Source organism: Brevibacillus agri (genome assembly GCF_004117055.1).
Classification (GTDB): Bacteria; Bacillota; Bacilli; order Brevibacillales; family Brevibacillaceae; genus Brevibacillus; species Brevibacillus agri.
Genome location: NZ_CP026363.1, coordinates 4,609,076 through 4,723,408, shown reverse-complemented (window position 1 = coordinate 4,723,408; position 114,333 = coordinate 4,609,076). Strand labels below are relative to the sequence as shown.

The following is a 114,333-nucleotide window of genomic DNA, read 5'->3' as shown; positions in this document are numbered from 1 at the left end:
TCGAAGCACAACGATGTCGTTTACAGGAACAGTGTATTGGAGAAAGTGGTTCGCTTCATGAATCAGTACGGCTGGCATCTATCGGATGATTTCAGAGACTACTATAAGAAATATGCGTTGTTTCGTTGACCTAACCCCGCCATGTGGCGGGATTTTCTTTTTGTGTGGGCTTCTTAGTGCGGCTAGAGGCGATTTTTAGATCGGGGGGCGGGGGAGGCTGATTCTTTGGCAGTCTTATTCTTCCTATATCATTGAACACGCTCTCTCTTGGTTATCTAGGAAGATCGTTTCCATGTTCATGCTCTGTTGATTATCTATATGTATATCTTGGCAGGCTCGCTGCTTCTCACCCCCGCCCCGCTCCGCAGGGCGGGGAGTTCATCCATGTGAGGGGAGGACAACAGAGCGTTCCCCCTCTTACGAGGGAGAACAAACTAGGCTGTGAGGTTGAGGTATCCAGAGCCTACATGACATCAAACGCACCCAGGTGTAGCTTTACTGCGTGGATGGTTGAAACCATCACTCTGTCAAGGTTCCCTGTCCAAACGGACACTACGACGGAAAATCTGGGGAAATGCGTCCTTCATCACAGGACACACTTATCCTGTCCCGCCTTTAACGCGACTTCGTTCATGTAAGAGGTTTACATGACCACATTCGGCTGATGAACGCCGAGGCATTTTTTAACGTGTTCTTCTGCGACCACGGGTAGAGCTTCCATATTCATTTTCACGATCTTGATAGACCTGTTACTTTCTCTATACGAAACGAACGGGGGCTAGTTAAGGGGGAGCGTTTATTTTTCTGTCGAGATTGATTCCATATTCTAAAATTAGAACAGAATAATATTAAGGGAATAACAACCAGATAGAAGAATACCCATTCTATCATCCCCTCGCCTAGGCTCGGGGGTGTCGTTACGAGGAGCTTACCCTATTCGGTAGGCTCTTTTCTTTTACCCCTCCCCGCCGCCGCGCACCAACTTCCCATGAAAATTTCCCGTAGGAATCATGTCGTCCCCCTGCCTGCGAGGGAAGTCCTTTCTTTTCCTAGGCACTGGGGCGGTTATAAGGAATGTCCGCAGATTCATTTTAAAAATAAATCCAAACCGCCTGTAACCCCCTTTACACGCCGCCCTGTCATATGGTCTATCTGAATCCCACAGCAATTTGATTACGCCCTTTGACAACCGCATAAAGAAGCCTGTGAACTGCCCCGCCTCCCGCGAGATTGACGTATGCAGGATGCGCGGCGGCAGTAATTGATTCCAAGGGCGTTACGAAAACTGGAATTTGCGAAACGGGGTGAACAGATGAAGGATTTGGCTCAAACACTAGCCCTACTGTCAGATCAGGAAATCACGCTTATTCGCAAAGTGGAAACCTGTGAGGCGTATCTGACTATCATCTTTGCATACACGGAGCAAGAAGGACACAACTACCATCTTGTAGCCATCGAAGAGATCATGAAAGCCGTTTGCGCTCTCCAATGCGCATGGCTGACGGATTTATATCATATCAGGCTGGAAAAAGCGTTTATCACCAACCGACTACAGCATGAAAGAGGGGTAGAGCAATGAAAACACGAGTTGTCGGCTATGTTCGTGTATCTACACAGGGACAAGTCAAAGACGGATACTCGCTTGCTTATCAAGTGGAGGAGATTCAGCGATTCTGCGCCCGCCATAACCTTGAACTGCTCGACATCTACAAGGATGAAGGGATTAGCGGGGCAAAGGTGGACGAGGATGAATTAACCATTGAACGAGAGGGATTACAGGAAATGCTGTCCGACCTGAAATGGCGAGACGTGAAATATATCGTTGTCTTAAACACCAGCCGCCTATGGCGGGCGGATATGGTCAAAGTGCTGATTCAGCGGGAGCTAAAGCGGCATCAAGCGGATGTCAAAGCTATTGAGCAACCCAATTACAGTATCTATGCACACGACCCCAACGACTTTTTGGTGAACGGAATGATGGAACTGCTCGACCAGTATCAGCGGCTAGAGATTGCCCTCAAATTGAGCAGAGGACGGCGAAAGAAAGCCCAGCAGGGCGGTTATGCGGGTGGCAGGGTTGCCTTAGGATACAAAGCCACCAAAGGGCAGAAAACGCTCTCTGTTGACCCTGTACAGGCACAGACTGTCCGTAGAGTCTTTGAGTTGAAAGAACAGCATCCTATGTGGTCATTGGCGCAGATTGCCGCAGAACTCAATCAGCAAGGCTTCAAAACGGTACAAGGAAAACCGTTCAGCAAAGTACAGGTGAAGCGCATCCTAGACCGCGAGGACTTTTACAGGGGGATATATCGCTATGGTCAGATCGAAGCCAAGGGGGTACATCAGCCCATAATCTAGCTTTTCGTTACTTAACGGAGAGCCATTGATCTCGTATAGAGCAAGTAAAGACGGTAGTAAGAGATTGCTGGCGTATCTTTGCGGCTTGTCCGCTCGAACTGAGGGTGCAACCTTACTGTAAACACCGTTTCAATGCCATTGGTATCGAATGGTTTCTCATGGGTTAGATTTTTGCTTGCGTATCTTTGTAGCATGTCTACTTGATCGGAGGATGCAAACTCTAGCTCATCAGGAACCATTCGATACAGGAGAGGAGTCTGTATATGGACTATCAAGACAATTTGATCTATGTGGGCGTTGACCTGCACAAAGAGCATCACACGGCAGTAATGATTGATGATCGGAATCGGAAGTTGGGCGAGATTCAATTCCTGAACAAGCCCGCCGCCTTTCCGAAACTTTTACAGGAAGTGAAGAAGCACACGAAAAAAGGCATGAAAGCCGTCTATGGATTGGAGGACATCGGCGGGAACGGCAGAGCGTTAGCGGTATTCTTGGCGGAAAGCAATTGCTGGGTAAAAGAAGTGAATCCAGTCCTCTCTACAGCTAGACGGAAAAGCCATGTGACGGTACAGAAATCAGATAGCTGGGATGCTGAATGTGTAGCGCGGGTACTGCGAGACGAGTTAGAGAAGTTGCCAGATGCCAAGCCCATGGACTTGTATTGGGCACTCAGCCAGCTTGTCACTCAGCGGAGATCGCTGGTGAAGAACCAAACGGCACAAAATCAAAAACTGCATCAGCAGTTGAGCTATCACTATCCAAGTTATAAGCAGTTCTTTTCACAGGTAGATGGAAAGACTGCTCTTTCGTTTTGGAAGAAGTACCCTTCCCCACGCCACTTGGCAGGCGTGACCGAAGAGGAATTAGCGCAATACTTGCGGAAATGGAGCAATTACTGTCTATCCGACAAAAAAGCGGCTCAAATTCTCGCGCTGATAAAAGAAGATGGCGACACAACAAGGGACTTCCAAGAGAAGCGGGATTTTATCGTGCAAAGCCTTGTCCGAAACATCCGTTTCAATCAGATTGAGTTAGCGAGGATAGAAGGGGAAATCAAGGAATTGATGGCAGGTCTAGGGTTTCAACTTGAAACGATGACGGGGATAGACCTTGTAACAGCGGCAGAGTTAGTAGCGGAGATTGGCGACATTCACCGCTTCTCCACCCCCGAAAAACTGGCTCGTTTTGCAGGAATCGCCCCCATCTTTGCAGGTTCGGGCGGGAAGGGGAGGAACTATAAGAGCAAGCAGGGAAATCGCGTCCTGCACGAGATCATCAAGGGCATAGCCATTCGCCAGATAGCGGTTACGAGAGGAAAGAAAGAGCCACGTAACCCATATTTCTACTCGTATTATGAGCAGAAGCTGGAGGCGGGGAAAACGAAGCAACAGGCTATCGTCTGTATTATGAGGAAGTTGGTCAACGTCATACACTACCTGATGCGAACAAAGGCGGCGTATGAGATGCCTACTGTTTCAGAGAAACAAGCAGGATGATAGAATAAGAATAGCTGGCGGTAATTGGAAAACAGTTGCCGCCTTCTCTCTACGAAAGTAACGGTTTATTAACTAGGATACGTATAAAGGACAGGTTGACAATCCGCTTAGTTTGAATCGGTATACGTATGTGCATAACAATCCTCTCAACAATGTTGACCCAACAGGGCATTGGTGCGAATCTAAGGAAGGTAAATGGGCACATGCAGGTAGTTGCAGCAGCAAGGGAAGTAAATTCGAAGCTGATTATAAGCATGATAATGACTTTATTAAAGAAAATGGTGTCATAACAGGAGTCTACGAGCACATTGAAGGTGCAAGAGAAGATGTGGCATTAGAGGTCAACACCTTCTTACTGTTTGCTCCATTGCCCAAATTCTTATGGGGAGGGAAAGCGGCGGCGGCAGGAAAAACGGCTGTTACCGTTTGGGACTCGATTAAAGTTACACAAGCCGCAGTTGCAGGAACAAACATTCCTAAATCGTTTGTACTGAACGGGTTAAAAGCAGGTGGACATGAACTATGGGTACATCCAAACGCAACAAAACATATGGTTGAATACATGTTGAAAAATCCAGAAGTGATTAACCTTAGCACGAAGAGCAAGCAGATGATTGAACAAGCAATGCTGACTAGTTTTAGGACTGCGGTTGAGAAAGCAATTCCTAATCTTAAATCTGGAAGAAACTTCATGACAATAGGACAATGGGAGATAGGAATAAATGTTACTGAGACGGAGGCAGTAATATATCACGCATTGTTCAAGTAATTGGGGGAGTGTTTTTTGAAATTACTTAGCACGTCATCTACCAATAGTTTTGTTTCTGTTTCTCACGAAATCGAATATATGGGAGACAAATTTGTTCTTGTAACTATCACTGTAGATATTCCTGCACCTGAAAAATCATACCTTTATAGGGGAGGTTTTCAATGGAGACTGTATGGTGAAGCAGAACCGTTGGCAGTATCGTTGGATTTTAGGGATGATATTTCTCATGGTGGTGGGGTATTGAAAGAAATCAGATTCTTTATTAGTGAAACTGTTACTCAAGAAATATGTGGGATTAATTTCCATAAGAAGATAAACGGACTCCCAGTGTTAAGTTTGGATAACCAAGAAACTCATCATGGATATTTTCATGAGGAAAAGGGAACTTTCCGCCTCCATCTCGTAGACAAATCTTTATATTGTCTATTTGAAAATATTGAAAGTGATATGGAGGTAGAAATAAATGAACATTTAAGTTGCCTTTTTGATAGTGAAAAAGTATTTTCTGGTTTCGTAATACGAAATCTAGTTGATGAAGAGATAAACGTAATCAAAGAAGCAAACTTAATTTAGTTCACATACCTTACCCCAAACGAGTAACCAATCTCGTCTGGGGTTTCTTTTTGCATTTTTTGACTGGGCGGCAATTGAGATAGACCCCACCCAGTGCCGAATGAACCGCTTTATCTCCCAAAAGACAATATAACCCTTGTAATACCCGTACATTATTTTCATGAAAGTTGTGTTCGGACAAACAATGTTGCAAAAAGTACCCCTAATTCCCCTTTCTTCCCCATTGTTTATTCCATCAAAATAGCCAGATACCATCAATTTTTACCGCAAAAACCTTATCTTCGTTTTCTCCCTGTTTTTTGGAAATCCAATAAGAACGCAACTAACCTATCCCCCATTTCGATAGGGACGGTGAAAGGATAAAAATTTTCTGCAACAATCCGCAAGGATGGAACGATTACTAAGATGCAGAGGGACATGAAGTAAAGGAATCTTGCAACTAATGGGTATGATGTCCCGACTATGAAGAGTGTAAGGAAAAAAATCTGGTAACGTGCCAGTTTACATATAGCAATTGGGAAGGTCATGTGGTAATGGCTAGCCGCCCTCCCCTCTAATTAAGCCAGAAATTCATCAAAATTTTTGGAGGGGGAAGAAAATGAGTAACATCAAGCTGTCGATTGATAAGATGGTCATTGAATACAAGGATGTGCATTGGAAATTCTTTAATCCATTTAAACGAAATATCTGCGACTACTACGGTATCACCGAGTCTATTGGAAAGACAGATTGGGGATTTAAGTATCATCTTCACATCGAATTGTCTGATGAGACCTACCTACATATCTCCTATCAGCCATACCATGAGCCGAAATCACTCAAACACTCTTTGCGTATCGAAACGCACCCAGACTATCTGCCAGAGTTCAAGCACCTATTAGATACGCTTTATCAGAACGCAAGTTCGATATGGTTTGCTCGCTGTGATGTCGCATTTGATATTCCTAGCCCGATAACTAACGTGTTTACTTCATCCAAGACGGGACGGCGAATGAATCTGTACGAGGGGACGAGATACTTTGGTAGAAAAAGTAAACGTCAACAGGCAGGCTACTGTAGGGTCTATGACAAGAGGAAAGAGCAAGAGGAGCGGAAAAGGAAGAATACGGTGGGGGAACTAACTAGAGTGGAAATCGTCTACAAACCAGACGAGAAAATCCCAATGGAGGATTTAGTTCAACATCCCCCAAGATTCAATCAACTATACTTCTGCTCGGTATTGCATGACATAACTCCATTGAAGCCAGAGAAACGAGCAATCGTGTTGGCAATTCAAAACGGTTTGATGACAATGGATGAGTTTACTCCCCACCATAAAAGAACGATTGCTGAATTGCTAAAGTCACAGGAAGTCGTAGACTTCGATAGCATAGCAATCGAACAATGGGAAGAGACTGTACTGCTCCCCTGTGCGTTAGTGTGTGGAAGGGTGAACAGAACTGCCAAAGATGAAGCGTGTTGACCTTTAATCAATCTCAATCAGTTCTTCAATGCTGATATTCAGCGTCTTGCAAATAAGTTCCAAAGTCTCTAAATATACCCTGTCTACCTTATCAGAACAAAGATGATTGACAGTGCTTGCTCTTAACCCTGTAAGTCTTGCTAATTCCCGTTGAGAGATACCTCTTTGTTCAAGAATCTCTCTCAGTTTTACCCGAATTGCCATGTTATTTCCTCCTGAATAGGTAACGCTTAAGCGTACTAGACTTGTCTCATTATAGCATCTCATTAAGAAGAAGTCATTGTGTGTTACGGTTAAACGGTATATAATCAGAGTATGTCGTTTCGGTTAAGCGTTACGTAAATCTCAATTTCTGTAACGATGGGGGAGGAAATGACCATGAACGTCATCGGATATGTCAGAGTTTCTACGCAAGGACAAGCAAAAGACGGCTACAGTCTAGCGTACCAACAGGATGAAATTCTAGCATACTGCAAGGAACAGGGATGGAATCTCCTGCATATGTTCTGCGATGAAGGCATATCAGGGGCAAAAGTGGATGAGGAAGCCCTAGAAGTGGACAGGGAGGGCTTTCAGGACATGCTAGCCGCCCTCTCTACTCATCAGGTGGATTACGTAGTTGTGTTGAATACAAGCCGTTTATGGCGGTCTGACATCGTGAAGGTATTGGTGCATCGGGAGTTCAAGAAGTACGGAGTAGATGTCAGAAGCATTGAACAGCCCACGTACAGTATCCACAAGAAAGACCCTAGCGATTTCTTGATTAACGGTTTAATGGAACTGCTTGACCAATACCAACGACTTGAAATAGCGATGAAACTTGGAAGGGGGCGGAATAAGAAAGCCCAACAAGGCGGCTATGCAGGAGGAAGGGCAACCTTTGGCTATACAGTACCAAAAGGTCAGAAGGCTTTACAGATAGACCAGAAACAGGCAGAAACGGTTCGTAGACTGTTTTCGTTACGTGAGCAGTATCCAACTTGGTCACTCTCCCGAATGGCTCTACAGCTTAATGTGGAGGGCTACAGAACAGCACAGGGCAAGTCATTTACAAAAGTGCAAGTGAAGCGAATCCTAGACCGTGAGGGATTTTACAAAGGGCAATACACATACGGTCATATCGAATCACAAGGTATTCACCAACCGATAATTTAGAACCTTTTCAGTTGTCTAACAGAGAATGTACAAGCTGACGTGTCCGTGCGTGGTCATCTATATGATTAACGCTTGTTCGGAGGGTGCTGACATTCTTTGCATAGATAACTGAAAACAACTAAGATGAGGGGGAAAGAATCATGAATCGTAAATTGACATTGCTTTACATTGGCGTAGACCTGCATAAAAACCATCACACAGCCATCATGATGAATTGTCTGCATGAAAAACTGGGTGAATTGAAGTTTGAAAACAAGCCTTCCGCTTTCCCTGTGTTTCTGAAAGAGGTAAACAAGATTGCCAAGAAGGAAGGTCTGACACCTGTTTTCGGTCTGGAAGATGTGGGCGGCTACGGAAGAGGACTCGCCATGTACCTTATCGAAAACAAGTATGAGGTAAAAGCTGTCAATCCTGCACTAACGGTATCCATGCGGAGAAGCAGTCCAAACAACAAGAAAACAGATGCTTGGGATGCGGAATGTGTGGCTCGTATCCTGATTTCCAACTTGGATACCTTGCCAGACGCCAATCCGCTTGACCTCTACTATGCAATTTCCCAACTGGTAACGAGAAGAGCAAATATCGTTAGCGTTTTGACTGGTTTGAAACTTCAACTCCACCAACAGCTTGGCTACCATTACCCAAGCTACAAGAAGTTCTTTTCACAGGTGGATGGGAAAACAGCATTAGCCTTTTGGCGTAAATATCCTTCCCCAAGCTGTTTGAAAGGGGTGGGGGTGGAGAAACTAGCCGAATTTCTACGTAAGAAAAGCAATTACTGTCTGTCAACCAAGAAGGCAGAAGAAATTCTTTCTCTTGTGGAACAGGACGGTGACACATCAAAGGACTACCAAGAAGCTAATGATTTCCTAGTGAAAGATGTTGTTCGAGACATCATCATTCGTGAGCATCAGCTAGACCAGATTGACGCTGAGTTGAAGAAACATTTGGCTTTACTCGATTACAAGCTAGAAACGATGCACGGAATCAGTACAGTAACGGCGGCGGAGTTGATAGCGGAGATTGGCGACATTTCACGCTTCTCTAATGCAGACAAGCTAGCTAACTTTGCAGGAATCGCACCTGTTCAGCACAGTTCAGGGAACAAGCAGAAAGCTAAAAAGAGCAAGCTAGGCAACCGTAGCTTGTATGACATATTCTACAACCTCGCTATTCGTATGCTTGGCGTATCGAGGGGGGAAAAGAAGCCGAATCATCCAATGTACCATGCTTACTATGAGAAGAAGCTAGCAGAGGGCAAAACCAAGTGGCAAGCAATCATCTGTGTCATGCGGAAACTGGTCAACGTCATCTACAGCATGATGAAGTACAAGACGGAGTATAAAATGCCAGTCCTTACAGAACAGGCGGCGTAATCAGCAGGGTGGTAGCTTTTACGAGTTGCCACCTAACCTTTATCCATTGAGCGCTTTATCATGGAGGATGCGTATAAGGGGCAAGTGGAGAATCCGTTGACGTTGAATCGGTATGTATATACCGCAAACAATCCGTTGAGGTATAGCGATCCAACTGGTCATAGCTATACTTGGTCTCTAAATCTTATTTCGCAAGGTTACAATAGCGGACTATTCTCCGCTGCTGATGCATCTATGATGGTATTTGGATCAAGTGCATTGTCATTTTTGGCACCGGATTTTACTGATACACCTGATCCTGGTGAACCAAATTTTAGAGAGTTATATACTCCTTTCCATGAGATTGCACAGATTAATGTAGCAAAACAACTTTATCAGAAGTACGGGCAGAATGCCGAACTCGAGAAAAAATTAGCCACAGGAGAAACAGAATGGTTTGGACTCAAGAATAAATACTATGAGGCTGACATTGTTTTAGGAAATAAAGTTTGGGAGGTTAAGCCTCTAAATGGACAAGACCCTAAAGCGCAACTAGAATTATATAAGAAGCTTGGTAACCTAAAAGAGGGCGAAAAGTTAAAAACCATGACCAACATTCCAGTTTTTGATAATGTAAAAATGGAGATAACTTTCCCAGAAGCAGGGGTTGCGCGCTATCAAATGTACGCTCAAGGTGATGGCGGTGTGAGAAGAAATTTAAGTACTGTTGGGGCAGCCATAGCTGTGGCACGAGCCTTATTAAAGTCAACTCCAGCTGGTAGAAGACTATCGCCAGGTTTTTAGAAGGGAGACGAACTTGTCTATGGGCATTAGCTGGGATAATATCAACGATGTGTACTCTGTACCCAACTTTGAAGTGAAAAAAGGTACAGTGGTAAAAATTAAGGTGTCTGTGGAAGGTGATTTAAAGGAGTTTGAAAGGAGTCCACTCGGAACAAGGACTATATTAAACAATTGGTCATATCATACAGACAATGGTAAGGAAATAAAACCTTTCAAATTAGTAAATTACTTAGGTTCAGACAGTTATTTTGAAGCAGAGTTAATGTATGTAAAAAAAGACAAAGAAAAAGATGAACTCAAACTTTTGTGCCAAGATTTAATGGACGTTTACAACATGGAGCAAATCAGTATTAAAAAATGGGAAGCTAAAACTATTTAGAAGTTGAACTAGGACGTGTCTGAAAACTAAAGAAAATGTGGTATGATTTAGGAAAAACGAATGGAGCAACGAGCATGATTCAAAGACGGTACGAAATAAACGATGAACAGTGGGAACAAATTCAGGACATGTTCCCCCCCTATCGAACAGGACGTCCGTCCAAATTAAGTAATCGTACCATGTTTAATGCCATTCTTTGGATTGCCCGAAGTGGTGCGGCTTGGCGAGATTTGCCGGAAGAACTTTATGGTTCATGGAAAACGGTCTACAGTCGCTTCTGCAAGTGGAGAGATACCGGATTACTTGTCGCCATCTTCCAAGCTCTTCACGTAGAACCTGACTTTGAAAACTTGAGCATCGATTCTACATCGGTCAAAGCTCATCAACACAGTGCGGGTGCTAAAAAAACGCAGAAGGACACGAAGTAAATCAGCACATAGGCGTCAGCCGTGGCGGAAAGACAACCAAACTTCATACCGTCGTCGATGGATTAGGGAATCCCCTCGCTTTTCTTCTCACGGGGGGGCACGTCTATGATTCCGTTCCAGCGATCAATTTGCTTCAAGGGTTTGATCTTACGGGAAGCCATATTGTTGGTGACAAAGCCTACGGCTCAGAAGGCATTCGGCATTGGATTACGGCTAAGCAGGCAGCGTACACCATCCCGCCTAAAGCGAATAATAAAAATCCTTGGAAAGTGGATTGGTATCGCTATAAAGAACGGCACTTGGTGGAGTGCTTCTTCAATAAAATCAAACATTTTCGACGAATCGCTACTCGTTACGACAAGCTGGCCAAATCATTCCTAGCGTTTGTATATGTCGCGTCCATCTTTAAACTAACTCAATAATGAGTTTTCAGACACATCCTAGAGCATTGAACCCCAAGCGAATTCACCTACTCGTCTGGGGTTTCTTTTTGCTCTGAGGTTGGGCTACAATAACCCTTTTTATTCATCAATGAGAAGTCGTATGGACTCCCAAGACTTGAAATTCTTCGTCGTATTAATCTTTATCAACGTGAAACAGAAGGATTGAGGGAAACGATACAGTTTGACAAAGTATCCTTGGCATTCGGCACCAGTTTACCTGCAATCCGGCTGATTCCCCATTCTTCTGTCTCCCCATGCGCACATTGCCTGTAAAATTTCGCGCAAACTTTCTCCTTCTTCCGTTAGCGAGTACTCTACTTTAGGGGGAACATCATCGTAAACTCTCCGGCTGATGATTCCGTCTTCCTCTAATTCTCTTAACTGCTGGGAAAGCATTTTTTTCGTAATCAGTGGTATGCCTCTTTGCAGTTCACTGAAGCGTTTTTCTCCTTCTTTTAACAGGCATAAAATGACAACTTTCCATTTTCCTCCGATTACTTCCAGCGTTGCTTCCACTGGTACATTGTATTTTGGCGTAGTCAACGTTGATCCCCCACGTGAAAGTTCTTGGTTTTGCCCACATATAGCCAAGTAAACATGAACGATGGTTACGATTAGGGTACCTGGTTACATGAAAGTGCCGACTTTCCATTCCAACATGTCCTTCATTATACTGAAAAAGAACGAAAGGTAAAAAGGAGAAGAGAAAAAATGACGAACACATATCCTCGTTCATTTTCCCATATTGGATTATCTGTTCCGGATGTACAGAAAGCTGTTGCGTTTTATACAGAGGTATTAGGATGGTATGCCATTATGAAACCGTCTGAAATTCGAGAAGACGATAGCCCGATTGGACAAATGTGCACAGATGTATTTGGAAGGGGCTGGGGAAAATTGAAAATCGCTCACTTGGCAACATCTGATAAAGTCGGTGTATAAATATTTGAATTTTCAGCAAATGGAACTCCTGAAAATAACTTTGAATTTTGGAAAACGGGGATTTTTCATTTTTGTGCACAAGATCCTGATATTGAAGGGCTTGTTGAAAAAGTGGTAGCTCACGGAGGGAAGCAACGTATGCCTATTCGTGAATATTATCCAAATGAAAAGCCGTATAAAATGGTGTATTGCGAAGACCCGTTCGGGAATGTACTCGAAATTTATACACACAGTTATGAGTTAACGTATTCACAAGGTGCTTATTAAAGGGGGGAGCTTACATTGAAGGCATTACTGCTCGAAGAAAAAGCAAACGTATTTGAAATGAAAGTAGGGGATGTAGAAAAACCGTCGCCGAAGCCAGGTGAAATCCTGGTCAAAATAAAAGCTACTGCATGTAACCCTGTAGACTATCAAACAGGGATCAGAGGAAATCCCAATTGGGTATACCCGCATGTTTTGGGGTTGGATTCCGCTGGCGTGGTTGAAGAAGTAGGCGAAAAGGTAACAAATATCCAAGCGGGAGACAGAGTTGTCTATCACAGTGATTTGACGAAAAAAGGCGGATATGCTGAATATGGTGTGACAACCGCTCATACAGTATCGGTCATTCCAGAAGGCGTGTCCTTTGAAGAAGCTGCTGCTCTTCCATGTGCCGGATATACAGCGTATCAAGCCCTGTTCCATAAAATGCGAGCTTCCCGAGGGGAGACGATTCTCGTTCATGCAGGAGCAGGCGGAGTAGGCGGCTTTGCTATTCAACTGGCGAAAAACGCAGGACTGACGGTGTTAACAACCGCCTCTTCTATGAATCATGCGTATGTAAAGAGCTTGGGAGCCGATTATGCCATCGACTACCAAAAAGAAGACTTTGTAGAGAAAGCTTTGGAAATCACGAACGGACGAGGGGTAGATTTGGTCCTTGATACAGTAGGACGTGAAAATGCTGAAAAATCTTTGAAGGCTCTTGCTTTTAACGGACAAATTGCGTTTATTGCCGGAGCTCCTGATGTGAATGATGCGATTTCATTTGCACGTCCCCTGTCTTTTCACCAAGTAGCACTTGGAAGCGTGCATCAGTCCGGTCATGTACGTGAACAGCAAAAACTCTCAGAAATCGGAAACCATATGCTCTTCCTTCTTCAAGAGGGCAAACTGAATCCGCTTGTTGAGAAAATCATTGCAATGGAGGAAGTCCCGGCAGCATTGGCTGAACTGGCTACTCGTAAAGGGAAAGGAAAAGTGGTAGCGAAAATTGGCTGACAAAAATGCGTTTTTCGATGACGTTTGACCATGATGGACTCCAGGCGAGTTGTTGCAGCTCGTCTGGGGTTTTTTCTTGGCGCTTGTTGCCATAAAGCGCTAAAGCGCTGAGGCCAAGCGAACTTCTTGACGCTCTCTCTTTTTCCTCCGACTTGCAACAAAGCCAACTCTGCCTGTATGCTTATAATCGGCAGGAAGGGCTTGCCATCGACAAGCTCGTCGCCGCCAACGAAACCAGTATGACTGCTCGTAACAAGAACGTATTTCCTTGCGAATCGGAGGGTACAGCATGAAATGGACAATCAGAAAGAAAATCATTGGCGGATTTTTAGCGGTGTCTCTGCTTATGGTGATCGTGAGTGGACTGTCGTTCGCCTTTCTGAAGGAAGTGGACACCTCGTACACGGAGCTGGTAGACGTACAGGCGAAAGTGCTCCTGAACGCCAAGGCGATTCAGGTACAGGCAACGCAGATGAACAGCAGTTTGCGGGATTACCTGCTGACGCAAGATCCGGAAGCCGCGAAAAAAATGGAGGAGGCAAGCAAGGAGCTATCTGCTCTCGTGTCCTCCACCATGGAAATCGCCTCAACGCCAGAGACCAAGGATGCGCTGGGCAAAATCGAGACTTTGAACAAGCAATACGATGAAGTGAAAAACCAGATTCTCTCCGTGAGCAGCGACCGGGCTCTGGAAATCGCCACGACCACGTTGTTTCCGCTTTCCAGGGACATTCGGGCGGTAGCTGACGAAATCAATGAGCGGGAACAAGCACAAATGACGCAAGCCTCGCAAGAAAACTCCATTCGGGTAGACGGCGTCATCACAACCGGACTCATCATCAGTGCGATCGCAGTCGTTTTGGCACTTTGCATTGGCTATTTTGTCTCGCGCTGGATTGCGAGACCCGTCGTCTTGTTGGCCTCTTCTGCACAAAAAATGGCGGCGGGAGACCTGACTGTGGAAGATATCGTGGTAAAGAACAAGGACGAGATCGGAGAACTGGCGCGTTCCTTTACCGTCATGAAAAACAACTTGCGTACCCTGATACATCAAGTGGGCGTCAATGCAGAACAGGTTGCCGCATCTGCGGAAGAGTTAACGGCAAGCGCTGAACAAACAAGCAGAGCCACCGAGCAAGTCGCTTCCATCATGCAAGAAGTAGCCTCGGGCTCCGAGCAACAAGCCTCCAGCGTAGACCAGAGTGCCCAGACACTTAACGAAATGGCGCAAGAAATTGAAAAAATTGCGGCCAACGCCCAGAAAGTATCCGCTTCCGCCGTACAAGCAGCGCAAGTGGCAGAGGAAGGAAATCAGGCGCTCCAAACCGCAAACGAACAAATGGGTTCCATTCACGCCAAGACGCATGACCTGGCAAATGCAATCCAAGATTTGGGCGATCGTTCAGAGGAAATTGGCGAAATTGTTCAAGTGATTACCGACATTGCTGCTCAAACGAATTTGCTGGCTTTGAATGCAGCTATTGAAGCGGCAAGGGCAGGGGAACACGGCAGGGGATTTGCTGTCGTTGCAGAGGAAGTAAGAAAGCTTGCGGAGCAGTCAGCCGGATCGGCAAGTAAAATCAGCGATTTAATTTCGATGATCCGCGAACAGATGCAAAAAGCGGTAGCTTCCATGGCTCAAGTGAAAAACGAAGTAAGCGAAGGTATGGTAGTAGCAACCCAGGCAGAAACTTCCTTCGCGCACATCCAACGCTCAGTGGGCGATGTTGTTGTTCAGATTCAAGCGGTGTCAGGCAGTGCGCAGCGGGTCGCAGGGTCGATGGAAGACATTGTGCAATCGGTGGCAACCATACGGGAAGTAGCCAGAGAAATAGCAGCCGGAACGCAAAATGTTTCTGCTGCTACGGAAGAGCAGTTGGCTTCCATGGAAGAAATTGCTTCGTCAGCTTTGGCTCTGTCCAAGATGTCCGAAGAACTGCAGAAGATCGTTTCGAATTTCAGGTATTGAGGAAATAATCGTTTGTGTAGGACACTGACAACTCCCTTAAGTATAGGCATGCTTGGGGGAGATTTTCATATAAGGGAGTTAGCTCGTTTTTTTGGCTATCGCGAAAGTCGTCAGCGTTTGTGCGCCTAAATTCCTCGTTTTCAAGGGGGACGAGTTATATTATCATTGAGGGTACATTCCATAAAATTCTACTTTTTGTGAAAAGGGGAATACATAGCGCAATGTTTAATGAACGGAAAGCGTTGCAGATGACACTGCAGGCCATGCTGGAGCAGCGAATGGCTCTGCGCCGGCAATACGTAGACCAGGACAAGCAGTTGGGAGCAGACATCAAGCAAATTCTGAACCGGATTCGGGAAATGGATGCCGAGGCAGGCTTTGATGCAACTGAGCTGTCTGACGAAGTAGCGGTGGCGACTGAGGAGCTTCCGACAGATATGGTGAAGCGGATCAAGGTACGAAAGACCCACATTCGTCACAATTATCAGGAAGTGGCCAATCACATCGAGAACATCTTGCGGGAAAGCATGTCTCCGATGTCCCTGGCCGATCTTTGTTCGATTTTGAAGGAACGGCATGACGTAGAGTTCGCCAGCCCGTACATCGGCGTACAAAAGTCATTGAAGTATCTGCCTCAGGTAAAAGTGGGAAAAGATGGAAGAAAGCTGATTTTTTCACTGGCGTAGACAGAAAAGACGGCTTGCCTGCCCGGACTTGGACTGGGTAGCCGCTTGATTCACAGCAAAAAAGGCGACGTGCAAGCACGATCGCCTTTTTGTATGGGATGGTAACGGGCAAGCTGTTATTGCAGGAAAGCGTTGAGCATCCAGATGTGTTTTTCCAGACCGCTGCGAATTTCCAGGAGCATGTCCGCTGTCGCCTCGTCGTCTGCTTGTTCGGCAGCCTCGATTGCCAGTTTCAGCTCGTCGACGAGGATCGCGAAGTCGCGGGCGACGGTTTCCACCATTTGCTCGGCGGTTTCATTGCCTTCCGCTTCTGTGATGCTCGCTGTATTCAGACATGCGCTCAATGTGCCTACAGGTTTGCCGCCAATTGCCAACACGCGCTCTGCCAATGCGTCGATGTGCGCCGAAGCTTCGTTGTACAGCTCTTCAAACTTCGCGTGCAGGGTGAAGAAGTGAGGGCCTTTTACATTCCAGTGAAAGTTGTGCAGCTTGGTGTACAGAACTGTCCAGTTTGCCACTTGTTTATTCAAAACGTTGAACATAGTGTTTTCCATAATCGTAACCTCTCCTTTTTTAAAATGATTTCTTATTTATAATTATTATAAACTAATAGTGATTGTTGTCAACCCTTGCAGGAAAAAATCTTGGAGACGGCAGGAGATGTTTATGCAGCCAAACGTACACGCGGTCATTCTGGCTGGCGGAAAAAGCAGCCGGATGGGCGTCGCGAAAGACCAGCTTCCATGGCGCGAAGGCACCTTGGTGACAGAGCTGGGAACAGAAATTTTGGCGATGGGGATGCCTTGCCTGATCGTGTGCAACGAGCCTGAGCGCATCCCGGCAGAGCTTGTCAAACGAGACGGCGTGAGCGTGACGGCCGATCTGGTGCCGTCAGCGGGACCCGTGAGCGGCCTGGTGACGGCGTTTCGCCTGTGTAGGAAGGACGTGCTGCTCGTGCTCTCCTGCGACTTGCCGTTTATGGACCGGACGCAGCTCGCAAGCCTGCTCGCCTATGCCGCCGGAAAAGACGGTTGGGACGCGGTCATTCCTTCGGCACAGGGGCGGATTCATCCGCTGTGCGCCTTGTACCGCAAAAGCACGCAGCCCGTCTGGGAACAAGCGTTGGAGCAGGGCGAGCTGCGGCTGATGAATACGATTCGCAAGCTGTCCGTCCTGGAAGTGCCGGACGGCTGGCTCGACCCGTGGGCGCTGTTCAATGCCAATACTCCGGAAGAGTACGCGGCTGCCATCCGCGAAGAGCAACGCAGAAAAACAGGACGGCCGTAAGCTTGTCCTGTTTTTCACGCAAGAAGCGGAGCTAGGGCAAAATGATCCGCTCCGGATGCGTGTACACATTCATTTTGTTTTGGCGGATGAAGCCGACGGCCGTGATTTGCAGTTCCTCTGCCAGTTGCAGGGCGAGGTCGGTCGGAGCCGATTTGGACAGGATGATGCCTGCGCCGATCTTGGCGGCTTTCAACAAAACTTCAGACGAGAGCCGTCCGCTGAACACGAGAATCTTGTCCGCGGTCGAGATATTATCCCGCAAGCACTTCCCGTAAATTTTGTCCAGCGCGTTGTGGCGTCCGATATCCGAATATTGCAAGAGAACTTGGTCAGGCGTGCACAGAGCCGCGTTGTGAACGCCTCCTGTCTGCTGATGGATAACGGAGGAGGCTTGCAACTCGTCCATGAGTCTGGTGCATTGGGCAGAGGTGACGGTGGTGGTGCCGCTCGCCGGCTTTGCTGTGCGGGCATCGCTGAAAAAGTAGAAGGACTGTCTGCTTTTGCCGCAGCACGACGTAATTCTGCGCTTGGAGTAAAAGCTCTGGGACAAAATCGTTTCTTTGTGCAGGTCTACGTAGGCCAGCCCTTTTGCCTCGTCTATCGTGATCTGCCTGATCTCCCCGAAGCTTTGGATGGCTCCCTCCGCTGCGAGAAAACCGATCACCATCTCGTCCAGATCGGCTGGCGTGCAGACGACGGTGGCGAACTCTTCGTCATTGAGAAAAATCGTGAGCGGGTACTCCGTGACGATCTCGTCGTCTTCCCAGTGGTGCTGGTCAGCCGTCACTTTCAGGACGCGCAGGCGGGTTGTTTTGCTCAGTTTTGACATGCGAACCTCCCGTATCATGTTCATGCGTGGAGAAATGACAAGTTGTGAATAGATTTTGACAGAGAAAATATTGTCGAGTGAGCGCTTACATGGTAGTATACTATGTGAGGGTGAAAGTGTCATAAAATTTTCTACTTTCAGTAACTTCCTGCGCGTATAGAGCGAAAAGACACGGAACAGCGAACCTGTCACCGAATCTCTCGCTGTGAATCACCAATTGAATACGATGGCACGTGCTTGTTGATGCTGACGTAGCGTTCCTGCTGATGATTAACTGCTGTGTTTCATTGATACCTTTGTTTCCGTGTGTGCGGAAAAAGCGGGGGGTGTCGATGAAATCAGCAGTTTTTCTTTTTGCTTTCGGAGTGGCGCACCAGTGATTGGGCTTCATTCCAACCAAGACCATTTTAAAGGAGATGAACATGATGGAGCAACAAGTGAAAAACCGTTGGCTGATTGCACTGGCTGCGGTGGGGATCCACATCTCGATTGGATCGGTGTACGCGTGGAGTGTATTTACCAAGCCGATCACCCAGCAATTTGGCTGGGAACTGCCCGATGTGCAGTTCACTTTCAGCATCGCGATTTTGTTTCTCGGGCTGTCCGCGGCTTTTCTCGGACACTACGTAGAAAAGCACGGGCCGCGAAAAGCGGGAACGCTCGCCTCGATCTTTTTCGGCGTCGGGATTGTCGGCTCCGGGCTTGCCATCCAGCTTGCCAGCTTGCCGCTTTTGTACATTTGTTATGGCGTGCTGGGCGGAATCGGCCTTGGGGTCGGGTATATTACCCCGGTGTCTACGCTTGTGAAGTGGTTCCCGGATCGCCGCGGACTGGCGACAGGACTTGCGATCATGGGCTTTGGCTTCGCTTCGATGATCGCCAGCCCGATCATGAACGCGCTGATTGAGAGTGTCGGCATTGCGAACACCTTTTACATTTTAGGTATCATTTATTTCGTCGTCATGTTTGCATCTGCGCAATATTTGTCTCCGCCGCCAAAAGGCTGGGTGCCCGCAGGTTTTTCGACCGAAGGGGCAGCAGGCGACAAGCAAATCAAAAAAGACTTGTGCCAGCTTACCGCCAACGAAGCGATCAAGACGCGCCGTTTTTACTGGCTGTGGCTGATGCTGTTCATCAACGTGACTTGTGGAATTGCTGTCATCTCCGTCGCTTCGCCGATGGCGCAGGAAATGGTCGGCATGTCCGTGCAAACCGCTGCGCTGATGGTGGGCCTGAACGGCTTGTTCAATGGCGGCGGACGAATCGGCTGGGCTTCGCTGTCTGACTACATCGGGCGGGCGAATACGTACACGGCTTTCTTCGCGATCCAGATGGTGCTGTTCTTCCTGTTGCCGAACATGAGCAACCCGGTGCTGTTCATGATCGCGATGTTCATCATCATGACCTGCTACGGAGGCGGCTTCGCCTCGATTCCTGCCTACATTGGCGACCTGTTTGGCACGCGCCAGCTCGGGGCGATTCACGGCTACATTTTGACCGCATGGGCGGCGGCAGGGCTGGCAGGCCCGATCTTCGCCGCATGGGTGCGCGAGACGACGCAAAGCTACACAGGAACGATGAGCGTGTTCGCTGCGATGTTCATTGTAGCCTTCTTTATTTCCCTCTTAATCCGGTTGGATATTAAAAAATTGAAGGAAGAAGCCAGACAAAGAGAAAAGTCAGTTGAATTGGCTAGTTAATCAATGGTAAAGTCTTAGTAGAGAATGATTGGAATAAAGGTGAGTACCGTCGATGAATAAGTTCGAAGCAGAGTTCAGTAATTTGGTCAGAGCTTTCCGGAAGCGCCATATGGGGAAAGGACCTAGCAAGATCAGCACCACGTTTTGCAAAAACTGGGCGATCTGCGAAATGGAGGGCAATCTTTCGCCGGTGGAAAAGTTCATTGCCACTTCGGAAGATGGAAAGCAGACACTACGAGCTGCCAGAACCGAAATGGTCAAGGAGATGTATCGGAAACACCAGCCAGTTGACATGGAAGCGTTTCTGGGCGCAAAACTCGTCGACCTGTTCGTCGACATTGACATTGAACGTGATTTTGGGATGTCCATCTTTGTTTTCGATCAGGACATCGAGAAAAAATGGAAAAACGAACCGTAAGTCTAAGCGAAGCAGCGTTCCTGTTCACCGGTTAGACAAAGCGGACTTCGCAAGCAAACACGACGTTGAGACTTGGGTAGCGAACCTGCCTTTAGACAACCACCGTGAACACGCTCTCTTCCTTTGGGAATCAGGGACGGTTTCATGGTGGTTTTTTAGTCTCAGGGTGTTTGACAAGAGAGGAGCGAAAAAACCAATGGGGAAGACCAAGCATAAGGGACCAGTCAAGCTGGATACGTCGCTGAAGCCTTCCCTGTGGGCTTCCATGATGCCCATGGGACTTGGCAAAATCAAGCCGCATCACATACTCGACACGATGAAGGTCGTGTATGACAATCGGGACAACCTCGGTTACGCCTACCGGATTTTGACCCAGGGAGTATGCGACGGCTGCGCGCTCGGCGTATCCGGTCTGTACGACCAGACTCTCACAGGCCCGCATTTGTGCACGACGCGCCTGAACGTGCTGCGCCTCAATACAATGCCTGCCATGGATGACAAATGGCTCGAAGATGTAAGCGCTCTAAAACAGATGTCGAGCGTGGAGCTGCGCAAGCTGGGCAGGATTCCTTATCCGCTGTCGCGCAAGCCGGGCGAAAACAAATTCACGCGGATCAGTTGGAACGACGCTCTGGACCGGATCGCGAACAAGATCAAAGGCATCAGTCCTAAGCAGCTCGCGTTTTTCTTGACTGCGCGGGGAATTACTAACGAAGTGTACTATACGGCGGCAAAAATGGCCCGTTTTCTGGGGACGAACAACATCGACAACGCCTCCCGCATTTGCCACTCGCCGAGCAAGACAGCCTTGAAGCGGTCGCTTGGCATCGGGGCGTCGAGCTGCAACTACCAGGACTGGATCGGCACGGATGTGCTCGTCTTCTTCGGCTCGGTTCCGGCGAACAACCAGCCTGTCTCCACGAAGTACATGTACGCGGCCAAAAAAGCGGGAACGAAGATCATCCTGATTAACCCTTACAAAGAGCCGGCGATGGAAAAATACTGGATTCCGTCGGTGCCGGAGAGCGCTGTGTTCGGCACGAAGCTCGCGGACGATTTTTACCAGGTCAACATCGGCGGCGACATCGCCTTCATGAACGGCGTGATGAAGCACTGGTTTGAGATGGAGGAGGCCAATCCGGGCTCGGCGATCAACCGCGAGTTTGTCCGGGAGCATGCAAACGGCATCGAGGAGCTGCGGGGGCATGTGACCAATCTGCCGTGGGATCAGATCGAGCAATCCTCTGGCTTGAGCAGGGAGCGGCTGAAAGAATTTGCGCTTTTGCTCGCCAATGCCAAATCAGGCGTATTTGTATGGAGCATGGGACTGACCCAGCACCGCTTTGGGACCGACAACATTTCCTCCGTTGCCAATCTGGCGATTCTGCGCGGCTTTTTGGGCCGGAAGCACTGCGGCGTGATGCCGATTCGCGGCCACTCCGGCGTGCAAGGCTCCGGGGAGATGGGAGCGGACCCGTTCAGCTTGCCTGGCGGCGATTTTGACGAAAAGAACTGGACGAGAATCGAAAAGCTGTGGAAGTTCCCGATCCCGAAATGGCAAGGCGATATTGTCGGCATCTCGCTCGAAAACGCCCTGCTGCCCGATGGACACGAGCGCAAGACGCGGCTGTTTTACACGAGCGGCGGCAACTTCCTGGAGACGATGCCTGACCCTGACTTCATGGAAAAATGTTTGGAGAATGTCGAGCTGCGCGTCCATCAGGACATCATTTTCAACACGTCTACCCTCGTCGATGCCAAGGAAGAGGTAATCGTCCTGCCGGCGATGACGCGCTACGAGCAGCCGGGCGGCGGCACGTCGACCAGTACGGAGCGGATGGTGTACTTCAGCGCCGAGATCGAGGGACCACGGATTGAAGAGGCGCGGGCCGAGTGGCAGATTTACGTCGATTTGGCTGCGCGCGTGCATCCGGACAAAAAGCACCTCATGCATTTTGCCAGCGCGGAGGAAATTCGTGCGGAAATCGCGCAGGCGAATCCGAACTACGACGGCATCCAGCATTTGAAAAAACGCGGAGATGTGTTTCAATGGGGAGGGGCCTGGCTGTGCGAGGACGGAGTGTGCCCGACGCCAGACGGCCGAGCGAATCTGCTGCCGATCGAAATTCCGCAGCTTGACAAGCCGGAAGGGCATTTTTACGTGACCACCCGCCGCGGCAAGCAGTTCAACTCGATGATCTACAGCAACAAAGACCCGTTCAACAACGCGGATCGCTACGATATTTTAATCAATCCGGAAGACGCGCGGGAACTGCGCATTGCGGAAGGCGAAACGATTGTCGTGTATAATAGCTATGGCACCTACCAAGGGCGCGCCAAGTTTGAAGATACGAGAAGAGGGAATATCCAGGTGTACTGGCCGGAAGGAAACGTGCTGATTCCAAAAGGCGTGTACGAAGCGTTCGCGGGTATCCCGGAATACAATACGGCAGTGAAGATCGAAAAGGCGGATTCGTTCACTGCTAATAAAGATTTGAAATACAAGGAAAAACCGATAGAAGATTTGGAAGTAAACGTCGGCTGACAAAAACGGCGTGATGGGCGGTCACAATTAGGAGGAACGGACGATGCGTTTTGCGCGACAAACAGTCTCGGTAGAGGAAGCGATGGGCAAATGGCTCGCGGCATTGCCTACGCTGGAAACAGAACGGGTGCACATCGGGGAGGCTTACGGGCGAATTTTGGCTTGCGATTTGTACGCAACGTACGATTTGCCGCACTTTGACCGCTCGCCGCTGGACGGCTTTGCCGTAAGGGCGGCGGATACGGTCGGGGCTACGATCGCGAGCCCGCTCGCCCTCAAGGTGATCGAAACCGTAGCGGCGGGACAGGTGCCTGAGCGAACCGTGACGGAAGGCTGCGCTACGCGGATCATGACCGGAGCGATGATGCCGGAAGGCGCCGATGCCGTGATTATGTTTGAGCAAACGCAAAACCCTGGCGAGCACGCGGAAACCGTCTGGATCAAGCGGGCGATGCAGCCTGGGGAAAATGTCTCCCGCCGCGGCGAGGAGATGGCAAAAGGAACGGTGATCGCCAAGGCTGGCGAGAGGATCAACGCAGGCACGATCGCCAGTCTGGCTACGTTTGGCTACGCGCAAGTCGATGTTTTCCGCCGGCCGCGAGTCGGCCTTCTGGCGACGGGCAGCGAGCTGTTAGGCATTGACGAGCCGCTCGTCCCGGGAAAAATTCGCAACAGCAATATGGTGATGCTGACCGCTCTCATTGCCGAGGCGGGGGGCATCCCTGTTTGCTTTTCCGGCCTGCCCGATGAACTCGCCGTGGCGAAGCAAAAAATCAGCGAATACATGCAGCAAGTGGATGTGCTCGTGTCCAGCGGAGGGGTGTCAGTGGGCGATTTCGATGTGATCGCGCTCCTGACGGACGAGCCGGACGTGGAACTTTTGTTCAACCGGGTAGCGATGCGCCCGGCCAGTCCGACGACGAGCATGCTCGTTGGAGGCAAGCCGTACTTGGCGCTGTCGGGAAATCCCGGAGCCTGTTTCCTCGGCTTTGAGCTGTTCGCGCGGACGGCGATCCGGCGCCTTTCCGGGGCGGCAGAAGTCGTCCCGCACGCAATCCGGGCGAGGCTGGCCGTTTCTTATCAAAAGCCGTGCCCGTTCCCGCGCTATTTGCGCGGCAGGCTGCTGGAACAAGACGGCGGACTTTTGGCGGTGCCTGATTTCAATGAAAAGGCGGGCAATCTCGGAACGCTCAAGGACAGCGAATGCTTCATCGTCATTCCGCCGGGCGGAAGCGGCAAGCAGGCGGGCGAGCTGGTCGAAGTTTTAACCCATGCGGCCCCGACCTGGAGGAAGGAAGGATAGCGAATGGACCTGGACAAACAGCCGTGCGTGTTGCAAATCGTCGGCTATTCCAACAGTGGCAAGACGACGCTGTTGACGAAGCTCATTCCTCTGCTGGAGGGCGCCGGGCTGCGGGTTGGCGTCATCAAGCACGATGGCGGCCACGATTTTGAATGGGACCAGCCTGGAAAAGACACGTGGCGCTATCGCGAGGCAGGAGCTTCGATCGTGGCAATCACCTCGCGGACGAAGACGGCAATCGTCGAGCAGCGCCCGCAAGAGCTGGCCGTACTCGTACAGCGTCTTGCGGCCGCCGGAGCGAACCTCGTCCTCGTGGAAGGCTTCAAGCGGGAAGGCTACCCCAAGCTCGTGCTGTTGCGGCGGCCGGAAGATGCTGAATTGCTCCGGTCCGTGTCCAACCTGGTCGGAGTGGTAAGCTGGGGAGAGCAGAAGCAGGCGGAGCTGCCCTGTTTTCACGTAGACGACATAGACGGCATCGCCCGGTTTGTGCGAGAGCGGATCGAGGAAGCGCCGCCAATTATTTAATAGAAGCAAAAAGATCATCCCGGCCGAGGCGAGGGATGATCTTTTTTTGGATCGGGGCCGCGAAGGCTTGTCGCCAGTGCCTGGTGCAGCCAGGTTTTCTAATAGGCAAAACGTTTCGACTGGCCCAAACGTTTACTCACGACTCAGGCTGTTGCCGCTCGAACAAATAAAGCTCGCCGTTGCTCGCAATTTTGAACTTCGGTCCGTTGAAGCCTCGGCGAATCAGAATCGCCCAGAGCAAAAACGGCAGCCTAAGCCGTGCAGGCAAGGCAGGCGGCGCGATTTCCTTTAGCTCGGCCATTTGCGTAATCGGTCCCTGAAAGATCAGCTCCGCCGTTTTTACCGCACGCGAAAGCGAGCTGGAATAGCATCTGCTCCACTCAATTCCTTTCAGGTCGGTCCGGCCTGCCTCAATGTCGGCCAGGTCGTACGTTTGAAACCATGCATTCACGTCCCGGCCGCATATGAACGCACCTTTTGGATAATCTTGCTTGACTTTGTAATGTCTTACTAAACCTATTTTCAATGTCAGTTCCATTCTTTCCCCGTTGAACCGGATGGCAGGAGACAAGAGCTTTGCGCACGGTGCTGCAGAAACATAGAGTCGCAGACTGCCAGACTGCCAGACTGCCGACGGGGAACGCGTCATACCCGGTGCTTTTTTCGGCTGTTCACAAGTAAGACTGAACCCTGTTCATATCTGTCAGCAAGTATGGATTGTCCTTTTTCATCGCTGCAATCAATGTCTCCGCCTGCGCAGGGTCGTCCTTCAACGCTTCCAGTTCCTTTTGCGTAATGCCGACCAGTTGCAAAAACTCTACTCTGCCATGGACGGTGTCGATTCCTTTTGCTTCTGTATCCTCTACCATGAGCAGGGCCGTAATCGCCGAATCTGTGCCAATATGAATCGACGTGCCGTTCCCTGCGACAAACTGGTTAGGCTCGAAAAACCGTTTCTGGGTGTATGTATAGCGCGCCAGGTTGGACAGCATGTCGATCGCCCACATACATTCCTCGTTGGAATCTTCCTTTAACTTGATCGTCATCTCATAGCCCCAACGGCTCCATTCGCCGCCGTATGCCTCTTCGTCCGTGTACAGCTCCGTCATGCCGTAGGTCAAAATGTGCTTGTAGCCGTTCGGAGATTGATAAATGCTGAAGCCATCCAAATAGGCGTCCCCGCCAAACATGGCGCGATTCACCATATTTGTCGCATAATGTGCAGGCTCCTGTGCAGGATAAAGCTGATGGAACACTTCGTCGATCGCGTCCCAGCCCGGTGCCCAGTCATCCTGCTCGGATGCGCGTTGTTTGTATTCTTCCAAAGTCAAGCAGCATACCCCCTCCAATTTTGGTTATATCTTACTATAGCGCAGGACGGAGCAACAGGGCCAAATCTCGTAAAACTTTTATGATTAACCAGCTTCAGCAGGCAGGAAGCTCTTTTTTTGTTGTCACAAATCGTTTCTTTTTCCTGTGATTACAATCACAGGAGGCAAAAGCTTTGCTCCGGTACACTAGTGACATAGATCACACGTTGATTTTTCAAGGAGGGCCAATATGCTGAACCAAAAAACGATCGATATTATCAAATCCACCGTGCCTGTACTGGAAGTGCACGGGACAACGATAACCAAACGCTTTTATCAACGGATGTTTGCCAACCATCCAGAGTTGTTGAACATTTTCAATCACGCTAACCAAAAACAAGGCAGACAGCAAACGGCACTGGCTAATGCGGTGTATGCGGCTGCCCTGTACATCGACAAGCTGGAAACGATTTTGCCCGTCGTCAAACAGATCGGACACAAGCACCGCAGCTTGGGCATCAAGCCGGAGCATTATCCGATTGTTGGGGAAAACTTGCTCGGTGCGATCAAAGAGGTGCTGGGCGATGCCGCGACAGACGAGATCATCGAGGCTTGGGCGGAAGCGTACGGGGTAATCGCAGACGCGTTCATCAGCGTGGAGGCGGAAATGTACGAACAGGCGGAGAATCAGCCAGGCGGCTGGGCCGACTTCCGGGAGTTTGTCGTGGAGCGCAAAGTAAAAGAGAGCGATGTCATCACGTCCTTTTACCTCGTACCGAAGGACGGGAAAGAGATTGCGAGCTACGAGCCAGGTCAGTATGTAAGCGTCAAAATGGAGATCCCGGGAGAGGAAAATACGCACATTCGCCAATACAGCCTCTCGGATGCGCCGGGCAATCCGTACTACCGCATCTCCGTCAAACGGGAGGACGCGATTGGCGACAAGCCAGCCGGAAAAGTATCCGTGTACTTGTGGGAGCACGTTAACGAAGGAGACATTTTGCCTCTGTCCGCGCCAGCAGGCGACTTCATTCTTGACCAGCAGGATGACAGACCTGTCGTGCTCATCAGTGGCGGCGTAGGGCTGACACCGATGATGAGCATGCTGAAAACGCTGGTGAAAACGGGCTCGAACCGCCCGGTGACGTTCATTCACGCAGCGCAAAACGGAAATGTGCATGCGATGAGAGACAGTGTGGAGGAGTTGGCTGCCCAGCATCCGCAAGTAAAAGCGTTCTGGTGCTACGAAAAGCCGACCGAGCAGGATCGGGCAGCGCAAGCCTTTCACAAAGAGGGCTACATTGACTTGCCTTGGCTGCAAAGCGTCATTGCCGACAAAAACGCGAGCTTCTATTTCTGTGGCCCGGTTCCTTTCATGAAAACAGTCAATCGTGCCCTGAAGGAGTGGGGAGTGCCTGCGCAGGACATTCACTTTGAGTTTTTCGGTCCTGCCGGAACGCTGGACTAAGAGCTGGAAGCAAGCTCGCAGCGCTTACTTGCGGGCGCCTGACTGGGCACGCAGTAAGCGGTTGACCGTTTCCCGGCGAAGCCCGATGAACTGGCCGATTTCGTCCTGGGTCAGCACTTCGGACAGGGAAGCGACGGGAACGAACGACTGGAACCAGAGTTGCAGCTTGCGCAGTCTTTCCGCCGGAGATACTTCGGACAACTGGTCGATGCGCTGCTGCATCATGCGCAGCTTTCCTTGCAACTGCAAGGCGATCTCCCGGCATTTCTCGTGGTTTTCTTCCAGTTCGCGGTACCAGTCGGCCGCGGACAGCACTTCGACCTCACAGGTGACGAGCGCGACGGCTGTTCCGTAGTAAGGATTCGGGCTGAGCAGCGAGTGATGCGGGATCGTCTCGCCTGGCACGATGACGTTGACCAGCGTGAGCGTCCCGTCTGCGTGCACCCGGTTGATTTTGAGCATGCCGCTTTTCAGATGGTAGAGCGGCCCTGTCTCGCCTTGGCGGAACAGCGTTTCCCCTTTGTGCAAAATCATTGGTTTTCCTCCTTGTTCAAACGATCCATACGGCAGTAGCAGTATATCACAATCTGCTTTGCCAGCACCTGCTTTCCGCGACGGGAGGGCAGGTGCTTTTTCGCGTAGTGGACAGGTGCGTTTTATGTGGAAATCAGCAGTTTCCGGCATGTTTTGCCCTTGCGTTCCAGACGGAATCGTTTGCTATAATGAGACAATCACGTTATGGAAAAAGGTGTTCTCTGATGCAAAGTACGATCCTCATCTGGCTTGGCTACCTGCTCGGACTGCTCGTTGTGGGCTTTTTTGGCTACGTGGCGTACCGTTACTGGTACCATATGGGACAGCTTCCGAAGCCGCCGTTTCGAGAGCTGGATGCGAAGCCTGCGCCTGAGAACTGGTCTGATGATGAGGTGACGTTTACGTGGATAGGCCACTCGACGATTCTGTTGAATATTTACGGAACCAAAATCTTGACTGACCCGGTATTAGGCGAAAAATTGGGACTTCGCGTCGCAGGGCTGCTGCATTTTGGCCCCAGGCGCTTCACGCCTCCCGCTCTTGATTTTGACGAGATCGGCAGCGTGGATTTGATTTTATTGTCCCATGCCCATATGGACCATGTCGACCTGCCGACGCTGCGCCGGCTGGCTCATCCGTACACACACGTCATCACGGCCAGCAATACCGGAAAACTGCTTCGCCGCATGCCGTTTGCCTCCTGCAAGGAGCTTGCCCCGGGGCAAGCCACGACGACAAAAGACGGAGTGACCGTCACGGCGATTCCGGTCAGACACTGGGGCAACCGTTTCCCGTGGAACCATGACTACGGCTACAACGGCTACGTCATCGAGAAAAACGGCGTGCGCATTTTGTACCCTGGCGACACTGCCTACATGTCGATGGAGAGTTTGCCGCAAGAGTTTGGACAGTTTGACCTCGTGTTCATGCCGATCGGAGCCTACAAGCCCGATTCCTACCAGGCTGCGCATTGCACGCCCGAGCAGGCGTGGCAAATGTTCAAGGAGAGCCGGGGCAAATGGCTGGCGCCGATTCATTGGAACACGTTCGTCCTCTCGCGCGAGCCGGTAGACGAACCGATGCAGCGTTTGCTTGCGGCAGCGGGCGAGGAAAAAAATCGGATTATCGTCGAGCGGCAAGGAGAGACGTTCACCTTGCCCGTGCGATAGCAGCGATTGCTTGCGTGAAAAAGCAAGGTTGGAAGCGACTGCTTGCGGGCAGTCGTTTTTTCGTACAAATAAGAATTGATAAGATTTTTATCCGGTATAAGGGCAAAGAAGGTTGCACCGATGGCTTGGCGCAGCCAGGCTTTCTACTGCTCGCGGCAGCTTTTGGCAGGCGCGGGATGGCTGGCGACGTGCCGCGATGATAGCCGCCCGGACGAACTGCATAAACTAGAAGGAATCACCTGCTTCTTATAGAATTTATTTTATCAAGAGTTTTGGAGGAGGGATACATATGACGAAAGCATTGCCGCAGCGTTGGGATTTGGATGTATTATTTCCCGGTGGAAGCGAGTCGACTGCGTTTTTGGCTTTTCTGGAGCAGTTGGAAAAAGATATTTCGCAACTGAAAGCCCGCGTAGAGGATGCCGCACTCGCCTTGCAGGAAAAGGACGCGTTTTTGGAGGTTGTCTCCGAGGTGCAAAGCATCGCGGTGCGGATGAGACAGGCGGGCGCGTTCATTTCGTGCCTGACCGCGCAAAATGTGAAGGACGAACCAGCCAAGCTGCTCGGCGGACGGGTGAAAACGATCTCCGCTGCATTCGGCGCCGTGCTGACGCGCTGGGATGAACAGTTGCTGCGCATCGACGAAGCGGCATGGAACAGCTTGCTGGAGGACGGGGAGCTGCAGCCGCTCGCGTTTGTGCTGAACGAGCGCCGTCGCCGCGCCCAGGAAAAGCTGTCGCCGGAGCAGGAAGTGCTGGCGAGCGACCTCGCTGTGGACGGCTACCACGCCTGGCAAGATTTGTACAACGCCGTGGTGGGCCGGATGACGATCGAAGTGGAGCTGGACGGGGAGACGAAGCAGTTGTCCGTAGGGCAAGCCTCCAACCTGATGAGCCATCCGGACCGTGCCGTTCGCAGCCAAGTATTTGCCAAATGGAAAGAAGCATGGGGCAAGGAAACCGAGCTGTGCGCGCAAGCACTCAACCACCTGGGCGGCTTCCGTCTCGCCCTGTACCGCCACCGTGGCTGGGATTCCGTGCTGCGCGAGCCGCTCGACATCGGGCGGATGCAGGAAAAAACGCTCGAAGCGATGTGGCAGGCGATCGACAATCGCAAAGACCGTCTCGTCGCTTACCTGGAACGCAAGGCGAAGCTGCTCGGCATCGACAAGCTGAGCTGGTCTGACGTATCCGCTCCGGTCGGAAGCGTGCACAAAAAAGTGTCGTACGACGAGGCCGCTGCCTTGATCGTCGAGCACTTCAACCGTTTCAATCCGAGCATGGCGCAGTTCGCCCAAAAGGCGTTTGAAGAAGGCTGGATCGAGGCGGAGGACCGCCCGGGAAAACGTCCGGGCGGCTTCTGCACGAGCTTCCCTGTGAGCAAGCAGTCCCGCGTCTTCATGACGTATGCGGGAAGCGCAAGCAACGTCTCCACGCTCGCGCACGAACTGGGGCACGCGTACCACCAGCAGGTGATGTGGGATTTGCCGCCGCTCGCCCAAAACTACGCGATGAACGTAGCGGAAACCGCCTCGACGTTTGCCGAGATGATTCTCGCCGACGCTGCCGTGAAAAACGCGGCCAACGACGAAGAGCGCCTCGTGCTGCTCGAAGACAAGCTGCAATCCGTCGTCGCGTTCTTCATGAACATTCACGCGCGCTTCCTGTTCGAGAAAAACTTCTACGAGCAGCGCAAAAAAGGTCTGGTGAGCGCAGCCGAGCTGGACCGCATCATGGAAGAGGCGCAAAAGACGGCGTTCAAAGACGCCCTCGCGGAGTACGAGCCGCACTTCTGGGCGTCCAAGTTGCATTTTTACATCACGAGCTATCCGTTCTACAACTTCCCGTACACTTTCGGCTACTTGTTCAGCTTAAGCGTGTACGCGCGTGCGCTGGAAGAAGGCGAGAGCTTCGCGGCAAAATACGATGCGCTCCTGCAGGACACCGGCCGTCTGATGGTCGAGGATTTGGCGAAGAAGCATCTGGGCGAAGACATGACGACCGTCGAGTTTTGGCAAAAAGCAGTCGACCTGGCTGTGGCAGACATCGACGAGTTCCTGCGCCTGACGTAAAAAAGCAATTAGAAAACCTTGCGTATAGATTGGTGAGTCAAGCAGCCTGTTGCTTCGGTGACAGGTTGCTTTTTTATGCGACAGATTGTAATATCAAGTGCGACACCTGCCCGAGCTGTCTCAGGAACTGCGACAAATTTTGTCCCGGCGCCCACAAGCCAACGTGCAGCTCGACCAGGCGAAGTGTACGGCAGAGACGAGTTTGCGCCGGGCGATCCTTTGCCTGCGAAACCATGCGCTCGTCGGCAAAAAAATATTGTGTGTGGGCGACGACGATTTGGTCAGCGTCTCGCTTGCCTTGCTGCTCAAACGGCTGTTTCCGGGGAAGGAAGTAGCCTCCGGGCGGATCGAGGTAGTCGATATCGACGAGCGCTTCCTGCAATTCATCACAGGGGTGGCGAAGCAGCATGCCTTGCCGATCCGCTGCCATCGCGCCGATTTGCGCCAGCCGCTGCCGAAGAAATTGCACCGGCAATACGACTGCTTTTTTACCGATCCGCCCTATACGCTGCAAGGGATGTCCCTGTTTTTGTCGCGGGGAATCAGCGGCTTGCAAAAACGCAAAGGACTGCCGATTTTCCTCTCCTTTGCCCACAAGTCTCCTGATTTTGCGTTGCGCATGCAGCAGCAGTTCGTGCAGGCGGGGGTGAGCGTCCGCGAAGTCATCAGCCATTTCAACGAGTACGAAGGGGCGCAAATGCTGGGCGGAAAAGGGCAAATGATCGTGCTTGCCACTACCGAACAGACGGCGCCGATCGTGGAGCATGCCTTCACGGAGCCGCTTTACACCGGAGAAGAAGCGCGCTCGCAGCGTTTGTACCGTTGCCAAAAATGCGCCCACGTCAGCAAGGTCGGGGCCAGAGAACAGGTAGCGACGATCGAAGTGTTGAAAAGCAAGGGCTGCCCGCGCTGCCGCCATGCGCGCTTTGCGCTGATTGCGCGCCGCCCTTCCAATCGCGACTGATTGTCCAGCGTCCGGCATATGGTAGAAGTGAGGGGGGTGCGACTATGGCCTACGAAAAGGCGTTCACTGTCTTGCGGATGACAACAGGCTTGCTGTTTTTGCTGCACGGACTGGCGAAGCTGCAAAAGGGGATGGACGCTGTCACGCAAATGTTTGGCGATCTCGGCTTGCCGTGGTGGCTCGCCTATTTGGTGCTGGGGATCGAGTTGATCGGCGGGCTCGCCTTCCTGCTCGGCATCGGGGCGAAATACGCGGCCTGGGGGCTGGCGGGGGTCATGACAGGGGCGATTGTGACCGTGAAGTGGAAGCAAGGATTTATCGGCGGATACGAGTTGGACCTGATATTGCTTGCGGTCACGATCTGCGTCGGCTTTCAGCAGACAAAAGCAAGACCCGGCTAGGGAAAAGGCGCAGCCGGGTCTTTTGCATTTATTGGTCCGTCTCCAGATGCTCGTAGCTGTCGGCAGATACAGCGGCAAGCAAAGGCGTTTTTTCCTGGCAGTAGTACAGGTGCAACTCGTGCATGGCCCGCGTGCAGGCGGTGTAAAACAGCTTGCGCTCGCTTTCCTCGCTGTAGCTTGCCGAGGACGCGTCGTAAATGATGACGGCGTCGAACTCGACTCCTTTTGCCAAGTACGCCGGGATGACGAGACAGCCGGTATCGTAGGACAAGGTCGAGGTCGTAATCAACCGGATCGGCATGCGGCTGGCCAGCCGTTCATGGGCTTGCTCGGCTTCTGCTGCCGTTTTCGTAATGACGGCAATCGTCTTGTGCCCGTTTGCCAGCAGCTTTTGGATGCGCTCTTCAATCTGCTTCGCGAGAGCGTCGCGGTTGTGCACCTTCGTCACAGTGGGCACCAGCCCCGCGCGGTTGAACGGCTCAATCCGCTCGCCGCCTTCCACCAACTGCCGCGTGAACTGGACGATGGGCAAGGTCGAGCGGTAGCTTTTCGTCAGGACGAACGTCTCCGTCTCCTGCGGTTCAAACAGCGACGCGACAGTGCCGAAGCTCTCGTTGTGGAACGCGTGCGCGTAAATCGCCTGGTTCCAGTCGCCGAGCACCGTCATTTTGGCGCGCGGAAACAGGCTCTTGATGAGCGCAAACTGGAAGGCAGAGTAGTCCTGGGCTTCATCGAGGAAAACGTGGCGGACGAGATTGTTCGTCTGCTGGCCTTCCAGCCGCTCCTGCAAGTACAGGTAGGGCGGAATGTCTTCCTGGGCAAGCTGTGCCTGTTTGGTTTGCGCAAGCGTCATGGAGCAGATTGCGGGCCACGCCTCCGGAATTTGACTTTGTTCGTCCGGCAGCAGTTGACCGAGCAGTTGAGGATTGGCATAAAACTGCTCGTAAGTGGCCTTCGTATCAATAAATTGCAGCGCGGCAACAAAGTCGCGAATCGGCTGGAAATGCTGTTTGACGATCCGCTTTGCCAACAGCTCCTGTTCGCGGTCAAAGTCGTCGAACGAGTCCTCGCGAAACTGCTTTTTGCGGCGCAATTGCTGGTAGGCGGCGGCAAATGCGTCTTTGTCGAGCATTTCCATTTCGTCCTCGACCCACGGCTGCGTCCGTTCACGCCGCTCCAGTTGCTTGACTTCTGCCAGCAATGCTCGGGCTACCAGGCTCATCCGGTTTGGAATCGGCAGGGAGGTGTCCAGCGCATAAAACAGCTCGTGGATGTGCGCGGCGGATATAAGCGTCCGGTTGCGGAATACAATCGGGCGAAACACAATGCCGGCCTGCATCAGCCGCTTGGCGTACTGATCCATGACCTGCAAAAACAGCGTGGACGATTTGAAGCGGATGGCGGCCAGCCGCGCCGCGTAATCCGGCTGGTCTTTTGCCGTAAGCACGTACTCCATCTGTTCCAGCGGGTCTTCCAGGCGAAAGTCGTCGCCAAGCCGATGCTCCGCATATTCCTGGAAGGTCGTCTGCTGCATGTTTTCCTCGCCCAGCTCCGGCAAAACCGTCGAGATGTAGCTGTTGAACAGCGAGTTGGGGGAGAACAGGACGATCTGCTCCGCAGTCAACGTCTTGCGGTAGCGGTAGAGCAAATAGGCGACGCGCTGCAGCGCCGCAGACGTTTTGCCGCTGCCAGCCGCCCCGGAGACGATCAGCAGCCGGCTTTTTTCGTTGCGGATGATCCGGTTCTGATCGCGCTGGATCGTGGCGACGATGCTGCGCATTTGCGAGTCGGCTTGTTTACCCAACACTTCCTGCAGCAGCTCGTCGCCAATCGTCACGCCTGTATCGAACATGTGGAGCAGCTTCCCGTCGCGGATGATGTATTGCCGTTTACACGTAATCTCGCCGGAAACGACTCCGCTTGGCGTATCGTACTGGGCAGGGCCCGGCGAATAGTCGTAGTACAGGCTGGAAATCGGCGCGCGCCAGTCGTAGACGAGAAAATGCTCGTCGTTTTTGTCCAATAGCGACGCGATGCCTAAATAAATGCGTTCGGAGCGAGGCTCCGTTTCTTCGCGAAAATCAATTCGGCCAAAATAGGGAGAGTGCAACAACCGCTGCATGGTACGCAACTGATGCAGGGCATGACGGTGGCTGCGCTCCCGCTCGGACAATACTTCAGCCTGCTGCTTGATGCTGACGTAAGTTTCGATCGCCTCGGTGGCATCCTCGAAGTTGACTGTCACATCGTCCCAAAAATGCTTGCGGATTCCGACAATATCTTCACTCACGACTTTTACCTGCTCCTTGAGCTCGGAAATCCGTTTGCTGATTTCTGCGACGACTGTCTCAACCCGTTGTTGCTCGTTTTGCCTGTCTTGCTCAGTAGCGCTCATGGTACCGCTCCTTTTTCATTCCCCATTTTTGATCTGAAGGTTTGACAAATGAAATCCAATGTGGTACTATTATATTGGGATTATAGTGAACATATATCGAGAAGTAACCTAAAGACCAATTTCCATTGTAGCAGACGGGAATTGGATTTTCAACATGCGTGTGTAGAAAAAATAACGGAGTCGATAACGAAGACGGTGCGAGAGGCATGCGTCTTCGTTTTTTTGTGTTTGGGTTGGGGGAAGGGGGCGGTTGGTCGCTGCTCGGCAGGGTGTAGCTTGTGGGGCTGGGTCTCGTCCTGCGCATATTTGTGCCTCGTCCGCACGATTGCATCGCGCCCGCACAAATGCGCCGTTCGCAGGATTGGGCCTCGTCCGCACAAATGCGCCCCGTCCCGCACAATTGCACCGCGTCCGCAGGATTGCACCGCGCCCGCACGATTGCGCCCCCCACGCCCGTTTGCTCCATATCCCGCACATCTGCTTCTACCCACCAAAACGTATGTAATGGGAAAAAGCATCGGGCTTTTTCCTTTTTTACTGTCATGCCTCATACAAAGGCTGCTCCCACCAGTTCACGCAAAACGAAAAGGACGACTTTTCCCCTGCATCCGGCACACGGACGACCATCGCCATTCCCGGACCGATCACCCACTGACCGTGCGGCTCGGCGCCTGTCGTTGTCAGCGGCGGGATGATCCGGGTGGACGCGAATACGCCATCCCGTTCGCCGTGAGCGCTGCCTGAGCCGAACATGATTTGCCCCTGGGCGGCGGGACAGGCAGCGAGCTGGATGTAGCCGGATGTCACCTGGCTGGACGTCTTCGCCTTGCCGATGCTGCTCGCTTTGCCAAACCAGATGTGCGCTTCGAGGGGAGCGGGAGAGAAGTTGGTGAGGAGCCACTGGTTTACGTATAAAAGGACGCTGGAGCGCAGCGGGTTGACCAGGGAAGCGAAGCCGTGCTCGCCGTCCGAAGCTTCTATTTTTTCCGTTTGTCCCATGTACGATTTGCACGGATCGGCCAGCGGGTGGGCGTAAGGGCTGTTTCTGCTCAGTTGGGCCGGGGGAGGCGGCGTGGGAAAAGGAAAGTATCCCATCTGCATGTACATGTCAGGCAGGCCGTAATAGTAGGAGGGACGCGCGTAGGGGGGCTTTGTCATGATTTCCTCTCCTTAGCGATTCAGTTAGTGCCAGCCCTACAGCATATGGCATACGTCCAGCGAGGGTGCCGCCGGGCTGAGAGGACAGAGCGGCGTGCTGGTCAGCATGCTCTCCTGAAACAAAAGAAAAACGCCCAAATCGTCGAGGATTGGGCGTAAGTGCGCAGCAAGACAGGGGTTACGAGACAACTTTCCAGGCATGGATGGCGAGCAGCGCCCAGCCCGCGAGGAACAGCACGCCGCCAATCGGCGTAATCGCGCCAAGCACCTTGATACCGGTCATCGCCAGCGTGTAAAGGCTGCCGGAGAAAATCAGCGTCCCGGCGGCAAAGCACCATCCGGCCCAGACGAGGCCCGAAGAGTCCGGGTACCATTTGAGCAACAAGGCGACGAGCACGAGCGCCAGAGCGTGAGTCGTCTGGTAGGTCACCCCGGTATGGAAAATGCCAAGTGAATATTCGTCCAGCTTTTCTTTCAGGGCGTGAGCGCCAAATGCGCCAAGCGCGACAGAAAGAAAGCCGCTAATACTGCCCAGCAGCAAAAACAGCTTCATGCGTGATTCACTCCTTCTACGTTCTCCATTATGCACATGTGTCCACCTTTATTGTACCGCACAACGATGGCCCATGCCCAATTGCAATTTGATGAACAGCACGCCGGACAATCGTACAGACCGCTTGTCAGCTTCCGACATAGAGTGAAGTAGTGCAGCGGCTTCATTTTCAGGCTGTTGTCTAGGGAGGTGACGTGGACATGAGCAAATGGCTTTCCTTGGCAGGTGGTCTTCTCGGTGGCTACGCTTTGCTGGAAACTCCGTTGGATGGCACGTTCTTGAATGGGCTGAATCCGGTTGTGGATGGAATTGGCCTCATCACCATGCTGGTCTTCTCGGGCGCACTTATTTATACTGGCGTGCGCGACTGGTTCCAGAAATAAGGACAACACAAAACGATAACAAAGGCGCTTCCTGATGTGAGGGCGCTTTTTCTTGCTCCCAAAAACAGACAAAGACCGTTTTTTCACAAGAACGCTGGCGTCTTTTCCCCATCAGCCCCATATACATAAAGTAGGCTTTGGCGAATGGAGGGGGAAAGACAATGACAGGCGACGAGCGCAAAGAACTGGAGCGATCCATTGATGAGATCACGGAGATAGCCAAGGGGTTCAACCTTGATTTTTATCCGATGCGATACGAAATTTGCCCGGCGGATATCATTTATACGTTTGGCGCGTACGGAATGCCGACCAGGTTTTCGCACTGGAGCTTCGGGAAGAGCTTCTACCGCATGAAACTCCAATACGACCTGAACCTGAGCAAAATTTACGAGCTGGTCATCAACTCCAACCCGTGCTACGCGTTTTTGCTCGACGGCAACTCGCTGATCCAAAACAAGCTGATCGTAGCCCACGTGCTGGCCCACTGCGACTTTTTCAAAAACAACATGCGCTTCTCCAACACGAATCGCGACATGGTCGAGAGCATGGCCGCCAGCAGCGAGCGGATTCGCCAGTACGAGATCGAGTACGGCAAGGAAGCGGTGGAAAACCTTTTGGATGCGAGCCTGGCGATTCAGGAGCACATTGATCCGGGCCTGCTTCGTCCCAAGCTCAGATGGAAGCGGGAGTCTGAGGAGCCGACGAAAAAAGGCAAGGTCGAGCGCACTTCGCCATACGACGACCTGTGGCGCCTGGACCGCAAAGAAAAAGTCGAGGCCGATCCGGCCAAGCAAGTGCGCAAATTCCCGCCCGAGCCGGAAAAAGATTTGCTGCTGTTCATCATGGAGTACAGCGATGTGCTGGACGATTGGCAGCGCGATGTGCTGACGATTATCCGCGACGAGATGCTCTATTTCTGGCCGCAGTTGGAGACGAAGATCATGAACGAAGGCTGGGCGACCTACTGGCATATGCGCATCTTGCGCGAGCTGGATCTGACGGAGTCGGAGACGATTGAATTTGCCAAGCTGCATTCCTCGGTCATCCAGCCGTCGACGACGAGCATTAATCCATATCATTTGGGCTTGAAAATTTTCGAAGACATTGAACGACGCTGGGACAATCCGACAAAAGAAGAGCAGGAGCGCTTCGGACGCAAGCCGGGAGAGGGACGGACGAAAATTTTTGAAGTGCGCGAGCTGGAGTCGGACATCAGCTTCATTCGCAACTTCCTGACGAAAGACCTGGTGAGCGATCTGGACCTGTACATGTTCGGCAAGCAGGGCAACGACTGGGTCGTGACCGAAAAGCAGTGGGAGCAGGTGCGCGACGGGCTTGCTGCCACGCGGGTCAACGGCGGCTTCCCGTATGTGCTGGTGCACGATGGAGACTACTTGCGGACTGGCGAGCTGCTGCTCAAGCATCACTTTGAAGGACTGGAGCTGGACGTGAAGTACGTGGAGAAGACGCTGCCCTACATTTACACGCTGTGGGGAAAAAATATCCACCTGGAGACGACAGTGGAAGATCGGCAAGTGATATTTACGTACGATGGCAAAAAGGTGCACCGCCGCTTTTTGTGAAGCGAAAGAAAGCCGTACGTCCGGTGGAAGGCATAGCCGGATGTACAGCTTTTCTGCTGCGCCGGGCAGGATTTAGCCGCGGATTGTGGAAATTTTTCGAAGAAAGAGCGGTTTACCTACTTCCCGGGAGGTTCTTCACATGACAAAGCACGTAGCGGTTATCGGATCAGGGGTTATGGGGCATGGGATCGCCCAGCTTTATGCGCTGGCAGGCTTCCCTGTTTCGCTGTATGACCTGCAGGAAGAATTGCTGCACAAAGCAAAGGCGAGCATCGAACAGAGTCTGGCGCTGCTGGAACAAGAGGGAGTCATTACCGGACAAGACAAGTCCAATGCGCTGGAGCGGATTACGCTGACTACCGATTTGCAGCAGGCGGTGGCCGATGCCGATGTGATTACAGAAGCGGTGCCGGAAGTGATCGAGCTGAAGTGGCAGTTGTTTGCGACGCTGGAGCAGTACGCGAAGCCGGAGGCGATCATCGCGTCCAACACCTCGACGTTTTCGATTGCGCGGCTGATTGAAAAAGCACAGTCGCCGCACCGTTTTATCATCACCCACTTTTTCAACCCGGCGCAGCTCGTGCCGCTGGTCGAGATTGTCCGCCACGAAAAGACGGCGGAGGAAGTCGTCAGAGCGACAGTCGAGCTGATGAAGCGGATTGGCAAGGCGCCTGTGCTCCTGAAAAAAGATGTGCCAGGCTTTATCGCCAACAGGCTGCAAGCGGCGCTGATGAGAGAGGCGTTTCATTTGCTGGCGGAAGGCGTGGCTGACGCGGAGGAAATCGACACGGTCATGAAAGAAGGCATCGGGTTTCGCTGGGCGTTTGTCGGTCCGATCGAAACGGCGGACTTCGGCGGCCTCGATACGTGGAAGCGGGTTATGGACAATTTGGCGCCAGAGCTGGACCAGTCCACAACGGCTCCGGCGATCATCGCCGAGCGCGTGGAAAAAGGCGAGCTGGGAACCAAATCCGGAACGGGCATCTACGCGTACGAGCGCACCTCTGTCGCAGAAAAGCTGCATGCCAGAGATGAGCAGTTCATCCGTTTGGCCAAGCTGAAAAAAAGTCGCTAGAGCGAAAGCTGGGCACAAAAAGGTCGGGGTTGATCCCGGCCTTTTTGCGCCGAAGATGAGCAATTTTCTTGCGCCATCTGCCAAAAGCACGTTGATTTTCGCCCGGTTCACGGTTGCGATATAAATGACGTATCCGCTTCTCGATACGACAGTACGCCAGTTTCGATCGAATTCCGAACGCAGAACCCGGCTGGAGTACACTTGATTTTCCACGCGTGTCGCCGTTTTTTTCATAGAGATCAACACCTCCTGTCCCTTTCACTGTATGCAGCAGCATGGCAATGGTGTGGACAAGTGTGCGTAGATAAGCCCCTATTTTTGTTGCATCGGACTGGCAAGCGTACTATGATAGCAGCAAGGACGGCAACTGCAGTGCTATAGCCTGCAGGCGTGCCGGGGAAAAAGGAGTGAGCGAGCATGGCAAAAAGCAACGCACGCAAGCAGCGGGAAAAGCTGGCGCGGGAAGGCAAGCGCAACCCGGAGCTGAACAGAAGCATCTTCGCCTTTGCCGACATGAGGCAGCGGACGACGAAGACCAAAGCGGAAAAACTGAATCAGCAAAAGCACAAGAGGTCGTTATCCTGGCAAAGTGATGACGGCCTTTTTCGTTGCCGTTTTTCTGTCCCCTGTTTTGTGATAGCATGTAGCCAATAGCCAGCGCGATGAGGTGAATCCATGGAAAACACTCCCTTTACCGTTTAGCGGCTGCTGCAGCTACCCGTTTTTCGCGGAGCGGAAATCATGGCCGGACGCGAAGGAATTTCCAAAGAAATCTACTACATAAGCTCCGTCGAAATGCCTGATCTGACAGGGTTTCTCCGCCCGAACGAGCTGATTATCACGACAGGCTACGCGTTTCGCCACGAGCCAATGCTGCTCTGCCGGCTGCTGGATGAGATGCACCGGATCGGCAGCTCGGCAATCGGCATCAAGACGAGAAGAGTCATCCAGGAAGTGCCGCCCGAGGCGCTGTACATACCAATCAGGGAGGAACAACGATCTCGTTGAAGCAAACGATGACGAAGCACAGATCGTCCCGCCGCTACGGCTGCATGAAAGTTTTCCGGACTTTGGCGGGGAAGCGGCAGAGTAAGCAAGCAACGGGGAGCCCGTCGTCTTGTCCGCCGCGCTCATGGCGAAGCTTGTTTCGGAATGGGTATAGCGTGAAAAAAGAAAGCCGGCCGGGGACTGGCTTTTTGGCGGAAGGGAAACGAAGGCTGCACGGAGCTTTTCGTTTGCGAACAGGCAGATTGGGTTGTAGGAAACGGCGGGATTGCTTATGCTAGGAGGACAGCTATAAGCAGAAATGAGGCATGCGCGAATGAATGAGCGTGTTACTGGCGCGTCCAGCCCAGCCGTCCATCCCGAGTGCGCGAGGGCGATCCGGCAGCTTTTGCAGTTGCAGGAGCCGAAGCGCGAAGACTTTTTGGCGCTTCGCACGTACGGCAATGATCGTTATTCGTCCATGGGCTGGGAGGAACTGCAATCGTATATAAATGAAAAGACGGTAGTCATCGTCGAGCAGTTTGAAAACGAGCAAAACATCATGTCCGCGCTGCGCTGGGTTGCGCGAGGGCTGCCCGTCTGGCACGCGATTCGCAAAGTGAAGGCGGATTACTCCGTGTACGGATACAAGGGGCAAAGTTAGGGGGGGGCTGCTCGCACCAGCCTCGCCCGGCACGTCCAAAATGCAAAGAGAAGAAAAGTCTGTCAGAGTGGCAGACCTTTTCTATTTTTGATAACGCTTACGGCAAAAAAGTGCAGGCAAATCCGAAAAAAATACTGCACGCGAAAATGAAAAGGTCTATTATTGTCACTATCATCATCTTTGGAGGGGGCCATCATGACAGAATTCTTACTTAGCTTACTACAGATCATCATCGTCAATCTGGTCTTGAGTGGGGACAACGCCGTCGTGATCGCGCTGGCTTGTCGCAACTTGCGTCCAGAGTTGCAAAAGAAAGCAGTCTTCTGGGGCGGCTTCGGAGCGATCGGACTGCGGGTCATCCTGACCTTTATTGCTATTTGGCTGCTCCAGATCCCGTTTGTTCAGGTGGTCGGGGGACTTTTGCTCATCTGGATTGCCGTCAAGCTGCTGAAGGGCGAGGAAGAGGAGACCCATATTGGCGGCGGCTCGAACATGTTGGAGGCGCTGAAAACGATTATTTTTGCCGACCTCATCATGAGTCTGGACAACGTTATTGCTGTGGCGGGGGCTGCGAACGGAAACATGCTGCTCGTCGTCATCGGACTTGCCGTCAGCATCCCGCTGATTATTTGGGGCAGCCAGTTGCTGATGCTTTTGATGAACCGTTTTCCGGTCATCGTGCTGTTGGGGGCGGCTTTGCTCGGTTACACCGCAGGCGAGATGATCGTCGGCGACAAAGTAGTCGGAGCGTTTCTGGAAGGGGTGTTGCCAGCGCTGCACATCATTTTGCCGGTCGCTTTGGCACTGGTGGTCATTGCTGTTGGCACGTACCTGAAGCGCAAGCGTGAAAAATCAGGGGAGGACCGCGTCGCACAAGACCACGCGGAGACACTGTAGCCATGGAATATCGGGACTGGTCGATTCTCCAGACGCTTTATCGGGAACAAAACATCACCCGGACGGCAAAAAGTCTGTACTTGTCCCAGCCTGCCCTGACCAAACGGCTGCGGCAGATCGAAAAAGAGTTTGGCGTGCAAATTGTCCAGCGCGGCAGGCGAGGCGTCCACTTTACGCCAGAAGGGGAGTATTTGGCGAGTTGCGCGGATGAAATGCTTTTGCGTCTGCGCAAAATCAAGGAGCACGTCGCCAATATGGGCGAGCAGGTGAGCGGCACGCTGCGGCTGGGCGTCTCCAACTATTTTGCCCACTACAAGCTGCCAGGTCTGTTGAAGCTGTTCAAGCAGGAGTATCCGCTGGTAGAGTTCAAGGTCGTGACGGGCTGGAGCAAAGACGTGTACCAGTCTGTGTACAACCAGGATGTGCACGTCGGTTTTGTTCGCGGCAATTACAATTGGCCGGATGGCAAGCTGCTGTTGTTTGAGGAGAGCGTGTGCATCGTCTCCAAAGACCCCGTCGATGTAGCCGACCTGCCGAGCCTGCCGCGCATTGACTACAAGACAGACCCGCTATTGCAGGCGCTGGTGGACAGTTGGTGGGCCGAAAACTACTCTTCGCCGCCCCGGATCGGAATGGAAGTGGACAAGGCGGATACGTGCGGCGAAATGGTCGCAAACGGACTCGGCTACGCCATTCTCCCCCGCCTGGTCGCAAACGGCAAACAAAACTTGTACCTGATCGAAATTAAGGACGCCGCGAACAAGCCCGTCAAGCGCAGCACCTGGATGTTTTACCACAAGGCATCCCTGGAGCTGCAAAATGTGAGAGCCTTCGTGAACTTCATGCAGCGCATGGATTTTCCGCATTCGTATTAAACGCCAACAGAGCGGGCGACCAGCCGCGGACCGCTGCTTCGAGAACAGGATGACTTCTCGAAGGCAGCGTTTTTCTTTTTCTGCCATTCGCGCAAGGAATCGCCCGCGATAACGAATGGCTATTTTTCAGATGGCTTTTTCTGGCGTACACTGGAGGTACAGCAAGAGAGCAACAAAAGCAACGTCAGACAAGAAAAGAGGGATCAGCATGCTTTTGCTTCGCATATTGCTCACGCTGCTGCTCGGTTCAGTGGGAGGCTGGCTGTTTGCCGAGGTGCTTCACAGCCCGCTGCCGTGGTTGATCGGTTCCTTGCTGGCGACTGTCGCGGCGACCATGCTCGGGGTGCAAAAGCTGTGGATTCCGGGCTGGTTCCGTCAGGCGGGACTGATTGTGATCGGCATATCGCTTGGCCTGCGCATGACGCCGGATATTTGGCAGACCATGACAGATCATATCGGTTTGATGCTGATCGCCACGCTGCTCACAGTGCTAATCAGCCTGCTCAACGCGTGGATTTTTTACAAAATGGGCAAGGTCGATCGGGTTACGGCGATCTTCAGCAATATTCCCGGCGGTCTGTCGGAAATGGTGACGATCGGCCAGTCTGTCGGCGGCAATCAACAGGTGATCTCGATTTTTCACTCGATTCGTGCGGTGACGATCGTTTTGTGCACGCCATTTTTAATCTCCTGGCTGTTTGACGGGCACGCCTCGTCTGTGGTGCTGTCGACAGGCGGTCACGTGCTGGAGTGGCTCCCGACCATTTTGCTTGTCACAGCCAGTCTGATCGGTGCGCTGGTGGCTACCCGCTGCTCCATTCCTGCGCCGTATTTGCTTGGCCCGTTGCTGATTGCCGCACTCGTCTCCCTGAATACACCGTGGACGGGCGAGAATCCGGCGCTGGCAGGAGGGCTGGTCAAAGCCGCGCAAGTGTGGATCGGAGTAAGCATCGGGCTTGGTTTTCGCAAAGAAAACATCCGAAAACAAAAGCGTTTTTTCCTGCTCGGCGCCATACATTCGCTGCTGCTGTTCGGCATGGTGACGGCGATGGCTGTGGGCCTGGCCTATTTCGCCAACATAGAAGTGGCGACGAGCATTTTGGCGACGGCGCCTGGCGGAATTGCCGAAATGAGCTTGACCGCCATGTCGATCGGGGCAGATCCGCTGCTCGTGACGGCCTTCCAGTTGTTTCGCGTCCTGTTTGTGCTCACGCTGTTTTCCTTCGGCGGGCGTAGCTGGGGAAAACGGCATCGGGCCGAGGCGGCAGCGACTTTGGACAGAACGGCCTGACGTTGGCAAAACGGAGGGCGGCAACAAAATCCGGCAGCATCAATGAGCAATAACAGAATCCGGTAGCACCAAGCGAATACGAAAGCCTGCAGCCTGTTTGCGAACAGCGAAGCTGCAGGCTTTTTTTATCGGGACAAGCAAAAATCTTCTACCGATCAACAAAAAGCGCCGCTTCACAATTAAGACACAAAGGAAAAATGTAACAATCGCTAGTTCAATAGGTTTGTGGAAAAAGTTTTGACAAATTTTCAATAAAAATTTGAACAAAACATGAACAAAAAGTGAATTTTGTGTTACAATAAGTTCAACAAAGAAAACGACGCAAGGTAAAATTCCAAAACGACAGGGGTTTTGAACCATGAATACAGATAAAAAAGCTGCTGACTTGCTGAGATGGATCGCTTGGACAGCAATTGCAATCGGCGGATTGTTGATGGCGTTTACTGCAAGCGATTTCAGAGCGGAGAACTTCCCGTTGATGGTATCCATCGGATTTTTGATCGCAGGCATGAACATTTTCATCATGAGCACGGTTTTCCGCTTGATGAATCTGCGCAAACAAGAAGTGTAACAAAACGATGCCAAATCCATAAAGGAAACCTCTCATTTCTTCCTTATATAATGAGAGGTTTTTTGTTGCCTGTAGCTGAAAAATAACGGAAACAATAGCGGAAAAACCGAACACCGCTTACGCAAATGCGCGGCGTAGCCTTCTTTTTGGAGCTGTCCAAGAGGAAGGCTTTTTTTATTTAAATTGAAAGCACAAAACGGAGGCGATCAAACTGGATATTATATCCATATTTGGGTGTGGTTGTGCATCCGAGGGGATTCCTAACAAGAATTTGAGCAACTCGTGACTGCTTCGTGAACACTTTGTCACAGAAAAGCTACGAATTATTGAACGTCCGAAAAAACAAGTACAAAAGTTGAGCGTCTCTGCTAGTATGTATATGCGGTTATCTGGTATGTTCACTTTCGTTAAAAAAATCTCTGCTGAGTCCTGTTCGAAGATGGATTCCATCCTCTGCGTGAAAGACTCAGAGGGGAGGCGAACGCGAATAGCGGATGCACCATCAGTTTAGATGCTTGTTGTTTTGTGAAAGAGGAGGGATTAGGAGAATGAGTGGAGGAAAAATGCTGAGGCAAATCCACTTTTGGATCTTGGCAGCGTTGACCACCGTCCTGCTTTCAGGCTGTGGTAGTGAGTATCTTGTCTTGAATCCTAAGGGGCCTGTAGCAGAGACGCAGTACAATCTCATTATTATTTCCACTATATTGTGCGCTGTCATCATCGTTCCGGTTCTTGCGCTTACCGCTTTTATCGTCTATCGATATCGGGACAAACCGGACAACAAGGCACCTTACAAGCCAGAGTGGGCACACAACACGGCCCTCGAAGCAATCTGGTGGGGGATTCCGGTGGTCATCATTGCGATCCTGGGATACTTTACCGTTCGCGATACGTATGTGTTGAAAGAGTCTCCGAATAAAGAAGTAGCTCCAATGACGGTACAAGTGACCGCGTTGGATTGGAAATGGATGTTTACTTACCCTGAGCAAAACATTGCGACGGTCAACCACCTGGAGATTCCGGTTGGCGTACCGGTTCACTTCCAGATTTCTGCGGAAGCGCCAATGAACTCTTTCTGGGTACCATCGCTTGGCGGCCAGGTTTACGCGATGGCAGGGATGGCGACCGAGCTGTACTTGCAAGCTGACGAGCCGGGCGAATACGCCGGATTCAGCTCCAACTTCTCCGGTGAAAAATTCGCTCACATGCAGTTCAAAGTTGTAGCGAAGCCGAAAGAAGAGTTCGACCAGTGGGTCAAAGAAGTAAAAGGCACGAGCCCAGCAATGACGAAAGAAGATTACAACGAGCTGAAAAAACAAGGATTGTCCGAGAAAAAGCTGTACTCTGCATTCCCGGAAGGCTTGTTTGAAGAGATTGTGCAACGATACAGCCATGGTCACGATATGGACCATGTGATGAAAAAACAGCCTGCTCCGACAGGTGACAAGTCAAAAGAAACTTCGCAAGAGACGCAACAGTCGACTGATATGAGCAACATGCATGGAATGGATCATTCCAGTATGAAACATTAGGCGAAAGGGAGGAGGAATACCACGTGTGGGAGGACATTAAAGAATTTGCATCCACGTTCTTCGTAACTGGTGACCCACTGATTTACGGTGCGGACGTATCGATTGTGCTGACAATGCTCGCGATCGTGTTTGTCCTGACCAAATATAAAAAATGGGGTTGGCTCTGGCGTGAATGGCTGACTACCGTTGACCATAAACGTATCGGGATCATGTACCTGATTTCATCGCTTCTCATGCTGTTCCGCGGTGGGGTTGACGCCCTGCTGATGCGTCTGCAGTTGGCATTCCCGAATCTGGAATTTTTGCATGCCGATCACTATAACGCGATCTTTACCACTCACGGTACGATCATGATTTTGTTCATGGCGATGCCGATGATGTTCGGTTTGTTCAACATGGTCGTTCCGCTGCAAATCGGGGCGCGCGACGTTGCGTATCCGTTTTTGAACGCACTCAGCTTCTGGCTGTTTTTCCTTGGGGCGATGCTGTTCAACCTGTCTTTCGTTATCGGGGGGTCCCCGGACGCAGGTTGGCTGTCTTATCCGCCATTGTCGCAAAATGATTTCAGTCCGGGACCAGGACAAAACTTCTGGATCTGGGGGATTCAAATCTCCGGTATCGGTAGTTTGGCAACAGGTATCAACTTTATCGTAACGATTCTCAAAATGCGTGCACCAGGTATGACGCTTACCAAAATGCCGCTGTTTAGCTGGTCTGTTCTGTCGTCCAGCATCATGATTATTTTTGCTTTCCCGATCTTGACTGTCACCATCGCACTTTTGTTCCTTGACCGCTTTGCAGGTGCGCACTTCTTCACGATGGATGGCGGCGGTAACCCGATGATGTACCTGAACCTCATCTGGATGTGGGGTCACCCTGAGGTGTACATCGTAGTTGTACCAGCGTTCGGTATTTTCTCTGAAGTTGTGGCGACATTCTCGCGCAAACGCATTTTCGGTTACAAATCCATGGTGTGGGCTTTGATGGCAATTGCGATCGCGTCCTTCTTCACATGGGCTCACCACTTCTTCACAATGGGTACAAGCGCCAGCGTTATCGCCTTCTTTGCGATCTCGACGATGGTCATTGCGATTCCGACCGGTGTGAAGGTGTTTAACTGGCTGTTTACGATGTTCCGTGGTCGGATATCCTTTAAACAACCGATGCTGTGGACCATTGCGTTCATTCCTTGCTTCCTCGTAGGGGGAGCGACAGGTGTCATGCTGGCGGTAGCTCCGGCAGACTACCAGTACCACAACAGCTACTTCCTGATCGCCCACTTCCACCAAGTGTTGATCGGTGGGGTTGTGTTCGGTTACCTGGCAGGTATTTACTACTGGTGGCCAAAACTGTTCGGCTTCAAGCTGGATGAGAAGCTGGGACGTTGGGGCTTCTGGTTCTGGAACATCGGTTTCTATATTTGCTTCATGCCGCAATACGCGCTTGGCTTTATGGGTATGACTCGCCGTTACTACACATACGGCTGGGATCGCGGTTGGGAAGACCTCAACCTCGTATCGACTGTCGGTGCGTTCATGATGGGGATCGGCTTCATTTTCCAAGTATGGCAAATCGCTTACAGCATCAAGCACGGAGAACGGGATACGACAGGGGACCCATGGGATGCACGTACCCTGGAGTGGTCGATTCCATCTCCAGCGCCGTTCTACAACTTCGCCGTCGTTCCGCATGTGAAAGAAGCGGATGACTGGTGGGCAACAAAACAAGCAAAAGCAAATGGCACGTATAAACAAGAGCCGGCGCATTTGGAACCGATTCATATGCCGAAGAACTCTGGTATTCCGATTATCATGTCGACCTTCTGGTTCTTGATCGGATTTGGATTCACCTTTGGATGGGTATGGATGGCCGTAGTTGGATTCATCGGAGTTGCCGTGTGCATGTGGGTACGCTCCTTCCAATATGATACGGATTATTACGTACCGGTGGATGAAGTGCGTCGCACGGAGGCTTCACTGGGGAGGGTGTTGTAATGATGGCTAATCATCACGACCATAGTCATGGCCACGACCATCATGAAGAGCATGAGCAACTAAAGGTTCTTGGCTTCTGGATTTTCGTTGTTACGGACTGCATTTTGTTCGGTACGCTGTTTGCCACCTATGCAGTAATGATGCATAGCTTTGCAGGCGGACCGACTGGAAAAGAACTGTTTGAAATGCCTGGGATCATCGCTTCAACTTTTATCCTGTTGACCAGCAGCTTTACGAGCGGACTTGCTGTGCTGGCGATGAACAAAGGAAAAGTAAAAGAACTGATCGGATGGCTGGCGGTTACAGCCGTCCTGGGTCTGGCCTTCGTCGTGCTGGAGATCAACGAGTTTACGCACTTGGCGCATGAAGGAGCAACCATCGCGACTAGCGGTTACTGGTCCGCCTTCTTCACCCTGGTTGGAACGCACGGGTTGCACGTAACCATCGGTCTGTTCTGGATGGTCGCGCTGATGATGCAGTTGAAGCGCCGCGGTATCAATGCGGTGACTCGCCGCAAAATCACCAACCTGAGCTTGTACTGGCACTTCCTGGACGTTGTGTGGATCTTCCTCTTCACAGTCGTCTATCTGATGGGGGTGATGTAAGATGACACAACATCAAAATCATGGCAATCACGATCACGGGTCGCTGAAGTCGTACGTCATCGGCTTCGTCCTCTCGATTGTGCTGACCATTATCCCGCTGGTGCTGGTCATGAACCAGATGCTCGAAAAAACGGCTCTCGTAATCACGATCTTGGTGATGGCCATCTTGCAATTCGTTGTTCAACTGTTCTTCTTTATGCACATTCGCGAGGGAGAAAAACCGCGCTACAATGTACAGACATTGATCCTCGGTCTCGTGATCGTGTTTACGATCATCGCAGGTTCCATCTGGATCATGATGTTCAACAAATACTAAGCAGCATTATAGGGAAAAAGCCAAAAGGCGTGAGTCAAGCGATCGGTTGCTTGTCTCGCGCCTTTTTCTTGCTCCGTCATGTTTAGCGTGCTAAGATAGACGGAAATTATTGACAGCACATTCGAAAGGCAGTGGGAGTATGGCAGAGCAGCTCGCTTTGGTCAAGCCTTCCGCCCGGCGACAGCAGGAGTATTTGGCTTATTACGAAGAATGGAAGCAAAGCGGGGAACCGTTTGTCCCTTGGGTGGCCGGGCGCGAGCCGCACGATTTTGGCGCTTACCTGGCGTTTCTTGCCAGCGAGGGAAGCGAAGAAAGTATTCCGGCCGGCTGGGTTCCGCACTCAACCTACTGGCTGGTGAACGGCGAGGACAAAATCTTGGGGGTAGTCAACATTCGCCATCGCCTGAACGAGCATTTGTACAACGCAGGCGGCCATATCGGCTACGGCATCCGGCCGAGCGAAAGACGAAAAGGCTACGCGACGGCGATTCTCGCGCTCGCGCTGGACAAGACGAGAGAGCTTGGCCTGGAGCGGGTACTGGTTGTGTGCGATCGGGACAATACCGGCTCGGAAAAAACAATTCGCGGCAACGGCGGGGTGTTGGAATCCGAGTTCACGGAAGCGGACGGCAATGTGGTGCGGCGGTATTGGATTGCATTGTGACTGAGCCAATCCCAGCGATTAAGACGCTACCAGTGACAAAGGCTATCGTTTTCTTAAAAAAAGGCACACGCGTCCTTTCTATTTTTACCTGCCGCAAAGTTCGCGAATGTTTTTACTGCCGCCAACCCTTTTCTTTTTCAAAACAAAGTATATAATTATGTTGTGTAACGTATTTTGGAAAGGGGAGATTTCTTTGTTTGATATCGTGATTGTTGGAGCAGGCCCAGCGGGTGGAAGCGCAGCATTGTTTGCCGCGAAGGCGGGGAAAAAGACGTTGTTGATTGACAACGACAAGAGCATGACCAAACGCGCGTGGATGGAAAACCACTATGGCATCATGGAAATCTCGGGCCCTGACCTGATCGAGACAGGGAAAAAGCAGGCTGCCAAATTCGGGGCCGAGCTGGTGGAAGACCAGGTAACTAACGTGAGGAAAACCGAGCAAGGACTGGTCGTGGAGACAGCGGAAAAAGGCTCGTTCGAAGCGAAGCATGTCATTTTGGCGACAGGCGCGGTAGTGGCGCTTGCCGAAGAGATTGGCGTCAAGACAAAAGATGGCACGGAGCCGCGCATCAAGTCGATCGTAGACGTTGACGCACAAGGAAAAACGAACATCGAAGGCATTTGGGCGGCAGGCACGTGCGCAGGCGTGAGCGTACATACGATCATTACCGCTGGCGACGGGGCGAAAGTCGCGATTAACGTCATCAGCGAGCTGAACGGCGAGCGTTATGTCGATCACGACGTGTTGAAAACAAACTGAGCTTTAGATGTACAGGCACCTTCTCTTTTCTGAAGAGAAGGTGTTTTTTCGCAGCAGTAGCAAACGGTTCCTGCCCTATATTTTGCAGACATATGGTCAAATTTGAATATAATAGACTATATTAGTTTGATTTGACTGTTAGGAGGAAAACGGCAATGATTGCCAAGGAAAGCAACGTAAATTTTGTCGTCGCAGCGCTCATGCTGGGGCTGTTGATCGCGTCCATGGACAACACGATTGTGGCGACAGCGATGGGGACGATTGTGGGCGAGATGGGCGGCATGGACAAATTCGTCTGGGTGACGTCCGCGTACATGGTCGCGACGATGGCCGGGATGCCGATTTTCGGCAAGCTGTCCGACATGTACGGGCGCAAGCGGTTTTATATTTTCGGCCTGATCGTTTTTTTAGTGGGCTCCATTTTGTGCGGGACGGCGAGCAGTATTGTCGAGCTGAGCATTTATCGCGCGATTCAGGGGATTGGCGGCGGCGCGTTGATGCCGATTGCCTTCACGATCATTTTTGATGTGTTTCCGCCGGAAAAACGCGGGAAAATGACTGGGCTGTTCGGGGCGGTTTTCGGTACGTCCAGCGTGTTCGGGCCGCTGCTTGGCGCGTACATTACGGAGTATGTCAGTTGGCACTGGATTTTTTACATCAACGTGCCGATCGGGGCTTTGTCGCTCTGGTTTATCAGCGTGTACTACAGAGAGTCGCTGGAGCACCGCAAGCAAAGCATCGACTGGTGGGGAGCGATTACGCTTGTCGGAGCGATTGTCAGTCTGATGTTTGCCCTGGAGCTTGGCGGCAACCAGTACGCCTGGGATTCCGTGCAGATCATCGGGCTGCTCGCAGCCTTTTTGCTTTTGTTCATCATCTTTTTGTTCGTGGAAACGAAAGCGTCCGAACCGATTATTTCGTTTGCGATGTTCAAGCAGCGGCTGTTTGCGACGACGAACGCGGTCGCGCTGCTGTACGGCGCGGCTTTTATCATTACGACCGTCTTTTTGCCGATCTTTATCCAAGGGGTGTACGGCGGGTCTGCGACCAACTCCGGCCTGCTTTTGACGCCGATGATGCTCGCCTCTGTCTGCGGCAGCCAACTGGGCGGGTTTCTCACGACGAAGACGAGCTTCCGCAACATCATGCTGTTGTCCGCTGTCTTTTTCGTACCGGGGATTTTCCTGCTGAGTACATTGTCGCCCGACATGGCTCGTTCGACGGTCACGGTGTACATGATTTTGACTGGCTTTGGCGTCGGCTTTTCTTTTTCCGTATTGGGGATGTCGGCGATTCACGGCTTCGACATGCGGCAGAGAGGCTCGGCCAGCTCGACCAACTCTTTTTCCCGCTCGCTCGGCATGACGCTGGGCATTACCGTATTTGGCATCTTGCAGCGCAACCAGTTTGAAAACGGCATGGCTTCGACTTTTTCGGGGCAAGGAGCTGTCGGGGCGATCACGGACCCGCGCGCGATCTTGACGCCGGAAGCGCGGGCGGCTATCCCGGCTCCTGTGCTGGAGACGATCACGGACATTCTCGCTTCCTCGATTGCTCAGACGTTCATGTGGGCGCTCGTTCCTGCCATTCTCGCCGTCATCTGTATTGCGCTGATGGGGAACGAGAGTGCGCTCGGCAGGGCCAAAAACGCACCGCAAGCAAACCCGGAACGCGGGTAAGAGGAGAGGGCCATGAGTCTGAAATTGCTTATTTTAGGGCTGCTGATGGAAGGGGAGCGACACCCGTATGAAATCCAGCAGCAAGTGAAGACGCGAGGAATCGACTGCTACGTCAAGTACGCCAAAGGCTCCCTCTACTATGCGATCAATCAGTTGGAAAAGGGTGGGATGATCGAGGTTACGCAAGTCATTCGCGAGTCGAACCGCCCGGATAAGACAATGTACCGGATCACCAAAAAAGGGGAGGCAGAGTTCCAGGAGCTGCTTTTGCAGGAAATGCGCAAGCCGATGCAGTTGACAAACCCGATCTACGCAGCTCTGACTTTTGCTTCCCACGGCGATCCGGCGAAAATGGGAGAGGCGCTTGCTACAAACATCGAGGAGGTACAGCGGCAGGCTGCCTTGCTCGAATCGATTCTCGAGCAGCAGCGAGCGCGGCTGGATTGGGGAGCGAGGACGATTTTGCTCGGGGCGATCGAGCATCTGCAGGCAGAAGTGCGCTGGTTGGAGCGCATCCGCGAAGAAGCGTGGGGCCGCCAGTTTTGAATTTATTATGAACATTGGGCAATTCCCATCATTTTGATAGTTTTTCATTTATAATGATGATAATTACAGGCAAGGATGGTATCCGCTCATGATGAATACCGCACTCGGACGTTTTCGCGTCATCGGCATTATCGAAGGAATCTCGTATTTGGTATTGCTCTTGATTGCCATGCCGCTAAAGTACTATCTCGACTTTCCGGCCGCTGTAAAAATCGCCGGCTCGCTGCATGGGCTGTTTTTTGTCCTCTATATTTTGGCACTGGCGCATGTTACATTTAAAGACAGATGGTCTGTTCTCAAGGTGATTGGGGCGTTTATCGCGTCGCTCTTGCCATTCGGCAACTTCGTTCTGGATGCACGATTGAAAAAAGAGCAATAAAACAGCAGAGTTTGCAGCGAAAAAAGGCGGGTCAGCGTACCCGTCTTTTGAGCACCATCAGACAGAACCGATCATACATAAGCGCAACGCTGTTCAAATATGGATCGCGATGGGGGAGGATCTGTGTGGAGACCAGAATTTTGGCAGGTGTTCTTTTATGGGATAACGAAGGGCAATACGTTCTCGAAACCGGGATGGAGAATCGGTACAAGCTGGTGCTGCCACAGATCATCACATTTACGCAAAGCGATGAAAAAGTGGCGTCAGATGAATTGGGCGAGCAGCACGTCGGCAAAAACGTGATTGCCAGATGCTTTGTGTGAGCGAGGGTAGGCACGAGCCTATTCTGGAACGAAAAACGACAGACTATTCCGAAAAATAAAGGGGCGATGCACATGGAACTGCGCGAGCGATATACAAAAACAGGCGGAAATCAAAGGCTCCGGGTACGTCGTGGAATCGCTGGAAGCGGCGCTGCCTGGGCGGATGCTCGACCTGCTCGCGAAAAAAGAGTGGATAGAAGCGCTGGCGGGTAAATTGTACGAGCACAGCCGCGCCTAATCAGCCTCTCGCGGGGAAAAACCGACCGCACGAGCGGATTCAGGATTCACGCTGCCGTTGCAGGCTGGCTCAAGTATCCAGTCGGCAGCTTCGGCTGGGGATTTTGCGCAGTTCCGCACGTCGCCTAGCCTGCTCGTGCCGCCCTTTCCGACCGAGCAAGCACGGCTTGCGGTGGAAGATTTTTGCGCCTTTTTCCGTCTGGATTTTGCCTGGCAGATCGATTATATTGTAGTAATTGTGAGTACATAACATATTGGCCCGAGTAGATTCGGGTGGGGGTAGGGGAGCAATGGGCTTCGAGTTTGTGTGGATCATCATCGGGATCAATATTTTGTACGTGTCGTTTTTCACGTTGCGACTGCTGATGGTGATTAAAGGGTATCGTGTGCTCGCTTCGCTGTTGGCGATGGTGGAAGTATTCGTCTATTTGAAAGGACTCGCGATTGTACTCGACAACCTGGACAATCCGGTCAACCTCGCCGCTTACTGTATCGGTTGGGGAATGGGCGTGTACATCGGCAGCAAAATCGAGGAGTATTTGGCCCTGGGCTATGTCACCTTGCAGGTAGTGGTCGATTCCGTCGACCTGGATGTTCCTGTGCGGCTGCGCGAGCACGGCTTCGGCGTCACCTCCTGGGTGGCGGAAGGCCGGGACGGGCACCGCCTCATGATGCAGGTGCTGACCAAGCGCAGCAACGAGAAAAAGCTGTGGCAGCTCATTCATGAGATCGCGCCAAAAGCGTTTGTCATTTCCTTTGAGCCGAAAAACTTGAAGGGCGGCTTCTGGGTCAACCGCCTGCGCCAGTAGGAGCAGCCGTTCCTTTTCCAGTTGTAAAAGACGCCAGTCGTCTTCTGTGCCAAACAGGCAGGAAGCGGCTGGTTTTTTGTTTGTCTGCTCGGCCAAAAAGCCGGGTCCTACGCCTTTATTATTAGAAAATTATAAAGAGAAATAAAATACTTTGTATTTTTCTGTAGATTCGGGTAGTTCGTCCTTACCATACAAACTATGACAGAGAGCAAGGGGGGATCTGGTTGATTAGTTTTCATCAAGTCAACAAACATTACGGGAGCTTCCACGTCCTGAAAAACATCGACCTGCATATCAACCAGGGAGAAGTAGTCGTCGTCATTGGCCCGTCTGGATCGGGGAAAAGTACGATGGTTCGCTGTATCAACAGATTGGAAACGGTTACAAGCGGAGAGCTGCTGGTAGACGGGGTAAAAGTAAACGACAAAAACACCGACATCAACAAGCTGCGCCGCAATATCGGCATGGTGTTCCAGCACTTCAATCTGTATCCGCACAAAACCGTGTTGGAAAACATCACGCTGGCGCCGATCAAGGTGCTGGGCGTATCGCAGAAGGAAGCGGAAGAAACCGCGCTCTACTACCTGGAAAAAGTAGGGATTCCGGAGAAGGCGGAAAAATTTCCGACCCAGCTCTCCGGCGGCCAGCAGCAGCGTGTAGCGATTGCGCGCGGACTGGCCATGCGCCCGAAAATCATGCTGTTTGACGAGCCGACCTCGGCGCTCGATCCCGAGACGATCGGGGAAGTACTGGACGTCATGAAAAAGCTGGCGAAGGAAGGCATGACGATGGTCGTGGTCACCCACGAAATGGGCTTTGCCCGCGAAGTGGCAGACCGGATCGTGTTCATGGACCAGGGCAGGATTCTCGAAGAGGCTACGCCGCAAGAATTTTTCGAAAATCCGCGTGAAGAACGCGCGCGCCTGTTCCTGAGCCGGATTTTGAATCACTAGACATTCACTTAAAACAATAAAAAAGAGATGAGGGGTAATTCAGATGAAGAAAAGTGTATGGAAAAAACTTGCAGGTATGGGTCTTGTATTGATGCTGAGCGCAACCGCACTCGCAGGCTGTGGCGGGGGCAAGACAGAAGGCGGCGCGGCAGGCTCTGCATCGAATGGTGCGGCGGCTGGTGCCGGAACATTGGCAAAAATCAAGGAAAGAGACAAGTTTGTCGTAGGCGTGAAGTACGACCTGAACCTGTTCGGTCTGAAAGATCCGTCGACAGGCAACGTAGAAGGCTTCGACATCGACATCGCCAAAGCGATTGCAAAAAAAGTGCTCGGTGACGAAAACAAAATCGAGCTGAAGGAAGTTACCTCCAAAACGCGTATCCCGATGCTGAAAAACGGGGAGATTGACGCGATTATCGCGACGATGACCATCACCGAAGAACGCAAAAAAGAAGTAGACTTCTCCGATGTGTACTTCATGGCAGGACAGTCTTTGCTGGTGAAAAAGGACAGCCCGATCAACAGCATCAAAGACTTGCAAAAAGGCATGAAAGTGCTGACCGCAAAAGGCTCGACTTCCGCGAAAAACATTCGCGAAAGCGCACCGGATGCAGAAGTGCTTGAATTTGAAAACTACGCAGAAGCCTTTACCGCGCTCAAAGCTGGACAAGGTGACGCGCTGACTACCGATAACGCCCTGCTGTACGGAATGGCGAAGCAAGATCCAAACTACCGCGTAACCGAAGAAACATTCACCGAAGAGCCATACGGAATCGCGATCAACAAAGGCGACGCCGAGTTTGTAAAAACCGTGAACGACGTGTTGAAAGAAATGAAGGAAAACGGCGAGTACGACAAGATTTATGAAAAATGGATCGGGGAAAAACCAAAAAAATAAGCGGTTCGACTCCATGACGGATGAGCGGTTCACTCTGCCGCTCATTCCCTTATTTTCTTACGACTAGGGGGATCGCAACAGAGATGATCGATTTTTCTATCTTGTTTGAGCACTGGGACATGTTTATCGAAGGCTTCTGGAACACCGTGCAAGCCAGCCTGCTCGCTCTTGTCGGGAGCTTGGCTTTAGGGACGCTTTTCGCCATTTTTCGGATTTCGCCGATTCGCCCGCTCAACTGGATCGGTACGGCTTACGTCGAGTTTGTGCGCAACATCCCGCTGATTCTCGTCGTCTTCCTGTTCTTTGTCGGCTTGCCGGCGCTCGGGATTGTACTCGCGCCGTTTGTCGCTGGTACGCTCGGGCTGACTGTCTATACGGCAGCGTTTATCGCGGAGACGATTCGCGCCGGGATTCAAGCGATTCCAAAAGGGCAAATGGAAGCAGCCCGTTCCTCGGGTCTGACTTACAACCAGGCGATGCGCTACATCATTTTGCCGCAAGCGATCAAAGTCGTAATCCCGCCGATGGGCAACCAGTTTATCAACCTGGTGAAAAACTCTTCGGTGCTTGGCGTCATTGCAGGTCTTGACCTGATGTACTTCGGCGACCTGATTTCCGCTGATACGTTTGTGACGTTTGACGTTTACATTTTTGTCGCAGTCTTTTATCTGATTCTGACACTTCCGTTGAGCTTGCTCGTAGGCTACCTGGAGCGACGCTTGGCTGGAAGCCGCTAAGGGGAGGGGACATCATGGACTTTATCGGAGCATACGCGCCCAGTCATTTGACCTTCCTGCTAGAAGGTTTCTGGATTACCCTGCAGGTTGCCTTTTTATCGATTGTGTTCAGCTTCGCCATTGCCATCGTCGTAGGGGTGCTTCGCTACGCGAAAATTCCCGGCGTCTCCCAGGTGCTGGCTACCGCCGTCGAGCTGATTCGCAACTTGCCGCTCTTGTTGATTATTTTTTTCACGTACTTTGCCTTGCCGGAAGTCGGCATCAAGCTGGACAAGTTTTATGCGGCTGTGCTGGCACTGGTCATCTTCGAGGCGGCCATGCTGTCGGAAATCGTGCGCAGTGGTTTAAAATCGGTGGAAAAAGGGCAGATTGAGGCTGCGCGCTCCTCTGGCCTTACCTACGTGCAGACGCTCTGGCACATTGTGCTGCCACAGGCGCTCAGACGGATGGTTCCGCCCATCGTCAGCCAGTTTATCTCGCTTCTGAAAGACACTTCGCTCGCGGTCGTGATTGCGCTGCCGGAGCTGATGAACCATGCGCAAATCATCAATGGCCGCAACGTCAACTACGTGATTCCGACTTTCCTCTTGGTGGCAGTCATGTACTTTGTGGTCAACTACGCTTTGTCGATCGTATCCAAACGTCTTGAAAACAAACACGCCTGATGCAAAAGCATCTTTTCCGATCTCCAGTTCTTTGTAAAATAGGAATGGGAGATCTTTTTACGTGCTAAAGGGGGCATCTATGCGCGAGCGCCTGTTGGTCCTCATGATTATTATGCTGGCAACCGCCTTTTTCGGAGAGATGAAGGTCAACCCGCTCGGGGGAACGTTTCGTTTCTCGCTGGGGATTGCCGCTTTCTTTTTCGGCCTGCTCTGGTTTTCGTCCGTGCCCGTGATCTTGACCGGCTTTTTGACCGGGACGTTCATTCTCGTCTTCCGCGTCGGGCTGGATTTGTTGATGGAGTACCGCCCGTTGCTGGAGAGCGTGTCTGTCCATCTGCCGTCCGCGTTTTACTACTTCAGCTTCGCGATTTTGTTCCGTGTGCTGCGGGCCCGAGACTACCTGGAGTTTCCGCTGAAGATGGGGCTGATCGGCGCGTCCGTCGACTTTTTGTCCAACCTGGTCGAGCTGCGCGTGCGCGAGTATTTTACCGACTTTCCGCCGCTTACGTGGCAGAGCTTTTTCATGCTCCTGATCTTCGGCGTGTTGCGCAGCTTTTTTGCCGTCGGCTTGTACAACAGCGTCTCGATCCGGCAAATTCGCGCGGTCGGGGAGGTGCGGCAGCAGGAGCTGGAGCGGCTGCGGATGATAAATACAGAGCTGTACGAAGAGGCGTTCTACCTGCGCAAGTCGATGACGCAACTGGAAGACATCACGCGCGAGAGCTATCGGCTGTACAGGCGGCTCTTGACCTCGCAGCACGCCGAATCTCCGACGGCATTGACGATTGCCGAAAATGTGCATGAGGTGAAAAAAGATTCGCAGCGCATCCTCGCGGGCATCTCCAAGCTGATTAACCAGGAAGGGCTTGCTTCCCAGCTTCCGATCAGCGAGCTGTGCGAGCTGGTGATGAGAGCCAACCGGAAGTACGCCGAAATGCTGGGCAAAGAAATTCAGTTTACATGGAGCTGTTATGTCAGCTTGTCGACGAATCAAATCTACGCGCTGCTGTCTGTGCTGAACAATGTGGTCGCCAATGCAGTAGAAGCGATTGACGAATCGGGTAAAATTGTACTGAATGTCCAACTGGACGGACGGCACATCGTCTTTTCCGTGCTGGACAGCGGACCGGGGATTTCGCAAGAGGAACGGGAATGGGTGTTTGAACCGGGCTATACGACCAAGTATGATGAAAAAGGCAATGCGTCCACCGGCATCGGCCTGACACACGCCAGAGGCATCGTGCAGAGCTTGCAGGGACAACTGCAAATTTTGCACGACAGAGGGCTGTGGACGCATTTTGAAGTGCGGATTCCGACGGATCAATTGCTGAGAGGGGAGGGAGTATAGCCGATGATACGTTTCTTTTTGATTGAAGACGATGCCGTGGTGCGCCGCATGCTGGAGCGCATTATTGCAGACAGCGGCCTGGGCGAGATCGTGGGCCAGGCCAGCGATGGCAATCGCGTCTCCATCGACCAGTTGTACGGAGTGGATGTCGTGCTGATCGACCTGCTCATGCCAGGGCTAGACGGCATCCAGACGATCAAGAAGCTGCAAGCGGAAGGATTCACGGGCCGATTCATCATGGTTTCCCAGGTGGAAAACAAGGAGATGATCGGGGAGGCTTATTTGCAGGGGATTGATACGTTTATTCAAAAGCCGATCAACCGCCTGGAAGTCATTTCTGTGCTCAGGAGGGTATCCGATTACTTGACACTGGAAGCCTCGCTGCAATCCATCCGCAAGTCGCTGCAAATTTTGGATGTCAAAGGAAAAGAGCAGCCGGCGAGCGGGCTGAAAAAACCATCCTCGGACGAAGAGAGCCTCGCGCAAAAAGCGAGACAACTGCTGCTGCAGCTCGGAATCGCCAGCGAAGCGGGAGCGCACGATCTTTTGGTCATCATGGGCTGGCTCGCCCAGAACGAGCGGGAAGTGGACAAGCTGCGCGATTTGCAGTTGAAGGAGCTGTACACGCAAATTTTGACCAAGCTGCATGGCAACCTCGATGAACAGGCGCTGACCAAAGAAGTGCGAGCGATGGAGCAGCGCATTCGCCGCATGGTGCTGCAAGCGTTTACGCATTTGTCCTCGCTCGGCTTGACGGATTACGCCAACCCGACCTTCGAGCATTTTGCCCCGCGCCTGTTCGATTTCCAGGAAATTCGCCAGCGGATGCAAGAGCTGGAGGCCGGAGAAAAAACGACGAAATGCCGGATCAGCGTGAAAAAGTTTTTATCTGTTTTTTATATGGAAGCAAAAGCGATTTGAACCGGGGGAGAGCATTAAAATTGTAGCTGCCGATCATACTGGCAGCTTTTTATATTGTAGGTAAAAAGTATTGTTGTTCATTTGTTTGAAGTGCAAAAATTACCAAAATGATACTTAGATGTAGTAAAATAGGGGAAGGGGGGATTAGGAAAATGGAAAATACGTTAATGCGATGGGACCAATTGTTGAGCGGGGTTCGTTTGCGAGACCGAAAGGTGAAAGATCGAACTAAGGATAACGAATATGATCTGCGTAATGACTTTGATGACGACTATACCCGATTGGTAATCAGCTCGGCTGTTCGCAGACTTCAAGATAAGGCGCAGGTTTTTCCATTGGACAACAGTGATTTTGTACGTACACGTTTGACTCACTCTCATGAGGTAGCTACAATTGGCCGATCCTTGGGAATTAGCGTGGAAAAGTATCTTCACAAGCAAAAGCCTCAGGCCTTTCAAGAAGAGTCTGTTGGAAAGTTGAGTGCACTGCTAGCTGTTGCTGGCCTTGTTCACGATTTAGGAAACCCGCCTTTTGGCCATTTTGGGGAAGCGGCCATTCAAAATTTCTTTCGAGATTGGTTTAACGAAGATAATGTAAAAAAATTGACTTCGGTAGCTCCCCAAAATGTAGAGCAGATGCAAGCTGATTTTGAAAATTTTGAAGGAAATGCTCAATCATTTCGCTTGCTGACCAAACTGAATGGATTGGTGGATGAATACAGCTACAATCTCAGTGCAGCTTCGCTGGCAAGTATTTTGAAATATCCCCGATCTTCGCTTGAAGGAAACAAAAAGAAAAAGGAGCGACAGGCGAAAAAGCTCGGGATTTCCTATAAAAAGTTTGGGTATATGACTTCCGAACAGGACCGTTTTGAACTGGTTCGTGAATATACGGGTATTTTGTCCTTTCGCCATCCGGCTACTTTTTTGCTTGAAGCTGCAGATGATATTGCTTATTCGGCAGCGGATATCGAAGACGGTTGCAAAAAGAAAGTTCTGGATTATTCGATTATTACAGATGTGTTTGCGGAATTCTTTACGACGGAAGAAGAGAAAAACTTACTCGATTCATTTAGGAACGACTTTAAGCAAAATACTGAGGAACGACGTTCAGATCGCTTGGACAACGCAGTGCAGAAGTTGCGGATTAAAGCGCAAGGACTCATGATTCATGGAGTAGTTGAAACGTTCCTTCTTACGCACGATAAAATTTTAAATGGCGAATTTGATGACGAGATTCTCGAGAAGTCAAAAGCGGCAAAGGTTAGGGAGGCGTTTCGAACCCTCGCAGAGAATTATATTTTTCCTAATCAGGAAATAATCACACGCGAGCTTGTTGGAGGGAAAGTTATCCGCGGGCTGCTAGAGATCTTTGTGAGTTCAGTAAGTAGCGATAACATTTATGATGGAAAGGAATTGGAAAGAGATATCTTCAAGTTCCACGATGAATTTGCTCCCTCGGAGAAGGGAAAAAACTTTATGCTGATCTCTGATAACTATCGTTACCTTATGCAGAAGTATCCGTTCTCGCTTCAAGCGGATAAATCGCCTAGTCTGTATGACCGATTATTGCTGGTCACAGATTTTGTTTGTGGCATGACTGACACTTATGCGCTAGAATTGTATCAAAAGCTATCGGGCATAAAATTGTAAGGAGGGCTACCTATGGGCGGGGCATGGAAATGTGCTCAAGATGACTATAAGCAGACAGTTGTAATCCTAAAAAGGATTGAACTGCTAAGACAAGTCAGCCCACAAGTAGATCGATTGCTAAACGACCTTAGTTCCTATGGCGATTTAATTTTTATTGGCGGCGCAGTGCGGGACTTGGCTGAGTACAGAACCCCACGTGATTACGATATTATTGTCGATAGCTCACATACGGATTTTTCGGCAGCTTTTTCGGGCTTGTCTTATAAGAAAAATCGCTTTGGAGGCTATAAGCTAAAGGTAGATGGGATTGAATTTGATATATGGGGAATACAAACTAACTGGGCTTTTCGCGAACGCTTACTAGTTCCGTGTTTTGAGAATATATCAAAAGGGGTTTTTTTTAATTTTGATGCACTTTGCTTCCATTTACAGTGGCAAAGCCTTGACTGTACGCATTTCATGGAAGCTATAGATAATAAAGTGCTGGATATTTTGCTGGATGATGAAGCTGTATGGAAAAATCCAACACCGGAAGTCAATGTTGTCCGAGCGTGGAAGATACATAAGACACGAGGACTGCAATTTTCTGATCGAGTGAGGAAATATATCAGGGATTGGGCTGCTACTGCTGATAATCCTCAAGAGAGACTTTTAGAGGCAGAACGTAAGCATTACGGAGATAAGAGTAAGTATTCCTATGAGGACTATGCACAACTCTTATCGGTTGTTGAAGTTTGATGCTCAAAACCACTGATACCATGTGTCAGTGGTTTTGGAAAACATCATTATGTTTATTTATGTCGTGCCGGCAAATCTTCATTAACACGAGAAAATTTTCTCGTGTTTTTTCATTTATGCATGCGCGCGCGATACCAGCTCGGCAAACGCGCCGTACAGGCCGACGGTCCCGTACTGCTTCTGGTAGCTGCCAATCGTGTCGTCGCGGACGATTTGGCCGTTCATGAGAAAAATCGCCCGGTCCGCCACCGCGTCAGCGACCTGGAGCTGGTGCGTCGAGAAGATGACGGATTGTCCCGCCAGCCGCAGCTCGCGCACCAGGTCGACGAAGGCGTCCATCCAGTAAGGATCGAGGCCGTTCGTCGGTTCGTCCAGGACGACGAGCGCGGGCTTCGCCAGAATCGCCTGGGCGAACAACAGCCGCTGCTGCATCCCTTTGGAAAAGTGCGTCACCCGCTTGTTGCGGGCATCGTGCAGGCCGACCGCCTTCAGCATTCTGTCGGCGTCCTCGGCGGTGCGGTTGCGCAGGGCGGCGTAAAACTCCAACGTTTCTCGCGCGGTCAGGCCAGCGCTGAAGGAGAAGTGGTCAGGCATATACCCGATCTGCTGCAAGTATTCGACGCGCTGCTCCTCCCAGGTCAGGCCGTTGAGCTGGATCGTGCCAGCAGTGGGGCGGAGGATGCCGACCAGCATGCGCAGGATCGTGCTTTTGCCCGCGCCGTTTCCGCCGCACAGAGCGACGACTTCGCCAGGCTCGATGCGCAGGCTGAAAGGATGGACAATCGTTTTGTCGTTGATCGTTTTGCTTACCTGATCGACGGTAAGTCCGAAGCTTTGCACGGTGTTACCTCCTTTCCCATGCCCGGGTAGCAATCCACAAGGTCGCGCCAATCCAGAGCAGACAGAGAGCGACGAAGCAAACGTCGCCGAGCGCAGAGTCAATCCAGTAAATCCACTTGTAGTATTCGGGGCCGAAGATCGCGCCGCCGCCCAGCCTGGTCACAGAGTAAATCCGCACAAATTCAGCCGGGTTGAAAAAGGTCACAATCTGCAACAAAGGCTTGATCCACGTATAAGGTACGAAGCTGAGTACGGAAATCAACAGCGTCGGCCAGGCCAAAATGTAAAAGAACCAGATGCTGACGCCCATCGTCAAAGCTTGCCAGCGGTTGCGGCACAAGGCGCCGATCACCATGGCGATCCCTAAAAACAGCAGAATGAGACAGATGGAAAAGACGAGCAAAAACAGCAGGGTGGAAAAGGCAAAGCTTTTTCCGAGCAACAGTCCAGCCACGCCGGAGACGCCGTAGCCGAAGCTGACGATGGCGATCAGCACCAGCGCCTGTCCCGCGTATTTGCCCACGAGAAACGACGAGGTCGTCATCGCGTAGGTGGAGAGAAGCTGCCAGCTCCCTTCCTCTTTTTCCGCCGTGAGGGAAAAAGAGGAGAGCAGCATAGTCATCAGCGGCAGCAGGTACAAGATCAGATTGAGCATGGTGCCTGTCGTGTACGTATAGCCTTTCATGTAGGACTGCGACTGGATGATGAGCAGCCCCAGGCTAAACAGGGAGAACAGCGCCATGAAGGAGTAGGACCACGGATTGCGGAAGCCTACCTTCACTTCCCGTTTGGCGATCAGATTGATGTGCAAGGCTCTCCACTTCCTCTATTAGTGGTGTGTCGTTGTCGTCGTGCTGCTGCCGTGCGCAGGGGTGCTCTCCATGTCGCCCGATTGATGTCCGCCCGAGGAAGGGCCTTCCGAAGAATGCCCGTCCTTTTTCATATGCTTGCTCATGCTGCGCTCCCACGTATGGTTTTTCAGGCCTTCCGCGTCCATGATGACGCCTTTCTTTTGCTCCGCGACGAATTTCTCCGCTTCCGCCTTGTCTTTGAACGAGTAGATGCCGTAGCTCATCGGCGTTTTGAACTCTTTGTCATAGGCGAATGTCGCCTGCTCGGCTTTTGTCCACTCCGCTGTGTAGTAGTCGCGGACGTACTGCATCGCGACTTCATCGGTGCCGTGCTGTTCCGTCCATTCGTGCAGGCAGCCGATGTCGTCGAATTTGAGCGCCTTGCCGTCTTTCAAAATGATTTCGGTTGCGTTGTGATCGTTCGGGACGTGCATGTGGCAAATGTCGCATTTGTCCACGCCTTCCGCGATCTCGACAGGCTGTGCTTCTTCCTTGCCGCAGCCGACTATGAGCAGGCTGATGCCTGCGATTGCTCCGAGTGTGGTCACCCATTTTTTCAAATTCATCATGATTTTTTCACTCCTACGTAAATGAATGTACAGCTTCCTGCCAAAAGAATAAGGCCAAGGATGCCTGCGCCCCAGTTGCTGCCTGTTTCGGCATTAGCAGAGACGACAGCAGAGGTCGGCATCAGCGGTGTTTCGTCCCGGATCGGGCTGCCTGCACCGCTCGTAAACAGATTTTCCAGAAAGACGAAGCCCGGCGATTGGAAAAACAACTGGTAAGCGGGAATCGCGTCTGTCAGGCCGAGGTAAAACGGATTCATTTCATACGGCAAATCGCTTTTGTGGTCGCCGTCCACATCGAGGCCGAGCAGGTTGTCCCAGTAGTTGCCGTTCAGGTTGTCCGTTGCGCTGTCCTGGGCCTGGGCGGCGATGACATTGGAGATGAAGTGGTTGTTCGTCCACGTATTTCCCGCGGAGGCGATCAACTGCATGCCGACGAAGTTGAGCGAGAGCTGGTTGCCTGTGACCGTAATCCCGCTGGAGCGCTCCAAGTATAGCCCGACGCGGTTTCCTTCGATGTGGTTGTCCGCAAGCAGCGAGTTTTGCACGTCGTAGAGCAGGATGCCCTGGGAATTGGGGTTTTTTTGCTGCTTCAAAAACCGGTTTCCGACGACGGTGGCATCGGCTGTTTCCATCAGCATCGCGCCTGTGACGTTTTCGCTGCCTGTATTGTTCTTCAGGGAAGTTTGCGTGGTGCCCATCAGGTGGTAGCCGTAGCGCGATTTTTCCACCCGGTTTTGCGTGAGCTCGTTCCCAGTGCTTTTTTCCAGGTAAATCCCGTCAAAGACGTTTGTGACCTGATTTTCAATCAGTCGGTTGTCGTGCGAGTCGTACAGGTCGATGCCGTTTCCTTTTTGGGCCTGGACCGTCACCTTTGGCTTGCTCGCGCTTTTGGACAGATGCGCGCTGTGGTCGTGGCCGGCATCGCTTGCGCTGCCTCTGTCCTTTACCTTGCCGATGACCGAGACGTTGCGTATCGTGTTGGCATTCGCGCCTCGCAACTGAATCCCGGTTCCCATCGTTTCCACGGTGACTTTTTCCAACAGGTTGCGGCTGCCGCTTACGATGATGGAGGCGTCCTCGCTGTTGATTCGTCTGTCCAGCACCGTAATGCCTTGCAAAGTCACGTCGTCTGCCGCGATCGTCAGAGCGGCTTCCTCGCTCGGATTGGTCAGCTTGACCTCGCCTTTTGCCAGCAGCTTGAGCGGCTTCGTGATGCGGATGGGACCTTCGTACTTGCCTTCCGGTATCGTGACGGTGTCGCCTGGCGCTGCCTGGTCGATCAGCGCTTGCAGGGACGCTTCGGCCTGCGCCGGATAAGCCGCTGGCAGGATGAGCACAAGCGCCAATGAAGATGCCAGCAGCAGGCGGAACGCGGTTTGGTTTTTTCTTGTGCGAGTCAGGGTAGATTCCCCCTTTGTAATGAGAGCTCTCGAACTTTCCTCCTGAGGGAAGGGCGGCCAGCTACATTCAGGATAGCAGTCCCTTTTCATTTTCGGATGACTCAAACGGGCTATAAAACGTGTCAAAAATCGCAACGATTTTATAAAAACTGGAAGGAGTTGTCGGCAGGCGGACACGGCTGGAAGACGGCGGGGAAAAAACGCTTTCCTCGCTGCTTTTCGGACAGGGGGAGGAAAATGGCAGATTGGAAGGCAACATCGGCATAGAAAAACGCTTCCCCGGAAATAGCGAGGGAGGCGTTTTTGCGTGCGGTACGCATGGGCTTTGTTATTTCTATTATTTGGGTGAAATGGACAAGGGAAAGTTCCGATACATACAAAGAAGAGATAAGGAATAATATGACAAAATTTCTTTGATAAGGGATTTTATAAAAGATAATAAAGGCGGTACGAGCTATGGAGCATAGGGATGAAAAGATACTGGCATTATTGAATGAATCGGAAAAAGCGAGCGTTCCCCTTAACATTTGCACCGGACCAGTCAGGGTGGGAAGCCGCTTCTACGAGTTTGAACAGCAAGGATTTTGGGACAACAAGGTCTGCTTGTTTATCCCAAAAGAGTTTGAGGACATGCCTGACCATTTGCGGGCAGTCAAATATCCGTACCAGCAGCGCCCGCAGATTATCAAAAGCGATGAGACAGGCGGCATTAATTTTACGTTGAGCAGGGTCGACCAAGACTTGCAGGACCAGTGGGTCAAGCAACTGACGGCAGGGATGAAAGCTACGATCAAAAAGACGAATCCGGCAAATGTCTTCTATACTGACGGGGTAGAAATGGTAGAAGGAAAGCAGGTTGGCTACTTCGAGTTTAAAAGCCCGGCACTGGACGGCTTTTTGTATCACCTCATGTTTTTTCTGGCCTTGGAAGGAAAAATGGTCATGGGCACATTTTGCTGCCCTTTTGCCGAGTATGGAGAGTGGCGGGAGATTGCTTTTCAGGTCATGAGAACGGTGAGCGTTACGGAGGAGAACGAGGGAGAGGAGCAAGGATGAGCCAATCTGTCTAAGAGGCGGGTGGATTCTGAGGTGTCCACCAAACTATCGAGGTAGCACAAGAGCAGAGGCTCTCCACACCTGTTCAGCTCCTCGCACCGGAAGTCTGCATTGCCCTGAAACCGCTGAACAAAATAATCGCCGAGCCGGACCGGACTTCTTTTCATGGCTGTCTCCGTTCGATGGATTTTGCCGTATTTTTTACCAAATCGTTGCGGATTATGAGTAGCTTGAGAAAAGCTGGCTCAAAAGATACCAGCGGCGCGGGCAAAAGTCTCGCTCTACGCTTGCGTGATGGAGAGAGCGGATGAATACAGCCATGCGGGTGGGGAGAGGGCTGGCCTCTTTGCTCGCGCCAAAGAGGAACGAAAAAAAACTCGGCCACAGCGGATGGAGGAACACGCATCTGCTTTAGGAGACCGAGGTTTTTTTCGTTGGGGCTGAAGGGGGTTACGAAATCGTTTTTTGCCCGGGCTTCCAGTCCATCGGGCACAGCCCGCCGGATTGCAGGGCTTCGATGACGCGCAATGTCTCATCCACGCTTCTGCCTACTTTGGAGTTGGAGACGACCGAATACTGCAAGATGCCCTCCGGGTCAATGATGAAGCTGGCGCGCAGAGGCGCTTTGGTCGCTTCGTCCAGCACGCCGTAGCTGATCGTCGCTTCCTTGCTGTAGTCAGAAGCGAGCGGGAAGGACAGCGGGCCGATGCCGTCGCTCGCCTTCATCCAGGCTCTATGTGTATGAATGCTGTCGCCGCTCACGCCGAGCACCTCGACGTTCAGCTCGGCAAACTCCTTGATCCGCCGATTCAGGCTGAGAATCTCCGTTGGGCAAACTTTGGAGAAATCGAACGGATAGAAGAACAACAGCAGCCATTTGCCGCGGTAATCTACCAGACTTTTCGATACGGGGAAGCCGTTGTCAAAAGTCACGGTGTCCATCGTAAAGTCTGGTGCGGGAAGTCCAATGCGTGCGCTCATTGTGCATCTCCTCTCTCTGTTTTTCGAAAAATATGTCTGGTACCAAATTACCACGAATGATATTTATAATCAATATCAAATGAAAATTATTTTAATTAAAAGTGCAACATGCCTTTTCGAGTTAGCCCAAACGAAACGGCGGTATGAGCAGAGGGAATTGGTAGTATGCTAATCCATGCAATACCACATTTGCGAACAAATGAAACCTTTTCGGTTCTTTTTTCCAATCCAACGTTCCATGGCGGGAGGCTCAGACAAGGATGCAGTCGCTTCTTTTGACCATCGTGCTTGTAGTGGTGGCAGTGCCGCCGCTCGTCTTTTTCGGCTATATGTACGTCTTGTCCAAACACCCCAAGCATTCCATCATTCGCTCCCATCCTTTTTTGGGCTGGGTGCGCTATTTGCTGGAAAAGCTCGGACCGGAATTTCGCCAGTATTGGTTTGACAACGACACGGAGGGAAGGCCGTTTTCGCGAGCTGATTTTGTCGGGCTTGTCTACGCGGCGAAATACAGGACGGACCTCATCTCGTTTGGCGGCAGACGCGATTACGAAAAGCCGGGCTTTTACCTGTCCAACGCCATGTTCCCGAAGCTGACGAGCGAGCTGCGGGTAGATAACGATCGGCCGATTTTGGGCAAAAAGTACGTGATTACAGATGAAGGGTTGTTTACCCGCCAGGAAAAATGGATCGAGGAACAGGTGAAGCCGTGGCTGTTGCACGATCAGGATGTCATTGTCGTAGGAGAGCGCCGCGAGCATCCGTGGCGGCTCAAGGGCATGTTCGGGGCATCGGCCACATCGTACGGGGCGGTGGGGGAGAACTATATTTTGTCTACCGGAAGCGGAGCCCGCATGGCAGGAGGCTCCTGGATCAATACGGGAGAGGGCGGCGTGGCGGAGGTTCACCTTGCGACAGGCGTGGATATCGTCTCGCAGATCGGGCCGGGCATGTTCGGCTTCCGCGATGACGCGGGCCGTTTTTCCATCGAGGAATACAAGCGCAAGGCGAGCGTGCCCAACATCAAGGCATTCGAGCTGAAATTTCATCAAGGAGCGAAAATACGCGGCGGCCACCTCGAAGGCTCCAAAGTCACAGAAAAGGTCGCGGCAGCGCGGCTGGTGCCTGTCGGCAAAAACGTCAATTCGCCCAACCGCTTTGCTTTTCTGACCAATCCCGAGGAGGCGCTGCGGTTTATCGCCACGCTGCAGGAGGCGGGCGGCAAGCCTGTCGGGATCAAAATTGTCGTCGGGGATGCGAAAAGATTGGAGCCGTTGTTTGCCAAGATGGTCGAGCTGGATATTTACCCGGATTTCATCACCGTGGACGGCTCGGAGGGAGGGTCAGGCGCGACGTTTAAAGCCATGGCGGACGGGATGGGGCTGCCGCTTTATCCGGCGCTGCTCATTCTCGATGACACGGCGCGAAAATTCGGGGTGCGCGACCGCTTCAAAATTTTTGCTTCCGGCAAGCTCATCACCCCGGACAAAGTCGCCATCGCCCTGGCGCTCGGCGCGGACCTGGTCAGCTCCGCGCGCGGCTTCATGATGGCAAACGGCTGTATCATGGCCCTGCAATGCCACACAGGCAAATGTCCAACGGGAATCACCACGACCGATTCCAAATACCAGAAGGCGCTCGCCCCGGAAGAAAAGCAGTGGCGCGTCATGAACTACATTTTGCAGTTGCGCGAGGGACTGTTTTCGTTGGCGGCCGCCTGCGGGCTGGAGAGTCCGCGCGATTTTCGCCGCGAGCACGTCGTCTATACAAATGAAAGCGGGCAAAGCGTGCGGGTAGCGGACCTGTTTCCGTACCCCGAGAAGACGGGGGAATCAGGAGCCGCCCTGCTTTAGCCTGACCCAATGGTTGTAGTCGTGAATCGCAAAGCCGGCAAAGCTCGCATAATGCTCGAGATGTTCCTTCGCCAACTGCAGTTCGGTTTTCATCGTCTGGAGCGGCAGTGCGTGAAAGCTCGTGTGCGGCCCTTCCGCACTGGGAGCCGTCTCTACGGCGACGATCACCTGCTTTTTCAGCGTGGCCGCTTCCCGCAAAATCGGATGGGCGTTGGCGATAATCCCGTCGTTGCCCAGCGCGACATTGCGGTAGTCCATGATGACTACGGCATCTGCCTTTTCCAGCATCCAGGCGCTCAAGCTGTAATCCGTGCCCGGGACTTTGACCTGATGGAGCCAAAACGGGATGTCGAGCGTGAGCGTAAGCCCGCTTGAGCGCATGTCTTTTTCGATCAGGCGAACCGTGTCCATCCAGCTTTGCACGATTTTGTCGCGGTTTGACTTCCATTCCGGCAAAATGTACGGCTCAATGTCAAAATGCAGCCCGGCGAACCGCTCTTGCGCGGCGACCGAGGCGTTGTAAGCGCGGACCCAGTTGATAAACGCCTTGAGCTCGCCATGGCTTGCGGGAAAAGCCCATTGGGGACGGCCTTCCAGCGCTTCTACGGCGATTTGCTTTTCCTGCGCCTTGCGGATGAACTGCTGATAGACAGTCGGCGGGATGTCCCGGTCGATTTGCAGGTAGATTGCGCTCAATTGATGCTCGCTCGCAAACTGGATAATCTGCTCTTGCTGGGTGTAGAGCAGGCTGGCATCCCAAAGCCACGTGCTGCGCCGATGCTGCCATGTGCTGTCAGGAGCAGGCGGCACAGATGCCGGAGGGACTGCACTCGCATGGCCGGAAGTGGTGATCGCGACCAGGTTGCGCTCGGCCAGCCACTCGATCCGGGCGTCAAACAGCTCGCTGATGAAGCGCAGCGGAACCATCGTGCGGTTGCTGCGGAGCACGGCCGGGGCGTCAAAGTGGACCTTTTTCCCGTTGACCAGCGCGTAGTCCTGGCCGATGGTCAACTGAATGGTGTCCGGTTCTTTCCGGAGCGTCACCTGGCTCGTCTGTGGATTCCACTGCATGCCAAGACCGAGCTTTTCCGCGACAAACCGGGCGGGAACCATGGTTCGCTGCGTGCTTGGGTCCACGTAAGGCAGGGCGTCGGGAAACGTGACGTACTCTCCGTTCACGGCTACCTGGACTTGCGGAGCGGACTGGGCAAAAGAGAAGGGAGCGGCGCTGAGCAGAAAGGTCAGCAGGCCGACTCGCTGCAGTTTTTTCATGCGTGCTTTTCCTCGCGTCTTTCTATAGAATGTGCTGTACTATTTTACAATAGGACTGTTTGCCTTTACCTGATTACAAGGTTGCAGGGGAGCAGGAAAAATTTGTGAAGAAACGACTACTTTTCCACTGGATGACTTTACAGGAGCGGCGACCCAGCGGTAAAATGGTTGAAAATGACAAAAGGAATAAAAAATCAGGCTATTGTACACCTTCCTTCTACTCAATTGATGATTAGGGGTACTGCTTTCCTGATTTTTTTTATTGAGGCCGATGAAAAATCAAATCTACCTTCGCCGGAAAAATAAACTGGTCGTCGAGAAGGGACAGCATGAATTGCCTGTCTCTTATTTGGCTGCGGCTCTGCGCAACATCGAGAGTCTGGGCTACACGTTTTCCCTGGAGCTGCTGGAGCGAATCCGCACGCTGTCTGAAGCGGAGTTTTTCCCGCTTTACTCCGAGGTAGTGACGGTATTGAAAGAAATGGTGGGCGCATCCCGCAAGTACAAGCCGATGTATCCGAATTTTCCCGAACAAGTGATGGAGGCGAGCGAGGGAGAATTGTATTTGCAGGCGATCATCCACTACCTGACGTGGCAGCTTCCTGTGCACGAGGTGAAAAAACGGCTGCCGCTGTTGCGAGAATCCCGCCTGAAGGTGATCCAGTTGGGAACGGACGAAGAGCTTTTGCAGACGGGCATGAACCTGTTGCGGGCAAAAAGCTCGCTCTCGGCGCAGGACAAGGAAGACCTCGCAGCGCTGCTCACCGAGTGCGATGGAATCGCAGAAGCGCTGCCGCCAGAGATTCCGCACAAGGAAAACGCGGCGGTCGTAGCCAGCATCTTGCTGCGTGCCGACAAGCTGCCGCCCGGCTTTTTTGCGACCTATTGCAAAACGGCGACCGACGTCTTGCGGCTGGCGGTTGCGCTGTCTGACGGCGATGTCAGCCTGGCCGCCCCTGCGAAATTCCGCAAGTTCAGCCGCGCCGAGCGCCGCCTGCTGCTGCGCTTGCTGGAAGCCAGCCCGAACCTCGCGGAAGACATGCTGCGCTACAAAGGCCGCTGGATTCGCCTCGGGGAAATCTTGCATCCGTTCGAATACAAGGACCGCTATCCGCAGACGGCGGAAGCGTTCGATATTTTGCGCAACAACCATCGGCTGGAAACGTTCAACAGCAAGGTCGAGCTGGCGCTGGCGTGCGGGGATGTGCACGAGGCGACGAGCCTGCTCGTGCAGCGGCCGGGGGAATTTGCCCGGCGCCTCGACCACCTGCTCAGGCTGGCAGCGGATCGTGACGAGGTGCTCCGTTCGTTTGCACAGGTCGCGCCTTTGGTGTCTACCCCTGTGCTGCTGCAAGCGCTGAACCACTTCGAGAAAAGAGAAGCGTACGGAGAGTGGCGCACCTTTTTCCCGAAAGGAGAGGTGGCAAAAGTACAGACGATTGCAAACGCGCTGCCGCAGTTGCCGGAAGACGTCCGCGCGAGTGCAGCCCGCAGATGCCGGGAAGCCCTGCTGGAGCGGTTTGCTGCCCTGCCTTCCCTGGGAAAAGTCTACCTCGATCCGCGCTTGCAGGAGCAGCTCGTGCCTTTTTCGCAACGGTCGGCGAGCAAAGCGCTGCGGACGATCGTGCGCGGCTCCAGACTTCCGATCCCGGAGGGCAGTACGATCCGCTTTTTCACCTGGTGGAAGGAAGGCATTGTCAACAACGTCCCCACCGGGCGCGTCGACGTCGATTTGTCTGCGGTGCTGTACGACGCGGACTGGAAGTACCTGGAGCACATTTCCTACACGAATTTGCGCTCGGAGAAATACCGCGCCTACCATAGCGGCGACATTGTGAGGGCGCCGATGGGGGCCTGCGAGTTCATCGATGTGGATATCGAATCTGTCCTTCATTACGGCGGCCGTTACGTGGTCATGTCGCTGAACTCGTTTACAGATTTTCCGAACGAGAAAGCCCGCTACGGTGCGATAGCACCCCCTTTAGGGGCGGGATGAGAGTGAGGTCAAATACGGAGTACCACGAATAAACCGAAGGTTTGTGGTACTTCAAGTATTTGAAAATTCCACTCTTTTTTGTTGTTCATCTGTTGTAGTATATAAAACAAACTGATACGATAGGTGTATGAACGAATACAGAAGAACAAGCACAACCCTTTCATTATTAAACTACCATTTTGTGTTCTGCCCTCGGTACAGAAGAAAGATTTTTCTGCAAGCAGATGTAGAACAACGCTTCAAAGAGTTGGTACATGAAGGGTGTGAGGAACTGCAAATTGTGATTGTTGCTCTTGAATGCGACAAAGACCATACGCATATGTTTCTCAACGCACTCCCATTCTACCGCAGGAAATGTATCAAGTGAAACGATAAAGCGATATGTCGAACAACAGAAAACAAGGGGGTGAAAATCATGTCGCAGACCATCACAGTCAAAGTGAAATTGCTTCCAACAAAAGAACAGGCTTCTATTTTGCGTGAGATGAGTCAAACGTACCTCTCCACTATCAATGCTCTCGTTTCCGAAATGGTTGCTGAAAAGAAAAGCACAAAGAAGTCGAGTAAGGATATTTCTGCTTCTTTGCCAAGTGCCGTTAAAAATCAAGCTATCAAGGACGCGAAAAGTGTGTTTAAGAAAGCGAAGAAAAGCAAATTCACTACTGTTCCTGTTTTGAAGAAACCTGTCTGCATTTGGAACAATCAAAACTATTCGTTTGATTTCACGCACATTTCCATGCCGATTATGATTGACGGCAAGGTAACTAAAACACCTATCCGTGCTTTGTTAGTTGATAAAGACAACCGTAACTTTGCTTTGCTAAAACACAAATTAGGTACGCTTCGAATCACACAGAAAGCAAATAAATGGATTGCCCAAATTTCTGTCACCATACCTACTATGGAAGGAACAGGAGTAAAAGTCATGGGTGTTGATTTGGGTTTAAAAGTTCCTGCCGTTGCTGTAACAGATGATGAAAAGGTACGTTTCTTTGGGAATGGCAGACAAAATAAGTACATGAAGCGTAAGTTTCGTTCTGAACGCAAAGCATTAGGCAAAAAGAAAAAGGTAAATGCGATTCGTAGTTCAAAAGATAAAGAACAACGTTGGATGAAAGACCAAGACCATAAGGTTAGTCGTGCTATCGTAAATTTTGCAAAAGACAATAAAATTTCTGTCATTCGCTTGGAACAACTGGCGAATATTAGACAGACGGCAAGAACAAGCCGTAAAAACGAAAAGAATCTGCATACTTGGTCATTTTATCGCCTGTCTCAGTTCATTGAATATAAAGCGAATTTAGTTGGTATTAGGGTTGAGCATGTGAATCCTGCATACACAAGTCAGACATGCCCTAAATGCTCTGAGAAGAATAAGGCACAAGACCGTAAGTATAAATGCAAATGTGGATTCGAAAAACATCGTGATTTAGTCGGTGCTATGAACATTCGATATGCACCTGTGATTGATGGTAACAGTCAATCAGCCTAAGATGCTATATGCACTGTCTTAGGAGGGGCAATGAGATGCCCTCATCTTGAAGGCTGTTCAAAACAGAAATGGACTGCGAACGCTTAGTCATTCAAGAATCCCACCCGTACACCGCAAGGTGGAAGGCTTGCGGCTTTAGCCGTGGGAGTCTCAACAGTCAGCCCTATTGCGATTTGCCCGAATGTTATGCGGGCTGGATGATACGCAAGGCTCCACAGTCGGGGGAAATTTTTGAACCGCAGACGGTGCAGGACAAGATCGACCTCGCTTCACGCTCTACGATCTGCATCCCGGTCATTCTCGATCTGGCGGAGCGAAAAGTGATCTGGACGGACATCGCGCTGCGCTCCCACCCCCGGTTTGTCAATAACGTAGAGGCGAACGGAGGCGGCGTGGAGTGGATGGGAAGGGCGCTCACCTCGCTGGTGAAGCCCACTCTCTATGAGCTGTTCACGCTTCATGCGCAAGCGAGAGGCACGCTGACTGACCGGGCGGATGAGGCGGACACGGTTTTCTCCATGGACGAGGGAATCACTCCGTTTGACCTGGAAATCATCATGGCGGACTTTTTGTAAGCTCGCTGGTTTCGTTAGGCAAAGGGAATGAGGTGCGTGTCCATTAAGCCGGTAGTGGTGAATCCGCAGATGAAAAACGGCAAAATCAGAAACCAGAAAGCCTTGGTTGGAAATATCCGCCTGACCGGTTGCCGGCTGGAAGGATGTATTTGTTGTCTTTCATCTGCGATCTGTGGCGAACCTCCTATCGGTTGCAACCCCTTTTCGGCAGGATGATTCTTCAGAAGAAACATCATGACGGGAAATACCACGATCAGTAAAAAGAGACCCAATACCGCAACAGCCATTTTCCAGTCAAACCACTGTATGAAAAACAGTGAGGCTGGCACAACTACCATTTGGCCTACGCTAAAGCCAGCCTCTATTACTCCGAATGCGAGTCCACGCCTTTTATTGAACCAATTTGTGACCATAATGGTTGCGGCTACATTGGAGGCACCTCCAACACCAATGGAAGCGAAGACACCATAGAGAATAAACAATTGCCAGAGGGAAGTTACCCATTGCGTGAAAAAATGCTCAGACCAACCAGAAGTGTGCTGCCTAAGAGAATGGACCTGGCACCAAAGCGGTCAATCAACCTGCCTGCTATTGGTTGGGATATGCCATAAATGACAAAACTCAATGTGGAGATGAGAGAAATGGTACCTCGATCCGCGGCAAAGCCATTCTCCCAAGGTTCAATAAATGCTCCGAAAGAAAGTCTTGCTCCTTGCACAGCCAACAATGCGAAAAAGGTGACAAATAAAATGATCCACGCGTAATGCACTTTGCTCTTCACAGTCTCAACGCACTCCTTATGAGTTTAATCCCAATCTGGTCAGCATGTTTTTGAATAATTTCGCTTCTTCTTCACTGAATATGGACATCGCTTCTTGATTCACTTCGTCACTGATCTGATTCAGAGGTTGTTCCAATTCCTTGCCTCGCAGAGTCAGAAAAATCAAGTTCGTCCGGCGATCATTGGGATCGGAACGACGCTCGATGAGCCCCATATTTTGCAGTCGATCGAGCACCCCCGTGATGGTTGCTCCATCCAAGCGAAGCCGACTACCCAATTCCACACCTTTTTGGCCATCTTTTTCCCATAGCGCATGTAATAGAACAAACTGCACGGGAGTAATCCCGTACGGCGATAATTTGGCCTTTTCCATTTGCCAGATTTTTTGATACGCCTTCCCGAGAAGAAACCCATAGCAATCCTCAATCCGATCCATATGTACCTCCAAATATTTTATTGGAAATCGATGTAAGAATAAGATAACACGCACACAAAAGATTTGTGTACAAATAATTAGTTCACAAAACAAAGATCAATGCCCAGTATGTTCCTATCCGCAGCTTTTGCTTGAATCCCCGGTAGCATTTGCTATTATTAAAGCAAGTGCTTGTCATAGAAAAGAACGACATTTGAATATGGTAGAAAAACAGGTCCTTGTTTTTCGCAAGCGATAGTTTGCGAATGCGAGGTTAAAAGGGAAGTTTGGTGAAAAGCCAACGCGGTCCCGCCACTGTAAAAGAGGAGCTCTTCTTCTTGGCAACGGCGCCATCCACTGCACGCCAGCGTGCGGGAAGGAGGAAGAAGAGCGAAGATCCTTGAGCCAGGAGACCTGCCTGTTTTGATGTCCACTGATTTCCTTCGGGTCAAAGGATGAGGTGAGGATTGTTGCAGTCGGCTATCCGCGCTTTGTTTTCCTTGGAGGTTTGGGGAAACAAGGCGTTTTTTTGTACGCGGAAAGCGAAACAGGAAGCAAATCGGCAAACTCTTCACTTTTTCAGTCAGGTAAATAACGAGGCTATGGAAAACATTTGAAATAGGCAACGGAGCCTAAACTGCATTTTTGGAGCGCTGTGCCTCCGAAAATTATTAGGGATGGGCAACGGGGCCTACAGTTTATTTTGGGGGTGAGCGTACTTGAGCAACAAGCGGGGCCTGTTTTTGGTCTACACCGGAGACGGCAAAGGAAAGACAACAGCCGCGGTGGGGCTGGCTGTGCGCGCGACTGGACGAGGCAAAAAGGTCATCATGATCCAGTTCATCAAGTCGCCGGAGCGCACGTACGGAGAGAAAATCATCTTCGACAAGCTGGGCATCGAAATCGTGCAAAAAGGCGTAGGCTTCACCTGGACGAAGACGCCGGAGGAGCATCGCGCGGCGCTGCAGGAAGCGTGGGCGTTCGCCCGGGAAAAGCTCGCTTCGGGCGAGTACGATGTCGTCATTCTCGACGAGCTGAACAATGCGCTGGCGATCGACCGTTTTCCGATTGCGGACGTGCTGCCGCTCGCGGACGTTTTGGAAGCGATTCAAAACAGGCCGAGCCATGTGCATCTGGTCGTGACGGGGCGGAGCGCCAAGCAGGAAATCATCGACATGGCCGATCTCGTGACAGAGATGAAGCAGATCAAGCATTACTACGATGAAGGAATACCAGCGGTGCTGGGGGTAGAGTTTTGATGAACGTACTGGAAGCGTACGGCCACGGCGGAGATTTGCTGACGGCAGCGGACCGCTTTGGGATGGAGCCGGGCCAATTCCTTGATTTCAGTGCCAATATTAACCCGCTGGGCATGCCGGACAGCGTGCGCGAGATGCTTTTGGCCTCGCTGTCTGCCGTGCTGCGTTACCCGGACCCTGGGCATCGCCAGTTTCGCCGGGCGTTGGCGCAGCGGTTGCAGTTGCCAAAGGAATGGCTTTTGCCTGCGAACGGAGCGGCAGAAGCGATGGCGCTCGCGATTCTCGGGCTGCAGCCGCAAACAGTCGGCGTGATTTATCCTTGCTTTTCGGAATATGCAGAGCTTTCCGAGCAGTTTGGCGCAACCGTCATCGGCTGCTACGGAAAAGAAGAGAACGGCTACAAGGCCGACAGCGCCGAGCTGTACCGTCTGTTCGAACAGGCTGATCTGGTGTTTGTCGGCTCGCCGAACAATCCGACTGGCATCTTGTATGAGCCACAGGAGCTGTTGCAGATGGCGGACTGGACGGCCCAGACCGATACGTGGCTGGTCGTGGACGAGGCGTTTCTCGATTTTGTGGAAGAAAGCCGCCAGTTTACGCTGGCAAGTCGGCTGGAGCGCTTTCCCCGCGTCATTTTGCTGCGGTCGATGACGAAAATGTACGCGATCCCCGGCTTGCGTCTCGGATACGCGATCGCCCAGCCTGACGCGATTGCGAAAATGCGCGCGAAGCAGGTGAGCTGGAGCGTGAATGCGCTTGCGCTTTTGGCGGGGGAGCTGTGCTTGCAAGAGCATGAGTACGAGCGGCGGACACGCAGCCTGGTCGCCAGGGAGCGCGCTGGCCTGGTCGCGTTTATTCGCGGGGAGCTGGGCTGGAAGGTCTGGCCGGGGGAGGCGAACTTTTTGCTGCTTCGCTCGCCGGAGGGCTTGCCAGCCGCACAACTGCAAGAGCGGCTCGGCAAAAAAGGCGTGCTGATTCGCAGTTGCGCCATGTATCCCGGATTGACGGCGCATGACGTGCGCATCGCCGTTCGCGGGCCAGAAGACAATGCGCGCTTGATCGCGGCCTTGCGCGAGGTACACAGCGAAGGGAGCGGGGAGCGATGAGTCTTGTGCTGGTGACAGGCGGCGTGCGCTCGGGAAAAAGCCGCTTTGCGGAAGAACTGGCGCAACAGGCCGGAGAGCGCGTCCTGTACGTGGCGACGGGTCAGGCGTGGGACGAGGAAATGCGGCAGCGGATCGAGCGGCACAAGGAGCGGCGGCCGAAGCAGTGGGGCAGCGTGGAGGTCGGCGAGCGGCTGTGCGACTACGAGCCTGCTAGCACACCTTACGACGTCGTGCTGATCGATTGCCTGTCGACGTGGCTGAGCAATCGGCTGATGAGCGTCGAGGAAGCAGAGTGGCGAAGCGAGGCGCACACAGAGGCGCTGCTTGCGGAGGCAGAGGCGTGGCTTGGGCTTGTCCAGCGCTCCCCGCAAAAAGTGATTGCGGTCACGAGCGAGGTCGGGCTGGGCGGTGTCGCCATGAATCGGCTCGGCCGCTGGTTCGCAGACGCGCTGGGCGACGTCAACCAGCGGGCTGCGCGCCAGGCAGAGACGGTCTACGCGGTCATGGCCGGAATCCCGTGGAGGATCAAAGGATGAATGCATTTTGGCACGCGATCGCCTTTTTCACCCGGATTCCGGTTCCGTGGCTGCGCCCGTCCGACGAGGCGTGGAAAAAAAGCGTCAACTGGTATCCGGCAGTCGGGCTGGTCATAGGTATTTTGCTATGGGGAGTCCACCAGACGGGGCTTGTGCTCTTTAGCCCGTGGCTGTCCGCCGTGCTGACGCTCGCTGTCTGGGTGTACATCACAGGCGGACTGCATCTGGACGGCTGGATGGATTTGGCGGACGGACTGGGAAGCAGCCGGCCAAAAGAGCAAGTGCTCGCGATCATGAAAGATAGCCGCGTGGGCGCGATGGGGGTTTTAGCCGCGATCTTGCTACTTTTACTCAAGGCAGGGGCCGTCGCGGAGCTTGCGCATCCTGGCTGGGGTGTGCTCCTCGTATTCGTTCCTGCCATAGCGCGGACACATGTGCTGCTGTCGATTCGGCTGTGGCCGTATTTATCGCAGGAAAAAGGGATCGGCAAAGGCATCAGTGCAGGGCTGTCGCCTGTCGCCATCGCCGCCGGATACATCGTTCTCGCCGCGGCTGGCTGGTTCGCCGGAGGTTTGCAGGTCGTCGCGGCAATGGTCGTCTCGCTTTTGTTCGTGCTGTTGTTTTCCCGCTCGGTCGCCCGCAAGCTCGGCGGCCTGAACGGAGACTGCTACGGAGCAGCTATCGAGAGCGGCGAGGCGGTCATGCTGCTCGTACTGGTCGGGAGCTGGTGGACATGAAGTTGATCTGGATACGGCACGGGGAGACAGACAGCAATCGGGAGCGCAAATATCTCGGGCATAGCGACATTCCTTTGAACGAAAAGGGGGAGCAGCAGGCGCGCGAGCTGGCGCGGCAATTGTCGCAGCAACTAAAACGGCCTGTCGCGCTGTACGCAAGCGATTTGCTCCGCTGCACGCAAACGGCCCGGCCGCTGGCAGACGAGTGGGGGCTGCCGATCATTTCCGTCCCGGCTTTGCGCGAGCTGTCGTTTGGCGACTGGGAGCTTTTGACCTACGAGGAGCTGATGCGCTCGGATGCCGAGTGGGCTGCCCGCTGGTACGACGACCCGTATCGCTGCAGTCCGCCGAATGGCGAGAGCTTGCAGGAACTGGGGCACCGGGTGGACGGCTGGCTGCGCAAGCTTTTGGAGCAGCGGCAAGCGGCTGCGGACGAGACTACGGTTTGCGTCGCGCACGGGGGAGTGATTCGCTGGTTTCAGGCGGTTTGGCTGGAAAACGACCCTAAGCGATATTGGCACGTAGATGGCGTAGGGCACGGAGAGGCCCTGCTGGCGCAATGGGACGGGCGACGCTGGCGAAGACTACGGCTGGAAGGTTTAAAGAGAGGGACAACATGACAGAAGTATGGATATTGTGCGCGGCATACGTGATTGACCGGGTGGTCGGCGACCCGCGCAGCCTGCCGCATCCGGTGGTCATGATCGGCTGGTGGATTACGCGGCTGGAACGGGTCATTCGCGCGGCAGTCAAGCGGGAATCGCAACTGAAGCTGGCTGGCGTCCTGCTCCCGCTGTTGATCGTCACAGGCAGCTACGCGGTCGTCTGGCTGCTGTTATGGGGAGCGGCGTTCATTCATCCGCTGCTCTCGTGGGTGTTGAGCGCGTGGCTCATCTCCACGACGATTGCCACAAAAGGACTCGCGGACGCGGGACTGGAGATCGCCCGCCACCTGCTCGCCGGGGACATGGCAGCGGCGAGGCGCTCTCTGTCGATGGTGGTCGGCCGCGATACGGATCAACTGGACGAACCGGAGATTTGCCGGGGGGCCGTGGAGACGGTGGCGGAAAACATCGTCGATGCGATCGTTTCCCCGCTGATCTATGCCGCGATTGGCGGCGCGCCGCTGGCGATGGCGTACCGGGCAGCCAACACGCTGGACTCGATGGTCGGCTACAAAAACGAAATGTACAAAAATCTCGGCTGGGCGTCCGCCCGCTTCGACGACGCGATGAACTACATACCCGCCCGGCTGACGGCATTGCTGTTGGTAATCGCAAGCGGGCTGCAGCGGCTGGATTGGCGACAGTGCTGGGCGATGATTCGCCGGGACGCGCATCTGCACCCGAGCCCGAACAGCGGGCTGCCGGAAGCGGGAGTGGCTGGCGCGCTGGGCGTGCAACTTGGCGGGCTCAACTACTACCAGGGAGTGCCTTCCAACCGGGCGCGGCTCGGGGATGCGCATCGGCCGTTGGCTGCGGCGGATATTATGGCGACGATTCGGCTGATGTATCTCACCTCCTTGCTGTGCCTGCTCGTGTGCCTGGCGATTGCGGCTGCCATTGCTTTTATATAGGGCGGCACTTGAAACGAAGCGTAAGACAACGGAAGAAATGAGAACGAACGAGATAACGGCTGCCTGCGACACGCAGGCAATGGAAAGGGGAGGGGCCGTATGAGCGGCAAGTTGTTTGTGATCGGGTTTGGCCCAGGAAGTTTTGAGCATATCACCAAGCGGGCGCGGGAGGCACTGCAAGAGTCGGACGTCATTATCGGCTATTCGACTTACGTGGATTTGATCCGCGGACTTTTGACCAACCAGGAGATCGTCAGCACCGGGATGACGGAGGAAGTGACGCGTGCGCGCGAGGCGGTGCGTCAGGCCGAGGAAGAAGGCAAAAAAGTAGCGGTCATCTCCAGCGGCGACTCCGGGGTCTACGGGATGGCGGGACTGGTCTACGAGGTGCTGGTGGAAAAAGGCTGGACAGAAGCGACAGGCGTTCCGATCGAAATCGTGCCGGGCATCTCGGCGATCAACTCCTGTGGCGCGATCCTCGGTGCTCCGATTATGCACGACGCCTGCACGATCAGCTTAAGCGACCACTTGACGCCGTGGGAGCTGATTGCCAAACGGATTGACGCAGCCGGGATGGCCGACTTTGTCATTGCGCTGTACAACCCGCGCAGCGGCAGGCGGACGCGGCAGATCGTCGAGGCGCAGCGCATCCTGCTGCAATACCGCTCGCCAGATACCCCTGTCGGTATTGTGAAGAGTGCCTACCGCGAGCGCGAGACGGTTGTCGTGACGACGCTTGCGCAAATGCTCGAGCACGACATCGGCATGCTGACGACGGTCATTATCGGGAACTCTTCGACGTTTGTCTACGATGGCAAAATGATTACGCCGCGCGGCTATCAGCGCAAGTACACGCTGTCTGCGGATGAGCAGCCGCTGAAGCCGCACCAGCGCCTGCGCGTGGAAAACGAACCGTGGTCGCTCGAAGCAAGCGGCGAAAGCGTCAACGCCTCTGCGGCCAAGCCAGCCGAGCCTGCGAGCGAGCGCCCTGTGCTGGCTGGGGAAGCTGCGAAGCCAACGGCGCCGGAAGCGGCGTTTTCCGGCACGGCGACCAGTACGGCTGTTCTGGAAGCGCCGCCAGTCGAGCAAAAGCTGGAGACAGCGAAGCCCGAAGCAGAGCGTCCGCCATTCGAATGGGCGATGCAGGCGCTGAATGCGATCCATGCAGCCAAAGGCATCGAAACGACGCCTGCCACAGCAAGCAACGTGCGTCCAGCCTCGGCGTTTCAGCCGGAAATGATTTTCGAATTTGCGGTCAGTCCAGGCGTCGCCAACAAAAAAATTACGCCGCAGCAAATGATGGCCATTGCCGAGGTGGCGGGTGAAAAGGGCGAGATCGAATACACGCCGCACCACCAGATGATTTTGCGCGTGCCGACTGCCGACCCTGACAGCATTACAGGCCGACTGCGCGAGCTTGGGCTGATCCTCAGTCCGATCGGAGACGTGTTGCAGGTAAAAGCGTGCGATTTTTGCGACGGCGAGAAAAAAGACAGCATTCCGTATGCGGAGGAGCTGCACCGAAGACTGGGCGGAAAAGAAATGCCGAAGGAGCTGAAAATCGGCTTCAACGGCTGCGGAATGGCCTGCTACGGAGCGGTTCAGGAAGATATCGGAATCGTGTTCCGCAAAGGCAAGTTCGACCTGTTCCTGGGCGCGAAAACAGTCGGGCGCAATGCGCACTCCGGCATTCCGGTCGCGGAAGGCATCGACAAGGAGGATATCGTGCCGATTGTCGAGCGAATCGTGAATCGATTCAAAAAAGAGGCATTTCCGAATGAACGCTTCCACAAGTTTTTCCAACGGGTAGGCGAACTGGAAGGCTACGCCTGGTACGAACCGGCCAAGGCGGAAATCGAGAACGCCGCTTGCGGAGATTGATCGGTTGTTCGAACAAATACGAGGGGGAAACGAAATGGACGCGGTATTATTTGTAGGACACGGGAGCAAGGACCCGGAAGGCAACGAAGAAATCCGGCAGTTTGTCGCTTCGCTTGCGCCAGAGCTGGATGTGCCGATCATCGAGACGTGCTTTCTGGAGTTTGCGCGCCCAGACATGCTGCAAGGCTTGAATACGTGCGTCGCTCGCGGCGCTACGCGGGTGGCGGTCATTCCGATCATCCTGTTCTCTGCGGGACACGCGAAAATCCACATTCCGGCAGCAATCGACGAGGCGAAGGAGCTGCATCCGCACGTGCAGTTCATCTACGGCCGTCCGATCGGCATTCACGAGGAAGTCATCAACATCCTGTCTACACGCATGGCGGAAGCGGGCTTTGCCTCCGGCGAAGACCACGACGACCTGGCAGTGCTCGTGATCGGGCGCGGCAGCAGCGACGCGGACGCCAACAGCGATATTTACAAAATGTCCCGCCTGTTCTGGGAGCGCTACAAGGCGCGCTGGGTAGAGACGGCTTTCATGGGCGTGACCTATCCGCTCTACGACGAGGGCGTGGAGCGCTGCCTGAAGCTCGGCGCGAAGCGGATCGTGCTCTTGCCGTACTTCCTGTTTACCGGCGTGCTGATTAAGCGGATGAGCGATCAACTGGAAAAGTTCCGCCAGCAATACCCGGAAGCCCATTTTGAGATGGCTGAGTATTTCGGCTTCCACCCGCTGTTAAAAGAAGTGATGAAGGACCGGATAGAGGAAGCGCTGCACGGGGAAGTGAAGCTGAACTGCGACACCTGTCAGTACAGGCTGGCAGCGATGGAGCACATCGACCATCACCACCACCATCATGACGACGAGCACGGTCATGGTCACCATCACCATCATCACCACCATGGTCATCATCACGATCATGACCACGACCACCACCATGGTCACGACCATCACCATGACCACGACCATGACCACAAGCATGAGCATAAACACGACCACGTATCGAAGTAGGAGGAGACACAGCATGATTCTGGTACTGGCTGGAACGAGCGACGCCCGCGAATTGGCCCTGTTAATCAAGGAAAACGGCTACGACCTGCTGACGACGGTCGTAACGGACAACGCTGCGAAAAGCATGGAAGAGGCAGGCGTGCCTGTCCAGGTCGGACGCTTGAGCGCGGACGACATCCAGCAGTTGATCCGGGAAAAAGGCGTGCGGTGCGTGGTAGACGCAAGCCACCCTTTTGCCGAGGAAGCCTCGAAAAACGCCATGGCTGGCGCGCAGGGCGCAGGTGTGCCGTACATCCGCTACGAGCGGGAAAGCCTCGCTGCGCCAGGCAGCGAAAAGCTGATCGTCGTCGAGGATTACGTGCAGGCGGCTGAGCTTGCCGCTGAAAAGCGCGGGGTCATCATGCTGACGACAGGCAGCAAGACGCTGAAAACGTTCACGGATCGCCTCTTGGGCCTGCCGGATACGACTTTGGTCGCCCGGATGCTGCCGCGCCTCGACAACATGCAAAAATGCGAGGAGCTCGGCGTGGAGCAAAAAAACATCGTCGCGATGCAAGGGCCTTTTTCCAAGGAGCTGAACAAAGCGCTCTACGCCCACTACGGCGTGACGCTGATGATTACGAAGGAGAGCGGCAAGGTCGGCGCTTTTGACGAAAAGGTGGAAGCGGCGCTGGAAATGGGCATCGAAACCATCGTCATCGGCCGGCCGAAAATCGACTACGGGACCAAGTTTTCCGATTACGAAAGCGTGCTGAACCAGCTCAAAGCGGTCGTTTTATAAGCGCCAGGCCGTGTGCATGCAATGAGCACCTACCCCAAACCACTGACTGGAGGAAACCAACCATGGATTTCAAGACGGAATTCAAGCCTTTGACTGTACAACCGCAAGAGATCGAGGACATGAGCTTTCAGATCATTACCGATGAGCTGGGCGAGCATCCTTTTACCGCCGAACAATTTCCTGTCGTGCAGCGCGTCATCCACGCTTCCGCAGACTTTGACCTCGGACGCAGTCTCGTCTTCCACCCGGATGCTGTCCAATCCGGTATTCAGGCGATCCGCAGCGGCAAAATCGTCGTCGCGGACGTGCAAATGGTTCAGGTCGGCATCAGCAAAAACCGGATCGAGAAGTTCGGCGGCCAAGTGAAGGTGTACATCTCCGACCGCGACGTCATGGAAGAAGCGAAACGCCTCAACACGACGCGCGCGATCATTTCCATGCGCAAAGCGGTGAAGGAAGCAGACGGCGGCATTTTCTGCATCGGCAACGCGCCGACAGCGCTCCTGGAGCTGATCCGCATGGTGAAGGAAGGCGAAGCGAAGCCAGGTCTTGTGATCGGGATGCCAGTCGGCTTCGTCTCTGCGGCAGAGTCCAAGGAAGAGCTGGCGAAGCTCGACATTCCGTTCATCACGAACATCGGGCGCAAAGGCGGAAGCCCTGTGACAGTAGCAGCATTGAATGCCATTTCCATCATGGCGGAACGGTTGGGATAAAAGAGATGGCAGCCAAAGCAGCGTCGGACGAAAAAGAGGCAAAACCCCTCCGCCACGGCTATACAACGGGAGCATGCGCAACGGCGACGACCAAGGCTGCTTTGATCGCGCTGATTACCCAGGAGCCGCAGTCAGAGGCGACCATCCGCCTGCCGATAGGCGAGGACGTGACGTTTCGGATGGAGAGCTGCGAATTTTCGCCGGAAAAAGCGACGGCGGGCACGATCAAGGACGGCGGCGACGACCCGGATGCGACCCACGGTGCGCTGATTCTCTCCACCGTGGAATGGTCCGATGAGCCTGGCATTATACTGGACGGCGGCGTTGGTGTCGGTCGGGTGACCAAGCCAGGGCTGCCTGTTCCGATCGGAGAAGCGGCGATTAACCCCGTCCCGCGCAAAATGATTCGGGAAACCGCGCAGGCGGTGCTCGATGAGTACGGAACAAAGCGCGGGATCAAAATCGTCATTTCCGTGCCTGCAGGCGAGGAAATCGCCAAAAAAACATTGAATGGACGACTCGGCATACTCGGCGGCATCTCTATTTTGGGGACGCGCGGAATCGTGGTGCCGTTTTCCACTTCTGCCTACAAAGCGAGCGTGGCGCAAGCGATCAACGTCGCCAAGGAGGCGGGCTGCGACCACATCGTCCTGTCCACGGGCGGCAAGAGCGAATCGTTCGGGATTGCCACCTACCCGGAGCTGTCCGAGGAAGCGTTCGTGGAAATGGGAGACTTTGTCGGTTTTGCGCTCAAGCAATGCAAGAACCGAAACATGCGCAAGGTGACCTTGGTTGGAATGATGGGCAAGTTTTCCAAAGTGGCGCAGGGCGTCATGATGGTCCACTCGAAAAGCGCCCCTGTCGACTTCGGCTTTCTCGCCCAGATGGCAGAAGAGGCGGGCGCGCCGCAGGAGCGGACCCGCGAGATACTCACCGCGAACACGGCCTCGCAGGTTGGCGATCTGATGGCAGATACGCCTGCCTTTTTCGAGATCATGTGCGCGAACTGTTGCCGGGCAGCCCTGAAGGAAGTGGGCGGCGGTATGGAGGTAGAAACCATCATCATTACTATGAAAGGGTCCCTGTTGGGAAGGGTGACGATCAATGACACAAGCGATGAAAGTGATCGGGATCGGGGATGACGGACAGCAAAGCCTGCTGCCGTTGTACCGGACCTGGATTGAAGAGAGCGAGCTTCTGGTCGGCGGAGAGCGGCATCTGGGCTTTTTTCCGGCGTACAAAGGGGAAAAACGGGTGCTGAAAGGCGGCTTGTCCGCGATGGTGGAGGAGCTGCGCTCCGAGACGCGCAAGACGGTCATTCTCGCTTCGGGCGATCCGCTCTTTTACGGGATCGGCAGCTTGCTGGCGAAAAAGCTGAACGTGGAAATTTACCCGCACCTAAGCTCCATTCAGCTCGCTTTCGCCAAAATGGGCGAGGCGTGGCAAGATGCGGCGCTCGTCAGCGTGCACGGCCGCAGCATCAAGGGACTGGCGCAGCGCATCGACGGGAAGGAAAAGGTCGCGCTGCTCACCGACCGGGAAAACTCGCCAGCGGCTATCGCCCGTTATTTGCTGTCGTTTCAGATGACCGAATACGAGGCGTTCGTGGCCGAGAACCTGGGCAGCGCCGAGGAGCGGACGGGCTGGTACACGCTGGAGGAAATGGCAGATGGCGTCTTTTCCGATCTGAATGTCGTGATTTTGAAAAAACGCCGTCCAAGCCCGGTCTGGCCGTTTGGAATCGCAGACGAAGAGTTTTCCCAGCGCAAGCCGGACAAAGGATTGATTACGAAAAAAGAAGTGCGTATTGTAAGCATCGCCCAACTGCAACTGCACATAAAAAGCATCGTCTGGGACATCGGCACGTGCACAGGCTCTGTCGCCATCGAGGCGGCGCGGATCGCGCGGGAAGGCGAAGTGTACGGCGTGGAGAAAAACGCGGACGATTTGGAAAACTGCCGCCAGAACATGGCGAAGTTTCGCACGGATTTGACCGTTGTGCATGCCCGCGCTCCGCAAGGACTGGACGAGTTCCCGGATCCGGATGCCGTGTTCATCGGCGGCAGCGGCGGGGAATTGCGCGAGCTTTTGCATATTTGCTGCACGCGTCTGCGTCCGGGCGGCCGAATCGTGGTCAACGCCGCGACAATCGAGACGCTGTACGAAGCGACGCAAGCTTTTGCAGACGAAGGCTTTGAAACATCGGTGACATTGGCGCAGTTGTCGCGCAGCAAGCCGATTTTGTCTCTGACGCGGTTTGAGGCGTTGAATCCGATCTACATCATCACGGCCTGGGCCAAACAGACAGAGGAACAAGGGGGAGACAGCAAGTGAGCAAGATCGGAACATTGTACGGGCTGGGCGTAGGTCCAGGCGACCCGGAGCTGATTACTGTCAAGGCATTCCGCCTGTTGCAGCAATCTCCGGTGATCGCGTACCCGAAAAAGCGGATGGGCAGCAAAAGCTACGCGCACCAAATCGCCGAGCTGTACGTGCAGCAGTCAGAAAAAGAAATGCTCGGACTGGTGTTCCCGATGACGCGGGACAAAGAAATTTTGGAGCGCGAGTGGAACAAAACGGTGGAAATCGTCTGGGAGCGTCTGTCCGAGGGAAAAGACGTCGCGTTCGTGACGGAAGGCGATCCGATGTTTTACAGCACGTTTATCCACATGATGCGGGTGATGCACGACGAGCACCCGGAAGTGCCTGTGGTGACCGTGCCGGGCGTATCCTCGTTTCTCGGAGCAGCTTCGCGCTTCAACCTGCCGCTTGCGGACGGCGACGAGCAGATCGGAATTATTCCGGCGACAGAAGACCGGGAAGCGATGCGCAAAGCGCTTGAGAACCACGATACCGTCGTGTTTTTGAAAGTAGCGAAAGTGCTGCCGATGATTATCAGTTTGCTGCAAGAAATGGGACTCGCAGACAAAGCCGCCGTCGCGACAAAGGTCACCTCTTCCGAAGAGATGGTCTGGACGGACATGCGCGAGCTGGAGCGGGCAGAGCTTGGCTATCTTACACTGATGGTGGTGAAAAAGGGATGAAACTGTACATAGTGGGAGCGGGTCCCGGCGACCCTGACTTGATTACCGTAAAAGGCTTGAAGCTTTTGCAAAAGGCAGACGTGATTTTGTACACCGACTCGCTCGTCAACGAAGAGCTGGTGGCGCTCGGCAACCCTGACGCTGAGGTGCTGCACAGCTCCGGCATGGCCTTGGAAGAAATGGTGGCGCTGATGGTGGACCGGATCAGCAAAGGCAAAACGGTCGTGCGCCTGCATACGGGCGATCCGTCTGTGTACGGGGCGATCATGGAGCAGATCGCGCTGTTGAAGGCAGAAGGCATCGAGGTGGAAATCGTGCCGGGCGTAAGCTCTGTGTTTGCGGCGGCAGCGGCGGTCGGTGCGGAGCTGACGATTCCCGAGCTGACCCAGACGCTGATCCTCACCCGCGCGGAAGGACGCACGCCTGTGCCAGACAGGGAAAAGCTGCGCTCACTCGCGGAGCATCATTGCACGCTGGCTCTGTACCTCAGCGCGACTTTGACGAAAAAAGTGGTGCGCGAGCTGATCGAGGCGGGCTGGAGCGAGGATACGCCCGTCGCTGTCGTGCAGCGGGCGAGCTGGCCGGATCAGTTGATCGTGCGCACGACCTTGAAAAACCTGGACGAAGACATGGGCAAAAACGGCATTCGCAAGCACGCGATGATTTTGGCCGGCTGGGCTTTGGACCCGGACATTCACGAAAAAAGCGAGCAATACCGTTCCAGGCTGTACGATAAAACCTTCACGCACGGGTACAGAAAAGGTGTGAAAGAATGATAATCGAACTGGTCGAAGGAGAAATTCCTGTCATCCGTCAGCAGGGCGATTACGCGATTGTCGCCATCACGAAGCACGGGGTCGAGATGGCCCGCGATCTGGCGCAAAAATTTCCCGGGACAGACCTGTACTACATGAGCAAGTTCGCGCGCGGGGATGAGGAAGCGCGCGGCATCCAGCTTTTTTCCAACAGCGTGCGGATGCTGTTTCCGGCGCTGTGGCCTGTGTACAAAGGGCTGATTGTCATCATTTCGCTCGGGGCGGTCGTGCGCATGATCGCGCCGCTGCTCGAAGACAAAAAGAAAGACCCGGGCGTCGTTGTCGTCGACGACCGGGGGGAGAACGTCATCAGCGTGCTGTCCGGCCATCTGGGCGGGGCCAATGAGCTGGCCCGCGAAGTGGCGGCGGTCATGGGCGCCCGCCCGATCATCACGACCGCGTCCGACGTGCAGAAGACGATTCCGGTCGATTTGTTCGGCCGCCGTTTTGGCTGGGAGTGGGATTCTGCCGACAAGCTGACGCCTGTGAGCGCCTCGGTCGTCAACGAGGAACACGTAGCGGTCGTCAACGAATCCGGCGAACGCGACTGGTGGATGCACGACACGCCGATGCCGCCGTCGATCAGGGAGTATGCGAGCATCGCCGAAGCACAGGCTGCCAAGCCGCACGCGGCCCTCGTCGTAACTCACCGCCTGCTTGCGCCGGAGGAACAGCCGATTTTGGACAACGGCGTCCTGTACCGCCCCAAGGTGATCGTGTTGGGGATGGGCTGCAACCGGGGAACGTCTGCGGAGGAGATCGAGGCGGTCATCCGCGAGACGCTGGACGAACTGCAATTTTCGCTCAAGAGCGTCAAGGCGCTGGCCACAATTGAGCTGAAAAAAGACGAGGCCGGGTTGCTCGCCGTATGCGAGAAATACGGCTGGCCGTTCGTCTGGTACTCACCACAGGAGCTGAACCAGGTGGAAATCAGCGAGCCGTCCGAGACGGTGTTCAAGTTTACGGGAGCGTACGGGGTGAGCGAGCCTGCGGCCAAGCTGTACGCAGGCGTCGACGAGCTGGTGCTGACCAAGAAAAAGTCGGGCAACGTCACCATTTCGGTCGCCCTGATGCCCTATCAAAAGGAGGAACGCGCATGACGGACAGCCGCCGGATCGTCATTGCCGGAACAGGCAGCGGAGCGGGGAAAACGACGGTAACCATCGGGCTGATGGCTGCCCTGATCCGCAAAGGCTACAGGGTGCAAGGCTTCAAGTGCGGTCCTGACTACATCGACCCGACCTACCATACCGCGGTGACGGGCAGAGCGTCGCGCAATCTGGACAGCTTCATGCTGGAGTACGACGTCGTGAAGGAGATTTTTGTCCGGGGAAGCGAAGGTGCGGATATTTCGATCATCGAAGGCGTCATGGGCATGTACGACGGCAAGGAAGCGACCAGCGACAAGGGCAGCACGGCCGAAATCAGCACGTTGACCGGATCGCCTGTGTTGCTCGTCGTCAACTGCCAGAGCATGGCGCGCAGTGCGGCTGCGATTGTAAAAGGATTCCAGTTGCTCAATCCGCAGACGAAAATCGTCGGCGTGATCGCGAACAAGGTCGGCAGCGAAGGCCACCACAAAATCGTCAAGGCCGCGATTGAGCAGGAGTGCGGGATTCCGGTCGTCGGCTACCTGAAGCGGGAAAACGAGCTGGAAATTCCCGAGCGCCATCTGGGACTTGTGCCGTCCGTGGAGCGCGGCGAGCTGGCGCCGCTGTTTGCCAAGCTGGCTGACCTGATCGGGGAGACGGTAGACCTGGACCTGGTCTGGGAGCTGGCCAAAGCCGAGCCGCTGCAAGTGGAGCCGAAGCTGTTCGCACCGCGCGAGGCGGCTTTCGACGTCACGATTGCCGTAGCGAAAGACCCGGCGTTCCATTTTTACTATCCGGAAAATCTGGAGTTGCTGCAAGCGTACGGCGCGAAGCTGATCTTTTTCTCGCCGCTTGCGGGGGAGGGCGTACCGGAAGCAGCGGACGGCTTGTACATCGGGGGAGGCTTTCCAGAGGAGTTTGCCGCCGAGCTGTCGCAAAACGAGGCGGTGAAGGAATCGTTCCGCCAGGCGGTCGAAAAAGGCTTGCCGACCTTGGCCGAGTGCGGCGGATTCATGTTTTTGACCGAGGCGATTGTGACGACAGACGGGGAGAGCTATCCGATGGTCGGACTCATCCCCGGCAAGGTGACGATGCAAAAAAAATGGGCGGCGCTCGGCTATCGCGAGGTGCGCGGCAAGGAGGGCAACTTCCTGATCGGTCCAGAGGAACAGGCAAAAGGCCACGAGTTCCACTATTCGACCTATGCCACCGACGAGCAGCTCCCTGCGGCCTACGAGACAAAAGGGCTGCGCGGCACCAAGCCGGAGGGCTTTGCCAGGGACAATCTCGTCGCGGGGTACACGCATTTGCATTTCGGCTCCAACCCGGCGCTGGTGAAGCGCTGGCTCGGTTTGTGCGCGGAGGTGGCCTCCCGTGCCTAAAGCGCTCCCGCTGATGATTCAGGGAACCAGCTCCGATGCCGGAAAAAGCGCGATCGCGACAGCGCTCTGCCGCATTTTTGCCCAGGACGGCTACAAAACGGCGCCGTTCAAGTCGCAAAACATGGCGCTCAATTCCTATGTGACGCTGGACGGAAAAGAAATCGGGCGGGCACAGGGCGTTCAGGCGGAGGCGGCGGGCATTCTCGCCACGACCGACATGAATCCGATCCTCATCAAGCCGACGCGGGATTCGGAGTCGCAGATCGTGGTGAACGGCGAGCCGTACGCCAACATGAAGGCGATGGCGTATCGGACGGATTTTTACGAAGAAGGACTGCGGATTATCCGGGAGGCGTACCAGCGGCTCGCTGCCGCTTACGAGCGCATCGTCATCGAAGGAGCAGGCAGTCCGGCGGAGATCAACCTGAACGACCGCGAGTTGGTCAACATGCGGGTTGCCCGCCTGACGAACGCTCCGGTCATTTTGGTGGCGGACATTGAGCGCGGCGGCGTGTTTGCCAGCCTCGTCGGCACGCTGCAACTGCTTGAACCCAAGGACCGCGACCGGGTGATTGGCGTCATCATCAATCGTTTTCGCGGCGATCTGACGCTGTTGCAGCCAGGTCTGGACTGGTTCGAGCAGTACACAGGCAAGCCTGTGCTTGGCGTGGTGCCGTTTATTCCCGACTTGTGGATCGACGCGGAGGATTCGCTCATTTTGCACCGTTACCAGGGCAAGCGGGAGACGCCGCGCGAGCTGGATATTGCCGTCTTGCGCTACCCGCGCATCTCCAATTTTACGGATGTCGACCCGTTTTTTGTGGAGCCGGACTGCCGTCTGCGCTTTGTGACCCGGCTGGAAGAGTTGGGCGAGCCGGACCTGATCGTGCTGCCCGGCAGCAAAAATACGTTGGAAGACTTGCAATTTTTGCGCGAGACGGGACTGGCCGAGGCGGTGAAAAAGCTGCATCTGCAAGGCAAGTCGTACGTGGTCGGCCTGTGCGGCGGCTATCAGATGCTCGGCGAGTCGATTCTGGACCCGGCTTGTGTGGAGTCGCCGCTGCAACAGCTTGACGGGCTGGGCCTGATTCCGATGGTGACGACGATGGAGCAGAAGAAAACGACGGTGCTGTCCCGCGGGGAAGCCACATTCGCCGGAGAACAGCTTACGCTCGAAGGCTACGAGATTCACATGGGCCAATCCGTTTATGCCAAGAGCGAATGTCCTTTTATTCAGATGGGCGAGCGGGCAGAAGGCTACTGTCACGAGGAACGCCGGCTGATCGGGACGTATTTTCACGGACTGTTCCACAACGACCGCTTCCGCACGCTCTTGCTGAACGCGATTCGCGCGAAAAAAGGGCTTGCGCCGATCACAGAGCGCCCATCTTTCGTGGCGCTTCGCGAGCAGGGCTACGATCTCTTGGCGGATACGGTACGCCGTCATGTGCGGTTGGATGCGATTGAAGAACAGATGAAGGCTTATCAGGAAAAAGAGGTGCGTAGATGATGGCAGGCTTGGAAAAGCGATTTCCGGCGATTGCGCCGCGAAACCAGGAAGCGAGTGAGCAAACGAGACAGCATGTGGATCAACTGACAAAGCCGCTGGGCAGTCTGGGACGTCTGGAGGAGCTGGCCGTCGAGCTGGCCGCGATGACGGGCGAGACGTTTCCGGTCGTCACGCCGCCGGGCGTACTCGTTTTTGCCGCCGATCACGGGGTGGCCGCAGAAGGAGTGTCGGCCTACCCGCAAGAGGTGACGGCGCAAATGCTCTTGAATCTGGTGAACGGCGGCGCGGGCATCAACGTTTTCGCACGGCAAATCGGCGCGATGCAAAAGTTCGTCGATGTCGGCGTGGCAGTCGAGGTCGAGGCGCCAGGCGTCATCAACAGAAGAATCAGGGCAGGCTCGGGCAACATGCTGAAGGAAGCCGCCATGTCCGCTGACGAAGCGCAGCGCACGCTCGCGGTCGGCATCGAGCTGGCAGAGCAGATTATCGACGAAGGCGCCAAGGTGCTGATCGTCGGAGAAGTAGGAATCGGCAACACGACGGCGAGCAGCGCAATCCTGTCTGCCTTGACCGGGGCGGACCCGGACGAGATCGTCGGCCGCGGCACAGGACTGGACGATGCGGGCTGGCAGCGCAAAAAAGCGGTCGTTCGCGAAGCGCTCGCCCTGCATCGCCCGGATGCCAACGAACCGCTGGACGTCCTGGCAAAAGTGGGCGGGTTGGAGATCGGCGCGATGGCAGGCGCGATGATCGGCGCGGCTTCGAGGCGCGTTCCGGTGCTCTTGGACGGCTTTATCGCCACTGTGGCGGCACTGCTGGCCGTGCGGCTTGCGCCTGCGGTCGCAGACTACCTGATTGCCGGGCATCGCTCCCAGGAGCCGGGGCACGCTTTTGTGCTGAACGTACTCGGCAAACAGCCGCTGCTCGACTTAAACCTGCGACTTGGCGAAGGCAGCGGAGCGGCCGTTGCGTTTTCGATCGTCGAGGCGTCGTCGCGAATGGTTCGGGAGATGGCGACATTCGCATCGGCGGGGGTCAGCGACCGATGAGCGGCGCAGGCAAAGTGTATCTCGTCGGCGCAGGCCCCGGTGACCCGAAGCTGATTACCGTCAAAGGTCTGGAATGTCTGCAAAAGGCAGACGTAGTCGTCTATGATCGGCTGGCGAATCCGGCTTTGCTCGCGCATGCGCCCGAGACAGCGGAGCGCATCTACTGCGGCAAGCTGCCCGATCATCACACGATGCGGCAGGAGTCGATCAATGAGGTGCTGGCCGCAAAGGCGCTGGCAGGCAAAGTCGTCGTGCGGCTGAAAGGCGGCGATCCGTGCGTCTTTGGCCGCGCGGGAGAGGAAGCGGAGCATCTCGCTGCACGCGGCGTCGCGTTTGAAATCGTGCCGGGCGTGACGGCAGGAATCGCCGCTTCGGCGTACGCGGGCATCCCGGTGACGCACCGCGATCACGGCTCGTCGTTTGCCGTGGTGACGGGGCATTTGCGCGAGGACAAACCGGAGCTGGCTGTGGAAAAATGGCGGGCGCTGGCAGGCGGAATCGACACGGTTGCTTTTTACATGGGCGTCGCCAACCTGCCGCTCATCCGCACGCAGTTGATGAAGCACGGCCGCGATCCGAAGACGCCCGTCGCCGTCATCTCCTGGGGGACGCTGCCAAAGCAGGCTGTCGTCACAGGCACGTTGGCGGATATCGAGGAGCGCTTGGCAGAAAATAGCCATATCACCAATCCGGCGATCATTCTCGTCGGAGACGTCGTGAAAATGCGGGAAAAGATTAACTGGTTCGAGGCTTCGCTCGGTCTGAACGAGGGGATTCCCGGGTAAGCCAGGACAGGCGAGGCGGGCAAGCGGATGAGGCGGTCGGAGGAGCCATCCGCTTGTTTGCCTGAAACATTTTGGGAGGAGGGATGCCGGATGCGGCCGTATGCCATGATGGTCAACCTGGAAAACAAACGCTGCGCAGTCGTCGGCGGCGGGCAAGTCGCGGAGCGGAAAATCGCCAGTCTGCTTGCCGCTGGGGCAGCCGTCAGCGTCGTGAGTCCCTCCTGCACAGCGTTGATCCGCGAATGGGAGCAAGCTGGCAAGCTGACGCTCCGGCTGCGCCCGTTCGTCCCCGATGACGTCGCGGACGCCGTGCTCGTCATCGCGGCGACCAGCGATCCGGCTGTCAACCTGGCCGTCTACGAGGCGTGCGGGCCGCAGCAGTGGATCAACGTGGCAGACCGTCCCGACCTGTGCTCGTTTACGGTTCCGTCCGTAGTCGAGCGCGGCGACCTGACCGTTGCCATCTCCACCGGAGGAAACAACCCGGGCCTGGCGAAAAAAATGCGCAGCCAACTGGAAGCGTGGATCGGGCCGGAGTACGAGGACTACACGCTCTTCTTGGGCAAAATGCGCCGCCGCGTACTCGCGCTGGATGAGCTTCGCCCGGCAAACAAACGCGCCATTTTGGCAGAGCTGTTGGACGACCGCTTTTTGCACTGGACCCGAAGCGGGGAGATCGAGCGGAGGGACCGGGAGGCAGAGGCGGTTGTCGCGGGATGGCTGGAAAGACAAGAAGAAACATGAACGGAAACAACCTGAGCCTGTTCAGCATATGGGCTTGGGTTATTTTTTTGTGAAAAAGATGACTGCATCCTGAAATGCTCTTTTATGGTAAAATTTAGTATATGAAGCTATCGGCGCATCCAATTTTCATTCAAGCTCCCATGAGATGTACCGGGACGAGCGATAAACAGGAGTAGGAGAAGATAATTATGAGGCATACTGGCAGAAAAAGATTTTGGAAACGAATGTCGATTCTCACGCTTTTATCCGTATTTGCAGTGGGCAGTTTCGCAGGTGTGAGTCAACAGGTACACGCAGTTGAGCAAAAATCCGCAAAGCTTCTTTCAGAACAACAGGCTGTAGAAGCGGCGAAGAAATGGATGGATATCCCCGCAGGCTACCAATATTCTTACGGATTATACTTCGAACCGTACGAAGAGGACAAGACACCGTACGGAGCATGGTTTCTCGCCTGGCATCACCCAGACGGTTCGTTCATTTCGTATAAAATTCATCCTGTCTCAAGCCGCCTGTTGAGCTACGATCGTTACGACAATGACACTAAACCCGCTGGCACTGCTCCCCCGATTCAAAAGCAAATGGCCCGTGAGAGAGCGTTGCAGTTTCTTGCAAAATTCGTTCCCTCAGAGGAGCGGGCAAAGCTGATGGAGCCAGAGGAATGTACATATACGAGATACGGTTCGCCAAGATATGGAATTAAATTTAAACGTGTTGAAAACAGCATTCCTTTCAAAAACAATTCGATTGACGTAGTTTTGGGAGGAGACGGAAAGCTTCTCCACTTCGTGCGGCACTGGTATGAGGGAGAGGTGCCCGACGCAAGCAAGATCATGGCAGAAAAGGCAGCGCGGGAACTTCTGGAGCAAAATGCGGAGCCGACCTTGTACTATAGGGAAACGCCTGATAACTTGCAAGAGAAATACAAGCAAAAATATATGTTAGTCTATGATTATTTGCGGGGCGACCCCCAATTCGTCGATGCGATCTCAGGTGTGATGGTGGACAAGTATGGAACCTTGGCAAAGCCGAAGCAACCGATCAAGAGCCTGAAAGATTTGCCGCTTGTAGCTGCTCCGAAAGAGGGAAACGGGATAAAAGGAACGTTTACTCTGGAGCAGGCGAAGGCCGCGGCAATTCATTTTTTACAAACCACACTCAAAGATCAACTAGATCATGTCTATCTGGAACCGGAGATTATACCGAGATCGGCTGATTGGAAAGATTACAGTTTCAAATTTAGCTGGTTGCATAAAGGGACTCTGGTTGAATACGCTACATTTGAAGTAAGGGTCAATCCGGACACCGCAGAAAGTCATTTTCGGGGAGAACATCCTCTCCCGCCTGTGATTGATGACAACAACGCGCAGAGAGTGGATGTGGCCACAGCGAAAAAAACGGAGCAGACGGTGAAAAAATCGCTTGAACTTTTCTACTTCCAGTCAAATCAATATGACGATGAGGCCAAGGAACCAAAAGCGTTGCTTCTGTACCGTTTCGTCCATGAGCCGGGCTTCGTCGACGGACATACCGGAAAATGGATCAGCCTTTCGGACTGAGCAGAAAACAAATAAGCAGCGGTGTCATCTGAAAAAACGCCACTTGATGAGGGTGGTGTTTGTCATTTGGGGATGATTCCTGCCCTGCTGCACGCGAAACTGCGCCGAACTCGTGCAGCAGGCACAGCCAAGTCGCCCATGCAACACAAATTTCCCCGGAGCATTCCATTATTCCCCTTTTCCTGATATGGTGATAGATGGTATGCAACCCCTTCAAGCGCAAGCCATCTTTTCCAAGGAGGAAACAGCTTTGTCGGACGCCTTTCAGATCGGTCCCTTTTTGTTGAAAATGAGCACGCTGGCCGTGATCGTGTCCATCGCCAGCGGCTTTCTTGCGATTACGTTTTTGTTTCCAAAAGAGAGGGCGACAAGAGTTGCCATCACAGAGCTGCTGAGCAACGCGGTCGTTCTCGCCTTTCTCGTCTGGAAGCTCAGCTATGCGCTGTTTCATCTGGAGCAAATGCTGCAAAATCCTTCGTCGATCCTCTACTTCTCCGGGGGCGAGAGCGGAGCGTGGCTGGCAGCCGTGGCGGTTGCGGTCTACCTCGTGGTGACGGTGCGCAAAAAAGCTTTGCCGGTCCAGCTCGTGGCCTGGGCGATGGCGATCGGCTTTTTGGCTGCGGCTGGCGTGCACCATCTGCTGACGGCTTTGCTGGAAAAAGGCGGCGTGTGGTACCATGGCCAGCAGCTCGTGCTCTGTCTGTTGTTCCTCGGCTGGCTGCAACGTGTGCGCGAAGCACTCACCGAGCTGCCTGCCTGGCTTGCGCCGCTCATGTGGTATGCGATCGGGCAGGTCTACGTGCTGTTTTACTTCGAGCCTCGCCAAGCGGTGCTGCTGGGACTTTCTGCGGAGCAGCTCGCTTATTACGGCTGCGCCCTGCTGCTGCTGTTTTTGTCCAGGCGCGCCACCCAAGCGAAAGGAGAGGCGTTGGATGAAGCGTAATCACATATGGGCGGTTGTCGTGCTGGTCGCCTTGCTGGCGTGGGGTGTCGTGGATGCATACGTCCTTGACACAGGAGCGGAAAATGCGGCGACAAGCGAGCCGGGCAGCGTGCCGATCGGGTTGAAAAAAGGCAACCTGGCGCCAGACTTTGAGCTGCGGCAGCTCGGTGGCGGCAAGGTGAAGCTGTCCGATTTGCGCGGAAAAAAAGTCATCGTCAACTTGTGGGCGACCTGGTGTCCGCCGTGTCGGGCGGAAATCCCGGACATGCAGCGGTTTTACGAAGCAAACAAGGCGAACGGTGTTGTCATCCTGGGCGTCAACCTGACAACAACGGAGACGAAGCCAGAAGATGTCGAAGCGTTTGTCCAGGCGTACGGCATGACTTTTCCCGTGCTGCTCGATGACGAAAAGCACGTATCCGGCGCGTACAAGGCCATTTCCATTCCGACCAGCTTCCTCATCGACAGCAATGGCGTGATCCGCGAAAAGTACATTGGCCCGATGAGCTACGAATGGATGGAGAAGACGCTGGCGGGGATGCAGTAAAGGCAGGCGGGCACGCGCAGCGGCCGTTTTTGACGCCGGTCTTTGCGGGCGGCTATCTCTCATGCTCATGTACGGATGCGAGTTGCGTCGTCGCCTGACCCAAGACCAGCTCCAAAGCCAAAACGAGAACCTCGTGCGAGCGCGAAAAAAAGCAGCCCGCTGGATGAGAACAGGCTGACGTGCAGTCATTTTTGTTAAACGTGAAAGGATGGCAAAGGCCAACCACCACCAGCCTGACTGGGAAAGCTGCGAATATCCGCAATCGGTTCAATCAGTTGCCGGGATTGTTTTCCGGCGATTTGCTTTTGCTGCCCCGGTCCAGAGGAAGCACGGCATTCAGCAACTGGTAGATGAGCTTGGATTCCTTGGTCAAAAGAGGGCCTAATATCGCCAGGATCAGCACGTACAGCGCGGCGAACGGCTGCAGGATATCCATGAGTGCGCCCGCTTTTCCCAGATTAGCCATGATGATGGAAAACTCACCACGAGAAACGATTGTCAGCCCGATGTTCGTGGAAGCCTTGGGCGGCAGTCCGGCGCTGCGGCCTGCGAGCAGACCGGCGGCGACGTTGCCGACGAGCGTGATGATGACCGCCACGATGGACAGCCAGACGGCTCCCCCGAGCGACAAGGGATCAATCGTCAACCCGAAGCTGAAGAAAAACATGGCGCCGAAAAAGTCGCGAAATGGCAGTATCAGATGTTCGATGCGTTTCATATGTTGTGTTTCCGCTAATACGAGCCCCACGAGCAGTGCGCCGATGGCTTCAGCTACATGGATAGTCTCGGAAAAACCCGCAATCAAAAACAGGGCGGCGAACACCGTAATCATGAACACTTCGTTCGATTTGATGTTCAGCGCGCGGTTCAAAAAGGGGACGAGCTTGCGTCCGACGATGATGAGCAAAAGCATGTAGCCCAGCGCGATCAGGGCGGAAGAGAGCACGCCGCCAAGCGAAGTGGCACCGGAGAGGACAAGCCCGGAGACGATCGAGATGTACACCGCCAAAAAGATGTCCTCGAACATGATGATGCCGAGAATCATTTCGGTTTCGCGATTGGCGGTGCGCTTGAGATCGACCAGCACTTTGGCCACGATCGCGCTGGAGGAAATCGTGGTGATTCCGGCGACGATCAGCATTTCCTTGAGCGGAAAGCCGGCAGCCCAGCCAAACAGCAGACCGAGCGTAAAGTTGATGGCGATGTAGATCGTGCCGCCAATCGCAATAGAGCGGCCTGCCTTGACGAGCCGCCCTACCGAAAATTCAAGACCGAGGTAAAACAATAGAAAAAGCACCCCGACTCTGCCCATAAATTCGATGAGCGGAGCGCTGTCGATAAAGCGAAGGTCGAACAGGCCGATGTCGGGCGCGTGCGGACCGACGACCATCCCGACCAAAATGTAAAAAGGGACGATGGAGAACTTCAGCTTGATGGAGAGAAAGCCGGCGATGGCTATCAGAGCGAGCGCAAGGCCGACTTCAAACACGATGTGCTCCAAGGTCAATCACCCCCGTTGCTGAGAATAGTCTTGAGCGCCTTCACCTGCTTTCGTTCACCTGCTACAACTAGAGTGGAGCTTGCACAGAGCACATACTCGGGGCCCGGGTTGATCGTTTGCTTGTGATCTTTTTCAATGACCGCGATGATCGTGGCTCCGGTCTCCTGTCGCACGTCCAGCTCACCGATGGTCTTGCCGATCGCGCGTGCGCCCGGTTCGATCTTGTACCACTCGATCATTAGCTTGTCCAATGCGACCTCGACTGTTTCCAAAGCGGATGGCTTGTACGTCAGCCCGCCGACGATTGCGGCAATTTGCCGGGCCTCGTCATCATCGAGGGTCACCATCGAAATGTTGTCGTCCGGATCTTCGCGATCAAAATGGTACATTTCCCGGCGTCCGTCATCGTGAATGACGATGACCAGCTTATCGCCGCTTTTTGTTTCCACCTGGTATTTTCTGCCGATGCCCGGCAAATCTGTTTCTCGAATAGAGAACATGCAACAGCCTCCTCCAAATTCACATCTGTAATTTATATTAGGTAGTCGCTCTTTGGCGCGAAAGAGCGCTTTTGCATGTCGCCGATAATCATTTGGAATTATAACCATTCTGGTGCTATTTTAGTAATAATCCCGGTGCATGCACGGTGGCATTGTCGACATACGTACCTATTATCCATTATTATACACGAAGCGGCATCCGCTTTTTGGAATGAATCCAAATTCACATAGATGCAACAAATTCGCACAGATTTGACACATTTTTTAAGGGTGATGAAGCGTGGCCAACAAGCAATATCGTTTAACCGAAGCCGAATGGCATTTTATTCAGGACATGCGCTCCATGGAGATGGATGAGCTGCTGGACATCGTGATTGCCTTGCGCAATGAGGTGCGGGAGCTGGAGAAAAAAGCAGAAATCATCCGCGAGCGGGAAAAGGAGCACTGGCTGGAGGAATACCAGGCTGCGCAGAAGCGGATCAAACATCTGCGCCAGTTCGAGCAGGACCTGCGCAAGACATGGCCACATGACTGAGCAAGGAGCACCCTTCTTCCACCAGTGCGCATGAATTTTGGCGGATGGTGTATCCGTGTCAAAAACTTGCCTGAGAAAAGAAGAGCCTGTCACGAAACAAGGGAACCCGCCCTAAGGGTTCCCTTGTGTTATAGCCAGAAGCAGCGGCACATATCATGTTGTTAGGCCAAGATCGCTTTGCTCTCTGCTTCCTGCCCAGAGTCTGGCTCTGGCGTGTCACTCGCTTGCTGGACGCGTTCCGGATGGAATTCGTCTTCTTGTTTGGCGATGACAACCGCTGCTACGCCGTTTCCGATCAGGTTCGTAATCGCACGCGCCTCGGACATGAAGCGGTCAACCCCGAGCAGCAAGGCAATGCCTTCGACCGGAATCATCGGGAAAGCTGCCAGTGTAGCCGCCAGCGTAATGAAGCCGGAGCCTGTCACGCCCGCCGCGCCTTTGGACGTAATCATCAAAATGCCGAGCAGCGTCAACTGTTGCCAGATGCTGAGGTCAACCCCGTAAGCCTGGGCGATGAACATGGCCGCCATCGACAGGTAGATCGAGGTTCCGTCCAGGTTGAACGAATAGCCTGTAGGAACGACGAGGCCGACAACCGATTTGGAGCAGCCGTACTTTTCCAGGCGGTCCATCATCCGCGGGAGTGCAGATTCCGAGGAGGAGGTGCCAAGCACGAGCAAAATTTCTTCGCGAATGTATTTGATAAACGAAAAGATGCTGAATTTGTAGTAGCGGGCGATACCGCCCAACACCAGGACGATGAACAAAAACATGGTGATGTACACCGCTGTCATCAGCAGGCCCAGACGGGTAAGAGAGTCGATGCCGAATTTGCCGATCGTGTAAGCCATTGCACCGAATGCCGCCAGCGGGGACACTTTCATAATCATGTTGACGACGCCGAAAAATCCGTGTGTCAGCTTGTCAAACAGCTTGATGACAGGCTGGGAGGCAGGACCCATTGCCGCGAGCGACAGCCCGAACAGGACAGCGAAGAACAGGATAGGAAGCAGTTCGCCTTTTGCCATGGCACCGACGACGTTTTCCGGGATGATGCTGGCGATAAAATCAACGAAGCCGTGGCTCGACTGCGCAGCCGCCTCTGTGTACTTGCTTACGTCGCCGCTTGTCAGGCCCGTTTTGTCGAAGCCTTCGCCCGGTTTGATGAGGTTGACGACGAGCAGCCCGATGGCGAGCGCGATCGTGGTAACGATTTCAAAATAAATCAGCGCCTTGCCGCCGATCTTCCCGACCTTTTTCATGTCGCCCATGCTCGCGATTCCGTTGACGACGGTGAAAAACACAATCGGCGGAATGACCATTTTAATCAGCTTCACAAAAATATCTGCCAATACTTTCAGTTCTGCGCCGAACTTGGGAGCAAAATGCCCGACGATAATCCCGAGGATGATGGCAATCACAACCTGAACGGTCAGGTTTTTAAAGTTGATCCGCATCGAACCGACCCCTTTTCTCTTTCGTCTTTAGAAATGCTGTTGTAAGCGCTTCACTCATCTATTTCGCATTGTATAGAATGGACAAAAAATTGAAAATGATACGGTCATATTGGTTGTTTTGGTCGTTTTGGTCATGGACTCTCCTGAAACTGGAAAGGAAAAAATGCAATGTTGACATACGCTCGACACGATCAGTAGGTAAAGTAAGTTATGTACATAGCGACATGACATGAAAAAGACAACCGGGAGAAGGAGGATTTTCGATGTTTAAAAAACAGTATCTAGCAGTTTTCTCAGCGGTGGTTCTTGCGACAAGCTTGCTGCCGACTGGCTCTCAGGCAGCGACTGGAACAAAAAACTTGCAGGCGAAGTACAACAATATCAAGGTTTTGTATAACGGCGCTGCCGTTCCGACTACGATCGAACCATTCATCGTCAACGGAACCACCTACATTCCGCTGCGCATGATGGCAGGCGTGTTCAACAAGGAAGTCGTCTGGGATGGCAATACGTACACTATCACGGTAAAAGACCAGGCTGATGCCCAGCATGCGGCTGAACTGGCAGCGCGCGATGCCCAAATCCGCAGCCTGCAAAGCAAAATCGACACGCTGAACCGGCAAATTTCCGATCTGGAAGACGATCTGGAAGATGCGAAAAACAAAGATGACGACGACGATTTCGACGATCAACTGGATGACTTGGAAGATGCTCTGAATGACGATTACGAAGACTTCCGCGGCGCTGAGTGGGATATTACCCTGAGCGGCGACGAAGATGAGATCGAGGTAGAAATCGCTCTCGACTTCGATGAGTACGAGGACGAATTGGACGATTCCGACTATGAAGACCTCGTGATTAACGTCATCGAGGACATCTGGGATGAATTCGACGATGCAGACGTGGTAGGCGAGATCGTCGACACCAGCAACAACGACAAGAAAAAATACGACTTTGAAGGCGATGCAAGCGATGGCGACATCTACTTCGAGGACGACATTATCAACTAATGGCAGTCAAAAAAGCCTTGTCTCCTGTAAGGGGGCAAGGCTTTTTTCCTATTTTCCAAAAACACGCAAATCCAATTATAAAAAGAAAGGGGTAAACTGATAGTATAGTAGTACGTAGCAGAAAGAGAGGACCATGCGAGCAATCGCGAATGGGAGAATAGGAAGCCTATGAAAAGCATTTTGTTGGTAGAAGACGAACTGGTGATCTCGCGCGTGTTGAAAGCGTACCTGCAAAAAGCGGACTATGAGGTCTGGCAGGCTGAAGACGGCATCGAAGCGATCCGCCTGTTTGACGAAAAAAAACCGGATCTCGTTCTTTTGGATCTCATGCTTCCCGAGCGAAGCGGCTGGGAGATTCTGCAGTATATTCGGGAAAAAAGCGCCTGTCCGGTCATTATTATGACGGCGCTGGGACAGACCGATCAAAAGCTGAAAGGGCTGAACCAGGGAGCCGACGACTACATAACAAAGCCGTTTGTCGCCGAGGAAGTGGTGGCGAGGGTCAATGCTGTGCTGCGCCGCTCGGTGATTTTGGTCAAAGACCAGGAGACGCGCTTTTTCGGCAGCCTGAAAATCAATTTCCAGTCCCACCACGTCACGCTGCACGGGCTGGAACTGGTGTTTCATCCGCGTGACCTGTCGCTGCTGCTCTTTCTGGCGCAAAACCCGAACCAGACCTTTACCCGCGAGCAGTTGATTGAGCAGGTGTGGGGAATGGACTACGGAGGCAGTGACCGTGCTGTGGACCTGGCCATCAAGCGCGTGAGAAAAACATTGGAAAATTGGCCCGCCCATGAAGGCGAGATCAAGACGCTGCGAGGGGTGGGTTATCAGTTCTGTGTTTACTAAGAAAAAGGAGCCCGTTTCGCTCCTGCGCTACTGGACGACCCGTTACCTGCTGACACTGGTCGTAGGACTGCTCATCGTCGGGGCCGTGTCTGCCTACTGGATCAAATATGCTGCGGTGGAAAAGCAGATTGAGGTGACCCGGCTGTTCGCCGAGGAAGTGGCGGATCGGGTCGTAGACGACGAAGGCGACATTTTGGTGGGGGCCAAGCTGCATCAGGTGCTGGACAACCGGCGCAAGTTCATGGGGGTGGATCGCAACCTGGTCTTGTTTATTAAAAACAATCAGGGAGAGGTCATCTACAGCCGCCCGGGAATGCTGCCGCCCACGCTGGAAAAAGCGCTTCCCGGCTTGCTTGAGCAGGCTGATACGGCAGACAGGATCAAGCAGGCATCGGGCGACACGCTGTACGTCATCAGGAAAAATTTGGAATATAACGACAATATTATCGGGAAGGTCATTTTGCTTTTTCCCGAGACCGATATCAAAATCGGCCGGGAGCAACTGCAATATTTGGTCATCATGCTCGGCAGCCTCGGCGTGCTTGGCTGGGCCGTCATTTACTTTCACTCCCGGCGGCTGTCGGAGCCGATTCAGCAAGTCGTGCTGTCGGCGCGCAAAATCGTGGAAGGCAACTACGATGTCGCGATCACGCAGCCAATCCAGGAACGGGAAATTCACGAGCTGGTCTACACGTTCAAGGAGATGGCTGACCGCCTGCGCCAACTGGAAAGCATGCGGACAGAGCTGTTGGCCGGAGTAACGCACGAGCTGAAAACGCCCGTGACCTCGATCAGCGGGCTGGTCCAGGCGATTAACGATGAAGTCGTATCGGGGGCAGAGCAGAAGGAATTTTTGGAGATATGCCTGCGCGAAACAAGGCGTCTGCAAAAAATGGTCGAGGACTTGCTCGATTTCAACTCGTTTGCCGTAGGGGCGATTACCGTCCACAAGGAGGAGCAGGACATCAGCAAGCTGGTCAGGGAAATCGCCTCGCAGTGGCGAATCGTGCAAGACCTGGGGGCGATCTCGTTTGAGGTCGTCATCCCGGAAAAATCTGTGACCGTTTTTGTTGACCCGGGCCGCGTCCAGCAAATTTTGACCAACCTGCTCAACAACGCGAGACAGGCGATCGGAAAAGCAGAGGCCGAGGGGAGCATCCAGCTTGTTTTGTACGAAACCGAAGGCGACATGCGCATCGACGTGAAGGACAACGGACACGGGATTCCGGCAGAGGAGCAGCCGCTTGTCTTCGAGCGGTTTTTTCGCGGCAGCAACAAAAAAGACAAGGTGCGGGGGCTGGGACTTGGGCTGTCGTACTCGCGCATGATGGCCAAAGCGCTGGGCGGCGACCTCATGCTTCGGCAAAGCAGTGAACAGGGCTCGGTCTTTACCCTCATCCTGCCTAAGCAGACGTAAAGACGGGCGAGAGCGGAAGAGCTTCACCGTCTCTGGTGAAGCTCTCTGATTTTTTCCATCAAGTCAGCCCCGATGCTGTCTGCGAACTTGTCGTAGACTGGCTGCACGGCTTGAATCCAGGCTGCGCGCTCTTCTTCTGTCTGCACGTGGATCTGGATGTTTTTCTGCTCCTGGAGCATGCGCAGTTGGCTCGCGTTCATGGAAACAGCCAGTTGATTGTTGTACGCGGTCGCTTCCTGCATCGCCTCTGTGATCGCTTGCTGAATATCCGGGGGGAGCTTGTTCCAGAACGATTGATTAATGACGACCGCGTAGCCGAGAAAGCCGTGGTCGCTGATGGTCATATACTTTTGCACTTGATACAGCCGCTTCGTGTACACGTTGGAAATCGTGTTTTCCTCGCCGTCCACTTTTCCGCTCGCCAGCATGCTGTACAGGTCGCCGAAGTACGAGCCGATCGGAATGGCATGAAAAGAGCGAAACTGTGCTTCCAGCACGGCGCTCGGGATGATGCGAAAACGTTGGCCGACGAAGTCGTCTGGCGTAATCAGCGGGCGATTCGCCGTCATCTGCTTGAAGCCGCTCGACCAGAAGGCCAGCCCCTTCATATCGGATTGTTCCAGCGTGGAAAACAGCATTTGCCCGATTTCGCCGTTGAATACGTTTTCCACGTCCTCCTGCGTCCGAAACAGATAGGGCAATTCGAGCACAGCCCAGGCGGGAATCATGCTCGACAGGTGGGAGAACGCAGGCGCGATCATTTGCACTTCGCCGTTTTGCAGGGCCGATATCTCCGTCTTTTCGGAGTGCAGCACGCTGTTGGGGAACACTTGCACCTCGACGCGTCCGTGAGTCTTGTCTTTGACAAGCTGCGCGAACCGTTCCACCGTCAAGCCTTTTGGCGTGTTTTCCGCAACCACGTGGCTGAATTTGATGATGATGCGCTCGGACAGTCCCTCCTGCACCTCGTCATAGCCGAGCTTCGCCATCGACAGGTCTGTCCCGAAGCCGATCATGACAGCGCTCACAAGCGCGATCATCACAAACAGCGCGATGCTCAGAAAAGATTTCATCTTTTTTCACCTGCCCACGATCAGTTGATTTGCTGGATGTACTGTACCAAAATATAGAGAAGCAAGCAATCCCCACTGGAAAGGAAGAGCTGGTCTGTTCAAACAGTTAACGATCAAATGGAAGATTATGCTGCTTTCGGTGGGAATCGTGCTGTTCTCTCTGGTTATTGGGCTGCTGATTATTGTGGGAGGCATGATTCGGGTCACGGAAAATCAGCTTGGCCAACGGCTGATGACGATCGCCCGCACTGTCGCCCAGATTCCGCTGGTGCAGGAAAGCATCCAGGAGCCGGACGGCTGGCGGCAGATCAACCCGACGGCGCACAAGCTGAGAGTCGTCAATGACGTGACGTACATCGTCGTCTTGAATATGGAGCGGGTGCGCTACTCCGACCCGCTGGACGAGCGGATCGGCACCGTGTTCGAGGATGCGGCTGTCGAGGAGGCGTATTCCGAGCACTCCTATTTGCAAAAGGTGAAAGGGGACATGGGCACGGCGCTTCGCGCTTACGTGCCGATCATGGACGAGCAGCACCAGCAGGTCGGGGTGGTGCTGGTGGGCCGGGTGATGCCCGGCACGTGGGAGGTCATGAAAAGCGAGCGCGGCAACATCGCGCTGACGCTGATTCTCTCGCTTTTGGTCGGCGTCTGGGGCAGCTATTTGCTGGCTCGCCACATCAAAAAGCAGATGCTCGATCTGGAGCCGGAGCAGATCGCGCGCATCCTGGTCGAGCGGACGGCAACCTTCCACGCCATGCACGAAGGGGTCATCGCCATCGACAACCGGGAGCACATCACGATTTTCAACGATCGGGCCAAGCAAATTTTCGGGATCGAGGGAGACGTATTGGGAAAATCCATTCGCTCGGTACTGCCCGACACCCGCTTGCCCGAGGTGCTGGAACTGCGGCAAAACTTTACGAACACCGAACTGCACGTAGGCAATGCCTTGCTCTGGTCCAACCGCTTTTTGATTAAAGTCGAGGACAAGATCGTCGGCGCCCTCGCCATCTTCCAGGACAGGACAGAGGTTGCGCGGATGGCGGAGGAACTGACAGGGGTCAAGGAGTTTGTCGGCGCCCTCCGCGTCCAAAACCACGAGCACATGAACAAGCTGCACACGATCGCGGGCTTGCTGCAGCTCAACCAATACGACAAGGCGCTCGCCTACCTGTTCGAGATCAACGAGGAGCAGGAGGAACTGACGTCTTTTCTGACGACGCGGATCATGGATGAAAACTTGTCCGGGCTGTTGATCGGCAAGGTCAGTCGCGGCAAGGAACTGGGCATTCGCGTGGTCATCGACAGGATGAGCCACCTGGAAAAATTTCCACCCTACATGGACCACCACAACTTCGTGCTCATTTTGGGCAATCTGATCGAAAATGCATTTGACTCGCTGGAGCAGTGCGAGCGTGCGGACAAGGAGATTACGATCAGCATCGAGCAGGATGAAGAGGTGTGCTCGATTCTCGTGGAGGACAACGGGATCGGGATGGACGAAGAGACGCGCGAGAAGATGCTGGAAAGAGGCTTCTCCACCAAAAGCCGGGCGAACCGCGGACTCGGTCTGCACCTGGTGCATCAACTGGTGCGAAAAGGAAGGGGCGAGCTGGTCTGCCATTCCCGGCCGGGAGCAGGAGCGAGCTTCATGATTACATTCCCGATGAAGGAGGTGGACGAATAGTGGAGACGGACAGCATTCGCGTACTGGTAGTGGAAGACGATCCGATGGTGCAGGAGATCAACAAGCAGTTTATCGAGCGCGTGCCAGGCTTCACCGTCGTCGGGATGGCGGCGAACGGGGCCGACGGCGTGTGGATGGTGCAGGAGCTGGGGCCGGACTTGGTCATCATGGACATTTTCATGCCGATTCAGGACGGGGTCAAAGCGCTCGCGGAGCTGCGCGCGGCCGGTCAGGACGTCGATGTCATCGTGGTGACCGCGGCCAAGGACAAGGCGACGATTCAGGCGATGCTGCGCGGCGGCGCGATGGACTACATCATCAAGCCGTTCGCGTTTGACCGGATGAAAAAGTCGCTGGAAACCTACCGCGAGTTTCGCCAGAAGATCGAACAGGCAGGGGCGGCTTCGCAGGATGAGGTAGACCAGCTTTTGTTTCGCGGGGCGTCAGAGCGCGAAGAGGAACAGGCTCGCTCGGCTTCGGCAGGCACAGGCAGCAAGCTGAGTCCGCTGCCAAAAGGGCTACACGCAGTGACGTTAGAGCAGATCATTCGCCAGCTCGACAACGAGGACCAGGCGCTGTCGGCGGAAGATGTGGCGGAGCGGGTAGGCATCGCCAGGGTGACGGCGAGGCGCTATCTGGACTACCTGGAGAAGGCCGGGATGGTGAGAATCGACGTCAGCTACGGCGGAGTCGGCAGGCCGACGAATCGCTACGTGCGCGTCGACGAGCATGAGACAGGGGGTGGCAGGCGGGCATGATCGACTTTGAAGCCATATTGGACGGGCTGTTTGACATCGTTCACGTGACGGATGAAAAAGGACGGACACTGTATTGCTCCGGGCGCTACGAAGAGTTTTTCGGGATCGATCCGCAGGAAATGATCGGCAAGCCGATTGAGGAATTTTACCATCTGGGCTATTTTTCCCCGACGATTACGATGCGCGTCATTCGCGATCGGAAAAAGGTGCACACGATCCAGACGACCCGGAAAAAACGCCGGCTGCTGGTCGAGGGCACCCCGCTCTGGGACGCGGACGGCAACTTTTGCGGAGTCGTCAACACGTCGATTGACATTACCGACCACGAGCAGTTGCAGCAGGAGCAAAATGAGCGCAAGTACGTCGGCGGCCTTTTGCAAAGCGAAATGACAAAGGAGAACAGCAGGCGAAAAGGCAAAATCAGTCTCGTCTACCGCAGCCAGTCGATGGAGCAGGTCACCGCGCTGGCGGAAAAGCTGGCGCAGGTCGAGTCGTCCATGATTTTACTGGGAGAATCGGGCGTCGGCAAAGGCGTGCTCGCGAAGTACATCCACGAGTGCAGCCCGCGCGCAGACAAGCCGTTCGTCCACATCAACTGCGGAGCGATCCCGGAGACGTTGCTGGAATCGGAGCTGTTCGGGTACGAAAAAGGAGCGTTTACCGGAGCGGACAAGGACGGCAAAGCGGGCCTGATCGAAAAGGCGAACGGCGGCACGCTGTTTTTGGACGAGATCGGAGAGATGCCGCTCGTCTTGCAGGTGAAGCTGCTCAACGTCTTGCAGGAAAAAACGATTACGCCCGTAGGCAGCGCCGTTCCGCGCAAGGTCGATGTGAAGCTGATTACCGCCACCAACCAAAACTTGCGGCAAATGGTCAAAGAGGGCAGGTTTCGCGAAGATTTGTACTACCGGATTCACGTCGTGCCGCTGGAAATTCCGCCGCTGCGGGAACGCCGCGAGGAAATTCCGGTGCTCGTCCATTATTTCCTGGGCGTTTTTTGCGAAAAGTACTGTCTGGATCGGCAGCTTTCCGACGCCTGCTTCCGGATTCTCGCGGAATACGATTGGCCAGGCAATGTGCGCGAATTGGAAAATGTAGTGGAGCGGCTCGTGGTGACCGCCCCTGACGTCCTCATTACGCCGACGCAAATCCCCCGGTACATCCACAGCCACGAGGATAGCGCCTTGGGCGGCATCAAGGTCGAGCGGGTGATGCAGATGCAGGAGGCGATGGAGGAAGTCGAACGGCAGTTGCTGCAGCGCGCCTACGAGCAGCACAAGACGACGACAAAAGTAGCGGAAGCGCTCGGCATCAGCCAGCCATCCGCCAGCCGGAAGCTGAGAAAGTGGGTATTCACAGGTGAATAATCGCTATTCGCGCGTGAATAGCATGCAGGATGGTTCCTGCGCGAATAGGCGGTGCTTGTATGCGGCCGTGAATAGCCGCTGTACATACAGGGAGCGGGCAGCTTGTTGGCATTGTTTTTGCAATATTGAAAAAGTCATGAACGGATGAGGGAACGCATACGTGTGTGCAAAAGCTGCTTGCGCAAGGGCCGCTGTGGACAGATGGACAATTGATAAAGGGAGACGTGTCGGATGAATAAAGGAAAAGCATTGCGGGCAGGAGATACAATCGGGCTGGTCGCCACTTCCAGTCCCGCTACGGAAGAGGTGCTGGGCAAGGCAGTGGCCGCGATCATGGAGATGGGCTTCAAGGTAAAGGTCGGGCAGACGTGCTATGAGACGTACGGCGGCTATTTGGCGGGCACCCCGGAGCAACGGGCAGGCGAGCTGAACGCGATGTTTGCCGACGACGAGGTGGACGGCATCATGTGCATGCGCGGCGGTTACGGGTCCCCGCAAATTTTGCCGCTGCTCGATTACGACCTCATTGCGCAAAATCCGAAACTGTTTGTCGGGTACAGCGACATTACTGCGCTGCACGCCGCTTTCGGACAGGTATCGCATCTGGCGACCTTGCACGGGCCAATGGCGACCTCGGATATTGCGCACGGCCTGGACGACTGGACCAGGCAGTATTTGCTGCGGGCGCTGACCCGGCCTGAGCCGCTCGGGCCGATCATCAACCCGCCGGGAGAGGACATTCTCTGTCTCGTGGAAGGGCAGGCGTACGGCCCGATTGTCGGCGGAAACCTCGCTTTGATCGCCACGCTAATGGGCACGCCGTATCAGGTGGATACCCGCGGCAAAATCCTGTTTCTGGAAGACATTGACGAGGAGCCGTATCGCGTAGATCGCATGCTGACACAGCTTGCGCTCGGCGGCCTGTTCGCCGATTGCGCAGGCATCGTCATCGGCACGTGGACCAACTGCGAGCCGAAGAAGCGCGAAGGCTTTTCCGTCTGGGACGTGTTCCAAAACATCGTCGTGCCTTACGGAAAGCCGACGATCTGGAACGTGCAGATCGGGCACGGCTCTTACAATATGGCGCTGCCCTTCGGCGTCGAGGCTACGCTTGACGCGACTTCAAGAATACTCGCGGTAGAAGAGAGTGTGACCGTATGAGTCCCGGACAAAACGACTGGATCATGCAGCAAGCGCAGGAGCTGCTTCCTTGGCTGAGGGCAGTTCGCCGCGATTTTCATCAATTTCCCGAGTTTGGGCTGGAGGAGTTTCGCACACAGGAAAAAATTAGCGCCTACTTGAACGAGTTGGGGATTTCGCATGCAAAAGTGGCGGGCACAGGTGTCGTCGGACTGATTGAAGGCGCACGGCCAGGAGCTGTCGTCGGGCTGCGCGGCGACATGGACGCGCTGCCGATTGTAGAGGAAAACGCCGTGGAGTACCGCTCGCAAATCGCCGGACGGATGCACGCCTGCGGCCACGATGCCCACATGACGTGCCTGCTCGGTGCGGCGCGGCTGCTCGCGGCGCAGAAGCAGCAACTGTCCGGCAGCGTGAAGCTGTTTTTCCAGCCTGCGGAAGAGACGGTGGGCGGGGCGCTGCCGATGATCCGCGAAGGCGTGCTCGACAACCCGCGCGTGGAAGCGGTTTTTGGCTTGCACGTATCGCCTGAGCTGGCTGTCGGTAGCATCGCGGTCAAGTACGGACAGATGAATGCGGCCTCTGACGATGTGCACATTGTCGTCCGCGGGGAAAACGGGCACGGAGCCTACCCGCACAACGGCAAGGACGCAATCGTGATCGCGGCTCACGTCATTACGGCCCTGCAGACGATCATCAGCCGCAACGTCGACCCGCGCGACTCGGCGGTGCTTTCGCTCGGCATGATCGCTGGCGGGACGGCAAGCAACATCATCGCCTCGGAAGTGAAGCTGACCGGAACGATTCGGACGCTGGACAAAAAGGTGCGGGCAATGGTGAAAGAGCGCGTGCGCGAGGTAGCCGAACTGACGGCCAAAAGTCTCGGCGGCTCGGCAGAGGTGGCGTTCGAGGAAGGCTACACCTCGCTCATCAACGACAACGCTATGGTCGACCTGGTGAAAAAGTGCGGCGAAGAACTGCTCGGAAGAGAGCGGGTCAAGGTGAACGAGCTGCCGAGCCTGGGCGTGGAAGATTTCGCCTTTTTCGCGGAGCATGTCCCGAGCGCCTTTTACCACCTCGGGGTGCGCAATGAG

The 114,333-nt window shown here is 53.5% G+C and carries 112 protein-coding genes, 6 pseudogenes and 1 riboswitch (2 of these 119 only partly in view); of the genes and pseudogenes, 93 read left to right on the top strand and 25 right to left on the bottom strand.

Annotated features, from left to right (window positions below; genetic code table 11):
* The 7 genes and pseudogenes from BA6348_RS23115 to BA6348_RS23085 all read left to right on the top strand — a co-directional run.
* On the top strand, positions 1-129 hold the 3' end of the coding sequence (locus tag BA6348_RS23115) for a hypothetical protein (RefSeq protein ID WP_005826998.1). It extends 162 nt beyond the left edge of the window; 129 of the gene's 291 nt are visible here — the last part of the coding sequence; its start codon lies off the left edge, out of view; its stop codon occupies positions 127-129.
* 1,183 nt (positions 130-1,312) lie between these two features.
* The gene (locus BA6348_RS23110; protein WP_122952433.1) at positions 1,313-1,579 is read left to right on the top strand and encodes a hypothetical protein; all 267 of its coding nucleotides are present in this window, start codon (positions 1,313-1,315) and stop codon (positions 1,577-1,579) included.
* Complete coding sequence (locus BA6348_RS23105; RefSeq protein ID WP_005826993.1) at positions 1,576-2,358, top strand: recombinase family protein; 783 nt, start codon at positions 1,576-1,578, stop codon at positions 2,356-2,358. Before BA6348_RS23110 ends, BA6348_RS23105 begins: the two co-directional genes overlap by 4 nt.
* Positions 2,359-2,621: 263 nt before the next feature.
* Positions 2,622-3,857 carry an IS110 family RNA-guided transposase gene (locus BA6348_RS23100; protein WP_005826991.1) on the top strand — a complete coding sequence of 412 codons (1,236 nt, stop codon included), beginning with the start codon at positions 2,622-2,624 and terminating at the stop codon, positions 3,855-3,857.
* A 76-nt stretch (positions 3,858-3,933) separates the two neighbouring features.
* Positions 3,934-4,626 (top strand): annotated as a pseudogene (locus tag BA6348_RS23095) (RHS repeat-associated core domain-containing protein); the annotation flags it as partial.
* A 15-nt stretch (positions 4,627-4,641) separates the two neighbouring features.
* The gene (locus BA6348_RS23090) at positions 4,642-5,199 is read left to right on the top strand and encodes a hypothetical protein (protein WP_007781587.1); all 558 of its coding nucleotides are present in this window, start codon (positions 4,642-4,644) and stop codon (positions 5,197-5,199) included.
* A gap of 598 nt (positions 5,200-5,797) precedes the next feature.
* Positions 5,798-6,661: a hypothetical protein gene (locus BA6348_RS23085; RefSeq protein WP_005826983.1), complete on the top strand. Its 864-nt coding sequence runs from the start codon at positions 5,798-5,800 to the stop codon at positions 6,659-6,661.
* Positions 6,662-6,664: 3 nt separating this feature from the next.
* On the opposite strand, the gene BA6348_RS23080 is transcribed toward BA6348_RS23085, so the two are convergent.
* Positions 6,665-6,865 (bottom strand): helix-turn-helix domain-containing protein, encoded by a 201-nt coding sequence (locus BA6348_RS23080; RefSeq protein WP_005826981.1) that lies wholly within the window; start codon positions 6,863-6,865, stop codon positions 6,665-6,667.
* Between the two features lie 174 nt (positions 6,866-7,039).
* Between BA6348_RS23080 and BA6348_RS23075 the strand changes: the two genes are divergently transcribed.
* From BA6348_RS23075 to BA6348_RS23055, 5 genes and pseudogenes are all read left to right on the top strand, one after another.
* Positions 7,040-7,816: a recombinase family protein gene (locus BA6348_RS23075; protein ID WP_005826978.1), complete on the top strand. Its 777-nt coding sequence runs from the start codon at positions 7,040-7,042 to the stop codon at positions 7,814-7,816.
* 140 nt (positions 7,817-7,956) lie between these two features.
* Positions 7,957-9,192 carry an IS110 family RNA-guided transposase gene (locus BA6348_RS23070; protein WP_007781595.1) on the top strand — a complete coding sequence of 412 codons (1,236 nt, stop codon included), beginning with the start codon at positions 7,957-7,959 and terminating at the stop codon, positions 9,190-9,192.
* Between the two features lie 45 nt (positions 9,193-9,237).
* Positions 9,238-9,354, top strand: a pseudogene (locus BA6348_RS28110) (RHS repeat-associated core domain-containing protein); the annotation flags it as partial.
* A 634-nt stretch (positions 9,355-9,988) separates the two neighbouring features.
* The gene (locus BA6348_RS23060) at positions 9,989-10,354 is read left to right on the top strand and encodes a hypothetical protein (RefSeq protein WP_129552242.1); all 366 of its coding nucleotides are present in this window, start codon (positions 9,989-9,991) and stop codon (positions 10,352-10,354) included.
* Positions 10,355-10,428: 74 nt separating this feature from the next.
* A protein-coding gene (locus tag BA6348_RS23055; protein ID WP_198508421.1) for an IS5 family transposase occupies positions 10,429-11,204 on the top strand; the annotation gives its coding sequence in 2 pieces (ribosomal slippage) (positions 10,429-10,756 and positions 10,756-11,204; 777 coding nt in all).
* 234 nt (positions 11,205-11,438) lie between these two features.
* On the opposite strand, the gene BA6348_RS23050 is transcribed toward BA6348_RS23055, so the two are convergent.
* Entirely contained in the window at positions 11,439-11,768 is a 330-nt protein-coding gene (locus BA6348_RS23050) for a winged helix-turn-helix transcriptional regulator (RefSeq protein WP_007781603.1), read from the bottom strand.
* Positions 11,769-11,936: 168 nt separating this feature from the next.
* Here BA6348_RS23050 and BA6348_RS23045 point away from each other — a divergent pair.
* The 4 genes and pseudogenes from BA6348_RS23045 to BA6348_RS23030 all read left to right on the top strand — a co-directional run bounded on the left by BA6348_RS23045 (position 11,937) and on the right by BA6348_RS23030 (position 16,085).
* A pseudogene (locus BA6348_RS23045) lies at positions 11,937-12,434 on the top strand (lactoylglutathione lyase family protein).
* Between the two features lie 15 nt (positions 12,435-12,449).
* Positions 12,450-13,430: a zinc-binding dehydrogenase gene (locus BA6348_RS23040; protein WP_007781612.1), complete on the top strand. Its 981-nt coding sequence runs from the start codon at positions 12,450-12,452 to the stop codon at positions 13,428-13,430.
* 289 nt (positions 13,431-13,719) lie between these two features.
* The gene (locus BA6348_RS23035; protein WP_007781614.1) at positions 13,720-15,399 is read left to right on the top strand and encodes a methyl-accepting chemotaxis protein; all 1,680 of its coding nucleotides are present in this window, start codon (positions 13,720-13,722) and stop codon (positions 15,397-15,399) included.
* A 221-nt stretch (positions 15,400-15,620) separates the two neighbouring features.
* Positions 15,621-16,085: a hypothetical protein gene (locus BA6348_RS23030; protein ID WP_007781617.1), complete on the top strand. Its 465-nt coding sequence runs from the start codon at positions 15,621-15,623 to the stop codon at positions 16,083-16,085.
* Between the two features lie 116 nt (positions 16,086-16,201).
* Here BA6348_RS23030 and BA6348_RS23025 read toward each other — a convergent pair whose 3' ends face one another.
* Positions 16,202-16,639, bottom strand: a complete 438-nt coding sequence (locus BA6348_RS23025; protein ID WP_007781621.1) for a Dps family protein — start codon at positions 16,637-16,639, stop codon at positions 16,202-16,204.
* Between the two features lie 112 nt (positions 16,640-16,751).
* Between BA6348_RS23025 and mobA the strand changes: the two genes are divergently transcribed.
* Positions 16,752-17,372 carry a molybdenum cofactor guanylyltransferase gene (gene mobA, locus BA6348_RS23020; protein ID WP_007781625.1) on the top strand — a complete coding sequence of 207 codons (621 nt, stop codon included), beginning with the start codon at positions 16,752-16,754 and terminating at the stop codon, positions 17,370-17,372.
* 31 nt (positions 17,373-17,403) lie between these two features.
* Here mobA and fdhD read toward each other — a convergent pair whose 3' ends face one another.
* Positions 17,404-18,201, bottom strand: a complete 798-nt coding sequence (gene fdhD / locus BA6348_RS23015) for a formate dehydrogenase accessory sulfurtransferase FdhD (protein ID WP_007781627.1) — start codon at positions 18,199-18,201, stop codon at positions 17,404-17,406.
* Positions 18,202-18,626: 425 nt separating this feature from the next.
* Between fdhD and BA6348_RS23010 the strand changes: the two genes are divergently transcribed.
* The 5 genes from BA6348_RS23010 (at position 18,627) to mobB (ending at position 24,692) form a co-directional block, all read left to right on the top strand.
* Entirely contained in the window at positions 18,627-19,901 is a 1,275-nt protein-coding gene (locus tag BA6348_RS23010; RefSeq protein WP_007781632.1) for an L-lactate MFS transporter, read from the top strand.
* A 52-nt stretch (positions 19,902-19,953) separates the two neighbouring features.
* Positions 19,954-20,319, top strand: coding sequence for a Na-translocating system protein MpsC family protein (locus BA6348_RS23005; protein ID WP_007781634.1), 366 nt, complete (start codon positions 19,954-19,956; stop codon positions 20,317-20,319).
* A gap of 196 nt (positions 20,320-20,515) precedes the next feature.
* The gene (locus BA6348_RS23000) at positions 20,516-22,864 is read left to right on the top strand and encodes an FdhF/YdeP family oxidoreductase (RefSeq protein ID WP_122953401.1); all 2,349 of its coding nucleotides are present in this window, start codon (positions 20,516-20,518) and stop codon (positions 22,862-22,864) included.
* Positions 22,865-22,907: 43 nt separating this feature from the next.
* Positions 22,908-24,167 carry a molybdopterin molybdotransferase MoeA gene (locus BA6348_RS22995; RefSeq protein ID WP_025847982.1) on the top strand — a complete coding sequence of 420 codons (1,260 nt, stop codon included), beginning with the start codon at positions 22,908-22,910 and terminating at the stop codon, positions 24,165-24,167.
* Positions 24,168-24,176: 9 nt separating this feature from the next.
* Entirely contained in the window at positions 24,177-24,692 is a 516-nt protein-coding gene (mobB, locus tag BA6348_RS22990) for a molybdopterin-guanine dinucleotide biosynthesis protein B (protein WP_026557964.1), read from the top strand.
* Positions 24,693-24,828: 136 nt separating this feature from the next.
* Here mobB and BA6348_RS22985 read toward each other — a convergent pair whose 3' ends face one another.
* Both BA6348_RS22985 and BA6348_RS22980 read right to left on the bottom strand, forming a co-directional pair.
* Complete coding sequence (locus BA6348_RS22985; protein WP_242507402.1) at positions 24,829-25,143, bottom strand: histidine phosphatase family protein; 315 nt, start codon at positions 25,141-25,143, stop codon at positions 24,829-24,831.
* A 220-nt stretch (positions 25,144-25,363) separates the two neighbouring features.
* A complete protein-coding gene (locus BA6348_RS22980; RefSeq protein WP_122953400.1) occupies positions 25,364-26,023 on the bottom strand; it encodes a suppressor of fused domain protein in 660 nt (219 codons plus the stop codon).
* A 229-nt stretch (positions 26,024-26,252) separates the two neighbouring features.
* Between BA6348_RS22980 and hmpA the strand changes: the two genes are divergently transcribed.
* Complete coding sequence (gene hmpA, locus BA6348_RS22975; RefSeq protein WP_007781656.1) at positions 26,253-27,470, top strand: NO-inducible flavohemoprotein; 1,218 nt, start codon at positions 26,253-26,255, stop codon at positions 27,468-27,470.
* 24 nt (positions 27,471-27,494) lie between these two features.
* Here hmpA and BA6348_RS22970 read toward each other — a convergent pair whose 3' ends face one another.
* The gene (locus BA6348_RS22970) at positions 27,495-28,004 is read right to left on the bottom strand and encodes a Crp/Fnr family transcriptional regulator (protein WP_007781659.1); all 510 of its coding nucleotides are present in this window, start codon (positions 28,002-28,004) and stop codon (positions 27,495-27,497) included.
* A gap of 224 nt (positions 28,005-28,228) precedes the next feature.
* On the opposite strand from BA6348_RS22970, the gene BA6348_RS22965 reads away from it, so the two are divergent.
* The 4 genes from BA6348_RS22965 (at position 28,229) to BA6348_RS22945 (ending at position 32,609) form a co-directional block, all read left to right on the top strand.
* Positions 28,229-29,173, top strand: coding sequence for an MBL fold metallo-hydrolase (locus BA6348_RS22965; RefSeq protein ID WP_026557961.1), 945 nt, complete (start codon positions 28,229-28,231; stop codon positions 29,171-29,173).
* A gap of 289 nt (positions 29,174-29,462) precedes the next feature.
* Positions 29,463-31,244, top strand: coding sequence for a M3 family oligoendopeptidase (locus BA6348_RS22955; RefSeq protein WP_007781666.1), 1,782 nt, complete (start codon positions 29,463-29,465; stop codon positions 31,242-31,244).
* Positions 31,245-31,341: 97 nt separating this feature from the next.
* Positions 31,342-32,208 (top strand): bis-aminopropyl spermidine synthase family protein, encoded by an 867-nt coding sequence (locus BA6348_RS22950; RefSeq protein WP_122953399.1) that lies wholly within the window; start codon positions 31,342-31,344, stop codon positions 32,206-32,208.
* 44 nt (positions 32,209-32,252) lie between these two features.
* Positions 32,253-32,609, top strand: a complete 357-nt coding sequence (locus tag BA6348_RS22945; protein WP_005836227.1) for a DoxX family protein — start codon at positions 32,253-32,255, stop codon at positions 32,607-32,609.
* Between the two features lie 28 nt (positions 32,610-32,637).
* On the opposite strand, the gene helD is transcribed toward BA6348_RS22945, so the two are convergent.
* The 3 genes from helD to BA6348_RS22930 all read right to left on the bottom strand — a co-directional run bounded on the left by helD (position 32,638) and on the right by BA6348_RS22930 (position 36,715).
* Positions 32,638-35,004, bottom strand: a complete 2,367-nt coding sequence (helD, locus tag BA6348_RS22940) for an RNA polymerase recycling motor HelD (protein WP_122953398.1) — start codon at positions 35,002-35,004, stop codon at positions 32,638-32,640.
* A gap of 540 nt (positions 35,005-35,544) precedes the next feature.
* Positions 35,545-36,162, bottom strand: coding sequence for a DUF6143 family protein (locus BA6348_RS22935; protein WP_005835048.1), 618 nt, complete (start codon positions 36,160-36,162; stop codon positions 35,545-35,547).
* Positions 36,163-36,340: 178 nt separating this feature from the next.
* Positions 36,341-36,715, bottom strand: coding sequence for a DUF423 domain-containing protein (locus BA6348_RS22930; protein WP_005835046.1), 375 nt, complete (start codon positions 36,713-36,715; stop codon positions 36,341-36,343).
* A 200-nt stretch (positions 36,716-36,915) separates the two neighbouring features.
* On the opposite strand from BA6348_RS22930, the gene BA6348_RS22925 reads away from it, so the two are divergent.
* The 3 genes from BA6348_RS22925 to BA6348_RS22915 all read left to right on the top strand — a co-directional run bounded on the left by BA6348_RS22925 (position 36,916) and on the right by BA6348_RS22915 (position 39,756).
* Positions 36,916-37,098 (top strand): hypothetical protein, encoded by a 183-nt coding sequence (locus BA6348_RS22925; RefSeq protein ID WP_005835043.1) that lies wholly within the window; start codon positions 36,916-36,918, stop codon positions 37,096-37,098.
* Positions 37,099-37,259: 161 nt separating this feature from the next.
* Positions 37,260-38,681 (top strand): SpoVR family protein, encoded by a 1,422-nt coding sequence (locus tag BA6348_RS22920; protein ID WP_007781691.1) that lies wholly within the window; start codon positions 37,260-37,262, stop codon positions 38,679-38,681.
* Between the two features lie 139 nt (positions 38,682-38,820).
* Positions 38,821-39,756: a 3-hydroxyacyl-CoA dehydrogenase family protein gene (locus BA6348_RS22915; RefSeq protein WP_005835039.1), complete on the top strand. Its 936-nt coding sequence runs from the start codon at positions 38,821-38,823 to the stop codon at positions 39,754-39,756.
* Between the two features lie 48 nt (positions 39,757-39,804).
* Here the strand turns inward: BA6348_RS22915 and BA6348_RS22910 are convergent.
* Positions 39,805-39,990 (bottom strand): annotated as a pseudogene (locus tag BA6348_RS22910) (hypothetical protein); the annotation flags it as partial.
* A gap of 183 nt (positions 39,991-40,173) precedes the next feature.
* Here BA6348_RS22910 and BA6348_RS22905 point away from each other — a divergent pair.
* The 6 genes from BA6348_RS22905 to BA6348_RS22880 all read left to right on the top strand — a co-directional run bounded on the left by BA6348_RS22905 (position 40,174) and on the right by BA6348_RS22880 (position 44,467).
* Positions 40,174-40,410 carry a hypothetical protein gene (locus tag BA6348_RS22905; protein ID WP_005835037.1) on the top strand — a complete coding sequence of 79 codons (237 nt, stop codon included), beginning with the start codon at positions 40,174-40,176 and terminating at the stop codon, positions 40,408-40,410.
* Between the two features lie 87 nt (positions 40,411-40,497).
* Positions 40,498-40,764 carry a PucR family transcriptional regulator ligand-binding domain-containing protein gene (locus tag BA6348_RS22900; RefSeq protein WP_005835036.1) on the top strand — a complete coding sequence of 89 codons (267 nt, stop codon included), beginning with the start codon at positions 40,498-40,500 and terminating at the stop codon, positions 40,762-40,764.
* Positions 40,765-41,077: 313 nt separating this feature from the next.
* Positions 41,078-41,404: a hypothetical protein gene (locus BA6348_RS22895; RefSeq protein WP_003842489.1), complete on the top strand. Its 327-nt coding sequence runs from the start codon at positions 41,078-41,080 to the stop codon at positions 41,402-41,404.
* Between the two features lie 195 nt (positions 41,405-41,599).
* Entirely contained in the window at positions 41,600-42,301 is a 702-nt protein-coding gene (locus BA6348_RS22890) for a TerC family protein (RefSeq protein WP_005835033.1), read from the top strand.
* Between the two features lie 2 nt (positions 42,302-42,303).
* Entirely contained in the window at positions 42,304-43,176 is an 873-nt protein-coding gene (locus BA6348_RS22885) for a LysR family transcriptional regulator (RefSeq protein WP_005835031.1), read from the top strand.
* A gap of 208 nt (positions 43,177-43,384) precedes the next feature.
* Positions 43,385-44,467 (top strand): AbrB family transcriptional regulator, encoded by a 1,083-nt coding sequence (locus tag BA6348_RS22880; protein WP_025848017.1) that lies wholly within the window; start codon positions 43,385-43,387, stop codon positions 44,465-44,467.
* A 39-nt stretch (positions 44,468-44,506) separates the two neighbouring features.
* Here BA6348_RS22880 and BA6348_RS26905 read toward each other — a convergent pair whose 3' ends face one another.
* Positions 44,507-45,058: a hypothetical protein gene (locus tag BA6348_RS26905; RefSeq protein ID WP_155808656.1), complete on the bottom strand. Its 552-nt coding sequence runs from the start codon at positions 45,056-45,058 to the stop codon at positions 44,507-44,509.
* Between the two features lie 528 nt (positions 45,059-45,586).
* Between BA6348_RS26905 and qoxA the strand changes: the two genes are divergently transcribed.
* From qoxA to BA6348_RS22780, 19 genes are all read left to right on the top strand, one after another.
* Positions 45,587-46,570: a cytochrome aa3 quinol oxidase subunit II gene (gene qoxA / locus BA6348_RS22870; protein ID WP_025848019.1), complete on the top strand. Its 984-nt coding sequence runs from the start codon at positions 45,587-45,589 to the stop codon at positions 46,568-46,570.
* Positions 46,571-46,593: 23 nt separating this feature from the next.
* Positions 46,594-48,564, top strand: coding sequence for a cbb3-type cytochrome c oxidase subunit I (locus BA6348_RS22865; protein WP_005835023.1), 1,971 nt, complete (start codon positions 46,594-46,596; stop codon positions 48,562-48,564).
* A gap of 2 nt (positions 48,565-48,566) precedes the next feature.
* Positions 48,567-49,169 (top strand): cytochrome o ubiquinol oxidase subunit III, encoded by a 603-nt coding sequence (gene cyoC, locus BA6348_RS22860; protein WP_025848022.1) that lies wholly within the window; start codon positions 48,567-48,569, stop codon positions 49,167-49,169.
* 1 nt (position 49,170) lies between these two features.
* Positions 49,171-49,485 carry a cytochrome o ubiquinol oxidase subunit IV gene (cyoD, locus tag BA6348_RS22855; protein WP_005835019.1) on the top strand — a complete coding sequence of 105 codons (315 nt, stop codon included), beginning with the start codon at positions 49,171-49,173 and terminating at the stop codon, positions 49,483-49,485.
* Positions 49,486-49,624: 139 nt separating this feature from the next.
* Positions 49,625-50,149 (top strand): GNAT family N-acetyltransferase, encoded by a 525-nt coding sequence (locus BA6348_RS22850; protein WP_005835017.1) that lies wholly within the window; start codon positions 49,625-49,627, stop codon positions 50,147-50,149.
* Between the two features lie 193 nt (positions 50,150-50,342).
* Complete coding sequence (locus BA6348_RS22845; RefSeq protein WP_005835015.1) at positions 50,343-50,912, top strand: FAD-dependent oxidoreductase; 570 nt, start codon at positions 50,343-50,345, stop codon at positions 50,910-50,912.
* Positions 50,913-51,067: 155 nt separating this feature from the next.
* Positions 51,068-52,591 carry an MDR family MFS transporter gene (locus BA6348_RS22840; RefSeq protein ID WP_005835013.1) on the top strand — a complete coding sequence of 508 codons (1,524 nt, stop codon included), beginning with the start codon at positions 51,068-51,070 and terminating at the stop codon, positions 52,589-52,591.
* A 12-nt stretch (positions 52,592-52,603) separates the two neighbouring features.
* A complete protein-coding gene (locus BA6348_RS22835; protein WP_007781730.1) occupies positions 52,604-53,137 on the top strand; it encodes a PadR family transcriptional regulator in 534 nt (177 codons plus the stop codon).
* A gap of 88 nt (positions 53,138-53,225) precedes the next feature.
* Positions 53,226-53,516 (top strand): DUF3817 domain-containing protein, encoded by a 291-nt coding sequence (locus tag BA6348_RS22830; protein ID WP_005835010.1) that lies wholly within the window; start codon positions 53,226-53,228, stop codon positions 53,514-53,516.
* Between the two features lie 125 nt (positions 53,517-53,641).
* Positions 53,642-53,839 (top strand): hypothetical protein, encoded by a 198-nt coding sequence (locus BA6348_RS22825; protein ID WP_005835007.1) that lies wholly within the window; start codon positions 53,642-53,644, stop codon positions 53,837-53,839.
* 527 nt (positions 53,840-54,366) lie between these two features.
* Entirely contained in the window at positions 54,367-54,885 is a 519-nt protein-coding gene (locus tag BA6348_RS22820; protein ID WP_005835003.1) for a DUF2179 domain-containing protein, read from the top strand.
* 224 nt (positions 54,886-55,109) lie between these two features.
* Positions 55,110-55,838 carry an amino acid ABC transporter ATP-binding protein gene (locus tag BA6348_RS22815; protein WP_005835001.1) on the top strand — a complete coding sequence of 243 codons (729 nt, stop codon included), beginning with the start codon at positions 55,110-55,112 and terminating at the stop codon, positions 55,836-55,838.
* 43 nt (positions 55,839-55,881) lie between these two features.
* A complete protein-coding gene (locus tag BA6348_RS22810) occupies positions 55,882-56,736 on the top strand; it encodes a transporter substrate-binding domain-containing protein (protein ID WP_005834999.1) in 855 nt (284 codons plus the stop codon).
* 83 nt (positions 56,737-56,819) lie between these two features.
* Entirely contained in the window at positions 56,820-57,473 is a 654-nt protein-coding gene (locus BA6348_RS22805) for an amino acid ABC transporter permease (protein ID WP_007781739.1), read from the top strand.
* 14 nt (positions 57,474-57,487) lie between these two features.
* Positions 57,488-58,138 carry an amino acid ABC transporter permease gene (locus tag BA6348_RS22800; protein ID WP_005829028.1) on the top strand — a complete coding sequence of 217 codons (651 nt, stop codon included), beginning with the start codon at positions 57,488-57,490 and terminating at the stop codon, positions 58,136-58,138.
* A 79-nt stretch (positions 58,139-58,217) separates the two neighbouring features.
* Positions 58,218-59,486: a sensor histidine kinase gene (locus BA6348_RS22795; protein ID WP_005829030.1), complete on the top strand. Its 1,269-nt coding sequence runs from the start codon at positions 58,218-58,220 to the stop codon at positions 59,484-59,486.
* A 3-nt stretch (positions 59,487-59,489) separates the two neighbouring features.
* Complete coding sequence (locus BA6348_RS22790) at positions 59,490-60,407, top strand: response regulator (protein ID WP_005829032.1); 918 nt, start codon at positions 59,490-59,492, stop codon at positions 60,405-60,407.
* Positions 60,408-60,559: 152 nt separating this feature from the next.
* Positions 60,560-62,059: a dGTP triphosphohydrolase gene (gene dgt / locus BA6348_RS22785; RefSeq protein ID WP_122953397.1), complete on the top strand. Its 1,500-nt coding sequence runs from the start codon at positions 60,560-60,562 to the stop codon at positions 62,057-62,059.
* 12 nt (positions 62,060-62,071) lie between these two features.
* Positions 62,072-62,797: a nucleotidyltransferase family protein gene (locus BA6348_RS22780; RefSeq protein WP_005829036.1), complete on the top strand. Its 726-nt coding sequence runs from the start codon at positions 62,072-62,074 to the stop codon at positions 62,795-62,797.
* Between the two features lie 114 nt (positions 62,798-62,911).
* On the opposite strand, the gene BA6348_RS22775 is transcribed toward BA6348_RS22780, so the two are convergent.
* Genes BA6348_RS22775 through BA6348_RS22760 form a run of 4 tightly spaced genes read right to left on the bottom strand, consistent with a single transcriptional unit; the run spans position 62,912 to position 66,403 of the window.
* Positions 62,912-63,637, bottom strand: a complete 726-nt coding sequence (locus BA6348_RS22775; protein WP_005829038.1) for an ABC transporter ATP-binding protein — start codon at positions 63,635-63,637, stop codon at positions 62,912-62,914.
* Positions 63,638-63,641: 4 nt separating this feature from the next.
* Positions 63,642-64,448, bottom strand: coding sequence for an ABC transporter permease (locus BA6348_RS22770; protein WP_007781753.1), 807 nt, complete (start codon positions 64,446-64,448; stop codon positions 63,642-63,644).
* A gap of 18 nt (positions 64,449-64,466) precedes the next feature.
* Positions 64,467-65,057 (bottom strand): nitrous oxide reductase accessory protein NosL, encoded by a 591-nt coding sequence (locus BA6348_RS22765; RefSeq protein WP_005829041.1) that lies wholly within the window; start codon positions 65,055-65,057, stop codon positions 64,467-64,469.
* On the bottom strand, positions 65,054-66,403 hold the full coding sequence (locus tag BA6348_RS22760; RefSeq protein WP_174435234.1) for a right-handed parallel beta-helix repeat-containing protein: 1,350 nt from the start codon (positions 66,401-66,403) through the stop codon (positions 65,054-65,056). The genes BA6348_RS22765 and BA6348_RS22760 overlap by 4 nt, the downstream gene beginning before the upstream one ends.
* Positions 66,404-66,913: 510 nt before the next feature.
* Here BA6348_RS22760 and BA6348_RS22755 point away from each other — a divergent pair.
* Positions 66,914-67,513, top strand: coding sequence for a hypothetical protein (locus tag BA6348_RS22755; protein ID WP_007781762.1), 600 nt, complete (start codon positions 66,914-66,916; stop codon positions 67,511-67,513).
* 450 nt (positions 67,514-67,963) lie between these two features.
* Here the strand turns inward: BA6348_RS22755 and BA6348_RS22750 are convergent, their stop codons facing one another.
* Positions 67,964-68,494, bottom strand: a complete 531-nt coding sequence (locus BA6348_RS22750) for a peroxiredoxin (RefSeq protein ID WP_005829060.1) — start codon at positions 68,492-68,494, stop codon at positions 67,964-67,966.
* Positions 68,495-68,754: 260 nt separating this feature from the next.
* On the opposite strand from BA6348_RS22750, the gene BA6348_RS22745 reads away from it, so the two are divergent.
* On the top strand, positions 68,755-70,347 hold the full coding sequence (locus BA6348_RS22745) for an FMN-binding glutamate synthase family protein (protein WP_026557950.1): 1,593 nt from the start codon (positions 68,755-68,757) through the stop codon (positions 70,345-70,347).
* Here the strand turns inward: BA6348_RS22745 and BA6348_RS22740 are convergent.
* Positions 70,327-71,619, bottom strand: coding sequence for a copper amine oxidase N-terminal domain-containing protein (locus BA6348_RS22740; RefSeq protein WP_005829064.1), 1,293 nt, complete (start codon positions 71,617-71,619; stop codon positions 70,327-70,329). The two genes, BA6348_RS22745 and BA6348_RS22740, sit on opposite strands and share 21 nt — an antisense overlap.
* A gap of 271 nt (positions 71,620-71,890) precedes the next feature.
* Between BA6348_RS22740 and BA6348_RS22735 the strand changes: the two genes are divergently transcribed.
* The 4 genes and pseudogenes from BA6348_RS22735 (at position 71,891) to BA6348_RS22720 (ending at position 75,682) form a co-directional block, all read left to right on the top strand.
* Positions 71,891-73,615: a TerD family protein gene (locus tag BA6348_RS22735; RefSeq protein ID WP_122953396.1), complete on the top strand. Its 1,725-nt coding sequence runs from the start codon at positions 71,891-71,893 to the stop codon at positions 73,613-73,615.
* Positions 73,616-73,742: 127 nt separating this feature from the next.
* A pseudogene (gene tnpA, locus BA6348_RS22730) lies at positions 73,743-74,025 on the top strand (IS200/IS605 family transposase).
* Between the two features lie 5 nt (positions 74,026-74,030).
* Positions 74,031-75,107, top strand: coding sequence for an RNA-guided endonuclease TnpB family protein (locus BA6348_RS22725; RefSeq protein ID WP_129552241.1), 1,077 nt, complete (start codon positions 74,031-74,033; stop codon positions 75,105-75,107).
* A gap of 197 nt (positions 75,108-75,304) precedes the next feature.
* Positions 75,305-75,682, top strand: a complete 378-nt coding sequence (locus BA6348_RS22720) for a hypothetical protein (protein ID WP_375371913.1) — start codon at positions 75,305-75,307, stop codon at positions 75,680-75,682.
* Between the two features lie 17 nt (positions 75,683-75,699).
* On the opposite strand, the pseudogene BA6348_RS28105 reads toward BA6348_RS22720, so the two are convergent.
* The 3 genes and pseudogenes from BA6348_RS28105 to BA6348_RS22710 form a co-directional block, all read right to left on the bottom strand.
* Positions 75,700-76,164: pseudogene (locus BA6348_RS28105) on the bottom strand (MFS transporter); the annotation flags it as partial.
* Positions 76,165-76,178: 14 nt separating this feature from the next.
* Positions 76,179-76,463, bottom strand: coding sequence for an MFS transporter (locus BA6348_RS28100; RefSeq protein WP_007785834.1), 285 nt, complete (start codon positions 76,461-76,463; stop codon positions 76,179-76,181).
* 16 nt (positions 76,464-76,479) lie between these two features.
* Entirely contained in the window at positions 76,480-76,899 is a 420-nt protein-coding gene (locus BA6348_RS22710) for a MarR family winged helix-turn-helix transcriptional regulator (RefSeq protein WP_122952913.1), read from the bottom strand.
* A gap of 195 nt (positions 76,900-77,094) precedes the next feature.
* A riboswitch (cobalamin riboswitch) is annotated at positions 77,095-77,314 on the top strand.
* A 283-nt stretch (positions 77,315-77,597) separates the two neighbouring features.
* Here BA6348_RS22710 and cobO point away from each other — a divergent pair.
* The 23 genes from cobO to BA6348_RS22595 all read left to right on the top strand — a co-directional run bounded on the left by cobO (position 77,598) and on the right by BA6348_RS22595 (position 99,945).
* Positions 77,598-78,137: a cob(I)yrinic acid a,c-diamide adenosyltransferase gene (cobO, locus tag BA6348_RS22705; protein WP_025847521.1), complete on the top strand. Its 540-nt coding sequence runs from the start codon at positions 77,598-77,600 to the stop codon at positions 78,135-78,137.
* Positions 78,137-79,243, top strand: a complete 1,107-nt coding sequence (gene cobD / locus BA6348_RS22700; protein WP_007785829.1) for a threonine-phosphate decarboxylase CobD — start codon at positions 78,137-78,139, stop codon at positions 79,241-79,243. Before cobO ends, cobD begins: the two co-directional genes overlap by 1 nt.
* Positions 79,240-79,779, top strand: coding sequence for a bifunctional adenosylcobinamide kinase/adenosylcobinamide-phosphate guanylyltransferase (gene cobU / locus BA6348_RS22695; RefSeq protein ID WP_122952912.1), 540 nt, complete (start codon positions 79,240-79,242; stop codon positions 79,777-79,779). Before cobD ends, cobU begins: the two co-directional genes overlap by 4 nt.
* Complete coding sequence (gene cobS, locus BA6348_RS22690; protein WP_122952911.1) at positions 79,776-80,516, top strand: adenosylcobinamide-GDP ribazoletransferase; 741 nt, start codon at positions 79,776-79,778, stop codon at positions 80,514-80,516. Before cobU ends, cobS begins: the two co-directional genes overlap by 4 nt.
* Complete coding sequence (locus BA6348_RS22685; protein ID WP_122952910.1) at positions 80,513-81,136, top strand: histidine phosphatase family protein; 624 nt, start codon at positions 80,513-80,515, stop codon at positions 81,134-81,136. Before cobS ends, BA6348_RS22685 begins: the two co-directional genes overlap by 4 nt.
* Entirely contained in the window at positions 81,133-82,092 is a 960-nt protein-coding gene (gene cbiB / locus BA6348_RS22680) for an adenosylcobinamide-phosphate synthase CbiB (protein WP_007785823.1), read from the top strand. Before BA6348_RS22685 ends, cbiB begins: the two co-directional genes overlap by 4 nt.
* A 99-nt stretch (positions 82,093-82,191) precedes the next feature.
* Positions 82,192-83,973 (top strand): precorrin-3B C(17)-methyltransferase, encoded by a 1,782-nt coding sequence (gene cobJ / locus BA6348_RS22675; RefSeq protein WP_122952909.1) that lies wholly within the window; start codon positions 82,192-82,194, stop codon positions 83,971-83,973.
* A gap of 34 nt (positions 83,974-84,007) precedes the next feature.
* A complete protein-coding gene (locus BA6348_RS22670; RefSeq protein WP_122952908.1) occupies positions 84,008-84,985 on the top strand; it encodes a sirohydrochlorin chelatase in 978 nt (325 codons plus the stop codon).
* A gap of 13 nt (positions 84,986-84,998) precedes the next feature.
* Positions 84,999-85,766 (top strand): precorrin-6A reductase, encoded by a 768-nt coding sequence (cobK, locus tag BA6348_RS22665; RefSeq protein ID WP_005832000.1) that lies wholly within the window; start codon positions 84,999-85,001, stop codon positions 85,764-85,766.
* Positions 85,767-85,828: 62 nt separating this feature from the next.
* A complete protein-coding gene (locus tag BA6348_RS22660; protein ID WP_025847506.1) occupies positions 85,829-86,479 on the top strand; it encodes a precorrin-8X methylmutase in 651 nt (216 codons plus the stop codon).
* Between the two features lie 5 nt (positions 86,480-86,484).
* Positions 86,485-87,621 carry a cobalt-precorrin-5B (C(1))-methyltransferase gene (locus BA6348_RS22655; protein ID WP_007785812.1) on the top strand — a complete coding sequence of 379 codons (1,137 nt, stop codon included), beginning with the start codon at positions 86,485-86,487 and terminating at the stop codon, positions 87,619-87,621.
* Positions 87,584-88,813, top strand: a complete 1,230-nt coding sequence (gene cbiE, locus BA6348_RS22650; RefSeq protein WP_122952907.1) for a precorrin-6y C5,15-methyltransferase (decarboxylating) subunit CbiE — start codon at positions 87,584-87,586, stop codon at positions 88,811-88,813. Before BA6348_RS22655 ends, cbiE begins: the two co-directional genes overlap by 38 nt.
* Positions 88,810-89,523, top strand: a complete 714-nt coding sequence (cobI, locus tag BA6348_RS22645) for a precorrin-2 C(20)-methyltransferase (protein ID WP_122952906.1) — start codon at positions 88,810-88,812, stop codon at positions 89,521-89,523. The genes cbiE and cobI overlap by 4 nt, the downstream gene beginning before the upstream one ends.
* Positions 89,520-90,299 (top strand): precorrin-4 C(11)-methyltransferase, encoded by a 780-nt coding sequence (gene cobM / locus BA6348_RS22640; RefSeq protein WP_122952905.1) that lies wholly within the window; start codon positions 89,520-89,522, stop codon positions 90,297-90,299. Before cobI ends, cobM begins: the two co-directional genes overlap by 4 nt.
* Positions 90,296-91,438: a cobalt-precorrin 5A hydrolase gene (locus BA6348_RS22635; protein WP_122952904.1), complete on the top strand. Its 1,143-nt coding sequence runs from the start codon at positions 90,296-90,298 to the stop codon at positions 91,436-91,438. Before cobM ends, BA6348_RS22635 begins: the two co-directional genes overlap by 4 nt.
* Positions 91,435-92,811 (top strand): cobyrinic acid a,c-diamide synthase CobB, encoded by a 1,377-nt coding sequence (locus BA6348_RS22630; RefSeq protein ID WP_122952903.1) that lies wholly within the window; start codon positions 91,435-91,437, stop codon positions 92,809-92,811. The genes BA6348_RS22635 and BA6348_RS22630 overlap by 4 nt, the downstream gene beginning before the upstream one ends.
* Positions 92,804-94,321, top strand: a complete 1,518-nt coding sequence (locus tag BA6348_RS22625; RefSeq protein WP_122952902.1) for a cobyric acid synthase — start codon at positions 92,804-92,806, stop codon at positions 94,319-94,321. Before BA6348_RS22630 ends, BA6348_RS22625 begins: the two co-directional genes overlap by 8 nt.
* Entirely contained in the window at positions 94,318-95,370 is a 1,053-nt protein-coding gene (gene cobT, locus BA6348_RS22620) for a nicotinate-nucleotide--dimethylbenzimidazole phosphoribosyltransferase (RefSeq protein ID WP_007785801.1), read from the top strand. Before BA6348_RS22625 ends, cobT begins: the two co-directional genes overlap by 4 nt.
* A complete protein-coding gene (gene cobA / locus BA6348_RS22615) occupies positions 95,367-96,155 on the top strand; it encodes a uroporphyrinogen-III C-methyltransferase (protein ID WP_007785800.1) in 789 nt (262 codons plus the stop codon). Before cobT ends, cobA begins: the two co-directional genes overlap by 4 nt.
* Before the next feature lie 90 nt (positions 96,156-96,245).
* Positions 96,246-96,899 (top strand): precorrin-2 dehydrogenase/sirohydrochlorin ferrochelatase family protein, encoded by a 654-nt coding sequence (locus BA6348_RS22610; protein WP_007785799.1) that lies wholly within the window; start codon positions 96,246-96,248, stop codon positions 96,897-96,899.
* Positions 96,900-97,087: 188 nt separating this feature from the next.
* On the top strand, positions 97,088-98,455 hold the full coding sequence (locus BA6348_RS22605; RefSeq protein ID WP_122952901.1) for a YcdB/YcdC domain-containing protein: 1,368 nt from the start codon (positions 97,088-97,090) through the stop codon (positions 98,453-98,455).
* Positions 98,456-98,705: 250 nt separating this feature from the next.
* Positions 98,706-99,398 carry a hypothetical protein gene (locus BA6348_RS22600; RefSeq protein WP_007785798.1) on the top strand — a complete coding sequence of 231 codons (693 nt, stop codon included), beginning with the start codon at positions 98,706-98,708 and terminating at the stop codon, positions 99,396-99,398.
* A complete protein-coding gene (locus BA6348_RS22595; protein ID WP_005832024.1) occupies positions 99,388-99,945 on the top strand; it encodes a peroxiredoxin family protein in 558 nt (185 codons plus the stop codon). Before BA6348_RS22600 ends, BA6348_RS22595 begins: the two co-directional genes overlap by 11 nt.
* A gap of 271 nt (positions 99,946-100,216) precedes the next feature.
* On the opposite strand, the gene BA6348_RS22590 is transcribed toward BA6348_RS22595, so the two are convergent.
* Together BA6348_RS22590 and BA6348_RS22585 are read right to left on the bottom strand one after the other, a co-directional pair.
* The gene (locus BA6348_RS22590; protein ID WP_005832025.1) at positions 100,217-101,446 is read right to left on the bottom strand and encodes a cation:proton antiporter; all 1,230 of its coding nucleotides are present in this window, start codon (positions 101,444-101,446) and stop codon (positions 100,217-100,219) included.
* A gap of 2 nt (positions 101,447-101,448) precedes the next feature.
* A complete protein-coding gene (locus BA6348_RS22585; protein ID WP_025847479.1) occupies positions 101,449-101,946 on the bottom strand; it encodes a cation:proton antiporter regulatory subunit in 498 nt (165 codons plus the stop codon).
* A 280-nt stretch (positions 101,947-102,226) separates the two neighbouring features.
* Between BA6348_RS22585 and BA6348_RS22580 the strand changes: the two genes are divergently transcribed.
* On the top strand, positions 102,227-102,481 hold the full coding sequence (locus tag BA6348_RS22580) for a hypothetical protein (RefSeq protein ID WP_005832027.1): 255 nt from the start codon (positions 102,227-102,229) through the stop codon (positions 102,479-102,481).
* A gap of 161 nt (positions 102,482-102,642) precedes the next feature.
* Here BA6348_RS22580 and BA6348_RS22575 read toward each other — a convergent pair whose 3' ends face one another.
* A complete protein-coding gene (locus BA6348_RS22575; protein WP_005832028.1) occupies positions 102,643-103,938 on the bottom strand; it encodes a dicarboxylate/amino acid:cation symporter in 1,296 nt (431 codons plus the stop codon).
* Between the two features lie 263 nt (positions 103,939-104,201).
* Here BA6348_RS22575 and BA6348_RS22570 point away from each other — a divergent pair, with 263 nt between their 5' ends.
* The 3 genes from BA6348_RS22570 (at position 104,202) to BA6348_RS22560 (ending at position 107,214) form a co-directional block, all read left to right on the top strand.
* Positions 104,202-104,948 carry a stalk domain-containing protein gene (locus BA6348_RS22570; protein WP_005832029.1) on the top strand — a complete coding sequence of 249 codons (747 nt, stop codon included), beginning with the start codon at positions 104,202-104,204 and terminating at the stop codon, positions 104,946-104,948.
* A 168-nt stretch (positions 104,949-105,116) separates the two neighbouring features.
* The gene (locus tag BA6348_RS22565; protein ID WP_025847473.1) at positions 105,117-105,797 is read left to right on the top strand and encodes a response regulator transcription factor; all 681 of its coding nucleotides are present in this window, start codon (positions 105,117-105,119) and stop codon (positions 105,795-105,797) included.
* Positions 105,787-107,214 (top strand): HAMP domain-containing sensor histidine kinase, encoded by a 1,428-nt coding sequence (locus tag BA6348_RS22560; protein ID WP_007785789.1) that lies wholly within the window; start codon positions 105,787-105,789, stop codon positions 107,212-107,214. Before BA6348_RS22565 ends, BA6348_RS22560 begins: the two co-directional genes overlap by 11 nt.
* A gap of 23 nt (positions 107,215-107,237) precedes the next feature.
* On the opposite strand, the gene BA6348_RS22555 is transcribed toward BA6348_RS22560, so the two are convergent.
* A complete protein-coding gene (locus BA6348_RS22555) occupies positions 107,238-108,287 on the bottom strand; it encodes a DctP family TRAP transporter solute-binding subunit (RefSeq protein WP_005832031.1) in 1,050 nt (349 codons plus the stop codon).
* A gap of 127 nt (positions 108,288-108,414) precedes the next feature.
* Here BA6348_RS22555 and BA6348_RS22550 point away from each other — a divergent pair, with 127 nt between their 5' ends.
* The 5 genes from BA6348_RS22550 to BA6348_RS22530 all read left to right on the top strand — a co-directional run.
* Entirely contained in the window at positions 108,415-109,974 is a 1,560-nt protein-coding gene (locus BA6348_RS22550) for an ATP-binding protein (RefSeq protein WP_025847468.1), read from the top strand.
* Positions 109,974-110,732, top strand: a complete 759-nt coding sequence (locus tag BA6348_RS22545) for a response regulator (protein WP_005832033.1) — start codon at positions 109,974-109,976, stop codon at positions 110,730-110,732. Before BA6348_RS22550 ends, BA6348_RS22545 begins: the two co-directional genes overlap by 1 nt.
* Complete coding sequence (locus BA6348_RS22540; RefSeq protein WP_122952897.1) at positions 110,729-112,099, top strand: sigma-54 interaction domain-containing protein; 1,371 nt, start codon at positions 110,729-110,731, stop codon at positions 112,097-112,099. Before BA6348_RS22545 ends, BA6348_RS22540 begins: the two co-directional genes overlap by 4 nt.
* A gap of 231 nt (positions 112,100-112,330) precedes the next feature.
* A complete protein-coding gene (locus tag BA6348_RS22535) occupies positions 112,331-113,260 on the top strand; it encodes a S66 peptidase family protein (protein ID WP_007785781.1) in 930 nt (309 codons plus the stop codon).
* Positions 113,257-114,333: the 5' portion of a M20 metallopeptidase family protein gene (locus BA6348_RS22530; protein WP_025847457.1), read on the top strand. Its footprint extends 138 nt past the window's final position; only the first 1,077 of its 1,215 coding nucleotides appear in the window; its start codon is at positions 113,257-113,259; its stop codon lies off the right edge, out of view. The genes BA6348_RS22535 and BA6348_RS22530 overlap by 4 nt, the downstream gene beginning before the upstream one ends.

Bases quoted from the DNA above. Each gene is read 5' to 3' on its own strand.
- BA6348_RS23110 (WP_122952433.1), top strand. From the start codon at position 1,313: ATGAAGGATTTGGCTCAAACACTAGCCCTACTGTCAGATCAGGAAATC.
- BA6348_RS23105 (WP_005826993.1), top strand. From the start codon at position 1,576: ATGAAAACACGAGTTGTCGGCTATGTTCGTGTATCTACACAGGGACAA.
- BA6348_RS23100 (WP_005826991.1), top strand. From the start codon at position 2,622: ATGGACTATCAAGACAATTTGATCTATGTGGGCGTTGACCTGCACAAA.
- BA6348_RS23085 (WP_005826983.1), top strand. From the start codon at position 5,798: ATGAGTAACATCAAGCTGTCGATTGATAAGATGGTCATTGAATACAAG.
- BA6348_RS23080 (WP_005826981.1), bottom strand. From the start codon at position 6,865: ATGGCAATTCGGGTAAAACTGAGAGAGATTCTTGAACAAAGAGGTATC.
- BA6348_RS23075 (WP_005826978.1), top strand. From the start codon at position 7,040: ATGAACGTCATCGGATATGTCAGAGTTTCTACGCAAGGACAAGCAAAA.
- BA6348_RS23070 (WP_007781595.1), top strand. From the start codon at position 7,957: ATGAATCGTAAATTGACATTGCTTTACATTGGCGTAGACCTGCATAAA.
- BA6348_RS23035 (WP_007781614.1), top strand. From the start codon at position 13,720: ATGAAATGGACAATCAGAAAGAAAATCATTGGCGGATTTTTAGCGGTG.
- BA6348_RS23030 (WP_007781617.1), top strand. From the start codon at position 15,621: ATGTTTAATGAACGGAAAGCGTTGCAGATGACACTGCAGGCCATGCTG.
- BA6348_RS23025 (WP_007781621.1), bottom strand. From the start codon at position 16,639: ATGGAAAACACTATGTTCAACGTTTTGAATAAACAAGTGGCAAACTGG.
- mobA (WP_007781625.1), top strand. From the start codon at position 16,752: ATGCAGCCAAACGTACACGCGGTCATTCTGGCTGGCGGAAAAAGCAGC.
- fdhD (WP_007781627.1), bottom strand. From the start codon at position 18,201: ATGTCAAAACTGAGCAAAACAACCCGCCTGCGCGTCCTGAAAGTGACG.
- BA6348_RS23010 (WP_007781632.1), top strand. From the start codon at position 18,627: ATGGAGCAACAAGTGAAAAACCGTTGGCTGATTGCACTGGCTGCGGTG.
- BA6348_RS23005 (WP_007781634.1), top strand. From the start codon at position 19,954: ATGAATAAGTTCGAAGCAGAGTTCAGTAATTTGGTCAGAGCTTTCCGG.
- BA6348_RS23000 (WP_122953401.1), top strand. From the start codon at position 20,516: ATGGGGAAGACCAAGCATAAGGGACCAGTCAAGCTGGATACGTCGCTG.
- BA6348_RS22995 (WP_025847982.1), top strand. From the start codon at position 22,908: ATGCGTTTTGCGCGACAAACAGTCTCGGTAGAGGAAGCGATGGGCAAA.
- hmpA (WP_007781656.1), top strand. From the start codon at position 26,253: ATGCTGAACCAAAAAACGATCGATATTATCAAATCCACCGTGCCTGTA.
- BA6348_RS22970 (WP_007781659.1), bottom strand. From the start codon at position 28,004: ATGATTTTGCACAAAGGGGAAACGCTGTTCCGCCAAGGCGAGACAGGG.
- BA6348_RS22965 (WP_026557961.1), top strand. From the start codon at position 28,229: ATGCAAAGTACGATCCTCATCTGGCTTGGCTACCTGCTCGGACTGCTC.
- BA6348_RS22955 (WP_007781666.1), top strand. From the start codon at position 29,463: ATGACGAAAGCATTGCCGCAGCGTTGGGATTTGGATGTATTATTTCCC.
- BA6348_RS22945 (WP_005836227.1), top strand. From the start codon at position 32,253: ATGGCCTACGAAAAGGCGTTCACTGTCTTGCGGATGACAACAGGCTTG.
- helD (WP_122953398.1), bottom strand. From the start codon at position 35,004: ATGAGCGCTACTGAGCAAGACAGGCAAAACGAGCAACAACGGGTTGAG.
- BA6348_RS22935 (WP_005835048.1), bottom strand. From the start codon at position 36,162: ATGACAAAGCCCCCCTACGCGCGTCCCTCCTACTATTACGGCCTGCCT.
- BA6348_RS22930 (WP_005835046.1), bottom strand. From the start codon at position 36,715: ATGAAGCTGTTTTTGCTGCTGGGCAGTATTAGCGGCTTTCTTTCTGTC.
- BA6348_RS22925 (WP_005835043.1), top strand. From the start codon at position 36,916: ATGAGCAAATGGCTTTCCTTGGCAGGTGGTCTTCTCGGTGGCTACGCT.
- BA6348_RS22920 (WP_007781691.1), top strand. From the start codon at position 37,260: ATGACAGGCGACGAGCGCAAAGAACTGGAGCGATCCATTGATGAGATC.
- BA6348_RS22915 (WP_005835039.1), top strand. From the start codon at position 38,821: ATGACAAAGCACGTAGCGGTTATCGGATCAGGGGTTATGGGGCATGGG.
- BA6348_RS22905 (WP_005835037.1), top strand. From the start codon at position 40,174: ATGGCAAAAAGCAACGCACGCAAGCAGCGGGAAAAGCTGGCGCGGGAA.
- BA6348_RS22900 (WP_005835036.1), top strand. From the start codon at position 40,498: ATGGCCGGACGCGAAGGAATTTCCAAAGAAATCTACTACATAAGCTCC.
- BA6348_RS22895 (WP_003842489.1), top strand. From the start codon at position 41,078: ATGAATGAGCGTGTTACTGGCGCGTCCAGCCCAGCCGTCCATCCCGAG.
- BA6348_RS22890 (WP_005835033.1), top strand. From the start codon at position 41,600: ATGACAGAATTCTTACTTAGCTTACTACAGATCATCATCGTCAATCTG.
- BA6348_RS22885 (WP_005835031.1), top strand. From the start codon at position 42,304: ATGGAATATCGGGACTGGTCGATTCTCCAGACGCTTTATCGGGAACAA.
- BA6348_RS22880 (WP_025848017.1), top strand. From the start codon at position 43,385: ATGCTTTTGCTTCGCATATTGCTCACGCTGCTGCTCGGTTCAGTGGGA.
- BA6348_RS26905 (WP_155808656.1), bottom strand. From the start codon at position 45,058: ATGGATTTGGCATCGTTTTGTTACACTTCTTGTTTGCGCAGATTCATC.
- qoxA (WP_025848019.1), top strand. From the start codon at position 45,587: ATGAGTGGAGGAAAAATGCTGAGGCAAATCCACTTTTGGATCTTGGCA.
- cyoC (WP_025848022.1), top strand. From the start codon at position 48,567: ATGGCTAATCATCACGACCATAGTCATGGCCACGACCATCATGAAGAG.
- cyoD (WP_005835019.1), top strand. From the start codon at position 49,171: ATGACACAACATCAAAATCATGGCAATCACGATCACGGGTCGCTGAAG.
- BA6348_RS22850 (WP_005835017.1), top strand. From the start codon at position 49,625: ATGGCAGAGCAGCTCGCTTTGGTCAAGCCTTCCGCCCGGCGACAGCAG.
- BA6348_RS22840 (WP_005835013.1), top strand. From the start codon at position 51,068: ATGATTGCCAAGGAAAGCAACGTAAATTTTGTCGTCGCAGCGCTCATG.
- BA6348_RS22835 (WP_007781730.1), top strand. From the start codon at position 52,604: ATGAGTCTGAAATTGCTTATTTTAGGGCTGCTGATGGAAGGGGAGCGA.
- BA6348_RS22830 (WP_005835010.1), top strand. From the start codon at position 53,226: ATGATGAATACCGCACTCGGACGTTTTCGCGTCATCGGCATTATCGAA.
- BA6348_RS22820 (WP_005835003.1), top strand. From the start codon at position 54,367: ATGGGCTTCGAGTTTGTGTGGATCATCATCGGGATCAATATTTTGTAC.
- BA6348_RS22810 (WP_005834999.1), top strand. From the start codon at position 55,882: ATGAAGAAAAGTGTATGGAAAAAACTTGCAGGTATGGGTCTTGTATTG.
- BA6348_RS22805 (WP_007781739.1), top strand. From the start codon at position 56,820: ATGATCGATTTTTCTATCTTGTTTGAGCACTGGGACATGTTTATCGAA.
- BA6348_RS22800 (WP_005829028.1), top strand. From the start codon at position 57,488: ATGGACTTTATCGGAGCATACGCGCCCAGTCATTTGACCTTCCTGCTA.
- BA6348_RS22795 (WP_005829030.1), top strand. From the start codon at position 58,218: ATGCGCGAGCGCCTGTTGGTCCTCATGATTATTATGCTGGCAACCGCC.
- BA6348_RS22790 (WP_005829032.1), top strand. From the start codon at position 59,490: ATGATACGTTTCTTTTTGATTGAAGACGATGCCGTGGTGCGCCGCATG.
- dgt (WP_122953397.1), top strand. From the start codon at position 60,560: ATGGAAAATACGTTAATGCGATGGGACCAATTGTTGAGCGGGGTTCGT.
- BA6348_RS22780 (WP_005829036.1), top strand. From the start codon at position 62,072: ATGGGCGGGGCATGGAAATGTGCTCAAGATGACTATAAGCAGACAGTT.
- BA6348_RS22765 (WP_005829041.1), bottom strand. From the start codon at position 65,057: ATGATGAATTTGAAAAAATGGGTGACCACACTCGGAGCAATCGCAGGC.
- BA6348_RS22755 (WP_007781762.1), top strand. From the start codon at position 66,914: ATGGAGCATAGGGATGAAAAGATACTGGCATTATTGAATGAATCGGAA.
- BA6348_RS22750 (WP_005829060.1), bottom strand. From the start codon at position 68,494: ATGAGCGCACGCATTGGACTTCCCGCACCAGACTTTACGATGGACACC.
- BA6348_RS22745 (WP_026557950.1), top strand. From the start codon at position 68,755: ATGCAGTCGCTTCTTTTGACCATCGTGCTTGTAGTGGTGGCAGTGCCG.
- BA6348_RS22740 (WP_005829064.1), bottom strand. From the start codon at position 71,619: ATGAAAAAACTGCAGCGAGTCGGCCTGCTGACCTTTCTGCTCAGCGCC.
- BA6348_RS22735 (WP_122953396.1), top strand. From the start codon at position 71,891: ATGAAAAATCAAATCTACCTTCGCCGGAAAAATAAACTGGTCGTCGAG.
- BA6348_RS22725 (WP_129552241.1), top strand. From the start codon at position 74,031: ATGTCGCAGACCATCACAGTCAAAGTGAAATTGCTTCCAACAAAAGAA.
- BA6348_RS22720 (WP_375371913.1), top strand. From the start codon at position 75,305: ATGATACGCAAGGCTCCACAGTCGGGGGAAATTTTTGAACCGCAGACG.
- BA6348_RS22710 (WP_122952913.1), bottom strand. From the start codon at position 76,899: ATGGATCGGATTGAGGATTGCTATGGGTTTCTTCTCGGGAAGGCGTAT.
- cobD (WP_007785829.1), top strand. From the start codon at position 78,137: ATGAACGTACTGGAAGCGTACGGCCACGGCGGAGATTTGCTGACGGCA.
- cobU (WP_122952912.1), top strand. From the start codon at position 79,240: ATGAGTCTTGTGCTGGTGACAGGCGGCGTGCGCTCGGGAAAAAGCCGC.
- cobS (WP_122952911.1), top strand. From the start codon at position 79,776: ATGAATGCATTTTGGCACGCGATCGCCTTTTTCACCCGGATTCCGGTT.
- BA6348_RS22685 (WP_122952910.1), top strand. From the start codon at position 80,513: ATGAAGTTGATCTGGATACGGCACGGGGAGACAGACAGCAATCGGGAG.
- cbiB (WP_007785823.1), top strand. From the start codon at position 81,133: ATGACAGAAGTATGGATATTGTGCGCGGCATACGTGATTGACCGGGTG.
- cobJ (WP_122952909.1), top strand. From the start codon at position 82,192: ATGAGCGGCAAGTTGTTTGTGATCGGGTTTGGCCCAGGAAGTTTTGAG.
- BA6348_RS22670 (WP_122952908.1), top strand. From the start codon at position 84,008: ATGGACGCGGTATTATTTGTAGGACACGGGAGCAAGGACCCGGAAGGC.
- cobK (WP_005832000.1), top strand. From the start codon at position 84,999: ATGATTCTGGTACTGGCTGGAACGAGCGACGCCCGCGAATTGGCCCTG.
- BA6348_RS22660 (WP_025847506.1), top strand. From the start codon at position 85,829: ATGGATTTCAAGACGGAATTCAAGCCTTTGACTGTACAACCGCAAGAG.
- BA6348_RS22655 (WP_007785812.1), top strand. From the start codon at position 86,485: ATGGCAGCCAAAGCAGCGTCGGACGAAAAAGAGGCAAAACCCCTCCGC.
- cbiE (WP_122952907.1), top strand. From the start codon at position 87,584: ATGACACAAGCGATGAAAGTGATCGGGATCGGGGATGACGGACAGCAA.
- cobM (WP_122952905.1), top strand. From the start codon at position 89,520: ATGAAACTGTACATAGTGGGAGCGGGTCCCGGCGACCCTGACTTGATT.
- BA6348_RS22635 (WP_122952904.1), top strand. From the start codon at position 90,296: ATGATAATCGAACTGGTCGAAGGAGAAATTCCTGTCATCCGTCAGCAG.
- BA6348_RS22630 (WP_122952903.1), top strand. From the start codon at position 91,435: ATGACGGACAGCCGCCGGATCGTCATTGCCGGAACAGGCAGCGGAGCG.
- cobT (WP_007785801.1), top strand. From the start codon at position 94,318: ATGATGGCAGGCTTGGAAAAGCGATTTCCGGCGATTGCGCCGCGAAAC.
- cobA (WP_007785800.1), top strand. From the start codon at position 95,367: ATGAGCGGCGCAGGCAAAGTGTATCTCGTCGGCGCAGGCCCCGGTGAC.
- BA6348_RS22610 (WP_007785799.1), top strand. From the start codon at position 96,246: ATGCGGCCGTATGCCATGATGGTCAACCTGGAAAACAAACGCTGCGCA.
- BA6348_RS22605 (WP_122952901.1), top strand. From the start codon at position 97,088: ATGAGGCATACTGGCAGAAAAAGATTTTGGAAACGAATGTCGATTCTC.
- BA6348_RS22595 (WP_005832024.1), top strand. From the start codon at position 99,388: ATGAAGCGTAATCACATATGGGCGGTTGTCGTGCTGGTCGCCTTGCTG.
- BA6348_RS22585 (WP_025847479.1), bottom strand. From the start codon at position 101,946: ATGTTCTCTATTCGAGAAACAGATTTGCCGGGCATCGGCAGAAAATAC.
- BA6348_RS22575 (WP_005832028.1), bottom strand. From the start codon at position 103,938: ATGCGGATCAACTTTAAAAACCTGACCGTTCAGGTTGTGATTGCCATC.
- BA6348_RS22570 (WP_005832029.1), top strand. From the start codon at position 104,202: ATGTTTAAAAAACAGTATCTAGCAGTTTTCTCAGCGGTGGTTCTTGCG.
- BA6348_RS22565 (WP_025847473.1), top strand. From the start codon at position 105,117: ATGAAAAGCATTTTGTTGGTAGAAGACGAACTGGTGATCTCGCGCGTG.
- BA6348_RS22555 (WP_005832031.1), bottom strand. From the start codon at position 108,287: ATGAAATCTTTTCTGAGCATCGCGCTGTTTGTGATGATCGCGCTTGTG.
- BA6348_RS22550 (WP_025847468.1), top strand. From the start codon at position 108,415: ATGCTGCTTTCGGTGGGAATCGTGCTGTTCTCTCTGGTTATTGGGCTG.
- BA6348_RS22540 (WP_122952897.1), top strand. From the start codon at position 110,729: ATGATCGACTTTGAAGCCATATTGGACGGGCTGTTTGACATCGTTCAC.
- BA6348_RS22535 (WP_007785781.1), top strand. From the start codon at position 112,331: ATGAATAAAGGAAAAGCATTGCGGGCAGGAGATACAATCGGGCTGGTC.